The organism is Rhodobacteraceae bacterium M382 (genome assembly GCA_025141015.1).
Taxonomy (GTDB): Bacteria; Pseudomonadota; Alphaproteobacteria; order Rhodobacterales; family Rhodobacteraceae; genus Aliisedimentitalea; species Aliisedimentitalea scapharcae.
The window spans coordinates 3803398-3918740 of record CP081098.1; the positions used below are offsets into that span (position 1 = coordinate 3803398).

General features: G+C 59.3%; 104 protein-coding genes (2 of these 104 only partly in view). 58 read left to right on the forward strand and 46 right to left on the reverse strand.

What is annotated here, in order from left to right:
* Positions 1 to 217 carry the final stretch of a GntR family transcriptional regulator gene (locus K3727_17635; protein ID UWQ90566.1) on the forward strand. 488 nt of this gene lie to the left of the window's left edge, so the window shows 217 of its 705 coding nt (coding positions 489-705); its start codon lies off the left edge, out of view; its stop codon occupies positions 215 to 217.
* Positions 218 to 230: 13 nt separating this feature from the next.
* Positions 231 to 983: an aspartate/glutamate racemase family protein gene (locus K3727_17640; GenBank protein UWQ90567.1), complete on the forward strand. Its 753-nt coding sequence runs from the start codon at positions 231 to 233 to the stop codon at positions 981 to 983.
* A 104-nt stretch (positions 984 to 1087) separates the two neighbouring features.
* Here the strand turns inward: K3727_17640 and K3727_17645 are convergent, their stop codons facing one another.
* Positions 1088 to 1750 (reverse strand): TetR family transcriptional regulator, encoded by a 663-nt coding sequence (locus K3727_17645; GenBank protein ID UWQ90568.1) that lies wholly within the window; start codon positions 1748 to 1750, stop codon positions 1088 to 1090.
* Between the two features lie 61 nt (positions 1751 to 1811).
* On the opposite strand from K3727_17645, the gene K3727_17650 reads away from it, so the two are divergent.
* The 6 genes from K3727_17650 (at position 1812) to K3727_17675 (ending at position 9755) form a co-directional block, all read left to right on the forward strand.
* The gene (locus K3727_17650; protein ID UWQ90569.1) at positions 1812 to 3167 is read left to right on the forward strand and encodes an NAD(P)-binding domain-containing protein; all 1356 of its coding nucleotides are present in this window, start codon (positions 1812 to 1814) and stop codon (positions 3165 to 3167) included.
* The gene (locus K3727_17655; protein UWQ90570.1) at positions 3164 to 4084 is read left to right on the forward strand and encodes a bile acid:sodium symporter family protein; all 921 of its coding nucleotides are present in this window, start codon (positions 3164 to 3166) and stop codon (positions 4082 to 4084) included. The genes K3727_17650 and K3727_17655 overlap by 4 nt, the downstream gene beginning before the upstream one ends.
* Positions 4081 to 5016 (forward strand): SDR family oxidoreductase, encoded by a 936-nt coding sequence (locus K3727_17660; protein ID UWQ90571.1) that lies wholly within the window; start codon positions 4081 to 4083, stop codon positions 5014 to 5016. The genes K3727_17655 and K3727_17660 overlap by 4 nt, the downstream gene beginning before the upstream one ends.
* Positions 5013 to 5771, forward strand: coding sequence for an SDR family NAD(P)-dependent oxidoreductase (locus K3727_17665; protein UWQ90572.1), 759 nt, complete (start codon positions 5013 to 5015; stop codon positions 5769 to 5771). Before K3727_17660 ends, K3727_17665 begins: the two co-directional genes overlap by 4 nt.
* A gap of 301 nt (positions 5772 to 6072) precedes the next feature.
* Positions 6073 to 8229: an indolepyruvate ferredoxin oxidoreductase subunit alpha gene (locus K3727_17670; GenBank protein UWQ90573.1), complete on the forward strand. Its 2157-nt coding sequence runs from the start codon at positions 6073 to 6075 to the stop codon at positions 8227 to 8229.
* Positions 8211 to 9755: an indolepyruvate oxidoreductase subunit beta family protein gene (locus K3727_17675; GenBank protein UWQ90574.1), complete on the forward strand. Its 1545-nt coding sequence runs from the start codon at positions 8211 to 8213 to the stop codon at positions 9753 to 9755. The genes K3727_17670 and K3727_17675 overlap by 19 nt, the downstream gene beginning before the upstream one ends.
* A 15-nt stretch (positions 9756 to 9770) precedes the next feature.
* On the opposite strand, the gene cueR is transcribed toward K3727_17675, so the two are convergent.
* On the reverse strand, positions 9771 to 10160 hold the full coding sequence (cueR, locus tag K3727_17680) for a Cu(I)-responsive transcriptional regulator (protein ID UWQ90575.1): 390 nt from the start codon (positions 10158 to 10160) through the stop codon (positions 9771 to 9773).
* Between the two features lie 15 nt (positions 10161 to 10175).
* Complete coding sequence (locus tag K3727_17685; GenBank protein UWQ90576.1) at positions 10176 to 12683, reverse strand: heavy metal translocating P-type ATPase; 2508 nt, start codon at positions 12681 to 12683, stop codon at positions 10176 to 10178.
* Between the two features lie 527 nt (positions 12684 to 13210).
* Here K3727_17685 and K3727_17690 point away from each other — a divergent pair.
* From K3727_17690 to K3727_17700, 3 genes are all read left to right on the forward strand, one after another.
* On the forward strand, positions 13211 to 14323 hold the full coding sequence (locus K3727_17690; protein ID UWQ93442.1) for an S-(hydroxymethyl)glutathione dehydrogenase/class III alcohol dehydrogenase: 1113 nt from the start codon (positions 13211 to 13213) through the stop codon (positions 14321 to 14323).
* Positions 14324 to 14549: 226 nt separating this feature from the next.
* Positions 14550 to 14816: a metal-sensing transcriptional repressor gene (locus K3727_17695; GenBank protein ID UWQ90577.1), complete on the forward strand. Its 267-nt coding sequence runs from the start codon at positions 14550 to 14552 to the stop codon at positions 14814 to 14816.
* Positions 14817 to 14820: 4 nt separating this feature from the next.
* Entirely contained in the window at positions 14821 to 16044 is a 1224-nt protein-coding gene (locus K3727_17700; GenBank protein ID UWQ90578.1) for an MFS transporter, read from the forward strand.
* Between the two features lie 20 nt (positions 16045 to 16064).
* Here K3727_17700 and K3727_17705 read toward each other — a convergent pair whose 3' ends face one another.
* From K3727_17705 to K3727_17725, 5 genes are all read right to left on the reverse strand, one after another.
* Complete coding sequence (locus K3727_17705; GenBank protein ID UWQ90579.1) at positions 16065 to 17066, reverse strand: GlxA family transcriptional regulator; 1002 nt, start codon at positions 17064 to 17066, stop codon at positions 16065 to 16067.
* Positions 17067 to 17086: 20 nt separating this feature from the next.
* Entirely contained in the window at positions 17087 to 19561 is a 2475-nt protein-coding gene (locus K3727_17710; protein ID UWQ90580.1) for an FAD-dependent oxidoreductase, read from the reverse strand.
* A gap of 24 nt (positions 19562 to 19585) precedes the next feature.
* Positions 19586 to 20665, reverse strand: a complete 1080-nt coding sequence (locus K3727_17715) for an alcohol dehydrogenase family protein (GenBank protein UWQ90581.1) — start codon at positions 20663 to 20665, stop codon at positions 19586 to 19588.
* Between the two features lie 10 nt (positions 20666 to 20675).
* Positions 20676 to 21851, reverse strand: coding sequence for a mandelate racemase/muconate lactonizing enzyme family protein (locus tag K3727_17720; protein UWQ90582.1), 1176 nt, complete (start codon positions 21849 to 21851; stop codon positions 20676 to 20678).
* A 126-nt stretch (positions 21852 to 21977) separates the two neighbouring features.
* On the reverse strand, positions 21978 to 23498 hold the full coding sequence (locus tag K3727_17725; protein UWQ90583.1) for a trimethylamine methyltransferase family protein: 1521 nt from the start codon (positions 23496 to 23498) through the stop codon (positions 21978 to 21980).
* A gap of 93 nt (positions 23499 to 23591) precedes the next feature.
* Between K3727_17725 and K3727_17730 the strand changes: the two genes are divergently transcribed.
* On the forward strand, positions 23592 to 24494 hold the full coding sequence (locus K3727_17730; GenBank protein UWQ90584.1) for a LysR family transcriptional regulator: 903 nt from the start codon (positions 23592 to 23594) through the stop codon (positions 24492 to 24494).
* A gap of 68 nt (positions 24495 to 24562) precedes the next feature.
* Here the strand turns inward: K3727_17730 and K3727_17735 are convergent, their stop codons facing one another.
* The 4 genes from K3727_17735 to K3727_17750 all read right to left on the reverse strand — a co-directional run bounded on the left by K3727_17735 (position 24563) and on the right by K3727_17750 (position 27065).
* Positions 24563 to 25147 (reverse strand): peroxidase-related enzyme, encoded by a 585-nt coding sequence (locus K3727_17735; protein ID UWQ90585.1) that lies wholly within the window; start codon positions 25145 to 25147, stop codon positions 24563 to 24565.
* The gene (locus K3727_17740; GenBank protein ID UWQ90586.1) at positions 25144 to 25488 is read right to left on the reverse strand and encodes a carboxymuconolactone decarboxylase family protein; all 345 of its coding nucleotides are present in this window, start codon (positions 25486 to 25488) and stop codon (positions 25144 to 25146) included. Before K3727_17740 ends, K3727_17735 begins: the two co-directional genes overlap by 4 nt.
* Before the next feature lie 61 nt (positions 25489 to 25549).
* On the reverse strand, positions 25550 to 26311 hold the full coding sequence (locus K3727_17745; protein ID UWQ90587.1) for an amino acid ABC transporter permease: 762 nt from the start codon (positions 26309 to 26311) through the stop codon (positions 25550 to 25552).
* 13 nt (positions 26312 to 26324) lie between these two features.
* On the reverse strand, positions 26325 to 27065 hold the full coding sequence (locus K3727_17750; protein ID UWQ90588.1) for an amino acid ABC transporter ATP-binding protein: 741 nt from the start codon (positions 27063 to 27065) through the stop codon (positions 26325 to 26327).
* A 159-nt stretch (positions 27066 to 27224) separates the two neighbouring features.
* Between K3727_17750 and K3727_17755 the strand changes: the two genes are divergently transcribed.
* Positions 27225 to 27995, forward strand: coding sequence for a transporter substrate-binding domain-containing protein (locus tag K3727_17755; protein ID UWQ90589.1), 771 nt, complete (start codon positions 27225 to 27227; stop codon positions 27993 to 27995).
* A 53-nt stretch (positions 27996 to 28048) separates the two neighbouring features.
* On the opposite strand, the gene K3727_17760 is transcribed toward K3727_17755, so the two are convergent.
* Positions 28049 to 28699, reverse strand: a complete 651-nt coding sequence (locus tag K3727_17760; GenBank protein ID UWQ90590.1) for a glutathione S-transferase family protein — start codon at positions 28697 to 28699, stop codon at positions 28049 to 28051.
* Between the two features lie 82 nt (positions 28700 to 28781).
* Here K3727_17760 and K3727_17765 point away from each other — a divergent pair, with 82 nt between their 5' ends.
* Positions 28782 to 29519, forward strand: a complete 738-nt coding sequence (locus K3727_17765; GenBank protein UWQ90591.1) for a creatininase family protein — start codon at positions 28782 to 28784, stop codon at positions 29517 to 29519.
* Here the strand turns inward: K3727_17765 and K3727_17770 are convergent.
* The 3 genes from K3727_17770 to K3727_17780 are packed head-to-tail and all read right to left on the reverse strand — an operon-like array spanning position 29503 to position 33513.
* Entirely contained in the window at positions 29503 to 29979 is a 477-nt protein-coding gene (locus tag K3727_17770; protein ID UWQ90592.1) for a MaoC family dehydratase, read from the reverse strand. The two genes, K3727_17765 and K3727_17770, sit on opposite strands and share 17 nt — an antisense overlap.
* A 3-nt stretch (positions 29980 to 29982) precedes the next feature.
* Complete coding sequence (locus K3727_17775; GenBank protein UWQ93443.1) at positions 29983 to 31962, reverse strand: ATP-grasp domain-containing protein; 1980 nt, start codon at positions 31960 to 31962, stop codon at positions 29983 to 29985.
* Between the two features lie 9 nt (positions 31963 to 31971).
* Positions 31972 to 33513 carry a methylcrotonoyl-CoA carboxylase gene (locus K3727_17780; protein UWQ90593.1) on the reverse strand — a complete coding sequence of 514 codons (1542 nt, stop codon included), beginning with the start codon at positions 33511 to 33513 and terminating at the stop codon, positions 31972 to 31974.
* A gap of 69 nt (positions 33514 to 33582) precedes the next feature.
* Between K3727_17780 and K3727_17785 the strand changes: the two genes are divergently transcribed.
* The 6 genes from K3727_17785 (at position 33583) to K3727_17810 (ending at position 40863) form a co-directional block, all read left to right on the forward strand.
* The gene (locus K3727_17785; protein ID UWQ90594.1) at positions 33583 to 34764 is read left to right on the forward strand and encodes an acyl-CoA dehydrogenase family protein; all 1182 of its coding nucleotides are present in this window, start codon (positions 33583 to 33585) and stop codon (positions 34762 to 34764) included.
* Positions 34765 to 34834: 70 nt separating this feature from the next.
* A complete protein-coding gene (locus K3727_17790) occupies positions 34835 to 35446 on the forward strand; it encodes a TetR/AcrR family transcriptional regulator (protein ID UWQ90595.1) in 612 nt (203 codons plus the stop codon).
* A complete protein-coding gene (locus K3727_17795; GenBank protein UWQ90596.1) occupies positions 35443 to 36297 on the forward strand; it encodes a CoA ester lyase in 855 nt (284 codons plus the stop codon). Before K3727_17790 ends, K3727_17795 begins: the two co-directional genes overlap by 4 nt.
* Positions 36298 to 36540: 243 nt before the next feature.
* Positions 36541 to 37263, forward strand: a complete 723-nt coding sequence (locus tag K3727_17800) for an ABC transporter ATP-binding protein (GenBank protein UWQ90597.1) — start codon at positions 36541 to 36543, stop codon at positions 37261 to 37263.
* Positions 37257 to 39623: an ABC transporter permease gene (locus K3727_17805; GenBank protein UWQ90598.1), complete on the forward strand. Its 2367-nt coding sequence runs from the start codon at positions 37257 to 37259 to the stop codon at positions 39621 to 39623. Before K3727_17800 ends, K3727_17805 begins: the two co-directional genes overlap by 7 nt.
* A 4-nt stretch (positions 39624 to 39627) precedes the next feature.
* A complete protein-coding gene (locus K3727_17810; GenBank protein ID UWQ90599.1) occupies positions 39628 to 40863 on the forward strand; it encodes an HlyD family efflux transporter periplasmic adaptor subunit in 1236 nt (411 codons plus the stop codon).
* Here K3727_17810 and K3727_17815 read toward each other — a convergent pair.
* Positions 40860 to 41639 carry a DeoR/GlpR family DNA-binding transcription regulator gene (locus K3727_17815; protein UWQ90600.1) on the reverse strand — a complete coding sequence of 260 codons (780 nt, stop codon included), beginning with the start codon at positions 41637 to 41639 and terminating at the stop codon, positions 40860 to 40862. The two genes, K3727_17810 and K3727_17815, sit on opposite strands and share 4 nt — an antisense overlap.
* Positions 41640 to 41846: 207 nt before the next feature.
* Between K3727_17815 and K3727_17820 the strand changes: the two genes are divergently transcribed.
* The 6 genes from K3727_17820 (at position 41847) to K3727_17845 (ending at position 51167) form a co-directional block, all read left to right on the forward strand.
* Positions 41847 to 42794 carry an ABC transporter substrate-binding protein gene (locus K3727_17820; GenBank protein ID UWQ90601.1) on the forward strand — a complete coding sequence of 316 codons (948 nt, stop codon included), beginning with the start codon at positions 41847 to 41849 and terminating at the stop codon, positions 42792 to 42794.
* A 120-nt stretch (positions 42795 to 42914) separates the two neighbouring features.
* Positions 42915 to 43937 (forward strand): betaine/proline/choline family ABC transporter ATP-binding protein, encoded by a 1023-nt coding sequence (locus K3727_17825; GenBank protein ID UWQ90602.1) that lies wholly within the window; start codon positions 42915 to 42917, stop codon positions 43935 to 43937.
* Positions 43934 to 45928 carry an ABC transporter permease subunit gene (locus K3727_17830; GenBank protein ID UWQ90603.1) on the forward strand — a complete coding sequence of 665 codons (1995 nt, stop codon included), beginning with the start codon at positions 43934 to 43936 and terminating at the stop codon, positions 45926 to 45928. The genes K3727_17825 and K3727_17830 overlap by 4 nt, the downstream gene beginning before the upstream one ends.
* 1 nt (position 45929) lies before the next feature.
* Positions 45930 to 46811: a phosphotransferase gene (locus K3727_17835; GenBank protein UWQ90604.1), complete on the forward strand. Its 882-nt coding sequence runs from the start codon at positions 45930 to 45932 to the stop codon at positions 46809 to 46811.
* Positions 46812 to 46819: 8 nt separating this feature from the next.
* Positions 46820 to 49264: an FAD-dependent oxidoreductase gene (locus K3727_17840; protein UWQ90605.1), complete on the forward strand. Its 2445-nt coding sequence runs from the start codon at positions 46820 to 46822 to the stop codon at positions 49262 to 49264.
* Positions 49265 to 49475: 211 nt separating this feature from the next.
* Positions 49476 to 51167, forward strand: coding sequence for a sulfatase-like hydrolase/transferase (locus K3727_17845; GenBank protein UWQ90606.1), 1692 nt, complete (start codon positions 49476 to 49478; stop codon positions 51165 to 51167).
* 168 nt (positions 51168 to 51335) lie between these two features.
* Here K3727_17845 and K3727_17850 read toward each other — a convergent pair whose 3' ends face one another.
* The gene (locus K3727_17850; GenBank protein ID UWQ90607.1) at positions 51336 to 52028 is read right to left on the reverse strand and encodes a nitroreductase family protein; all 693 of its coding nucleotides are present in this window, start codon (positions 52026 to 52028) and stop codon (positions 51336 to 51338) included.
* Positions 52029 to 52159: 131 nt separating this feature from the next.
* On the opposite strand from K3727_17850, the gene K3727_17855 reads away from it, so the two are divergent.
* Complete coding sequence (locus K3727_17855) at positions 52160 to 52618, forward strand: thioesterase family protein (protein ID UWQ90608.1); 459 nt, start codon at positions 52160 to 52162, stop codon at positions 52616 to 52618.
* Positions 52619 to 52722: 104 nt separating this feature from the next.
* Positions 52723 to 53802 carry a cysteine synthase A gene (gene cysK, locus K3727_17860; protein UWQ90609.1) on the forward strand — a complete coding sequence of 360 codons (1080 nt, stop codon included), beginning with the start codon at positions 52723 to 52725 and terminating at the stop codon, positions 53800 to 53802.
* Here cysK and K3727_17865 read toward each other — a convergent pair whose 3' ends face one another.
* Entirely contained in the window at positions 53803 to 54594 is a 792-nt protein-coding gene (locus tag K3727_17865; GenBank protein ID UWQ90610.1) for a carbon-nitrogen hydrolase family protein, read from the reverse strand. It abuts the gene before it with no gap.
* Positions 54595 to 54598: 4 nt separating this feature from the next.
* Entirely contained in the window at positions 54599 to 55756 is a 1158-nt protein-coding gene (locus tag K3727_17870) for a Xaa-Pro peptidase family protein (GenBank protein ID UWQ90611.1), read from the reverse strand.
* Positions 55757 to 56002: 246 nt separating this feature from the next.
* Here K3727_17870 and K3727_17875 point away from each other — a divergent pair, with 246 nt between their 5' ends.
* On the forward strand, positions 56003 to 56695 hold the full coding sequence (locus tag K3727_17875) for a GntR family transcriptional regulator (GenBank protein UWQ90612.1): 693 nt from the start codon (positions 56003 to 56005) through the stop codon (positions 56693 to 56695).
* A gap of 32 nt (positions 56696 to 56727) precedes the next feature.
* On the opposite strand, the gene K3727_17880 is transcribed toward K3727_17875, so the two are convergent.
* From K3727_17880 to K3727_17890, 3 genes are all read right to left on the reverse strand, one after another.
* Positions 56728 to 58692 carry an ABC transporter permease subunit gene (locus K3727_17880; protein UWQ90613.1) on the reverse strand — a complete coding sequence of 655 codons (1965 nt, stop codon included), beginning with the start codon at positions 58690 to 58692 and terminating at the stop codon, positions 56728 to 56730.
* Positions 58689 to 59714, reverse strand: coding sequence for a glycine betaine/L-proline ABC transporter ATP-binding protein (locus K3727_17885; protein UWQ90614.1), 1026 nt, complete (start codon positions 59712 to 59714; stop codon positions 58689 to 58691). Before K3727_17885 ends, K3727_17880 begins: the two co-directional genes overlap by 4 nt.
* A gap of 76 nt (positions 59715 to 59790) precedes the next feature.
* Positions 59791 to 60735 carry an ABC transporter substrate-binding protein gene (locus tag K3727_17890; GenBank protein ID UWQ90615.1) on the reverse strand — a complete coding sequence of 315 codons (945 nt, stop codon included), beginning with the start codon at positions 60733 to 60735 and terminating at the stop codon, positions 59791 to 59793.
* 184 nt (positions 60736 to 60919) lie between these two features.
* Here K3727_17890 and K3727_17895 point away from each other — a divergent pair, with 184 nt between their 5' ends.
* Positions 60920 to 61612 carry a response regulator gene (locus K3727_17895; GenBank protein ID UWQ90616.1) on the forward strand — a complete coding sequence of 231 codons (693 nt, stop codon included), beginning with the start codon at positions 60920 to 60922 and terminating at the stop codon, positions 61610 to 61612.
* Here K3727_17895 and K3727_17900 read toward each other — a convergent pair.
* The gene (locus K3727_17900) at positions 61605 to 64502 is read right to left on the reverse strand and encodes a response regulator (GenBank protein UWQ93444.1); all 2898 of its coding nucleotides are present in this window, start codon (positions 64500 to 64502) and stop codon (positions 61605 to 61607) included. The genes K3727_17895 and K3727_17900 overlap by 8 nt on opposite strands.
* Positions 64503 to 64612: 110 nt before the next feature.
* Between K3727_17900 and torT the strand changes: the two genes are divergently transcribed.
* Positions 64613 to 65677: a TMAO reductase system periplasmic protein TorT gene (gene torT / locus K3727_17905; protein UWQ90617.1), complete on the forward strand. Its 1065-nt coding sequence runs from the start codon at positions 64613 to 64615 to the stop codon at positions 65675 to 65677.
* 115 nt (positions 65678 to 65792) lie between these two features.
* Complete coding sequence (locus K3727_17910; protein ID UWQ90618.1) at positions 65793 to 67136, forward strand: MmgE/PrpD family protein; 1344 nt, start codon at positions 65793 to 65795, stop codon at positions 67134 to 67136.
* Between the two features lie 264 nt (positions 67137 to 67400).
* Here K3727_17910 and K3727_17915 read toward each other — a convergent pair whose 3' ends face one another.
* Entirely contained in the window at positions 67401 to 67823 is a 423-nt protein-coding gene (locus tag K3727_17915) for a MarR family winged helix-turn-helix transcriptional regulator (GenBank protein ID UWQ90619.1), read from the reverse strand.
* 105 nt (positions 67824 to 67928) lie between these two features.
* On the opposite strand from K3727_17915, the gene K3727_17920 reads away from it, so the two are divergent.
* From K3727_17920 to K3727_17955, 8 genes are all read left to right on the forward strand, one after another.
* Complete coding sequence (locus K3727_17920; GenBank protein ID UWQ93445.1) at positions 67929 to 69047, forward strand: substrate-binding domain-containing protein; 1119 nt, start codon at positions 67929 to 67931, stop codon at positions 69045 to 69047.
* Positions 69048 to 69156: 109 nt separating this feature from the next.
* On the forward strand, positions 69157 to 70779 hold the full coding sequence (locus K3727_17925) for a flotillin family protein (GenBank protein ID UWQ90620.1): 1623 nt from the start codon (positions 69157 to 69159) through the stop codon (positions 70777 to 70779).
* A 53-nt stretch (positions 70780 to 70832) separates the two neighbouring features.
* Complete coding sequence (locus K3727_17930; GenBank protein UWQ90621.1) at positions 70833 to 72053, forward strand: transporter substrate-binding protein; 1221 nt, start codon at positions 70833 to 70835, stop codon at positions 72051 to 72053.
* A gap of 77 nt (positions 72054 to 72130) precedes the next feature.
* Positions 72131 to 72997: a branched-chain amino acid ABC transporter permease gene (locus tag K3727_17935; protein UWQ90622.1), complete on the forward strand. Its 867-nt coding sequence runs from the start codon at positions 72131 to 72133 to the stop codon at positions 72995 to 72997.
* Positions 72997 to 74034: a branched-chain amino acid ABC transporter permease gene (locus K3727_17940; protein UWQ90623.1), complete on the forward strand. Its 1038-nt coding sequence runs from the start codon at positions 72997 to 72999 to the stop codon at positions 74032 to 74034. The genes K3727_17935 and K3727_17940 overlap by 1 nt, the downstream gene beginning before the upstream one ends.
* On the forward strand, positions 74027 to 74743 hold the full coding sequence (locus tag K3727_17945; GenBank protein UWQ90624.1) for an ATP-binding cassette domain-containing protein: 717 nt from the start codon (positions 74027 to 74029) through the stop codon (positions 74741 to 74743). Before K3727_17940 ends, K3727_17945 begins: the two co-directional genes overlap by 8 nt.
* Position 74744: 1 nt before the next feature.
* Positions 74745 to 77108, forward strand: coding sequence for an amidase (locus K3727_17950; protein UWQ90625.1), 2364 nt, complete (start codon positions 74745 to 74747; stop codon positions 77106 to 77108).
* Positions 77109 to 77119: 11 nt separating this feature from the next.
* On the forward strand, positions 77120 to 78880 hold the full coding sequence (locus K3727_17955) for an AMP-binding protein (GenBank protein UWQ90626.1): 1761 nt from the start codon (positions 77120 to 77122) through the stop codon (positions 78878 to 78880).
* Positions 78881 to 78887: 7 nt separating this feature from the next.
* On the opposite strand, the gene K3727_17960 is transcribed toward K3727_17955, so the two are convergent.
* Together K3727_17960 and K3727_17965 are read right to left on the reverse strand one after the other, a co-directional pair.
* The gene (locus K3727_17960; protein UWQ90627.1) at positions 78888 to 79364 is read right to left on the reverse strand and encodes a GNAT family N-acetyltransferase; all 477 of its coding nucleotides are present in this window, start codon (positions 79362 to 79364) and stop codon (positions 78888 to 78890) included.
* 14 nt (positions 79365 to 79378) lie between these two features.
* The gene (locus K3727_17965; protein ID UWQ93446.1) at positions 79379 to 79690 is read right to left on the reverse strand and encodes an ETC complex I subunit; all 312 of its coding nucleotides are present in this window, start codon (positions 79688 to 79690) and stop codon (positions 79379 to 79381) included.
* Between the two features lie 157 nt (positions 79691 to 79847).
* Here K3727_17965 and uvrB point away from each other — a divergent pair, with 157 nt between their 5' ends.
* Complete coding sequence (gene uvrB, locus K3727_17970) at positions 79848 to 82046, forward strand: excinuclease ABC subunit UvrB (protein UWQ90628.1); 2199 nt, start codon at positions 79848 to 79850, stop codon at positions 82044 to 82046.
* Between the two features lie 497 nt (positions 82047 to 82543).
* Here the strand turns inward: uvrB and K3727_17975 are convergent, their stop codons facing one another.
* Entirely contained in the window at positions 82544 to 82897 is a 354-nt protein-coding gene (locus tag K3727_17975; GenBank protein UWQ90629.1) for an MmcQ/YjbR family DNA-binding protein, read from the reverse strand.
* A gap of 90 nt (positions 82898 to 82987) precedes the next feature.
* On the opposite strand from K3727_17975, the gene K3727_17980 reads away from it, so the two are divergent.
* Together K3727_17980 and K3727_17985 are read left to right on the forward strand one after the other, a co-directional pair.
* Positions 82988 to 83242, forward strand: a complete 255-nt coding sequence (locus K3727_17980) for a hypothetical protein (GenBank protein UWQ90630.1) — start codon at positions 82988 to 82990, stop codon at positions 83240 to 83242.
* Positions 83243 to 83394: 152 nt separating this feature from the next.
* Complete coding sequence (locus K3727_17985; GenBank protein UWQ90631.1) at positions 83395 to 83862, forward strand: YbaK/EbsC family protein; 468 nt, start codon at positions 83395 to 83397, stop codon at positions 83860 to 83862.
* Positions 83863 to 83910: 48 nt separating this feature from the next.
* On the opposite strand, the gene K3727_17990 is transcribed toward K3727_17985, so the two are convergent.
* The 4 genes from K3727_17990 to K3727_18005 all read right to left on the reverse strand — a co-directional run bounded on the left by K3727_17990 (position 83911) and on the right by K3727_18005 (position 86184).
* Positions 83911 to 84495 carry a rhodanese-like domain-containing protein gene (locus K3727_17990; protein ID UWQ90632.1) on the reverse strand — a complete coding sequence of 195 codons (585 nt, stop codon included), beginning with the start codon at positions 84493 to 84495 and terminating at the stop codon, positions 83911 to 83913.
* A gap of 114 nt (positions 84496 to 84609) precedes the next feature.
* Entirely contained in the window at positions 84610 to 85017 is a 408-nt protein-coding gene (locus K3727_17995) for a universal stress protein (protein UWQ90633.1), read from the reverse strand.
* A gap of 104 nt (positions 85018 to 85121) precedes the next feature.
* Positions 85122 to 85442 carry an antibiotic biosynthesis monooxygenase gene (locus K3727_18000; GenBank protein ID UWQ90634.1) on the reverse strand — a complete coding sequence of 107 codons (321 nt, stop codon included), beginning with the start codon at positions 85440 to 85442 and terminating at the stop codon, positions 85122 to 85124.
* Between the two features lie 94 nt (positions 85443 to 85536).
* Positions 85537 to 86184 carry a ParA family protein gene (locus tag K3727_18005; protein UWQ90635.1) on the reverse strand — a complete coding sequence of 216 codons (648 nt, stop codon included), beginning with the start codon at positions 86182 to 86184 and terminating at the stop codon, positions 85537 to 85539.
* Between the two features lie 145 nt (positions 86185 to 86329).
* Here K3727_18005 and K3727_18010 point away from each other — a divergent pair, with 145 nt between their 5' ends.
* Positions 86330 to 86998, forward strand: coding sequence for a hypothetical protein (locus K3727_18010; GenBank protein ID UWQ90636.1), 669 nt, complete (start codon positions 86330 to 86332; stop codon positions 86996 to 86998).
* Positions 86999 to 87057: 59 nt separating this feature from the next.
* On the opposite strand, the gene K3727_18015 is transcribed toward K3727_18010, so the two are convergent.
* The 3 genes from K3727_18015 to K3727_18025 all read right to left on the reverse strand — a co-directional run bounded on the left by K3727_18015 (position 87058) and on the right by K3727_18025 (position 91542).
* The gene (locus K3727_18015; protein ID UWQ90637.1) at positions 87058 to 89349 is read right to left on the reverse strand and encodes a glycoside hydrolase family 55 protein; all 2292 of its coding nucleotides are present in this window, start codon (positions 89347 to 89349) and stop codon (positions 87058 to 87060) included.
* A gap of 142 nt (positions 89350 to 89491) precedes the next feature.
* Entirely contained in the window at positions 89492 to 89893 is a 402-nt protein-coding gene (locus K3727_18020; protein UWQ90638.1) for a DUF4864 domain-containing protein, read from the reverse strand.
* A 68-nt stretch (positions 89894 to 89961) separates the two neighbouring features.
* The gene (locus tag K3727_18025; GenBank protein ID UWQ90639.1) at positions 89962 to 91542 is read right to left on the reverse strand and encodes a lysine--tRNA ligase; all 1581 of its coding nucleotides are present in this window, start codon (positions 91540 to 91542) and stop codon (positions 89962 to 89964) included.
* 284 nt (positions 91543 to 91826) lie between these two features.
* On the opposite strand from K3727_18025, the gene K3727_18030 reads away from it, so the two are divergent.
* Together K3727_18030 and K3727_18035 are read left to right on the forward strand one after the other, a co-directional pair.
* Positions 91827 to 92249: a tellurite resistance TerB family protein gene (locus K3727_18030; protein ID UWQ90640.1), complete on the forward strand. Its 423-nt coding sequence runs from the start codon at positions 91827 to 91829 to the stop codon at positions 92247 to 92249.
* A complete protein-coding gene (locus K3727_18035; protein ID UWQ90641.1) occupies positions 92249 to 92650 on the forward strand; it encodes a GFA family protein in 402 nt (133 codons plus the stop codon). The genes K3727_18030 and K3727_18035 overlap by 1 nt, the downstream gene beginning before the upstream one ends.
* A gap of 15 nt (positions 92651 to 92665) precedes the next feature.
* On the opposite strand, the gene dacB is transcribed toward K3727_18035, so the two are convergent.
* Positions 92666 to 94156, reverse strand: a complete 1491-nt coding sequence (gene dacB / locus K3727_18040) for a D-alanyl-D-alanine carboxypeptidase/D-alanyl-D-alanine-endopeptidase (GenBank protein UWQ90642.1) — start codon at positions 94154 to 94156, stop codon at positions 92666 to 92668.
* Between the two features lie 146 nt (positions 94157 to 94302).
* Entirely contained in the window at positions 94303 to 94926 is a 624-nt protein-coding gene (locus tag K3727_18045; protein ID UWQ90643.1) for a nicotinate-nucleotide adenylyltransferase, read from the reverse strand.
* A gap of 243 nt (positions 94927 to 95169) precedes the next feature.
* Here K3727_18045 and K3727_18050 point away from each other — a divergent pair, with 243 nt between their 5' ends.
* Complete coding sequence (locus tag K3727_18050) at positions 95170 to 96027, forward strand: putative phage abortive infection protein (protein ID UWQ90644.1); 858 nt, start codon at positions 95170 to 95172, stop codon at positions 96025 to 96027.
* A 3-nt stretch (positions 96028 to 96030) separates the two neighbouring features.
* Here the strand turns inward: K3727_18050 and ettA are convergent, their stop codons facing one another.
* On the reverse strand, positions 96031 to 97698 hold the full coding sequence (ettA, locus tag K3727_18055) for an energy-dependent translational throttle protein EttA (GenBank protein ID UWQ90645.1): 1668 nt from the start codon (positions 97696 to 97698) through the stop codon (positions 96031 to 96033).
* Between the two features lie 335 nt (positions 97699 to 98033).
* On the opposite strand from ettA, the gene K3727_18060 reads away from it, so the two are divergent.
* Positions 98034 to 98240: a cold-shock protein gene (locus K3727_18060; GenBank protein ID UWQ90646.1), complete on the forward strand. Its 207-nt coding sequence runs from the start codon at positions 98034 to 98036 to the stop codon at positions 98238 to 98240.
* 323 nt (positions 98241 to 98563) lie between these two features.
* Entirely contained in the window at positions 98564 to 98770 is a 207-nt protein-coding gene (locus K3727_18065) for a cold-shock protein (GenBank protein ID UWQ90647.1), read from the forward strand.
* Between the two features lie 54 nt (positions 98771 to 98824).
* On the opposite strand, the gene trxC is transcribed toward K3727_18065, so the two are convergent.
* Positions 98825 to 99250: a thioredoxin TrxC gene (gene trxC / locus K3727_18070; protein UWQ90648.1), complete on the reverse strand. Its 426-nt coding sequence runs from the start codon at positions 99248 to 99250 to the stop codon at positions 98825 to 98827.
* Positions 99251 to 99448: 198 nt separating this feature from the next.
* On the opposite strand from trxC, the gene K3727_18075 reads away from it, so the two are divergent.
* Positions 99449 to 99832, forward strand: coding sequence for a hypothetical protein (locus K3727_18075; protein UWQ90649.1), 384 nt, complete (start codon positions 99449 to 99451; stop codon positions 99830 to 99832).
* Between the two features lie 59 nt (positions 99833 to 99891).
* Complete coding sequence (locus K3727_18080; protein ID UWQ90650.1) at positions 99892 to 100461, forward strand: L,D-transpeptidase; 570 nt, start codon at positions 99892 to 99894, stop codon at positions 100459 to 100461.
* A 25-nt stretch (positions 100462 to 100486) separates the two neighbouring features.
* Here K3727_18080 and K3727_18085 read toward each other — a convergent pair whose 3' ends face one another.
* Positions 100487 to 101131 carry an arylesterase gene (locus K3727_18085; protein ID UWQ90651.1) on the reverse strand — a complete coding sequence of 215 codons (645 nt, stop codon included), beginning with the start codon at positions 101129 to 101131 and terminating at the stop codon, positions 100487 to 100489.
* A gap of 57 nt (positions 101132 to 101188) precedes the next feature.
* On the opposite strand from K3727_18085, the gene K3727_18090 reads away from it, so the two are divergent.
* Complete coding sequence (locus K3727_18090) at positions 101189 to 101923, forward strand: ABC transporter ATP-binding protein (protein UWQ90652.1); 735 nt, start codon at positions 101189 to 101191, stop codon at positions 101921 to 101923.
* Positions 101920 to 104430: an FtsX-like permease family protein gene (locus K3727_18095; GenBank protein ID UWQ90653.1), complete on the forward strand. Its 2511-nt coding sequence runs from the start codon at positions 101920 to 101922 to the stop codon at positions 104428 to 104430. The genes K3727_18090 and K3727_18095 overlap by 4 nt, the downstream gene beginning before the upstream one ends.
* 43 nt (positions 104431 to 104473) lie before the next feature.
* Here K3727_18095 and K3727_18100 read toward each other — a convergent pair whose 3' ends face one another.
* Positions 104474 to 104920, reverse strand: a complete 447-nt coding sequence (locus tag K3727_18100; GenBank protein ID UWQ90654.1) for an Rrf2 family transcriptional regulator — start codon at positions 104918 to 104920, stop codon at positions 104474 to 104476.
* 108 nt (positions 104921 to 105028) lie between these two features.
* On the opposite strand from K3727_18100, the gene K3727_18105 reads away from it, so the two are divergent.
* Together K3727_18105 and gltX are read left to right on the forward strand one after the other, a co-directional pair.
* Complete coding sequence (locus tag K3727_18105) at positions 105029 to 105598, forward strand: gamma-glutamylcyclotransferase (protein UWQ90655.1); 570 nt, start codon at positions 105029 to 105031, stop codon at positions 105596 to 105598.
* 75 nt (positions 105599 to 105673) lie between these two features.
* On the forward strand, positions 105674 to 106999 hold the full coding sequence (gene gltX, locus K3727_18110) for a glutamate--tRNA ligase (protein ID UWQ90656.1): 1326 nt from the start codon (positions 105674 to 105676) through the stop codon (positions 106997 to 106999).
* A gap of 12 nt (positions 107000 to 107011) precedes the next feature.
* On the opposite strand, the gene K3727_18115 is transcribed toward gltX, so the two are convergent.
* The gene (locus K3727_18115; protein UWQ90657.1) at positions 107012 to 107923 is read right to left on the reverse strand and encodes an AraC family transcriptional regulator; all 912 of its coding nucleotides are present in this window, start codon (positions 107921 to 107923) and stop codon (positions 107012 to 107014) included.
* A 123-nt stretch (positions 107924 to 108046) separates the two neighbouring features.
* Between K3727_18115 and K3727_18120 the strand changes: the two genes are divergently transcribed.
* On the forward strand, positions 108047 to 108859 hold the full coding sequence (locus K3727_18120; GenBank protein UWQ90658.1) for a cysteine hydrolase: 813 nt from the start codon (positions 108047 to 108049) through the stop codon (positions 108857 to 108859).
* A 122-nt stretch (positions 108860 to 108981) separates the two neighbouring features.
* On the opposite strand, the gene K3727_18125 is transcribed toward K3727_18120, so the two are convergent.
* The gene (locus tag K3727_18125; protein UWQ93447.1) at positions 108982 to 109410 is read right to left on the reverse strand and encodes a DUF1801 domain-containing protein; all 429 of its coding nucleotides are present in this window, start codon (positions 109408 to 109410) and stop codon (positions 108982 to 108984) included.
* A 131-nt stretch (positions 109411 to 109541) separates the two neighbouring features.
* On the opposite strand from K3727_18125, the gene K3727_18130 reads away from it, so the two are divergent.
* A complete protein-coding gene (locus K3727_18130) occupies positions 109542 to 110474 on the forward strand; it encodes an MBL fold metallo-hydrolase (GenBank protein ID UWQ90659.1) in 933 nt (310 codons plus the stop codon).
* Between the two features lie 52 nt (positions 110475 to 110526).
* On the opposite strand, the gene K3727_18135 is transcribed toward K3727_18130, so the two are convergent.
* Together K3727_18135 and K3727_18140 are read right to left on the reverse strand one after the other, a co-directional pair.
* Entirely contained in the window at positions 110527 to 111855 is a 1329-nt protein-coding gene (locus tag K3727_18135; GenBank protein ID UWQ90660.1) for an FAD-binding oxidoreductase, read from the reverse strand.
* A 102-nt stretch (positions 111856 to 111957) separates the two neighbouring features.
* The gene (locus K3727_18140; protein ID UWQ90661.1) at positions 111958 to 113616 is read right to left on the reverse strand and encodes an NAD+ synthase; all 1659 of its coding nucleotides are present in this window, start codon (positions 113614 to 113616) and stop codon (positions 111958 to 111960) included.
* A gap of 177 nt (positions 113617 to 113793) precedes the next feature.
* Here K3727_18140 and K3727_18145 point away from each other — a divergent pair, with 177 nt between their 5' ends.
* Positions 113794 to 115191 carry a 2-isopropylmalate synthase gene (locus K3727_18145; GenBank protein ID UWQ90662.1) on the forward strand — a complete coding sequence of 466 codons (1398 nt, stop codon included), beginning with the start codon at positions 113794 to 113796 and terminating at the stop codon, positions 115189 to 115191.
* 11 nt (positions 115192 to 115202) lie between these two features.
* On the opposite strand, the gene K3727_18150 is transcribed toward K3727_18145, so the two are convergent.
* Positions 115203 to 115343: the 3' portion of an MFS transporter gene (locus K3727_18150; GenBank protein UWQ90663.1), read on the reverse strand. 1056 nt of this gene lie beyond the right edge of the window; the window shows 141 of its 1197 coding nt (coding positions 1057-1197); its start codon lies beyond the right edge, outside the window; the stop codon is at positions 115203 to 115205.

The window sequence follows — 115343 nt, forward strand, 5'->3', positions numbered from 1 at the left end:
CCGCTATATCCGTCTCATCGACCTGAAACGCCTGCGCGAGACCGCCAATGACGGTCAGACCATGGTGTCGGCCCATCGTCGCATCCTCGAGGCGATTGCCAGCCGCGATGCAGATGCGGCCAGCACCCAAATGCGTGCCCACATCGAACGCCGTCGCGAAGGCGCGACGCAGGCGGTGCGCGACGCCTATGCCCAACTTTATGTTCCGGAATTCTAAAGGAAACCACCCCATGTCCACACTCAGTTCCACATTCGGGGGCGGCAAGACAGTCTATGGCGCATCGGTCGGTATCCTGATGCTGGAAACCCGATTTCCCCGCATTCCCGGTGACATGGGCAATGCGTTGACCTGGCCGTTTCCGGTGCAATACCGGGTGGTGCGCGGTGCCTCACCGGACAAGGTGGTGCGCGGCAACCCCAAGGATCTCCTGGATATCTTTGTCGAGGCAGGTCAGGATCTGGTTGCTTCGGGGTGTGATGGCATCACCACCAATTGTGGCTTTCTGGCGCTGGTTCAGGACGATCTGCGCGCGGCGTTGGGCGTTCCGGTGGCGACCTCATCGCTCATGCAGGTGCCGATGGTCCAGGCGCTGTTGCCTCCGGGCAAGAAGGTGGTGATTTTGACAATCTCCAAGGCAACCCTGAGCGACGCCCACCTGCGCGCTGCCAATGTGCCTGCGGATACACCGGTCTATGGCACCGATGGCGGAACCGTCTTTACCCGCGACATCCTCGGGGACGCAGCCGAAATCGACTTTGCCGCCTGCCGCCAGGACATGCTGGATGCAGCGGACGAGATCATGGCCAATGAACCCGACGTGGGCGCCATCGTGCTGGAGTGTACCAATATGGTTCCCTACGCGGCTGATGTGCGCAAACGCACCGGGTTGCCGGTCTATTCGATCGAGAGCTTTGTCAGTTGGTTTCAGGCCGGGCTGATGCCGCGCCGTTACCCTCTGGATCTGGATGATCCGCGGCGATAACAGCAAAACAGCCCCCACATGGGCGGCACTGTCGCGGACACATTGGGGAAACATCGGAGACACATCGGGGACACATGGGGAGGGGGACATCGGGGGAGAGCCCCCTATTTCAACGTCGCCTCCATCCCCGCCACGCAAAACGTCAACAACACCTTGTCATCCGGGCTGCGCAGACGCGGACCTTCGCCGCCCAGCGCCTCGATCCGCCACGCCGACGTCACCTGCGCCAACAGCGCCGCGACGGAATAGGTGAACCCGGCTGAAACCCGCCGCTTGGACACCCGCGGATAGAGCGCGGCAATTTCATCGACAAATTGCTGCGCAACGGGGTCGAAACACACCATCGCCAGCGATCGCCACCGGGTGTCAGCCGACACATAGGCCACCAGACGGGCATAGGCCATCCATTGCGCCCCCCCGGTCCGCGCCAGCTCCAGATAGGGCAGCAGGAAACACTCCATGATTGCCGGCACATCCAGATCCCCCACTGCCCTGCGACCGGCCAGCGCCTCCAGCCGACGCCGGGACAGCTCATCCGCGCGCCGTGCAACCACCACATGGAACAAGGCCGCCTTGTTGCCCGCGTGATGCGACACCAACCCCACCTGAACCTGGGCCTCTACCGCAATGTCGCGCATCGACGTGCCATCAAACCCGCGCTCTGCAAACAGCCGCTCGGCCGCATCCAGGATCCGCGCCCGGGTTTGCAACGACCGCTGTGACGGGGCGCGCTGGCGTTGTTTGTCTGGTCCAGCGTCCGAATTCATGACTCTGCCTTGCATTATTTTGAACGCTCGTACAATCTAAGGAAAAATTGGCGGAGGGGCAATGTCAGATTATTCAGACCGATATGCGTTGATCGGCGCGGGCCCCATGGGGTTGGCCATGGCCAAGGTCCTGCTTGAACAGGGGATCTCGTTTCAGGGGTTCGAACTGCATTCGGATGTCGGTGGCCTGTGGGACATCGATTCCCCCCGGTCCACGATGTACGACAGCGCGCATCTGATTTCGTCCAAACACATGACCGAATTCACCGATTTTCCGATGCGGCCAGACACGGCCGAATACCCGTCGCACCACGCCCTCAAGCACTATTTCCACGACTTTGCCGACCACTTTGACCTGCGCCGCCATTATCACTTTGATGCCGAAGTCACCCGGATAGAACCGCTGGGCGGCGACGGTGATGGCTGGGCTGTCCACTGGTGCGATGCAGACGGGGACCATCAGGAGATTTTTGCCGGGGTGATGATCGCGAACGGAACGCTCAGCGAACCCAATCTGCCCCGGTTCAAAGGCCAGTTTGACGGAGAACTGATTCACGCATCGCAATATCGCGCACCATCCCAGTTCGATGGCAAACGCGTGCTGGTGGTCGGGGCCGGAAACTCGGGCTGCGACATTGCGGTCGATGCCATTCACCACGGCACCCGCTGCGACCTGTCAATGCGCCGCGGCTATTACTTTGTCCCAAAATACGTCTTTGGCCGCCCGGCCGACACCATGGGGGGTGCCATCAAGCTGCCGATGTGGCTGAAACGCAAGGTCGACGGGATGATCCTGAAATGGTTTGTCGGCGATCCGCAGAAATACGGCTTTCCCAAGCCCGATTATGCGCTGTACGAAAGCCACCCTGTGGTGAACTCGCTGGTGCTGTACCACGCCGGGCATGGGGACCTGACAATTCGCCCTGACATCGACCACCTGGATGGCAAAACCGTTGTGTTTCGCGATGGTCAGACCGGCGAATACGACATGATCCTGGCCGCCACAGGCTACAAGCTGCACTATCCGTTCATCGACCACAGCCTGCTGAACTGGCAGGGCGATGCCCCCCATCTGTATCTTAACGCGATGCATCCCCACCGCGACGACCTGTTTGTGCTCGGCATGGTCGAAGCCTCGGGGCTGGGCTGGCAGGGCCGCCACGAACAGGCCGAAATGGTTGCGCGCTATATCACCGGGCTGCGCAACAACCACCCCCAGGCTCAGGCGCTGCACTCCGAAAAATCCGCAGGATTTCAACGCGCGACCGGTGGGATGGCCTATCTGGACGTGCCCCGCATGGCCTATTACGTCGACAAGGCGACGTATCGCACGGCCGTGACCCGCTGGATCAAACGGCTCGCCAGCCCCGGACCAACCCGCCACGCCCCCCAGAACGCTGTCGAGGCCACCCAATGAACATCGACGACGTCGCGCTGAACTTCAGCCCCGGATCACTGACACTGCTGAATGCGATCCTGGCGATCGTCATGTTTTCCATTGCCATTGATTTGTCCCCTGCCGACTTTCGCCGATTGGCGCGGGCCCCCCGGGCGCTGATCACCGGGTTGATCTCGCAGTTTCTTGTGCTGCCGGTGCTGACGTTTGTTCTGATCTGGATCACTGCGCCGCGCCCGTCAATTGCGCTGGGTCTGATCCTGGTTGCCGCCTGCCCCGGTGGCAATATCTCGAATTTCATCACCCATCGCGCCGGAGGCAATTCCGCCCTTTCGGTATCGATGACCGCCTTTGCCACGGTCGGTGCCGTTGTGCTGACCCCGCTCAATATCGCGCTTTGGGGCAGCCTCTATCCGCCAACCCGCGCGATCCTGCAGTCCACCGCCATCGACCCGGTTCAGATCGCAGTCACCGTCTCCCTGATGCTGATCCTGCCTCTGGTTCTGGGCGTGCAGTTGAACCAGCGCCACCCGGAATTGACCGCGCGCCTGCGCAAACCGTTGCAAATCGTTTCCTTCCTGATCTTTGTCGCCTTTGTGCTGCTGGCGCTGGCCGCCAACTGGAGCTTTTTCCTGGGCTTTGCCGGGACCGTCGCAGGGCTTGTCGTCCTGCACAATTCACTGGCTCTGGGCGGCGGGTATCTGACAGCAACGCTGGCTGGTCTGTCCGCCTTTGACCGGCGCGCCGTGACCATTGAAACCGGCATTCAGAATTCGGGTCTGGGGCTGGTGCTGATCTTTGCCTTTTTCAATGGGTTGGGCGGCATGGCCGTGGTCGCCGCCTTTTGGGGCATCTGGCACGCGATATCCGGTATCGCGCTGGCCGGCGTCCTGGCCCGCACACCGCTGGACCGCCCGGAACCGGAGCCCACCGCATGACCCGCATTCTGATCACCGGTGCGTCAGGCATGATTGGGCACGCCCTGCTGGACCTGCTGGGAAAGACCTCACACGACATCATCGCGACCGATCTGCGCGCGCCCGCCTTGCCCACAGCGGCCCGGTTCCTGCCCATGGACGTGACGGGATCGGACCCGGAGCGCGTGATCACCCAAACCCGACCGGATGTGATCGTGCATCTCGCGTCGATCGTCACCCCGTCTGCCGGTGCCAGCCGGGATCTGGCCCATGCCGTCGATGTCACCGGCACCCGGAACGTGCTGCGGGCAGCCTGCGCCAACGGGGTGCGGCGACTGGTGGTGACATCCTCGGGGGCTGCCTATGGCTATCACGCCGACAACCCAGTGCCCCTGCGCGAAACCGATGCCCTGCGGGGCAACCCGGAATTTGCCTACGCCGATCACAAACGCCAGGTCGAAGAGATGCTGGCCAAAGCGCGTCAAAGCCACCCCTCGCTCGAACAGGTCGTGCTGCGGGTTGGCACGGTTCTGGGCGCAGATACCAACAACCAGATCACCGCGCTGTTTCACAAACCCCGCCTGTTGGCGGTGCGCGGCTGCGACAGCCCGTTTGTCTTTATCTGGACCCAGGATCTGGCGCATATTCTACTGCGCGCCTGCACCGATGGCCCGCCCGGCATTTTCAACGTCGCCGGGGATGGCAGCCTGAGCATCGACGATCTGGCCCGGTCACTGAACAAACCGGTCCTGCGCCTGCCCGCCACCGCGTTGAAAGCCGCCCTGGCGATCGCAAAACCACTTGGCCTGACCCGCTATGGCCCCGAACAGGTCCGGTTCCTGCAATATCGCCCGGTTCTGGCCAATGACCGTCTCAAATCCGACTTTGGCTATACGCCGCAGCTCGACAGTGCCCAGGTGTTTGACCTGTGGCGCAGACAGGCGGGCCTGTGAAAACCGCGGTCATTTCAGGCGGGGCTGGCGGGCTGGGCCGCGCGCTGAGCACGGCGCTGCAATCACAGGGATGGCGGGTTGCGCTGATTGATCGCGATATCTCAGGGCTGGACAGGCACCCCACACAGTTGCCCCTGCAATGTGACCTGACCGATCCGGCCCAATTGTCTGCAACCATGGATCAGCTGCTGACCGATACCCCCCAGATCGACCTGGCGATCTACAATGCCGGCGTCACCCATATCGGGTCCTTTGCCGATACCGCACCGGACACCCACCGCACCGTGTTTGACATCAACTACTTCGCGGCCATCTCCATGGCCCATGCGCTGCTGCACCCGGTCCGCGCCGCCCGTGGCACACATCTGGCCATATCTTCCGTCGCCGGCTTTGCGCCCCTGCACAATCGCACCGCCTATGCCGCCTCAAAACACGCGCTCCAGGGCTTCTTCACGTCCTTGCGCTCCGAAGAACGCCGCCATGGCGTCACGGTCCAGATCGCAGCCCCCTCCTTTGTCGCCACCAATACCGGCAATCCAGATCGCCAACCCGATGGGACCGCGCGCCCCGGCTCCGCTCCGGATGGCCTCGACTACATGTCGCCCGAACAGGCCGCCCGACAGATCCTGCGCGGCCATGGGACCGGTCGCCCCATGATCCCTGTGGGCCGCATCGCGACAGCTGCCTGGTGGATCAACGGCATCGCCCCCCGCCTCTATCAACGCCTCATGGAGCGTCAGATACGCGGGCTGTGATCCGCATCTCTTCTGACCGTCCTGGCTTCTTTCTGGTAAAAATACCTGCGGGTGAATGCGCCGCAGGCGCAGAGGGCAGCCGCCCTCCCCTGCAGCGCCCACGGCGCTGCGCGGCCCAACGGGACGCCCACCTCGCAGAGGCGGGATGACCCGGCGGGAGCCCCCCGATACCAGTTTTGCAAAAAGGCGGCTTCCCATTTATATGAAAATGTATATTCTTTTCTGGCGAACAAACCCATCATCGACCCCACACACCGTCTCCACCCACCGACTCTCCCCACCGACTCTCCCCAAGGACCCCATGGCCGAACGCTCATTCAAATCCGAAGTCCAACACCTCAGGATCCCCGCCGGAGAAACCTTTCGCGGCGAAGGCATTCTCGCCATCACCAAGGCCCTGCTTGAAAACGGGGTCGGCTATGTGGGCGGCTACCAGGGCGCACCGATTTCACATCTGATGGATGTCCTTTCGGACGCCCAGGACATCCTGTCTGACCTCGAAATACGGTTCGAGGCCAACGCCTCCGAAGCCGCGGCCGCCGCGATGCTGGCTGCGTCGATCAATTATCCGATCCGCGGGGCTGTCACCTTCAAATCCGTGGTCGGCACCAATGTGGCGTCTGATGCGCTGTCCAATCTGGCCTCTGCCGGAGTCACCGGCGGCGCATTGATCATCGTGGGCGAAGACTATGGCGAAGGGTCTTCGATCATGCAGGAACGCTCCCACGCCTTTGCCATGAAATCGCAGATCTGGTTGCTGGACCCGCGCCCCAACCTGCCGTCGATGGTTCAGGCCGTGCGCCACGGGTTCGAACTTTCCGAAGCGTCGAACACCCCGGTCATGCTGGAACTGCGTATCCGGGCCTGCCATGTGCACGGGGCCTTTACCACCCGCGCCAATACACCTCCGCCAATGACCGTGGCTGATGCGCTGAAAAACCCGACCCGCAAAACCGACCGGATCGTCCTGCCCCCCGCCCTGTTCCAGCACGAACAGGAAAAGATCGCCGAACGCTGGCCTGCCGCTGTCCAATTCATTCTCGACAACCGCCTGAACGAACATTTTGGCCCCGAAACAGATGCGGAAACAGGTAAAATCGGCATCATCACCCAGGGCGGCATGTACAACACCGTGCTGCGCGCCCTGCAGCGCCTGGGGCTGGCCGATATTCACGGCACCTCCCGGATTCCGCTCTATGTGCTGAACGTCACCTATCCCTTGATCGACAGCGAATTCCTGCAGTTCTGCACGGGCAAGGATGCGGTGCTGGTGGTCGAAGAGGGCCAGCCTGATTTCATCGAACAGGCCTTTGCCGCGATGCTCTACAAGGCTGGGCAGACCGTCACCCTGACAGGCAAGGATTACCTGCCCAGGGCCGGCGAATACACCGGCGCAGCTGTGTATCAGGGCATCACCAATTTCCTGCGCGATCACGCCATCGACCTGCTGAGCGACGCCGACCGCGCGCCCAACACCGACGCCCCCGACCCTGCCATTGCGGCGCTGACCAAAACCCTGCCCCAACGCCCGCCCGGCTTTTGCACCGGGTGCCCCGAGCGTCCGATTTTTGCTGCGCTCAAGATGGTCCAGGAAGAACTCGGCCCGCATCAGATCACCGGAGACATCGGCTGCCACCTGTTTTCGACGCAACCTCCGTTCGAAATCGGCGGCTCCACCATGGGCTATGGGTTGGGACCGGCCTCGAACGCGGCCTTTGATGCGGGCGGCGCGACGCGGCCGATTTCGATCCTCGGCGACGGCGGGTTCTGGCACAACGGGCTGACGTCGTCGATTGGCAACGCCGTCTACAACCGGTCCGACGGGCTGACCGTGATCGTTGACAATTATTACTCTGCCGCGACCGGCGGACAGGACCTCCTGTCTTCGCGCGCTGATAACGAGACCAAAGCCACCAACAATTCCATCGCAGGTGCCATCCGGGGCGTCGGCGTCGACTGGATCCGCCAGATCGACCGCACCTATGACGTGCCCAAATTGCGCGACACCCTGCGCGAGGCGCTGACCACCGATGCCCCCGGCCCCAAGGTGGTGATCGCCGCGTCCGAATGCATGCTGAACCTGCAACGCCGCGAACGCCCGATCCGTCAGCAGGCGATCAAGGCGGGCCAACGCCAGGTGGTGCCACGGTTCGGTGTCGACGAAGACGTCTGTACCGGTGATCACGCCTGCATGCGGCTCTCGGGCTGCCCGTCTCTGGGCCTGAAACACACCGGCGATCCGCTGCGTGACGACCCGGTGGCCCACATTGACCAGACCTGTGTCGGCTGCGGCAATTGCGGCGAGGTCGCAGATGCCGCCGTGCTGTGCCCCTCGTTCTATCAGGCCGACCGGGTGCACAACCCCGGCTGGCTGGAACGGCGCATCGACGGTGTGCGCAAATCGGTCATCACCTGGCTGCAACAGCGGCGCGATCGCAAATGGGGACGCACCGCATGACTGCCTCATTCGAACACTCGGGCCTGATCCGGCTGGCCATCCTTGCCGTCGGCGGACAGGGCGGCGGTGTGCTGTCCAACTGGATTGTCGATTTGGCCGAACGCAACGGCTATATCGCCCAAAGCACATCCGTCCCCGGCGTCGCCCAGCGCACCGGGGCCACCATCTATTACGTCGAACTGTTGCCCGACACCGGCAGCCCCCCGGTGCTGGCGCTGATGCCGTCGCCCGGCGATGTGGACATCGTCATCGCCGCCGAAATCATGGAGGCCGGACGTGCCGTGACCCGTGGTTTGGTCACCCCGGATCGCACCACGCTGATTGCGTCGAACCATCGGATGCATGCGGTGTCGGAAAAGGTGGTACCGGGCGATGGGGTGATCGGCAATGGCCTGGTGCTGCCCCATATTCAGGCCGCCGCCCACCGGTTGATCTGCTGTGATTTCGCCGCCATCGCCGCCGACACCGGAAGCCATATTTCGGCCAGCCTGCTTGGCGCGCTCGCCGGGTCTGATGCCTTGCCGTTTGACCGGGCCGCATTCGAGGCCACGATTACCGCCTCCGGACGTGGGGTCGAGCCCAGCCTGCGTGCCTTTGGGGCCGCTTATGCGGCTGCCCGCGCGCCCGACCCGTCTCCCTCCCCCGACCCGTCTCCCTCCCCCCATATGCCCGCGCCTGACCACACCGCCCCCCGCGCGCCCGACGTCGCCCACCTGCCCGACCCGGTGCAGGACATGGCCAGCGCCGGTCTGGCCCGGGTCATCGACTATCAGGACACAGCCTATGGGCAGGAGTACCTGGACCATCTGGCCAGCGCCGCCCGCGCAGACGCAGCCCAAGGCGGTGACGCCCAGCAATTTGCCTATACCAGCACGCTGGCCAAATACCTCGCCAACGCCATGTGTTATGACGACATTCCCCGGGTTGCGGATTTGAAAACACGGTCCCGCCGCACCGCGCGCGTCCGGGACGAGCTGGGTGTACCGGCTGACGCGGTGCTTCAGCTCACCGAATACTTCCACCCCCGGACCGACGAACTCCTCAGCCTGCTGCCCACCCGCGTCGGTCTCTGGGTCGAATCCCGCCCGGCGCTGGTCCGTGGGATCGCGCGTCTGTTTTCCAAGGGGCGGCGCCTGCGTTCAGACCGCCTGGTGCCATTCCTGATGCTCTATTGGCTGGCCGGACAACGCCGGCGTCGTCGCGGCATGCTGCGCCATCACCGCGAATTGGCCCATATGCAGGCCTGGCTGGCCCGCGCGTCCCAGCTTCTGCCGCTCAACTATGATCTGGCGGTCGAAACCCTCGGCACCCGACGCCTGATCAAAGGGTACAGCGACACCCACACCCGGGGGCTGGCCAAATTCGACCGGGTGATGCAGGGCATCGCGCTGGTCCAGAACCGCGCGGATGCGGCGGATTGGGCGCGGCGGCTCAAAACCGCAGCCTTGGCCGATGTCGATGGCACACAGCTCGACGGGGTGATCCAGACCATCCAGAGCTTTTCGGACACCCAGGCCGCCGAATGACACCAGCGTGCCCGCCTACAGCTTTCCTGACAGATCCTTGAGGATCGGACAGTCGGGCCGGTTGTCCCCGGCACAGCAATCCACCAGCTCTGTCAGCGTGTCCCGCATGGATTGCAGATCGGCAATCTTGGTCTCGATCCGTGACAGATGCTCCTTGGCCAATCGTTTGACATCGGCGCTGGCGCGGGTTTCATCCTCGTATAACGCCATCAGGGTGCGGCAATCTTCGATGCTGAACCCCAACGCCCGGGCGCGCCCCAAAAAGGCCAGCTTGTGCAAATCGCTGTCACGAAATCTGCGATACCCGTTGGCGCTGCGATGCGGCTTGATCAGGCCGATGTCCTCGTAATACCGGATCGTCTTGGCCGGAAGGCCCGAGCGGGCGGATACGTCACCGATGTTCATGCGCTTTGCCTCCTCTCACTGTGCCGCGGCAGGTGCCGGGACCAGCCCCGGACCAGATGCGGCGGTCTGCGCCGCCAGCGTCGGCGCAATGCGACGCAGACGCAAGGCATTGCTCAGTACAAACACGCTGGACAGCGCCATGGCACCCGCGGCCAGAGCCGGTGACAACAAGGGCCCGCCAAAGGGATACAAGACCCCCGCCGCCACCGGAATCAGCAGAATGTTATAGCCAAAGGCCCAGGTCAGATTCTGCCGGATATTCCCCATCGTGCGTCGTGACAGAGCAAAGGCATTGACCACGCCGCGCAAATCCCCGGACATCAAAACCACATCCGCGGCCTCGATTGCCACGGCCGTGCCCGACCCGATCGCGATCCCCACATCCGCCGCCGCCAACGCGGGCGCATCATTGATCCCGTCTCCGACAAACCCCAGGTCCCCATGCGTGGCCCGCAGCGCCTCCAGCGCGGCGACCTTGTCACCGGGCAGGCATTCTGCCTTGACGTGATCAATGCCCAGATCGCCAGCAATGGCCCGGGCGGTGGCCGCGTTGTCCCCGGTGATCATCGCGACCGCCAACCCCTGGGCCTGCAAGGCGCGAATGGCCTCGCGGCTGCCCGGTTTGATCGGATCCGCCACCGCGATCACCGCTGCGATCTGGCCGTTGATAGCGGCAAACATCGGTGTTTCCCCCCGCGCTGCGACCTCTTTCGCCCGCTCGGCCAACGCCCCCAGATCGATGCCATCGCGGGCCATCAGCCGGTCCGCGCCAATCAACAGGTCCTGACCCTCCACCCGCGCCGACAGCCCCAATCCGGTCAGGGCCTCGACCTTTTCGGCTGTGGGCAGATCCGCACCCGCCGCCGCAACCAGAGCCCGGGCAATCGGGTGTTCGGACTGCGCTTCGGCGGCGGCCACCAGACGCAGGACATCTGCCCGATCAAAACCGGGGCTGGTTTCCAACAGGGTCAGCGCCGGGCACCCTTGGGTCAATGTCCCGGTCTTGTCCAGTGCCACGACCTTGACCTCTTGCAACCGCTGCAGGGCGTCACCCTTGCGAAACAGCACCCCCAGCTCGGCCGCGCGGCCGGTCCCCACCATGATTGACGTCGGCGTGGCCAGCCCCATGGCACAGGGGCAGGCAATGATCAGCACCGACACCCCGGCCACCAGAGCAAAAGGCAAAGACGGGGCCGGGCCGAACACAGCCCAGACCAGAACCGTCAACGCCGCAACGATCATAACCGCAGGCACAAACCACAATGTGATGCGATCCACGACCCCCTGCACCGGCAGCTTGGCTCCCTGGGCGTGCTCCACCATCCTGACGATCTGCGCCAGCATGGTGTCGCGTCCAACCCGGGTCGCGTTATATTCGATCACCCCATTGCCATTGACCGTCCCGCCCGTCACCTCGGTGCCTTCTGTCTTGGCCACAGGCACAGGTTCGCCGGTGATCATGCTTTCGTCCACATAAGACGTGCCGCTGATCACCGTGCCATCCACGGCGATCCTGTCTCCGGGGCGGGCGCGGATCACATCGCCGGGGCGGATTTCTTCGACCGGCACCTCTGCCGCTTTGCCCCCGCGCAAAACGGTGGCCGAACGCGGCTGCATCCCGACAAGTTTGCGGATGGCCGCCCCCGTGCGCCCCTTGGCCCGCGCCTCCATCCAGCGCCCTACCAGGATCAGCACCACAATGACGGCTGCAGCCTCGTAATAGACATTGGCCGTTCCCGCCGGCAGCACACCCGGCGCAAAGGTCGACACCACCGAAAAGACATAGGCCGCCAGCGTCCCGATCGCCACCAGCGCATTCATGTCGGGCGCGCCGCGCAACAGGGCCGGAATGCCACGTTCATAAAACATCCGACCGGGCCCCATCAGCACGGCAGAAGTCAAAGCGAACTGCACCAGATGGCTGTTGGTCGTTCCGATGTTGGCCGCGACCCAATGGTGCAGGGCCGGGATCATGTGCCCGCCCATTTCGATCAGAAACACCGGCAACGCCAGCGCCGCCGCGATGATCATGTTGCGCCTCAGGGCGGCAATCTCGGCCTCTTTGCGCCTGTCCTGGGACTCTGCCCGGGTGCCCTGGTCCGGCTCGGCACGCGCGGGGTACCCCGCCTCGGTCACGATCCGCGCCAATTCGCCCGGGGTCATAGCGCCCTGCGCATAGGTCACATGCGCAGACTCGTCGGCCAGGTTGACATGTGCGCCCACCACCCCCTGCGCGCCGATCAGGGCCCGCTCGACCCGTCCCACGCAGGAGGCGCAATTCAACTGTTCGACATGTAAAACAACAGACGACGTCACCGCAGGATAGCCCGCAGCCTTCAGCGCATCGGTCAGCGCAGACAGCGCCACATCGCTGGACTGTGTGACCTGTGCCGTGGCATTGGCCAGATTGACGCTGGCGGTGCTGACGCCATCCACGGCGGCCAGCGCGCGCTCTGCACGCCCGGCGCATCCGGCGCAATTCAGGCCGCTGATTTGCAGAGAAACGATAGGGCGGTTGGACATGGTGCACAGATCCCGAGTCGATGACATTGCCCGAGATATGGGGCTTCCAGTCACGGGAAGGTCAAGAGGGGACGTCAGATTTTTTCATTTGACATCTGTGATCACAGAATGCGAAGGCTACGCCAACAAACAATCGGTCCTGCGACATTCCATGTCGCATATGGGACCAGAACATGCAGACCGGGAATGGTATGCTGCATTTAAGAAATCACACGCTGCGGCCTGATTGCGGCCCGCACACACGAGAAATGGGAGATTACGAAATCCGCAAGCCTGGCAGCTTTGCAAAGCGCATTCCGAACCCGCAGACTGCACAGCATATGCACATGCTTGCCTAACGTCATCCATTTCTGTAACCGTTTGAAAATTGAGCTGACTGCCCTCACGGACCGGGGCGGCTCTGCTCTTCCTGACGTGACGACCGAAGACGACCAATTGACCGCCTGCCCGATGCAGTTTGCCCCGGGCAAGGCCCCGATCAACAAAAGAACATATAGAGCGCCAACAAGAAGGACGTACCCCATATGATGAAAACACGCGCAGCAGTTGCGGTTGCCCCCGGCAAGCCGCTGGAGATCATGGACGTGAACCTCGAAGGCCCGCGTGCCGGCGAAGTTCTGGTGGAAATCAAGGCCACGGGCCTGTGCCACACCGATGAATTCACCCGCTCGGGCGACGACCCCGAAGGCATCTTTCCGGCGATTCTGGGCCATGAGGGTGCCGGTATTGTTCTGGAAGTCGGCGAAGGCGTCACCAGCCTGAAGCCGGGCGATCACGTGATCCCGCTTTATACGCCCGAATGCCGCGAATGCGATTACTGTCTGAACCCAAAAACCAACCTGTGTCAGGCGATCCGCTCGACCCAGGGGCAGGGTCTGCTGCCGGATGGCACCACCCGGTTCAGCATGGAAGACGGCACCCCGATCCATCACTACATGGGCTGCTCGACGTTCGCCAACCACACCGTCGTGCCCGAAATCGCGCTGGCCAAGGTGCGCGACGACGCGCCGTTTGACAAAATCTGCTACATCGGCTGCGGCGTCACCACCGGCATCGGCGCGGTGATCAACACCGCCAAGGTCGAAATCGGGTCGACCGCCGTTGTGTTTGGTCTGGGCGGCATCGGTCTGAACGTCATCCAGGGCCTGCGTCTGGCCGGAGCTGACCAGATTGTCGGCGTCGACCTGAACCCGGGCAAGGTGGAGATGGCCACCCGCTTTGGCATGACCCATTTCGTCAACCCTGCCGAAGTAGACGGTGATCTGGTCGCCCATCTGGTCGAGCTGACCGGCGGCGGCGCAGATTACACATTCGACGCCACTGGCAACGTCAACGTCATGCGCACCGCGCTGGAATGCGCACACAAGGGTTGGGGCGAAAGCATCATCATCGGTGTGGCACCGGCAGGGGCCGAAATCTCGACCCGCCCGTTCCAGCTGGTCACCGGCCGCTCCTGGCGCGGCACCGCATTTGGCGGCGCAGCCGGGCGCACGGATGTGCCCAAGATCGTCGATTGGTACATGGACGGCAAGATCGAGATCGACCCGATGATCACCCACAAGCTGAGCCTGGACGAGATCAACCACGGCTTCCACCTGATGCACGAAGGCAAGTCCATCCGCGCCGTGGTGGAATTCTAAATCACAGCGGAGCTTCTCAGCTTCACAGCATGATCCCGATTTCGGATTGGCCTGCGGCCAATCCGACCGGGGGCCCGGGGGGCGGCGCGTTTCACGCGCCGCCCCCCGGGCCATTTGGGCACTGCTTCCAAAGATGGGCCACAACCCAAAGTGGCTCCCAAGAAAATCATTGCAGCGGCACAGACAGGCCCTTCACATATCCTCCCAGGGGGGATATTGGTCTGCTATGACCAGACCCCACAAACATCAATCTCATCCCAAGGTGATCGCTCGGCTGAAACGGGCCAACGGTCACCTCGCCCATGTCATCGCCATGATCGAAGAGGGCAGCCCCTGTACCGACATCGCCCAACAGCTGCAGGCCGTGGAAAAGGCCATCACCAATGCCAAGCGGGTATTGATCCACGACCACATCGACCATTGTCTGGATCCCGACGAAGCCGGACACGCCCCTGACACCGCCAGTTTCAAGGCCATCACAAGGTACCTGTGACCCCATGTTGTCGATTCTGGCAAACCGCACCTATCGCCACCTGTTTCTGGCCCAATTGATCGCCGTCATCGGAACCGGACTGGCCACCATTGCGCTGAGCCTGCTGGCCTATGATCTGGCTGGCGAAGAGGCGGGTCTGGTGTTGGGGCTGGCTCTGACGATCAAGATGGTCTGCTATGTGACCATCGCACCCATCGCGGCTGCCTTTGCTGCTCAGATGCCCCGGCGGACCTGGTTGGTGACACTGGATCTGATCCGCGCCGGGGCAGCCCTGTGTCTGCCGTTCGTGACCGAAATCTGGCAGATCTATCTGCTGATCTTCGTGCTGCAATCGGCCTCGGCGGCCTTTACACCGGCCTATCAGGCCAGCATTCCCGATGTGCTCCCGGATGAAGAGGAGTACACCAAGGCCCTGTCGCTGTCCCGGTTGGCCTATGATCTGGAGAGCCTCGTCAGCCCCGGGCTGGCCGCTCTGCTGTTAGGGGTCTTGACGTTTGATTCCCTGTTCTTTGGAACCGCCATCGGCTTTGTCGCCTCGGCACTGCTGGTGACGTCGATCCTGTTGCCCTCTCCCGTTCCAACGGTGCGACGCAGCCTCCATGACCGCACCACCCGCGGTCTTCGGCTCTATCTGACGACCCCACGGCTGCGCGGCCTGTTGGGGCTCACTGTTGCGGCCTCGGCAACGGCGTCCATGGTGTTCGTCAACACCGTGGTGATGACCCGGTCCGTGCTGGGTCTGGGCGAAAGCAGCGTTGCGCTGGCGCTGGCGCTGTTCGGTGTCGGGTCCATGCTGGTGGCGCTGATCCTGCCCCCTCTCCTGAAACATACCAAAGAGCGCCGGGTGATGTCGCTGGGCGCATTGGTTGCCATTCTCAGCCTGACCGGATTGGCCGTTGTCCAGGGGGTCGGGTCGCTGACCATGGGCTGGGTTGGTCTTGCCTGGTTTGGCACCGGTGTCGGCTATGCCGCGGTGATGACCCCATCAGGGCGCCTGCTGCGCCGATCCGTTGCCCCCGAAGACGGCCCGGCGATCTTTGCCGCGCAATTCACCCTGTCCCATGCCTGTTGGCTGGTCAGCTATCCTTTGGCGGGCTGGGCGATGACCCGGCTGGGGGCACAGCCGACATTGCTTCTGCTCACCGGGCTGGCCTGGATCGGGCTGCTGGTCGGCAGATGGGCATGGCCCGCCCCCAAGCCGGACCAGACACAGCCCGAAACCAATTGACCGACGATGGCCCCACCAGATCAATGCGGATCAAAGCCACGCTCGGCCTGGGGGGAAAACCCGAAATGACGACGATAGACCCGGCTGAAATGGCTTTGCGACGAAAACCCGTTGGCCAGCCCAACTTCGATGATCTTCATGTTGGTCTGACGCAGCATCGACCGGGCATTTTCCAGCCGCAACCGGGTGTGGAACACCTTGGGTGTGACGTTGAGATATTTTGAAAACAGCCGCTCCAGCTGCCGGGTCGACAGGCCGACCTGACGGGCGATGTCCGACGGACGCAGCGGGGCTTCCAATTCGCCGCGCATGACGGCCAGCGCGGCGGACAGCTTTTCGTGCCGTACCCCGGTGCGACAATGATCGGCAAGGGTCTGTTCATGACTGGCACCGCGTGGGGCCGAACACACCAGCCGGTCAGAGACGGCCGTTGCGGTTTCCATCCCATGGTGACGGGCAATCAGCTGCAACATCATATCCAGCGTCGCCGCCCCACCCGCACAGGTAAACCGCGTCTCATCAATGGCGAACAGGGACCGGCTGATCTCCAGATCCGGCCAGGTTTCGGCCGCAACATGAAGCAGGCTCCAATGAGTCGAAACCGGACGATTGTCCAGCAAACCGGCCTTGGCCAGCGCAAAAACCCCGCCTCCCACCGCTCCGATCTGACAGCCCTTGCGGGCGGCCTGACGCAGCCAGGCCAGCACCCCGGGCGAACTATCGGCGATCTGACCGGCCCCGCCACAGACAAAGATCGTATCCGTCCGTTCGACCGGGTCCAGGCTGCCATCAACTGCAACCGTCACTCCGAACACGGATCGGGCCAGTGCGCCACCCTCATGCACGGTGCGCCAACTGTAACGCTGGTTCCCGTCGTATTGATTGGCACCATCCAGCGCCGAAATGGCGCTGGCCAGATCCAGCGGTGAAAAGCTGGGCAACAGCAGAAACACGAACCGTCTGTGCGCAACCGGAAACACCGGTTGCGCCAGGTCCTGAACCATTTGCATGACTTTGGTCATGATGCGGCCCCCGGCCCAGATCAGGCGCGCATATTGGCGCCGTTGGCGTCATAGATCGGCGCGCCCAGCACCTCGGCGTCAAACATCTCGCCCAGGATCTCGACCTGCAGTTGGGTCCCCGCGCTGGCGTGTTCCGCGGCGACATAGCCCATCGCCATCGACGTGCCTGCGTGATGTGCGTAGCCGCCCGAACTGATGTAGCCGACCGCCTCACCATCCTTCAGGATCGCCTCGTCGTTTGAGACATCAATGCCGTCCACGTCGATGGTCATGGTCACCAACCTGCGGGCCGGGCCTGTGTCGCGCGCGGCCAATGTGGCCTCTTTGCCGACAAAATCCTTCTTCCAGTTGATGAACACGTCCATGCCGCTTTCCACCGCGTCGAAATCGGGACGGAAATCCAGGGTCCAGACACCCCACCCCTTTTCCAGACGCATCGACATCAGCGCCCGCGCCCCATACCAGCGATAGCCCAGATCGGCACCGGCCTCCTCGATCGCTTCGGCGAGACGCAGCAGGTATTGCGGCTTGCAATAGATCTCATACCCCAACTCGCCGCTAAAGCTGATCCGGTTCAGGATCACCGGCACCCCGCCCACATAGGTCTGGCGCAGATCGCGGAATTTGAACGCCTCGGCGCTGACATCATCGCGGGTGATCCGCGCCAGCAGGTCGCGCGATTTCGGCCCCGACAGGGCAATGCCGTGCCAGTCGTCGCTGACATTGGCATAGGACACATCGGCTGGCAGATCCGTTTCGAACCAGCGGCGGTGCGCCTCCTGCATGGCGCCCGAACCGAACAGCATGAAATGCTCCTCGCCCAGACAGGCCACGGTCAGATCCCCATACAGCTTGCCCTTGGGCGTCAGCATCGGGGTCAGAGTCAACCGACCCGGTTTGGGCACATACCCGGCCAGCACCCGGTCCAGATAGGCCCGCGCGCCAGCACCCTTGAATTCATGCTTGGCAAAGTTGGCAACCTCGATGCCGCCCACGGCCTCGCGCACGGCCTTGACCTCGCGCGCCACATAGTCGTGGCTGCGGTTGCGCTGGAACGTCGGCTCCTCATGCGCGTCCTCGGGGCCATCGGCAAACCACAGCGCATTTTCCAGACCAAAACCCTGCCCCATGCGCGCACCGCGCGCGACCAGCCGATCATACAGCGCGGTGGTTTTCTGCATCCGGCCTTTGGGCAGCGTTTCATTGGGAAAAGTCATGACAAAGCGACGTTCATAGTTTTCGGTGGATTTTACCGTGCCCCAATCCGGAGAGGCAAATTCACCGAACCGCGCCACATCCATGGCCCAGACATCAATCGAAGGTTCGCCGTCGATCATCCATTCCGCCATGGTCAGACCCACGCCACCGCCCTGGCAGAAACCCGCCATGACGCCCACGGCGCACCAGTAATTCTTCATCCCCGGCACCGGGCCGATCATCGGGTTGCCATCGGGGCCAAATGTGAACGGCCCGTTGATCATGTCCTTGATCCCCGCCTCGCCAATCGCCGGGATGCGTTCAAACGACATCTCCAGCCGGTCGGCGATCCGGTCCAGATCCGGTTGCAGCAACTCATGCCCGAAATCCCAGGGCGTCCCGTCTACCTTCCACGGTGTGCCCTTGGGCTCATAGGTCCCCAGCAGCATCCCCTGGCGTTCCTGACGGAAATAGATATTCGCCTCGTAATCAATCCCGGCGGGCAGACGCGAACCGTGGTTGGCCACCGCGTCGATCTTGTCGGTGATCAGGTAATGGTGTTCCATCGGCTGCACCGGCAGGTGGATGCCCGACATATGTCCCACTTCGCGCGCCCACAGACCACCACAATTGACCACATGTTCGGCGTTGATCTTGCCCTTGGGCGTGGTCAAATCCCAGCTGCCGTCCGGGCGCTGGCTCATCGCGGTGACGCCGCAATGGGTGAAATACTGTGCGCCATGCACCTTGGCCGATTTGGCAAAGGCATAGGTCGCGCCCGACGGGTCCAGATCGCCGTCCTGATCGTCCCACAGCGCCGCGTGATAATGTTTGGGGTCAATCAGCGGATGCCGCTCTGCGACTTCCCTGGGGCTGATGAATTCCTGATTCAGCCCCATATACCGCGCTTTGGAGCGTTCCCGCTTCAGGTAGTCATACCAGGTCTTGTTCGACGCCAGATAGAAACCGCCGGTGATGTGCAACCCGACGCTGTGACCAGATGTCTCTTCGATCTCCTTGTACAGATCAATGGTATAGCTCTGCAAACGCGAGATATTGGGATCCGAGCTGATGGTGTGGATCTGCCCGGCGGCATGCCAGGACGACCCCGAAGTCAGCTCGTCCCGCTCCAGCAGCACGGCATCCTTCCAGCCGAATTTGGCCAGGTGAAACAGGATCGAACAGCCCACGACACCGCCACCAATCACCACGACCTTGGCGTGGGACGGCAGCTTTTTGTCCGTAGAGCTCTCTTCCTTGTGAATGTTCAGGGTGGATTGGGCAAAAGTATCTGACATGTTCGGGATCCTCAGTCAGGGATATCAGGGCAGCAAGACCAGCTTGCCGACGAATTTCTTTTGCAGGAACACATCCTGCGCGGTGTGAATGTCGCCGAGCGGGAAAGTCTGGGCGACCAGGGGTTTGATCTCGCCCGCTTCGATATAGGAAATCAGGTTGGGCATGGTTTCGGGGGCCTGCACGGTGCCGCCAACGAATGTCAGATCCTTGAGATACAGATCGCGCACATCCAGCGTCACCAGCGGCCCGCCAATCGCGCCCGACGTGGCATAGCGACCGCCGCGTTTCAAACAGGAGATCAACGACGCAAAGCCATCCCCGGCCACCAGATCAACAACCAATGTGACGCTCTGTTCCCCCAGAATCTGCGCCGGGTCATCATTCCGATCCAGCAACCGATCCGCCCCCAGATCCTGCATCTGGTCATGTTTGCTGGCCGATGCGATCGCGATCACCGTCGCCCCGCGCCGTTTGCACAGCTGGATCGCCGCCGACCCGACCCCACCCGAGGCCCCGGTGATCAGCACAATATCCCCAGCCTTGCAGCCCGCCCGCGAAATCAGGTTTTCGGCTGTGGAATAGGCACAGGGAAACGACGCCAATTCCGCGTCCGACAGATCGGAAGTCACCGCATGGGTGTGCCTGTCGCGCGCAATGGCATATTGCGCGAACCCGCCATCGCATTCCGACCCCCAGGTGATAAAATCCCAATCATCAACCGCATCCGTTGCGGGTTGCAGGCTGGCAACCAGAACCCGTTCGCCAACGCGCGCCGGGTCGACACCATCACCCACGGCGACAATCTCACCACAGCAATCGGCCCCCTGAATGCGGGGAAAGACCAGCGGACGCCCGGTCCAGCTCGCGTCGTCGTCATCAGCGCCCAACGCACCGGCCGCCGCCTCGGTGTCGCCCGCGACCGCCTTGGAGTACCAGCCGATGCGGGTGTTGACGTCAGTGTTGTTGATCCCGGCTGCGCCGACCTTGATCAGCACCTCGCCCGCCGCCGGGGTCGGCACGGCGACATCGTCGCGAAACTGCAGCGCCTCGGGGCCACCGTGGCCAATCAGATGAACAGCTTGCATGGTTTTGGGAATGGTCATGAATGGATCCTCAGGTCAGGGGCAGGCGTCGGAAACGGCCCGGCATTGCCGGATCATGGAAATGATTCAACGGGCCATTGTCCACCAAATGATTGTGCCAATGGGCCAACGCCTGACGATCCAGCGTCACGCCCAGACCGGGGCCCTCGGGCACTGCAACCACGTTGTTGACCTGCCGAAACGGGCCGCCCTGGACCACATCCCCGATCTGCCAGCGAAACAGCGACTGGCTGGGTTCCGAAATCCACGGCATTGCCGCGCTCATGTGCAGATAGGCGGCGGTGGCAACCCCTGCGTCTCCGGAATAGCACCAGAACCCGACGCCCATCGCCTCGCAGGCCCCAATGAAACGCACCGTGCGGGATATCCCGCCTAGCACTGCAAAATTGGTGACGATGTAATCCGGCGCACCCACCGCCACAGCCCGGCGGATATCCGGCACATGGGTCGACATGCGGATCGACGAATGTTTGCGCAGCTCCGCCATCTCTTCGAACGTCGCAACCGGGTCTTCGTAGTTGCGGATGTCATAGGGTTCGATGTCGCGAAACACCCGGATCGCGGTGGGCAGCGACCATTGCATATTGCTGTCCAGCCGGATCATCGCATCCGGCCCCAATGCCGCGCGCATCTCCTTGACCGTGTCGATCTCGATCCGGGGATCACCCAGGATCAGCTTGCCTTCGAACATGGTCGATCCATGCTCTTCGCGCATCCGCACACAATAATCCGCCACCGCCTGGGGATCCATTTCACCACCGGCCCGAAACCCGAAATATTCGGTAAAGGGGATCGCCTTGCGCACAGCCCCGCCCAGCAAACGGTACAGCGGTTCCCCCGCGACCTTGCCCCGCAGATCCCACAGGGCGATTTCGATCGCGCCAAAGGCCTTGACCACGGAACTGTCGTCCGTGTTCTGCACAATCTGCCAGGGCGGAACGCACAGGTTCTCGCAGCCCGCGATGTCCAGCGCATCGGCCCCGATCAGCCGGTCGCCCATGGCACGAATGCTATCGACCACGTCGACCGACGGTGCCTCTCCCAAACCAATCAGCCCCTGATCGGTTTCCACCTCGATGATGGTCTTGGAGGTGCCGGGATAATGCCCCCCGGTCCACCACATCGGTTTTTCCAGCGGCAGGTTGACCGGAGTGGCCCGCAGCCCGGTAATCCTGAGCCGTGTCATGAAAATCGCCCCGCAAAACAGGCGTTTCGCCGGTGCACGGGTGGTGTACGGGTGGTGCACGCATCGTGCCAGGGGGGAAATGCCCCCCCTGCATCAGCCGGAATTATGCGTAAAGAAATCATTACCTCAGTACCAGGCATCGGGAAGCTCTTCCTTGCGCTTGGCGACATAGGCGGCCAGTTCTTCTTCCTTGGCCGGATTCAGGGCGGGCTTTTCATACTCGTTCAACATCTGGTTCCAACGGTCATACGCACGCGTGCGCATGTCCTTGGACCCGCCCTCTTCCCAGCTTTCGACATTCTCGCTGTCGCTCAGCTTGGGCTCATAAAACGCATCCTGATAATTGCGCATGGTGTGCGCCGACCCCAGGAAATGCCCCCCCGGTGCGACCTCGCCATAGGCGTCGCGCGCCATCGCTTCGTCGCTGATGTCCAGCCCTTGGCCCAGGACCTTTTGATAGGATCCCAACCGGTCCGCATCCATGATCAGTTTTTCAAACCCGGTGGCCAACCCGCCTTCGAGCCACCCGGCCGCGTGCAAGACAAAATTCGCCCCGGCGAGCATGGTGGAATGCATCGAATCCGCGCTCTCATAGGCGGCCTGGGCATCCTCGGTTTTTGATGCGGTCAGCGACCCACCACAGCGCAAGGGCAGCCCAGCCCGGCGCGCCAACTGACCGATGGCATAATTAGACACCACCGGTTCCGGCATCCCAAACGTGGGGGCCCCGGATTTCAGCGACATGGAGCTCAGAAAATTGCCCAGCACAAAGGGCGCACCGGGACGCACCAATTGCGCATAGGCACAGGCCATCATCGCCTCGGCCATCGCCTGTGCAACCGACGCGGCCGTCGACACCGGACCCATCGCCCCGGTCAGAATAAAGGGAACAACAACAATGCCTTGCCCGCGTCCACAATAGACGCGGATCGCCTCGGACACGACCTTGTCCACCAGCAAGGGGGAGTTCGTGTTGACGTTGCCCATGATCACGCAATTGTTGTCCATCACGTCCCGCCCATGCAGGATTTCGGCCATATCAACGCTGTCTTGGGCGCGGCTCATTTCGGTAATTGCCCCCAGATGCGGTTTGTCCGACAGGGTCATATGGGCCAGCACCATATCCAGATGGCGTTTGCTGACCGGGACGTCGCAGGGTTCGCAAATCACCAGCCCGGTGTGGTGCAGATTTGGGTGCAGATAGGCGAGTTTGACCAGCTTCTCGAAGCTGTCCATATCGCCATATCGCCGCCCCCCTTCCAGATCGCGCACAAAGGGCGCGCCATAGATCGGGGCGAACACCTGATTGGTCCCGCCAATCACCACCGAGCGCTCCGGATTGCGGGCGACCTGGGTGAACTGGCGCGGGGCCTTGGCGCATAGATCCCGGATCCACTGCGCATCGGCGCGCACAATATCACCCTCGATCCGCGCCCCTTCGCGCCGCCACAGCTCCAACGCTTCCGGGTCGTCGCGAAACGCGATGCCGACGTCTTCGAATATCCAATCGACCTGCGCCTCGAGCTTGGTCAGTTGTTCGTCGTCCAGCACATCAAAAAACGGCAGGATCCGCTGGATATAGGGCGAAGCCGGCGCGCCCACCGGGGCGGCTTGTCTGCTGCGCGAAGCACGGGCACGTCGGGCCATGATCAGGTCTCCATCAATCTGTGGTGCAACACTACGCAACCGAAACAGGTTTGTGACGGTTGAAAAACCTGATGGTTTGGATAAGTCTGAGTTATGCAAGAACTCTGGAAACTCGTCTCCTCCCCCCGCCACGTCATCGTGTTCGAAGCCGCCGCCCGGCACGGATCCTTTACCCGTGCGGCCGCTGAATTAAATGTGCAGCAGCCCGCCGTCAGCGCGGCGATTCGGCAATTGGAGGACGCGTTGGGGGTGACCCTGTTCCACCGCAGCCATCGCAAAGTGGAATTGACCAAGGCCGGAGAGCGATTTTTCACTGATATTTCAATGGCGTTAGAACAAATCCTGGCCTCGGCCCGCGCCGTGTATCAACGCGGATTGAACGACCATGTGACTCTGTCGGTTTCGACCGCTTTTGCCTATTACTGGATGGTGCCGCAGTTGGAACAGCTGCACTCCCAGCATCCGGAGATTGATTTACGTCTGCAAACCAGTGATCGAGAGCCCGATATAGACGCCGAGGGAATCAGCCTTGCCATAAGGCGGGGGGACGGCAATTGGCCCGGCGTACATGCCGCATTGATTGCACCCGAAGTGATCTATCCCATCGCTGGTCCGGGGGTTTTGGCCAGATCGGATCTCACGGAGATTCGCGATCTTTTGGATCACCGGCTGATCCACCTCGAAGAGCCGGTGCGCGCCCGCCCGACCTGGGCCCAATGGTTCGCCCATTTTGACGTGTTGGACCGCCCGCCAAAGGCGGGATTACGACTGAACGACTATGCGCTGGTTCTTCAGACAGCTATGGCGGGCGAGGGCATCGCCTTTGGCTGGCAGCATGTGACCCGCAGGCTGATTTCGCAGGGTCTGCTGGAGGCGCGCAGGGATTGGGCCTGGAAGACCGGCAAGGGATTCTATCTGGTTTGGTCCCAGAACACCCCCCTGATCCCCCAGGCCGAACGTGTGCGCGACTGGATGATTTCTCTGGGCGAAACCTGATCGCGCGTGAATCAAGGCGCAAGAAACGCCTTGATCCACACCGATTTTACACAGCTTCCCCGCCGGGATCAGCCATCATCGCCCTTGTAGAACCCGATGACATCGCCATCGGTTGTCGCGCCCAACCCGTTCAACAATCGGTTCGAGTAGTTGAAATAGGCACAGACCTGATTGACTTCCAGGACCTCCCCATCATCGCATCCGGCAATTTTCAACGCTTCGAAATCGGACTTGATCATCTTGCCGACATCCGTTGTCAGCTTGCCCGCATAACGCAACAGCGCCAACTCCTTGCCCTGAAACTCGTCTTCGGGGCGATGTGCCTTGAGCGCCAGAAAGATTCGATCGCTGCGCGGCTGATCACGCAACAGGTTGCGGACATTCATAAAATGATGGGTCAGCGAATAGGTGCAATCATTCAGGATCGACGTATAGCTGGCAACCACTTCCAGGAACCAGAAGGGCAATTTGTTGTCCTTGGAATGCAACGCCGAACGATAGAGCGTGACATGCCCGTTCATTGTTTCCGGGCGCAAGGAATGCACCCGCATAACCGTATCAACGGTGCCATGTGGAGTGCGCGCCTTGTCCAGCAATTCCTTGAGACGACCGTCGGCCTCCTCATCCGGGACCATGTGAATCCAGGCGCTCATGCCGCGTCTCCCGTGAAGATGTCATAGGCCTTGAGCGCCTTGGCGCTATAGGCATAGGCAGGACCGCCGCCCATGTAGGTGGCCATGGCCAATGCCTCGCATAATTCGTCCCGTGTGGCACCCAATCGCACCAGGGATCGCACGTGAAAGCCAATACAGCTGTCACATTTCGTGGCAATGGCAATGCCCAATGCCATGAACTCCTTGGTCTTTTCGCTGAGCGCGCCATTTGTCTTGGCCGCCTTGCCCATCATGCCAAATCCCTTGACGGTCTCTGGCACCTCCTTGGAATAGGTGGCGATATTGGCCTCGGTTTCGGCCATGAAGTCTTTCCAGTCCATTGTCTTCTCCGTTCGCTTCACGCGCAGCCCGACATCGGGTGTTCGGACTGCGCAGAGTTTCCTACCCGCGTTCATCTGCCCCCATGCGCCGTTCCAGCCAGCGCACACCGGCGCTGATGATCAGGACCAGCACCAGATATTCAAAGATGAGCAGCGTATAGATTTCCAGCGGGCGATATTCGGTCACCACCAATTCGTTGGCGCGCCGGGTCAGCTCCTGCATCCCGATCACGGACGCAAAGGCGCTCATCTTGACGATATAGATGAACTGATTGGCCAGCGGTGGCAGGATGCGCCGGATCGCCTGGGGCAGGATCACATAGCGCATGGTTTGCAAATAGTTCAGCCCGATGGTCTGGGCCGCTTCGGTTTGTCCTTTGGCAATCGACTGGATCCCGGCGCGATAGATTTCGGCCGTAAAGGCACTGTCGGAAATCGCCAGCGTGATGATCGCCCCCCAAAACGGGTCAATCGGGATGTTCAACCCCATCGACTGGAACACGATCGGCAGGCCGTAAAACACCCAGAACAACATCGGCAACAGCGGGATGGCGCGTACGAATTCGACATAGACCCGGTTAAACATCCGAATTTGCCACCGCGTCGATAACCCCGGCAGCGCCACCACAAGCCCCAGACCGATCGAGACCACGGCCGCGATCACCGAAATCAGGATGGTGTCACCAATACCCGAAACCAGAAATTTCACATTGATCCAACCGGACGGTTTGGTCGGGTCGATCACGTACCAGCCCCAGGTCCCCGAGCTGGAACACCCAGCCAAAGCCAACAGGGCAAGCGACAGGAAAATCCACTTTTTCATGATTGTCTTCTCCTCAGTGCTGCAGGATCTGGGACAGGAACTTCTGACACCGCTCGGATCGCGGAGCGCCAAAGAACTCATCCGGGGGGCCCTGTTCGACGATTTCACCGGCGTCCATAAAGACCATGTTGTCAGCAACTTTGCGGGCAAACCCCATCTCGTGCGTGACCACAACCATAGTCATCCCGTCATCCGCCAACCCGACCATCACGTCGAGCACTTCAGAGATCATTTCGGGGTCCAGCGCCGAAGTCGGCTCGTCAAACAACAGCACCTTGGGCTCCATGCACAGCGACCGGGCGATGGCCACCCGCTGCTGCTGACCACCCGACAGCTGCCCCGGACGCTTTTTCGCCTGATCCGGGATATGCACTCGTTCCAGATAATGCATGGCCTTGGCTTCGGCCTCGGATTTGGAGAGCCCGCGGGCCTTGATCGGCCCCAACATCAGGTTCTCCAGCACCGTGAGGTGCGGAAACAGGTTGAACTGTTGAAATACCATGCCGACCTCGGACCGGATCGCCGCCACCGATTGCGGATCATTGGTCAGTTCGATGCCATCGACCCGAATCGTTCCCTTCTGATGTTCTTCCAGCCGGTTGATGCAGCGCACTACTGTCGATTTCCCGGACCCCGAGGGGCCGCAGATCACAACCTTTTCACCGGATCCTATGGATAGATTGATATCCTTGAGCACATGAAATGTGCCATACCACTTGTTGACTCCAACAAGCTCGATTGCTGTCTGCGCCATCGAATTCCCCCTGTTTCGCGCGTCACGCATCAAAAAATGCGCAAAATTTTCTCCGTGAGAAAAATTTTTCTTGAGATTAACTGCGGGAATGCCGTTAAATCAAGGAACAATCGAACTATAATCAAAAGCGAACAGACAACACCAACAGGGGAGTCACCAATGAAACGAATTTTCAAGGCAGCCGCAGTCGCGGTTCTGGGCCTGACTTTGTCAGGTGCCGCACAGGCACAATCGGCACTGAACGAAATCCTGGATACGGGCGTGCTCAAGATCGGGACTACGGGTGACTGGAACCCGATGACGTTGCGCGATCCGGCGACAAACAGCTACAAAGGCTTCGACATCGACATCATGAATGAGCTGGCCAAAGATCTGGGTGTCGAAATCGAATTCGTGCCAACCGACTGGAAAACTCTGGTCAACGGCGTTGTGGCCGGAAAATACCACATGACCGGGTCGGCTTCGATTTCTCCCCCGCGGATGAAGGTGGCCGGCTTCTCGGAAAGCTATATTTCGGTGGAGCTGTATCCGTTCACCACCAAGGAGAAAGCTGGAAACTTTGACGGGTATGACAGCATCAACCAACCCGGTGTCAAAGTGGCAACCACGCTGGGAACGACGTTTGAAAAACGCGTGCGCGAATGGTTCCCCAATGCCGACATCAAGGTGGTCGAAGCCCCGGCGCGCGGCTTTCAGGAAGTGCTGGCCGGTCGGGCCGATGTGTTCATCACCTCGAATATCGAAGGATCGACCCTTGAGCAGAAATTCCCTGTGACCCGCGTCCCCGGAACCGGCCCACGGTCGCCATCGCCCATCGCGATGTTGTTGCCCCAGGCCGATCAGGTGTGGATCAATTACGTGAACAATTGGGTCAAAGTGAAAAAGGCCCAAGGGTTCTTTGAAACCACCAAGGCGAACTGGGGTCTGTGATCCTGGCCTTGTGATGATTGGGACCGCGCCCCGTTGCGCGGTCCATTTCGTTTTCAGGTTCGGGGTTTCAGACCGGACAGGTCCGGGTCAGTGTTCTTCAATGCCGCCCACGTCGAAACCCAGCCCCACCAGCGTGTCAGATTCGGGTACTCTGCAAACAGCTCGCGCCCCTCTTTTGATTGCAGGAAATAGTCGATCATGGGGGCAAGATGGCAATCTGCCAACGTCGGCGCGCGCCCGCTCAGCACTCTGCTCTCCTCGGCAATGTCTTCCAACGCCGCCAACACACGCCGCGACCCTGCTACTCCTGTTGCGATCACCTGTGGATCCCCTTCCTCTCCTACGAGCGGACGAAAAACCGAATGCGAAAACACCTGTCGAACCAGCGGAACATAGCCATAACTGTCCACAATCGCCATGACCTGATCCATGCGCGCCTGAGCCATCGGATCGTCAGGTTGCAACCCGACGCCGGCAAAGGCGTTGTCCACATAACGGGTAATGGCCCCGGTTTCATAAAGAGAGAATGCATCATGTTCCAGAACTGGCACCCGGCCAAAGGGATGCCGCCGCAGATGATCATCAGTCAGATCCGTGAAAGGATCAACTTCGACAGTCGCAACTGCGATCTGCTTTGCGGACAGGACCATGCGGACAATTCTGGAATAGACGCTGTAGCGATAGCTGTACAGTCGAACACTCATCTCACGTCCGCCTCTCAAATTTATCCAAGCATCGCTCAAGGATAGACGCAGATGCCAACAAAACAAAGACAGGAGCGGTAACATGTTACTCAGTCGCATGACCTGGCAACAGGTCGACGCCCATGTGAAATCCGGTGGCGGTATCGTATTGCCCATGGGATCAACGGAACAACATGGCCCCATGGGCATGATTGGCACCGACACGATCTGTGCCCAGGCGCTGGCCGAACGGGCCGCCGACATCTGCGGGGCCATCTGTGCGCCGCCTCTGGCCTATACGCCTGCCCCATTCAACATGGGGTTTGCGGGGACCATGTCATTGTCTGCGGACCTGTTTCAGGCCATGGCCCGTGAGCTGTTGGAAGGGCTGCAATCCCAGGGTTTCACCCGGATCTATGTTGTGAACGGGCATGGTGCCAATCTGGCACCGATGCGGACAGCGGCCACTGGGCTGACTGCCCGCGTTCAAATTCGCAGCTGGTGGGATTTCGAACCAGTCAACCTGTTGCGGCGTCAATGGTACGGCGCATGGGAGGGGATGCATGCCACCCCATCCGAAATTGCCATCACCCAATCGCTGTTTCACGTCCTGCCCACCGGTGATGCCGCAGACCCTCCCAAACAATTGAGCGCGGAATTCATCGCTGCCCATGCCGGCGACCGCCATGGGCCGCCGCAGGAACACCGCGCCCAGTTTCCAGATGGGCGGGTGGGGTCGCATTCGGCGTTGGCCTGCCCGGAACATGGCGACGCACTGATCGCCGCTGCCACCCAGGCCATTGCCGAAGACATGCGCGGCTTCTTCAATCTGGAAGGTTGACCGCCGGATGGGATGGTTTGCGCCGCATGAATGCGGCCCGGTCGCAGGTCGCAACCAGAACCGCATCCTGATTAAAGGCCTGGTGCAGGAAGTGCACAATCCCTGCTTCGGGGCGCGATCCGCTGTCGCGGCAATCCTTCACGGTGGTCCGCACTCTCAAAGTGTCGCCCTGAAACACCGGGGCAGGAAAGCGCACATCGCTCATCCCCAGATTGGCGATGGTCGTCCCCAGCGTGGTTTCATTCACCGTGATCCCGATCATCACCCCCAGGGTGAAGATCGAATTGACCAATGGGCGGCCAAATTCGGTGCCCTCGGCAAAATGGCGGTCGATGTGCAGGGGCTGCGAATTAAAGGTCATCGCGCAAAACATCATATTGTCGGATTCCGTGATGGTTCGGGTGATCGCGTGATCAACCACCATCCCCGGATGAAACTCTTCGAACCAGAGGCCGGCCATGGGTTACGCTCCTTTGGTGATGTCGATGCGAATCAGAATCTGTCCGGCATCGACGGTTGCGCCCGGTTCACAGGCGATGGCTGACACGACACCATCGGCCATGGCCTTTAGCTCCATCAGCAGTTTCATTGATTCCAACGCCACCACAGTTTCCCCCATTTGCACGACCTCTCCGACAGCAACAGGCAGGTCGGCCACCAGCCCAGGCATGGGCGCAACAATGCGATCCGGGTCCGTATCCGTTGTTGATCGGGTCGCCAAACGCAGATCTCCGGCCAACGACAGCCTGTGGCAGGCATCGAACGCGGGGCTCCACAGCCAGATTTCCGTACCCGTGTCAAATACGCCACACCGGCTGGAAACACCGTTTTCGATGACATTCATCTCTGTCGCACTGGCGCGCGTGATCAGACAGGAAACCGTCCCCTCGCGAGAGGTCACTTCGAATTGTCCCTGCTGGCCGCGGATTTCGACCGCGGCATCGGGCGCATCGGTCTCCAAATATTGGGCACAAGCCGCCTGCCCCGCCTGATCCAACAAACGCATTCCACCCAGTCCGTACCACGGCGACGTGCCCGACGGCTGTGCGGAATGGCGCGCCAGAGCGGCCAGCCTGGTTGTTTGCGCGACTGGCGCGGCCCAACCATCCGGCCATTGCGCGGCAATGAACCCGGTGGTGGCGCACCCTTGGGCGAATGCATCCCTGGCCAGCGCGTCCCGAAGAAACAGCCTGTTGGTCCCGAGCCCGGCCACGCCGGTCCGCTCCAGCCCCCGGATCAGCGATTTGCGTACGCTGTCGCGGTCGGGGCCATGGGCGATCAGCTTGGCAATCATGGAATCGTAATGGCTGGCGACAACCGACCCAGTCTGAACCCCGCTGTCGCATCGCAGGCCCGGATCCGGTGCCCAATGCAGGATCTCTCCGGTTTGGGGTCTGAACCCCAAGGCCGCGTCCTCGGCAGTGAGCCGGGCTTCGATCGCATGGCCGCAGCACCGGATATCGGCCTGTGTCAGCCCCAAAGGCTGACCCGCAGCAACCCGCAACTGCTGTTCCACCAGGTCCAGGCCCGTCACTTCTTCGGTCACGGTGTGTTCCACCTGCAACCGCGTGTTCATTTCCAGAAAATGGTAGGCTTCGGTGTCACCCTCCAAGACAAATTCCACGGTGCCCGCGCTGTCATACCCGATCTCGCGTCCCAATCGCAGCGCCGCTTTGAACATCGCATCGCGTGTGGCTGTGCTCAAATTCGGGGCCGGTGCCTCTTCGAGCAGCTTCTGGTGATTGCGTTGCACCGAACAATCGCGCTCATGCAGGTGCAGCAGATTGCCATGTTTGTCGCCCAACAGCTGCACTTCGATGTGGCGCGGATTTTGCACCAGCTTTTCGATCATCAACCGCCCCTCGCCAAAGGCGCGTTCGGATTCGGCGCGCGCCGATTGAATGGCGTCAGCCAATCCCCCCGGATCATGGACCACGCGCATGCCTTTGCCCCCACCCCCGGCGCTGGCCTTGATCATGACCGGCAGACCAATGTCATACGCGGCGGCGATCAGAGTCTCGTCGCGTTGATCCGCGCCTGCATAGCCCGGAAGACAGGGTACTCCAGCGGCCAAGGCCACGGCTTTGGCTTCGATTTTGGCCCCCATGATACGGATCGCATGGGGGTGAGGTCCAACCCAGATCAGCCCGGCTTGGACACAGGCTTCGGCCAGATCGGGGCGTTCCGACAAGAAGCCATATCCGGGATGGAGCGCCTGGGCACCGCTGGCCTGTGCGGCCGCGATGATCCGATCCACCCGCAGATAACTGTCCCGCGCCGCAGCCCCCCCGATATGCACAGAGGTATCCGCCAGTTGTACATGCAAGGCGTCCCGGTCCGCGTCCGAATAAACCGCAACCGTTCGGATCCCCATCGCCCGCGCCGTGCGCATGATCCGACAGGCAATTTCGCCGCGATTGGCGATCAGCAATGTGTCAAACATCATGCGCCCTCACATCCGGTAAACTGGGCGCGGCCCGGTTTCGCGGGGCTCTGCTGCGGACAGCCCCAGGCATAACCCCATCACATCTCGGGTCTGGTCCGGTTCGATAATCCCGTCATCCCACAGCCGCGCCGTGGCGTAATAGGGGTCGCTTTGTTCGGTGAACTGGGCCCGCGTGCGCCTGTCCAGCTCTGCGATCTCGTCCTTGGACGCGGGTGATTTCAGGCTGGCCCGGCGCAGGTCGGTGACCACCGTGGCTGCGACATCCGGGCTCATCGTGGCAATGCGCGCATTGGGCCAGGAGAACAGGAACCGGGGCCGAAACCCGCGCCCACACATTCCGTAGTTCCCAGCGCCATAGGAGCCGCCTGTGATCACGGTGTATTTTGGCACTCGCGCATTGGAAACCGCATAAACCAGCTTGGCCGAATGTTTGGCGATGCCACCGCGCTCGGCGTCAGTTCCGACCATAAAACCGGTGATATTCTGCAAGAACAGCAAGGGTATATGGCGCTGATCACACAGTTCGATGAAATGCGCACCCTTGAGCGCACTTTCGGAAAACAACACCCCGTCATTGGCCAGGATCCCCACCGGATAGCCGTGGATATGGGCAAAACCACAGACCAGAGTCGCGCCATAATCGGGCTTGAATTCGGAAAAATCGCTGCCATCCACCAGGCTGCGGATCATGGCCCGCGTATCGGTGGGGCGTTTCAGGTCGATCTGGGCGAACTCTGCCGGTGTTCCGGCATCCGCTGCGGGGGGGGCTGACGCTTGTGGCGGATCACTGGGCATCGCTGGCTCGAGATATCCGACCAATTCGCGCAACTTGCGCAATGCGCCCTCTTCGTCCTCTGCCAGGTGGTCACTGACCCCCGACACATTGGTGTGCATCTCGGCCCCGCCCAAAGTGTTGCCGTCGACAACCTCGTTGATGGCTGCCTTGACGATGGGGGGGCCTCCCAGATGGATACGACCGGTCTCCCGCACCATGATCACCTGATCACTCAGCGCCGGAATATAGGCCCCACCCGCCGTGCATCCGCCAAATACGACGGAAATCTGTGGGATACCTGACGCCGACATCTGGCATTGCCGCCAGAATGCACCGCCAAAATGATCCTTGTCCGGGAAAACCCGGTCCTGTTCGGGCAGAAACGCACCACCGCAATCCACCAGATACAGACATGGCAACCGATGGGCCTGAGCGATTTCCTGGGCGCGCGCATGTTTGCGCACGGTTTCCGCAAAGAACGATCCGCCTTTGACCGTGGCGTCATTGGCAATGATCATACAGGGCCGCCCGCGCACCACGCCGATGCCGGTGACTATTCCGGCACCCGGAACCTCGCCGCCGTACATCCCGTACGCGGCCAGCGGTGACAACTCGAGAAACGCTGTGGCCGGATCCAACAGAAATTCGATCCGGTCGCGCACAAACATCTTGCCGCGTTCTGCATGGCGGATGCGAAAACGCTCTCCGCCACCCTGGGACGCGGCCCTGTGACGGTCGCGCAGGTCTGAAATCAGATCTGGAATGGTGGGCATGGCGTCCTCCCTTGATTTTCTACCTAACGTCCGTTAGAAATTCTGTCAACAACCACAAAGAGACCAAAGATGACCCTTGGATTTGACGCCACCACCGCCTCCTCCTTCTTCTTTTCCGATGAACACCACATGTTGCGCGCCCAAGTGCGCCGCCTGGTCGAGGAAGAGATCAAACCCCATGCGGACATCTGGGAAGAACAGGGGCACACCCCCCGCGACCTGTTGCGAAAGATGGGCGAATTGGGGGTGTTCGGAATCCGCTATCCCGAAGCCTACGGCGGCTCCGATATGGATCAATTGGCCACCGTTGTGCTGGCCGAAGAATTGGGGCGATGCACCTATGCAGGTGTGGCGATCACCGCGCTGGTGCACACCGATATGGCCTCGGTTCATGTGTTCAATGCCGGGACCCAGGAACAAAAGGCCAAATACCTGCCAGGAATCATTGCCGGGAACACCATAACCGCGGTTGGCATCACCGAACCCGATGCCGGATCTGACGTCAAAAGCATCCGCACGACCGCACGGCGCGCGGTCGATCACTCCGGCGATCATTATGTTCTGAACGGCACCAAGACCTTTATCACCAACGGGGTGCTGGCCGACCTGTATTGCATCGCGGTCAAAACCGACACCACAGGCCCGGCCAGTCAGAGCGTTTCGATGTTTCTGCTGGAAAAGGGCACGCCTGGGTTTACCGTGACCCGCAAGTTGAAAAAACACGGCTGGCACAGTTCGGACACGGCCGAGCTGTCGCTGGTGGATGTGCGGCTGCCTGCTGAAAACATGCTGGGGGCCGAAGGTCGCGGGTTCTACGAGATCATGAAGAATTTTCAGAACGAACGTCTGGTGCTGGGTGCCATGGCCATGGGCGAGGCCCAGGCCGCGATCGAACTGACCGTGGATTATGTGAAAAACCGCACGGCCTTTGGCGCGCCCTTGTGGGAGAAACAGACCATCCGCCAACGGCTGGCCATGCTGTCGGCACGGGTCGAAGCGGGACGCCAGATGGTCTATGCCACCGCTGCACGCACGGCAGCAGGGGAACACCTGGTCCGCGACGTGTCGATGATAAAAGCCTACTGTGGTGAGCTGGTAAACGAAGTCATGTATGAATGCGTTCAGTTCCACGGCGGCATGGGTTTTATGGCAGGCAGCACCATTGAACGCATGGCGCGTGACGCCCGTGTGCAGGCCATTGGCGGGGGTGCCACCGAAGTCATGTTGGAAGAAGTCGCCAAACGCATGTGAACCGCACTGGCCGGTTGCACGCAGACCGGATATCTCAAAGGACAGCCTGCCCCGCTTCATGGACCACTCGATGACCGTTTCCTCTGCCACCCCCCGCACTCCCGATCCAAAACCCAAAGCCGCCGCTGCCCGCGATCAGATATTGACCCATGCAGCGCGAATGATGCGCGCCCGGGGCTATGCTGATATGTCGCTGCGTGAGTTGGCAGCCGAGGTGGGGATGAAGGCCGGCAGCCTGTATTACCATTTCCCCTCCAAAGAGGCGTTGGCGACCGACGTCATGCGGCTGGGGGTTGAAATCGTGTCCGACGCGGTTCAAGCAGGGCTGGAAGACGCCCCCGATTTGCCCCCGCGCGCCCGGATGACCCGGGCCATGCAGATCCATCTGGAGACGTTGTTGTCCGCCAGCGATTTTTCCTCGGCGCATATTCGATGCTACCCCTTTGTCCCGGTGACTGTGCAGAGCGAGCTCAAGTCCGTGCGCAAGAAGTATGACAAGATCTGGTCCGCCTTGATCGAACAGCACCTGGGACCCAAGGCGACGCCAACAGACATACGCTACCTGCGGTACGCCATCATTGGGGCGTTGAACTGGTCATTGGAATGGTTCGACCCCGCCCATGACGATGCCGCACTTTATGTAACATCGGTGGCGGACCGATTGCTGAGGGAGACGCCATGATACCCGCAGCAGCCGCCACGCGATCCTGGTTGTTCGTGCCCGGAAATGACCCACGCAAGATGGCAAAGGCGCTGACCTGTGACGCTGATGTGGTGATCTTCGATCTCGAAGACGCGGTTGCGCCACAAGACAAGCCAACAGCTCGGGCATTGGTGGCCGAGGCACTGACCCACCCCGCAAGACCCTTGCGCTTTGTCCGTGTCAATGGCCTGGGGACCGGGTTGGCGGCTGCGGATGTCGCAGCCACCCTGCCCCATGCGCCAGATGGCTACGTTCTGCCCAAATGCGAGGGACCCGATGATATTGCGACGCTGTCAGAGATGACGGGCGGGCGGATCGGCATTCTGGCGATTGCGACAGAAACCGTGCGGGCCGTGCGCAATCTGATGCGGCAGGATTGGGCACATCCGGCGCTGACCGGCCTGACCTGGGGCGGCGAGGATCTGGCCGCCGATCTGGGATCGCTGAGCAACCGCGCCACCGATGGCAGCTATCGCAGCCTGTTTGTGCAGGCCCGTGATCTGACGCTGCTGGCCGCGCGGGACGCCGGCGTTCTGGCGATCGATTCAGTGTTCGTCGATTTCCATGATACGGCGGGTCTGAATGCGGAGACCCGCGATGGATTCACCTTGGGGTTCGATGGCAAAATGGCCATTCATCCGGCCCAGATCGACACGATCCACACCGCCATGACCCCGGCCCCCGCGGATGTGGAATGGGCACGACGTGTGATCGCCGCGCTCGAGACCGCACAATCCGGGGTCGCACAGTTGGACGGCAAGATGCTGGATCTGCCACATTTGATATCGGCTCACAGACTCCTGCGGTTGGCAGGATCAGGCACAGCCTGACCCACGGACGTGTCCCAAGCGTTGGCAAACGCCTTGGCCCGGCGTTTCACCACCTTTGAAATCTTGTTGCGCCGGAGATGAAACCCGGGTGTCTGAACGATACAGCGCTGGGTCAGATGGTGACCCTGGTTTCTGGCCAAAGCACGGGCCGCTACGTCACGCACGGCGCGACGCTGCACCATCTTGTGTCACCGCACCCAGCCCATAGAGTACAGGTACAAATTTCCGTCAACCGAGGCCAATATGCCCGGACACATCAGGACACAGCCCGCCTTTACCGCCAAGGGATTGACCAAGACCTATGGCGAAGGCCGTTCCGCTGTGCATGCGTTGCGCGGCGTCGATCTTGAAATTCCGCAGGGTGAAATCGTGGTGTTGCTGGGGCCGTCAGGATCCGGCAAATCGACATTGTTGAACATACTGGGCGGGCTGGATCGCGCCACATCGGGTACGGCGCATTTCCGTGACCAAAACCTCAGCGCCATGACAGACCGGGCGCTGACCCTGTATCGGCGTCGCCATGTCGGGTTCGTGTTTCAGTTCTACAATCTGATGCCCAGCCTGACGGCGCTGGAAAATGTCGAACTGGTTACGGAAATCGCCGATGAACCGATGCCCGCCGAAGACGCCTTGTCTCTGGTCGGGCTGAGCGAACGCATGGATCATTTTCCCGCGCAATTATCCGGTGGCGAACAACAGCGTGTCGCCATTGCCCGTGCCGTCGCCAAACGACCCAATGTGTTGTTCTGCGACGAACCGACCGGCGCATTGGATAGCACCACGGGACGGTCCGTGCTGCGGGTCTTGCGCGATGTGAACCAGCAACTGGGGTCGACCATCCTGATGGTGACCCACGCGGCCCATACCGCACAGATGGCCGATCGGGTGATCCATTTTGCTGACGGGGCCATCCGAGAAGTGGTGGAGAACACCACCAAGCTCAGCCCAGATGACATCATATGGTAAGCCCGCTGGATAAGAAACTGCGCCGGGACCTGTGGAGGATGAAGGGACAGGCGACGGCAATTGGCGCTGTCATTGCCGTTGGCGTGCTGATGCTGGTGATGATGACCGGGCTGACCGCGTCGATATCGCAAACCCGCGCCACCTATTATGACCGCTATCGGCTGGCCGATATCTTTGCCACCGTAGCCCGCGCACCGGAACGGGTCGAAGCCCGGATCGCTGCATTGCCTGGTGTGTCCAGCCTGCAATCGCGGGTGTCGGGACAGGCGCTGATCGACATACCGAACGAAGATCTGCCGATTCAGGCGCAGGCCCTGTCCCTGCCCGACCAGGGCCGACCGGTCCTGAATGACGTGTATCTGACCAGCGGCCGCATGCCCGAGGCACAACAGTCGGATGAAATCCTGTTGTTGCACAGTTTTGCCACCGCACGTGGGCTGAACCCCGGTGATCGTCTGCGCGCAACCATGAATGGCGCACGGCGCAGTTTCCGCATTGTCGGCCTGGCCCAATCACCCGAATTTTTATATGTTACCGCACCCGGCGAATTCATCCCTGACGATGCACGGTTTGCTGTCATATGGATGGGGCGCGCCTCGCTCGCAGCAACCTATGACATGAACGGAGCCTTCAACAGCCTGCTTTTGGGCCTGTCGCGCGGTGCAGATGAAAACGCGGTGCTGGACGCAGTGGACCAGATCCTCGCTCCTTTTGGCGGCACCGGGGCCTATCCGCGGGATCAGCAAATGTCGGATCGATTTATTTCCGAAGAAATATCCGGGCTGAAAGCCGCCTCCAAGGTTGTTCCGCCGCTGTTTCTCGCCGTGGCCGCGTTCCTGCTCTATATCGTGATCAACCGCATGGTCCAATCCGAACGCGAGGAAATCGGCCTGCTCAAGGCGTTCGGCTATACCAACATCGAAGTCGGTGCGCATTACGCCAGGCTGGTGTTGGCGATTGCCTTTGGTGGGGCCATCGCGGGATGCATGGGCGGCGTCGTGGCCGGGCGGGCCATGGTCGGCGTCTTTGTGACGTATTACAAATTTCCATTCCTGGTTTTTGAGCTCGAACCGGCTTCGTTCGTGATTGGCGTGACCACCAGCACTTTGGCCGCAGCAGCGGGTGGGGTTCTGGTGCTGAGGCACGTCTTTGCGCTGACGCCCGCCACAGCCATGCGCCCCCCCGCCCCGCCTGATTACAGCCGCACCGGACAGATTGGCCACAGCGTAAACCGTTTTCTCGATCAACCCAGCCGCATGGTGCTGCGCCGACTGACCCGCCAACCGGGACGGATTGCGGGCGCTGTGATCGGGGTGGCCTGTGGTATGGGGCTTTCGGCGGCGATGATGACCATCTATGCCGGATTCGACCGGACCGTCGATCTGACCTTTGGGGTTATTGACCGGTCCGATGTGACCGTCACCTTTACCCATGCCGTCAGCGACAAGACCCTGTTTGAACTGCGCCGGATGCCCGGGGTCGAACAGGCCGAAGCCGTGCGGCATGTGCCGGTGGTTCTGTCGCTGGGCCAACGCAGCCACCGCGGGTCCCTGACCGGCCTGCCGCCTTCGCCCGAACTGAACCGCGCCCTGAATGCACAGGCACTGCCGATCGACCTGCCGCGACAGGGCATCGTTCTGTCTACGGCTTTGGCCGATCTTTTGAACGCCAAGCCGGGTGACCTGATCGGCGTTGACGTGCGCGAAGGCCGCCAGCCCCTGATCCGGGTCCCGGTGGCAGCCATCGCCACGGCACTGCTCGGAGCGCCCGCCTATATGGACCTGGAAGCGTTGAACCGCATGCTGCGCGAACCACGGCGCATTTCCGGGGCCTATCTCAGCATTGACCAGGCCCACGCCAAACGGATCTATGCCGATCTGCGTGACATGCCCACAATTGCCGGGATCAGCGTCAAATCACAGGCCCGTGTGGCCTTTGAAGTGCTGATGAACACAGGAGCCGGGGCCATTCGCTATGTGATGGGGGTGATTGCCTTTATCATCACCTTTGGCATCATCTACAATGCCGCGCGCATTGCCTTTGCCGAACGGGCCCGGGATTTGGCCAGCCTGCGCGTGATCGGCTTCAGCCATGGCGAAACCGCCTTTATCCTGCTGGCGGAACTGGGCGCGGTTATCCTCCTGGCCCTGCCGATCGGGGCCCTTCTGGGCTATGGGCTAGCCTTCAACATCGCCTCGGGGTTTTCAACCGAGCTGTACCAGATCCCGGTGCTGATTTCCCCACGCAGCTATGGCACAGCCATGTTGGTCGTGATCGGTGCGGCCCTGTTCTCAGGCTGGCTGGTGAAACGTGACCTGGATCGGCTCGACCTGATTTCGGCCCTGAAAACACGGGAATAATACCATGACACAAACACGCAAACGCTCTCGTATGACCCTGACTTTTGGGGCGGTCGTGTTGATCGCCGGGGCACTGGCGGTCGCGTTCTGGCCGCAACCGGCATTGGTCGATCTGGGCCAGGTCGTCCGTGCGCCGATGCAGGTCACGATTGACGAAGAGGGGCGCACCCGGGTCAGCGAACCCTATGTGGTATCGACCCCGGTGGCCGGTCGCCTGCAGCGAGTCGAAGTCAACCCCGGTGATCCCGTCGTTCGGGGCGAAACCGTGGTGGCACATATGCTACCTACCAATCCTTCGGCCCTGGATGTGCGCACCCGCGAACAGGCCCGCGCCGCTGTCACTGCCGCCGAGGCCGCATTGCGGGTGTCGCGCGCGGATCTGAACGCGGCTCTGGCCAAACGCGACCTGGCCTGGACCGAACTGTCGCGTACCCAGACACTGGTGGATCGCCGCATCACATCCGAAGTCATGTTAGAGCGGGCCCAGCAATCTGCCCGCGTGGCACAGGCCGCCGTTGATACAGCCGAAGCCGCCATTGCTATGCGTGAGGCCGAACTGGCCAATGCCCGCGCTCTGTTGATCGGGTTCGAGGATTCAGCGCTCGCCGGGGCCGTCGGGGTTACCAATGGCATGGACATTCCGCTCCACGCACCGGCAGACGGGCGCATTTTGCGGGTCATCCAGCAAAGCGCGACCACCCTGCCCGCCGGCGCGCCAATCATGGAGATCGGCAATGTCGACAGCGAGCTGGAGGTTGTGGTCGACCTGATTTCGTCCGATGCGGTGCAGGTCAGCGTCGGGGATCCGGTCGCGTTGGTTGACTGGGGCGGCCCCCAGACCTTGGAGGGCGAAGTTGAACGCATCGACCCATTTGGCGTCACCAAATACTCGGCCTTGGGGGTCGAAGAACAGCGTGTCGCCACCGTCGTACGCCTGACCAGCCCGGCATCCGAGCGCGCCGCTTTGGGGCATGGTTTCCGGGTGGAAGCCCGCATTGTCGTTTGGCAGGACGATCAGGCGCTGACGGTCCCGGCCAGCGCCCTGTTCCGCGTAGGGCCGGATTGGGCGGTGTTTGTGCTGCGCGATGGCACAGCCCGGCAAACCCCGGTTCAGATTGGACACAGCAACGGGACAATGGCGCAGGTGCTGTCCGGCCTTGATGCGGGGGATACAGTGATCCTTTATCCTTCGGCTGCCATCACCCATGGCACCAAGGTTGCCCCCCGACAGGTCCCTTAGGGCAACACGACAAGGTCGATGTCATTGCGCTCCAGCATCTGCACCACAGAGTTGGGGGGCTGATAGTCCGTATAGAAAATGTCGATCTTGGCCGTCTGATCCAACGCCACCGGAGCACGCTTGCCGAATTTGTCACTGTCGGCCACCACGATCCGCACCTGTGCATTTTCAGCAGCGACCCGGGCGATATTCGCCTCTTCCAGGTCGTGCAGCATGAACCCGAACTCTGCGTTCACCGCCCCAACCGAAAACACAGCAAACTGTACATTCAAACGTCCCACCAGATCCAGCGCTTCGGCCCCAAAGGCCCCGCCGTCATGGGCGCGCAATTCACCACCGGCCATGAACACCCGGTTGCCATTGCGCGCCGCCAGACAATTGGCGACAAAGGCTGAATTGGTGACCACGAACAGGTTGCTGCGCTTTTTCAATGCCATGGCCACATAGGCCGTGGTGGATCCGATATCCAGAAACACGGAATCTCCGTCTCCTATGTTCTCTGCGACAGCCGCGGCCAGGTGTTCCTTGCTTTCGGCCTGGGTGCCCATGCGGCTCTGAAATGGGGCCTCGTTGACCTCTTCGACCAGATGCACGCCGCCGTGCACCTTGCGCACGATCTGTGCATCCTCGAGCGTGCGGATATTGCGGCGGATGGTTTCATTCGAAACCCCCAACTGCGCCGCCAGATAACTGACCCGCCCCGAACCACCGACGCGCTGCAATTCCCGCAGGATTTCTTCTTCGCGTTGGTTCGTGGTTTTGCGTGATGTGTTCATTGGGCCCCCTGCATGTGGGTTTACGGCAAAAAGCCACAAAAAACAACACACCGACCAATTTCTCAGCCAATCACCACTGAAGTTTCCGAATTTCGCTGATTTTTTGTGAGTTATTGTGGTTTTGATTGACTAAAGCCAAATTTTACCGCAGCATTCCCACATAAATACAAAAATAAACACATAAAGCCACACAACCGGGAGATCGAAATGACATATAAAATCAACACCTTGGGCGCGGTTACCTTGGCCTTGGCCACAAGCGTTTCCGCCGGATGGGCCGCAGAATCATCTGATCCCATCAAGCTGACACTGCATGATTGGTCTGGCCAATTGATCAACACCAAGATCATGGGCTCGATCCTGCAAGAGGCCGGGTACAACGTCGAATATGTGCAGGCCGACTACATCGCCCAGTTCGCAGGGCTCAAGACCGGCGATCTGCATCTGGCGATGGAAATCTGGGAAACCACTGGCCGCGAAGCGCTGGACGATGCCACCGCGACTGGCAAGGTGGTCAATGTCGGGGAAACCGGCCTGATGGCCATCGAGGAGTGGTGGTATCCCTCCTATATGAAGGACCGCTGCCCCGGTCTGCCCAACTGGGAGGCGCTGAAGGACTGCGCCGAAGAATTTGCCACCGCCGAAACCGACCCCAATGGCCGCTATGTGGGTGGCCCGGTCACCTGGGGCGGCTTTGACGACGAACGTGTCGAGGCGTTAGAGATGGATTTCGAAGTGGTCCACGCGGGCACCGATGCGGCGCTATTTGCCGAATTGGAATCCGCGTATCAACGTCAGGATCCAATTGTCTTGTGGGTCTATGTCCCGCATTGGGCCCCTGCCAAGTATGACGGAGAGTTTGTAGAATTCCCGCCCTATTCGGCCGAATGCTATTCAGATCCGTCGGTTGGTGTGAACCCAGACATGGCCTATGACTGTGGCAAACCCCGTGGTCCGATCTGGAAAGCGGCCTGGGCTGGGATGCAGGACAAATGGCCCGGGGCCTATGACATCGTCAGCGCCTATACGCTGAGCAACGAAGAGATGAGCGCCATGGTCGGCAAGGCCGATCTGGACGGCGTGGACATTGACACCGTGGTGTCGGATTGGATGACAACAAACAAGGACCGCTGGTCCGGTTGGGTCGCCAAGTAATCCGTCGCAGCCGGGGCTGTACAACGCTCTCAGCAGCCCCGGCCGTAACTCTCGAACTCCCTTTCTGCCCCCTCGCCAACCCGTAGCCCCACCCCGTGGCACGGATCCGGAGACCCTTTGATGACAGCCAAGACCAAACTCTCCTGCCGCAATGTCTGGAAGCTATACGGAGCCGACGCGGACGGGTTTTTGCACCAAAACCCCGCCCCCTCCGGCGATGACATCAAACGCGCCGGGATCATCGGGGCCGTGCGTCAGGCCAGCATCGACATTGCCGAGGGCGAAATCTTTATCATCATGGGGTTGTCGGGTTCGGGCAAATCAACGCTGGTCCGCTGCCTGTCCCGGCTGATCGAACCCACCGGGGGCGAGGTTCTGTTTGACGGCGTCGATCTGTTGCGTGCCACCGAACAGGAGCTGATCGAAATCCGCCGCCACAAGATGGGCATGGTGTTTCAGCATTTCGCCCTATTGCCGCATCTGACCGTGTTGCAGAACGTCATGTTTCCCCTGACCATTCAGGACACCCCAAAGGCCGAGGCCAACGCCAAGGCGCGCGAAGTCGTCGAACTGGTCGGGCTGAAGGGGCGTGAAGACTATTACCCCCGCGAGCTGTCCGGCGGTCAACAACAGCGCGTCGGTATTGCCCGCTCTCTGGTCACCGAACCCGATCTCTGGTTCCTGGATGAACCGTTTTCCGCGCTTGATCCGCTGATCCGTCGCGAAATGCAGGATGAATTCCTGCGTCTTCAGGCCCGCCTGCACAAAACCATCGTGTTCATCACGCATGATTTCGAAGAGGCCGTGCGTCTGGCTGATCGGATCGCCATCATGAAGGATGGCGAGATCATCCAGGTCGCCACGCCCGAAGAGCTGGTGATGAATCCAGCCACAGATTATGTGGCTGAATTCACCAAACATATCCCGCGCTCAAAGGTTCTGACCGTGGCCGGGTTGATGACAAGAGGCGGCACCGGTGAAGGTGAGCCCATTGTCCACACCACCCGCGTGTCCGAGGTCGCCGAACGGGTGATTTCTGCCGATGCCCCAGTGCCGGTCTGTGACGAAAACGGTCTGCATGTCGGGTCAATCGACCGCAAGGCCATCGCGCATGTGCTGTTCGGCTCGGGAGACCCGGCATGATCCGGCATCTAACCCCACGCGCCCTGGTGACCTGGGGGCTGGTCATCGTGACCATCATTCTGGGCACCTTTGGTCGCGATATTTCCAAGGCGCTGGATGCCCGTTGGCTGACCAAATACCCGTCCAAATGGAAGATCCCTTTCAAGGACAGCATTTCCGACGCGATGACATGGCTGGTCGAAGAGGCCGCCATCGGCCCTGTCTCTTTCACGGACGTCACCCGGGCGCTGGCCTGGATGATCGAACAGCCCTATGAGCTGATCCTGGCGCTGTTGGCGCATGGGTTCGTGCTGGGTCAGGGGAACGAAGCTCAGGTATTGCTGCCCGCAATCAGCTGGATCGTGGTCACCACCGCAGTCATCGCCTTGGGACAGTATTGTCGCGACTGGGGACTGGCGGCGCTGGTTGGGGCCTGCTTTGTCTATCTGGCCATCTTTGGCCAATGGAACAGCGCCATGGTCACGTTGGCGTCTGTGCTGATTGCGGTGCCAATCGGCGCGGGTGGTGGGCTGTTGGTGGGGATCTGGGCCTATCGCCACCCCACCGGGGAAAAGATCCTCTCGCCCATTCTGGACCTGATGCAGACGATCCCGATCTTTGCCTATCTGGTGCCGATCCTGTTCATGTTCGGCTTTGGTCCGGTGTCAGCGCTGGTTGCCACCATCATCTATGCCACACCGCCGATGATTCGCATCACCACCATGGCGCTCAAGGCGGTCGACCCCGAAATCCTCGACTTTGGCCGCATGGCCGGCACCACGAAACGACAACTGATGTGGCGCGTGCTGGTGCCTTCGGCCAGCCAGAGCATCATGGTCGGCGTCAATCAGGTGATCATGCTGACCCTGAACATGGTGATCATCGCGTCCATGATCGGTGCCGGGGGATTGGGGTTCGACGTTCTGGCCGCATTGCGCCGACTGGATATCGGCGCGGGCTTTGAAGCCGGTATTGCAATCGTCGTGCTGGCCATCGCTGTCGACCGGCTGAGCCAGGCCTTTGCCGAACGTATGGGACAGGTGACACACGCCCCGGCCGGATCCTGGGCCGCGCGTCACAAACGCACGGTTCTGGTGCTGATCCTGCTGGTTGCCACATGGCTGCTGGGTCAGTTTTCCCCGCTGTTGCTGGAGTACCCCGAGGCCCAGACCATCACCACCGGCGAATTCTGGGACAATGCGGTCAGATACCTGAACGTGAACTATTTCGACTTTTTCGAAGCCATCAAGGTCTTCTTCCTGCATTGGTTCCTGCTGCCGATCAAAAAGACCCTTTTGGGCATTCCCTGGCCCTGGGGGCTGGCGATGCTGACCCTGTTGGGCTGGCGCGCGGGCGGTTGGAAGCTGGCGCTGATGTGTGGGACAATGGCGGGTTTGATCGTTGTGACCGGTCTGTGGGCCAAGGCGATGGTGACCGTGTATCTGTGCGGGGCTTCGGTGATCCTGGCAACGTTGATCGGGGTTCCGTTGGGGGTTCTGGCCGCGCTGAACCGACGCGCGGGCGTGGCCATCAACCTGTTCATTGACACGCTGCAAACGCTGCCCAGCTTTGTCTACTTGATCCCGGTCGTCATGTTGTTCCGGGTGGGAGATTTCACCGCCATGATCGCCATCGTGTTGTATGCACTGGCTCCGGCGGTGCGCTATGCCGCCCATGGCATCCGATCCGTCAGTCACGAACTGATCGAGGCCGGGCAGGTGTCGGGCTGCACCCGTTGGCAGCTGTTGCGCCATATCCGCCTGCCCATGGCGCTGCCTGAAATCCTGTTGGGTATCAATCAGACCATCATGCTGGCCCTGTCGATGCTGGTGATCACCGCGCTCGTCGGCACCCGCGATCTGGGACAAGAGGTCTATATCGCCCTGACCAAGGCCGACACCGGCCGTGGGTTGGTCGCAGGCCTTGCTATCGCTTTCATCGCCATCATCGCCGACCGGCTGGTCAACGCAGGGGCGCGCAATGCCCGTATCCGATTTGGACTGGAGAGCTGAGATGAGCCAATCCGACCTGATAACCCGCATCCGTGCCCTGCCGATCTGGCAGGGAGAGATCACGGCCCAGCCGTTGACCGGCGGCATTACCAATGTGAACTTCAAGGTGACCGACCTAAGCGGTTCTTATGTGGTGCGCCTGGGCGATGACATCCCGCTGCACCAGGTGATGCGGTTCAATGAACTGGCCGCCAGCCGCGCCGCCCACGCGGCGGGGCTGTCCCCGGCGGTCGTGCATTCCGAAGGGGATCTGACCGTGCTGGAATTCATCGAAAGCCGCACCCTGACAGAGGCCGACGTGCGCCATCCCGATATGCTGCCGCGCGTTCTGGAGCTGGTAAAGCGTTGCCACCGCGAGGTGCCCGCCCATCTGCGCGGCCCGTCGTTGGTGTTCTGGGTGTTCCATGTCATCCGCGATTATGCCGCGACGCTGAGCGAAAACAGCAGCAGCCATCAAACGCTGGTCCCCAAACTGGTCGACATCGGCAACCGGTTGGAACAACAGGCCGGTCCCTATGACATGGTGTTTGGCCACAACGATCTGCTGTGTGGCAATTTTCTGGACGATGGCACCCGGCTTTGGCTGATCGACTTTGACTATGCCGGGTTCAATTCTCCCCTGTTCGATCTGGGCGGGCTGGCATCCAACAACGGCCTTTCGCCCGATCAGGAAGACTGGATGTTGGAAAGCTATTTTGAAACCCCGGTAACCGACGATCTGCGTCACCGGTATACGGCGATGAAATGCGCCTCGCTGCTGCGTGAAACCATGTGGAGCATGGTGTCTGAAATCACCTCTGACATCGACTTTGACTATGCGGCCTATACGGCCGAAAACCTCGCGCGGTTCCGCGCGGCCCTCACCGACTTTGAAAACACCTGAGGACTGACATGACTGAACTTCCTTCCACGGCCAAAGCGGTCATCATCGGCGGCGGCATCATTGGGTGCTCGACCGCGTATCATCTGGCCAAAATGGGCTGGACAGACACCGTCCTATTGGAGCGCAAAAAGCTGACCTCGGGCACCACATTCCATGCCGCGGGCCTGGTGGGCCAGTTGCGGTCGAACGCCAATATCACCCAGCTGCTGGGTTATTCGGTGGATCTGTACAAGAAGCTCGAGGAAGAAACCGGGCTGGGCACCGGATGGAAAATGAACGGCGGGCTGCGGCTGGCCTGTAACGAAGAACGCTGGACCGAGGTAAAGCGGCAGGCCACCACGGCGCATTCCTTTGGGTTGGACATGCAGCTGCTGACCCCCAAGGAGGCACAGGACCTGTGGCCGCTGATGGATATCGGCGACGTGATCGGCGCTGCGTTCCTGCCCACGGATGGTCAGGCGAACCCGTCGGACATCACCCAGGCGCTGGCCAAAGGCGCGCGGATGGCGGGCGCCAGGATTTTCGAGGACACCAAGGTCACCGACCTGGAGATCGAAAATGGCAAGATCCGCGCCGTGATCACCGAACATGGCCGCATCGAATGCGAAAAGGTCATCGTCTGCGCCGGTCAATGGACCCGGGATTTTGCCGCCAAATTCGGCGTGAACGTGCCGCTGGTGCCGATGGAACACCAATATATGGTCACCGAACCCTTTGGCGTTCCCGGCAATCTGCCGACCCTGCGCGACCCCGACCGGTTGACTTATTACAAAGAGGAAGTCGGCGGTCTGGTCATGGGCGGCTACGAGGCCAACCCGATCCCCTGGGCGGTGAACGGCATCCCGCAGGGGTTCCATTACACCCTGCTCGACAGCAATTTCGACCATTTTGAACAGCTGATGGAGCTGTCGCTGGGCCGGGTTCCTGCGTTGGAAACCGCCGGGATCAAAACCCTGACCAACGGGCCGGAGAGCTTTACCCCCGACGGCAATTTCATTGTCGGTGAGGCACCGGAATTGGCGAATTTCTTTGTCGGCGCAGGTTTCAATGCCTTTGGTATCGCGTCTGGCGGTGGCGCGGGCATGGTGCTGGCAGAGTGGGCCGCCAAGGGCGAGCCCCCGTTTGATCTGTGGTCCGCAGACATTCGCCGCTTTGGCCGTCCGCACTTTGACACCGATTGGGTCCGCACCCGCACGGTCGAGGCCTATGGCAAACATTACACCATGGCCTGGCCGCACGAAGAACATGACAGCGGTCGCCCTTGCCGCAAATCACCGCTCTATGATGTGCTCAAGGACCAGGGGGCGTGTTTTGGCGAGAAACTCGGCTGGGAGCGCCCGAACTGGTTCGCAGACGCCGCGCGGGGCGAAACGCCCAAGGACGAATACAGCTTTGGCCGTCAGAATTGGTTCGCTGCCGTGGGTCGCGAACATCAGGCCGCACGCGAGGCTGCCGTGTTGTTCGATCAGACGTCGTTTGCGAAATTCGCGCTGAAAGGCCCGGATGCGCTGGCCGCAATGAGCTGGATCTGCGCCAATGACGTGGACAAACCGGTTGGTGCGCTGGTCTATACCCAAATGCTGAATGATCGCGGTGGGATTGAATGTGATCTGACCGTGGGCCGCGTCGCGCATGACGAATTCTACATCGTCACCGGTACCGGCTATGCCACCCATGATTTCGACTGGATCCGCCGCAACATCCCCGACGGGCTGAACTGTCAGCTGTTCGACATCACGTCGTCCAACGCGGTGCTGTCGTTGATGGGCCCCAAGGCACGCGAGATTCTGCAACAGGTCACTCGTGATGACGTGTCGAACGAAGGCTTCAAATTCGGCACCATCCGTACCATCGGTATCGCCGGCTGCCCGGTTCAGGCGCTGCGCGTAACATACGTTGGCGAATTGGGGTGGGAGCTGCACCTGCCGGTGGAATATGCCCACACCGTTTATGAGGCATTGATGACGGCAGGCAAGGACCATGGTTTGATCAACGCCGGTTACCGCGCAATTGAATCTTTGCGACTGGAAAAGGGATATCGTGCCTGGGGGTCTGACATCGGGGCCGATCATACGCCCCTTGAGTCCGGCCTGGGCTGGGCGGTCAAACTGCGCAAGAACATCGATTTCAAGGGGCGCGCCGCTGCCGAGGCGCAAAAGGCTGATGGCGTCAAAAAGATGCTCGCCTGTTTTACCGTGGATCCCGAAGTGGTGCTTTTGGGCCGCGAAACGATCTATCGCAACGGCGAACGCGTCGGCTGGCTGACGTCGGGGGGGTATGGCCACACGATCGGACAATCAATTGGCTACGGCTATGTGCGTAACCCGGACGGTGTGGACGCCGAATTTGTCCTGAATGGCGACTATGAACTGGAGGTCGCGACCCAAAGGGTCAAGGCAACGGTTCATATGCAGCCGCTTTATGATCCCCGCATGGCACGGGTAAAGGTCTGATCATCTTTCCTTTTCTCCCTCGTGTCATCTCTACAGCCGGTCTCTGCAGAGATCGGCTGTTTTTTTGTGGCTTTTGATTTCACGGCTTCCCTCACTATAAAATTGCCATGTTAATGAAATTTCGGTTGTCTGTGCCCCCTGTTGCGACCAGAATGTCGCAACACCCTGCGGATCGCGTAGGAGAAGTCACCTGACCCGGAGGACCCACCACATGGCACAGGCAAAAAACATCCTCTTTGTCATGTTCGACCAACTGCGGTGGGACTATCTCAGCTGCTACGGCCATGAACATCTGCACACCCCCAACATCGACCGACTGGCTGCAAAGGGCGTTCGCTTTGATCGGGCCTATATCCAATCGCCGATCTGCGGCAGCTCACGGATGAGCACCTATACCGGGCGTTACGTGCATTCGCATGGTGCCACCGGCAATGGCATCCCGCTCAAGGTCGGAGAAATGACCATGGGCGATCACCTGCGCAAGGCAGGCATGGACTGCTGGCTGGTCGGTAAGACCCATATGCGCGCCGATGCCGAAGGCATGGCCCGGCTGGGGTTGGCACCTGACAGCCTGATCGGCCTGCGGGTGGCAGAATGCGGGTTCGACGTGTTTGAACGCGACGACGGGATGCTGCCCGAAGGGCCCGATGGGTCCTATGACCCTGATGGTGCCAAAGGGTTCAATGAACACTTGCGCGCCAAAGGATACGAAAGTGACAACCCCTGGCATGACTTTGCCAACTCGGGCCTGGACGCCGACGGCAATGTGCTCTCGGGCTGGTTTCTGAAAAATTCGGACCAGGCGGCAAACATTGACGAACCCGACAGCGAAACCCCCTATCTCACAACGCGGGGCATGGAATTCATCGAGCAGGCCGACGGCCCCTGGTGCTGCCATCTCAGCTATATCAAACCCCATTGGCCCTATATCGTACCCGAACCCTATGCGTCGATGTATGGCCCCGAACATATCCAGCCGGTGAACCGGTCGGACGCGGAACGCCAGAATGCCCATCCGGTGTTCAAGGCCTTTATGGACACCAAGGTCGGCCAAACCTTTTCGCGCCAGGATGTGCGCGACGCCGTGATCCCGGCCTATATGGGGCTGATCAAACAGGCCGACGACCAGATGGGGCGGCTGTTCAACTGGCTCGAAGAATCCGGCCGGATGCAGGACACGATGATCGTGCTCACCTCGGACCATGGGGATTTTCTGGGGGATCACTGGATGGGGGAAAAGACGTTTTTCCAGGATGCTTCGACCAAGGTACCATTGATCATCTATGATCCCTCATCAGAAGCCGACGCCACCCGTGGCACTGTCTGCAACGCGTTGGTTGAAAGCATCGACCTGGCCTCCACCTTTGTCGAGGTCGCAGGCGGCGCGGTCGCCGACCATATCCTTGAAGGCGAAAGCCTGCTGCCGATCCTGCGCGGCGCGCGCACTGAAACCGACCGCGATTTTGCGATCTGTGAATACGATTACTCAACCTCCCCCCTGGTCGACCGGTTGGACGTATCGGTCAAGGAGGCCAATATCTACATGCTGACCACCAAACGCTGGAAGCTGATCCACCCGATGGGTGGATTTCGCCCGATGTTGTTTGATCTGGAAAGCGATCCCCAAGAGCTGGTGGATTTGGGCGACAGCCCCGAACACGGCGACATTCTGGAACAGATGTATGATCACCTGCTGGCCTGGAGCGCCCGCAACAGCCAGCGCCAAACCCGCTCGACCGCCCAGATCAACGCCATGCGTGGTGCCAGCAACGGCACAGGTGTGATGATCGGCGTCTATGGTGAAGACGACGCGCCCAAACGCGCCACCATCAAATACCGCGACCGAACTGCCCCGGATTGGCGGGACCGACATGGGAAAAAGGCAGGGCCAAAATCAGAATGAGCGCCTGCGGCGCACAGGTCACCGCGCTGACGCGCGAAATACGAGGCTCTGCCTCGTGATCCGGGATATTTGAGGCCAGATGAACAAGGGATCCTGTTTTCATCTGGCCTCAAATATCCCGGGGGAATCGCCAACGGCGATGGGGGCAGAGCCCCCTACCCGCTCCAGTCACTCTGAAACTGTCAGAATTTCCGCCAAAGGTTTCTTGATCTTGGCAACGGCCGGAACCTTGGCATCTGCAGCCGGGTGACCCACAGCAATGATCATTGTCGGCTTTTCGTGATCTGGGCGGCCCAGCATCTCGTTGAGAAACTTCATTGGGTTCGGTGTATGAGTCAGCGCCACAAGCCCTGCGTGATGCAACGCCGTCAGCAACATGCCGGTGGCTATTCCGGTGCTTTCGGGCACGTAGTAATTCTTGAACCGGGTTCCGTCATCGAATTGGCCCCACCGCTGCGCAAAAACCACGATCAGCCACGGCGCGATGTCCAAATGCGGCTTGTCATCATTGGTTCCAATGGGTTCCAACGCCTTGAGCCATTCATCCCCGGCACCGCCGTCATAAAACCGGCGTTCCTCTTCTTCGGCCGCCAGGCGGATGCGGTGTTTTTGTTCTGGATCAGAAATTGCCACAAAATGCCAAGGCTGGTGGTTTGCACCCGAGGGCGCGGTGCCGGCTGTGCGCACGCACGCCTCGATCACCGTGCGCGGCACAGGGCGGTCGGAAAAGTCGCGCACCGAATGGCGACGTTTCATCCGGTCATAAAACGCTTCGGATTCAGCCAGCATCTGATCGTCGGTCATTTCCATGCGATCCGGCAGATCGATGGGGTCATAGGTGATGTGATCGCGGGTGAACATGGAGCCTCCATCAAACGTCTTTGCCCCTTGTTGCCGTTTTGGGTCCGGGCTGGCAACACTGCAATCGCTTGCGGCCCGGCGGCAGGGCATCTTATCAATTGGACCAAACAGACCAAATGGGATTCATTCAGATGATATTCACGTATGACACCGCCGTTCATCCCGATTGGATTGATTACAACGGACATATGAGAGATGCCTATTACGGACTGGTGTTCAGCCATGCCGGTGTTTCGCTGCAGAAACAGATTGGTATTGATGACGCGTATCGCGCCCAACATCAATGCACGGTGTACCTACTCGAAGATCACAAGTTTTTCCTGCGCGAGGTCCATGAGGGTGCTGCCCTGCATGTGGAGATGCGGGTCCTGGAGGTGGATGCGAAACGCTATCATTTGCACCTGCAAATGATCAGCGGCGGACAGGTGGTTGCAGTCTGCGAGTTCATGGAACTGCATGTGGCCCAGACCCCCAAGCCCCATGCCACCCCCATGCCAGCGCATATTCTGGACCAGCTTCGGGACGCCAGGATTTCCGACACCGACCGCGCGGCCCTGTCCCACAGATCGCGACGGTTGTCGCTCGGCTGACACTGCCGGCGTTGCACTTGACGGCGTCTGGTCGCACTCTGGGCCCTGAACCGGCGATTCCCGTCGGTGCGCAGTGCTCGCCCATCAGACAGAGGATTATACATATGACCCAACAGGACAGTTTTCAAACCAAGGGCCGTGGGCAGCTGTACGCGAGCATCATAGACACTGTTGGTGACACCCCCGCGATCCGGATCAACCGGCTGGCTCCCGAAGGGATCGAGCTGTACGTCAAGGCCGAATTCTTCAACCCGGCCGCTTCGGTCAAGGATCGTCTGGCGCTGAGCATCATCGAAGACGCCGAGCGCAACGGCAGCCTCAAACCCGGCCAGACCGTGGTCGAGGCAACGTCGGGCAACACCGGTATCGGGCTCGCCATGGTTTGCGCGGCCAAGGGGTATCCGTTGGTGGTGACCATGGCCGAAAGTTTCTCAATCGAACGGCGCAAGCTGATGCGGATGTACGGGGCCAAGGTGGTGCTGACACCCAAGGCCGAAAAAGGCTTTGGCATGTATCGCAAAGCGGTTGAACTGGCCGAGGCCAACGGCTGGTTCCTGGCACGCCAATTCGAAACCGATGCCAATGCCAAAATCCATGAAAATACCACAGCTCGGGAAATCCTGGCCGATTTTGACGGCAAGCGGCTGGATTACTGGGTGACGGGTTACGGTACAGGTGGCACCGCAACAGGGGTGTCGCGGGTCCTGCGCCGTGAGCGCCCCGAGACCAAAATCGTGCTGTCCGAACCTGCCAACGCTCAGCTGATCGCCAGCGGCCATGTACAGGCCCGCACAGCCGATCATTCACCGAATGAAAGCCACCCGGCGTTTGAACCGCATCCGATCCAGGGTTGGACCCCCGATTTCATCCCGCATGTGCTGCAGGAATCCATCGACAACGGATATTATGACAGCCTGATCCCAGTCCCCGGCCCCGACGGCATTGTCTGGGCTCAGAAACTGGCCGTGAACGAAGGCATCCTGACCGGCATTTCCGGCGGGGCGACCTTTGCCGTGGCGATGCAGGTGGCGCAACAGGCGGAACCGGGTTCGGTTATCCTGTGCATGTTGCCCGACACTGGTGAACGATACATGTCGACACCCCTGTTTGACGACATTCCCGCCGATATGACGGCGGACGAAGTGGCCCTGTCAAAATCTACACCGGGCTTTCAGATGGGCTGATTACCCGACCCAAGGCAGGTTTTTCCGATCCTTGTGATAAGGCAGCCTGCTTTGGGCTCTGCCCACAGTTTCAGTTTCGATGAGCGCGCAGATCAGGCCTGGATCTTCCCCGGCCCGCGCCAAATCCGATCCATCGGGCGCTGCAATGCAACTGCCGCCGAAATAGTCCAGACCGTTTTCGCGGCCGCAGTGATTGGCATACGCCACATAGACGCCGTTTTCGAATGCCCGCGTCGGCACCACCCGCTGAGAAACCACGCCCCACTGTGCACCCAGCGCTGTGGGCACGACGACCAAATGGGCACCTTGCATCGCCACATGCCGCAGGTTTTCCGGAAACTCCACATCATAACAGACCAGAATCGCGATCTGCACACCATTGAGTTCAAACACCGTGCATTCGGCTCCGGGTTCAAAATGGTCGCCTTCAAACCCCGGTGGCAATAGAAGTTTACGGTGATGGCCCACCACCTGCCCGGCGGCGTCGAAGCAGATGGCGCTGTTGAACAGATGTTCGCCCTGTCGTTCCGCGTACCCGTACAAAATGGCCAGCCCGTGCCTGTGTGCCAATTCGGCGACCGCCTTGGCAAAGGGCCCATCGGGGGGTTGAACCGCATCGGACAAACCCTCGCCGATGTTATAGCCACATTGGAACAATTCAGGCAGGACCAACAGATCCAGCGGTCTCACCTCCTGCCCTGCCAGCAGGTCACGCAGCCAGGCCAACCGTGCCGCTGCCCCGGTCAGTTCACCGGGGCTTTGCGCGACGGCCAGATTCAATGAGGCGCTCATCAGGTCAACCCTTGCTTAGCAGGATTTCGCGGGGATATTGCGTGATGTAATCAACCCCGGTTTCGGTCACCACCACGGAATCCCCAATCCGCCCGGCCGTTACACCATCGACCGAAATCCCGCCATCCACGGCAAAGGTCATGCCCGGTTGCAACACGGTTTTGTCCCCGGCTTTCAGCTCGGGTGCCTCGAGGTAAGCCACGCCGATGGAACGCCCCGTGCGATAGCCTGTCTCATAGCCACGGTCGCGGTAGACCTCATTCGCGACAGCCGCGACGTCCTCGGCCAGCACACCGGGGCGGATGGCGGCGATGGCCGCCTGTTGTGCCGCAATGGCCGCCTCCTGGCAGCGGCGATCTTGGTCGCGGACATCGCCAATGTGAAACATCCGGTCAAAGCCCAGTTTGTATTGTTTGAACTGCGCCATGTTGCAGAAGCAGAAATACACAGGGTCGAATTTCTCGAACTGTTTGACGCTGGCGCGGCGGTGCACCATCGAGGCATCCTTGCCGCTTTGCAGGATCTGCAAGTTGTGGATCATCGGAGACACAAAGCGGTCCCATCCCTTGTCGGTCAGAAAATCGGCGGCGCGGCGCGATCCGGCATCAATCACCGCCAGGGCGCTTTCGAATTCCCGTGCGCCTGCACGCAGGCTGTCATGCGCGGCGCCCATCATCGCGCCAGCGATCTGGCCTGCTTCCTTCATGACTTCGATTTCAAACGGGGTTTTGATCACCCGCATTGCGCCCAGAACCGGTGCGATGTCTTTCAGCGGCAGGCCAGGATATGTCTCGTCCAGGTGATTGCGCACAATGGCGGGAATGGTTGTCTTTTCCACCCAGATTTCGGAGGGTTTTTCGCCCAGAGCCCCGGCCAGAGCCCGGCCCCAGGTGCGTTGGCCCATGTCTTCCCAGACGCGCACATCTTCGACCCAGGTCATTTCCGCCACCATTTCGGATTCCATCAGCGGCGTGATCACGATGGGTGCCTCTTCGGCATCGACGACCAACATGGTTGGCCGGCCGAATTCAATACCCAGATACCCCCAGAACCCGGCCAGATAAGCGATTGAGCTTTCGTCGGTGAAAACCGCCTTGCGGATGCCAGTGTCCTTCATCCGGGCCTGAAGGTTCCGGGTTCTCTGTTTTGCCTGCTCCAACATGACGTGCACCTTTTCAATTGGGCTGGTGGCCGCGTGGTCGCGGCCATGGTGGTGGGTTTTCGACTCGGATTTGACGACATCGCCAGATCATTTTTCCGGCATAGCTGTACACAGGTGCGGCTGTAAATAGAATTTTTACACCAGTATATTCAAATTTTGACCACCCATGCATACAGCATCAGAAATTTTCAAAGAAAACCGACTTCTCTTTCTCCGGCAGAGCGGATAAAATCGCCGCTCCCGAACATGGACAAGATCATGAATGTGACACCCACACAGATCCCCCAGGACCTGAGACCCACCGTCGATGTGATCCAGGCCGAAATCCTAAAGCGCATCTGTTTTCTGGACTACCCGCCGGGGCGTCAGCTCAAAGAGGCAGATCTGGCGCAGGAATTCGGGGTCAGCCGCACGCCGGTGCGCGATGCGATCAGCCGGATCAAACATCTGGGGCTGGTCGAAACCCGCAATGGTGTGGGCACCGTGGTGGTGGCACTGCCCGATGACCAGATCCGCCATGTCTATGAAATGCGCCTGCATCTGGCGACTCTGATCGGAACCCTGTCGCCGCGAAAGATCACCGCCCCAGATCGCCAGCGCGTCGGGGATCTGTTGGTCGAGGTCAAAGCCTTGGAGCAGGAGTTTGACCCACGCAGATATGTGGAACTGAACCATCGGCTGCACATTCTGGTGGTGGATCTGATCGGCAATACATCGCTGCAATCCTTCTGGTGGCAGACCTATTGCCAGGCGGCCAGCACCTGGCATCGCATTGCCAAGTTAACCGGCGCTGACGCTGCAACCGCTCTGGTGCGCGAAGTACAGGATTTGGTTCAGGCGATGGAACACGGCGACCTGTCAGCCGTCGGGTTTGTTCAACGTATTCATATCGGGTACGGGTTTGACCGGATCCAAAAACACCTGCTGCATTCAGAGTAACACTCCGGCGGGTCGCCCCGCCGGATCAGAGATCACTCCAGACCCAACGCCTGTTTCTTGCCACTGGCCCATCGGGTGACCAGATGATCCACCATCAACCCCATGAACGCCACGGCAAATCCGAGGACAAGCCCCTTGCCCACGTCGGTCGAAGACAGGGCGCGTTGCATTTCCTGCCCCAGATCCTGGGTGCCGATAAAGGCTGCGATGATTACCATGAACAGCGAAAACATCACCGATTGGTTCACCCCGATCATGATTGTCGGCAAGGCCATGGGCAGGCGCACCTTCCACAGGGTCTGCATCCGGGTGCCCCCCGACATGTCGGCGGCTTCGATCAATGTTTCTGGCACTTGCTGCAGCCCTTCGATGGTATAGCGTATCAGCGGCACGGCGGCGAATAGCACCACGGCCCCGATGACAGCCACGTCATTCACGCCAAACAGCATCACGACCGGGATCAGATAGATAAAGCTGGGAAAGGTCTGAAGCGTATCGCAGATCAACAGCGCGCTGGCCGCGCGGCGTTTTGTGAACGACGCCCAGACCCCCAACGGAAAGCCCACCAAAGCCGCAATGATCACCGAAACCACGACCATATAGACGGTGATCATCGCCCGATCCCACCAGCCCGACATGGCGATCAGACCAAAGAACGCCAGGCAGATCAGCGCCGAACGCGCACCGCCAATGGCCCAACCAATTGCCGCCAGAGACATCAGCACCGCTGTATACGGCAACCATAGGAAACCGTCCCGGATCGGGATCAGAACCCAGGTGATCAGGAACCAGCGCAACCATTGTGTCACCGGATCAATTGTCACGATGATCCAATCAGCCAGCGCATCGACGGGTTTCGAAATGGTAAAGGCATCACGACGGCTGATCTGGTCCATCACCGGGAACACCTGGGCCAGTGCGAAACACAGCGCCGCCAACCCGGCGCCTATCAGTAAATATTTGTTGCGCATCGCAAAGGACGTGCCTTTTTCAAAATGCTCCGGCTGACGGGTGGCCCAGGCCTTGGTACAGCGATCCAGCATCACGGCCAGCAAAACGATGGTCACACCGATTTCAAACGACCGTCCAATTTTCAGCGCCTGCAACAGTTGCAACAGCTTTTGACCCAGTCCGGGCATTCCGATGAACGAGGCCAGAACCACCATCGCCAGACATTGCATGATAACCTGGTTCACGCCGACCAGAATTTCGGTCCGTGCCGTTGGAATCCGAACATGACGCAGCAATTGCCAACGCGTTGCGCCACACATGTGACCGCTTTCGATGACTTCGTCCGGGACCTTGCGCAGACCCAGAATGGTCATGCGGATCATGGGGGGGACGGAAAAGATGATGGTGACGATGGCACCGGCCTTGGGGCCGACACCAATGAACACCACCACCGGAATCATATAGGCAAAATGCGGCAGGCTTTGCGCGATGTTCAGCATCGGGTTCAGCACCCGTTCGAACCGGCGCGACTTCCACCCCCAGATACCCATCAACAGCCCGAACAGGATCGAAAACGGGGCAGCCACGACGATCACCGACAGGGTTTCCATTGACCATTTCCACTGCCCCATCACCGCGATCCAAACGAATGTGCCCCCGGTCAACAGCGACAGACGCCACCCCTGCAACGCATAGCCGATGACAAAACCGATACTGGCAATCACGGTCCATGGGATCGGGCCGACACGCGGCCAGCGGTTTTTGCCGTACAGCAGATTGGCGGTTACATCCAACAACCACTCGACACCTGCGGCAAAGGCCCGTGTCACCTGCATCAGCCCCAGATCATCGCGCAGAAAATTGAAGAGGGCGTTGATCCAGTCGGCAAAAGGCCAGACCAACCAGTCTGGAGGGCGCACCAGCCCAGCGGGCAAGAGGTTTTTTCCCAACAGCAACACAACGGCTGCAACCAACATGGCTGCGGCCACCCGTTGCGGGGTCCATTGCAGGTCCGGTTCCGCCAGGTTCAAGGCACGGTCGCTCATGCCGCGTCCCCCAGCAGCACGTCCAGCGCCTTTTGGCGGCTTAGGCTGCCGATTATTGCGCCATCCCTTCCCGACACGGGCAAATAATCCCGACTGTCATTAACCAACAGCCGCGCCAGCTCCAGGATCGTTTTATCCCCGGAAATAGCATCCCCCGTCAGCATGTGCCCATTGACCGGCTGCACCATGCCCTTGGCATGAACCACACGGGCCTTGTCGATTTCTTCGGTGAATTTTGCCACATATTCGGTGGCCGGGTTCAGCACGATCTGATCCGGGGTGTCGCATTGTTCAACGACACCGTCCTTCATGATGGCAATCCGGTCGGCCAGGCGCAGGGCTTCGTCAAAATCATGGGTGATAAAGACGATGGTCTTGCCCAGCATTTCCTGCAAGCGCAGGAATTCGTCCTGCATTTCGCGCCGGATCAGCGGGTCCAGCGCGGAAAACGGTTCATCCAGAAACCAGATATCCGGTTCAATCGCCAGGCTGCGGGCAATGCCGACGCGCTGTTGCTGACCACCGGACAATTCGCGGGGGAAATAATCCTCGCGTCCGGCGAGCCCCACCAGTTCGACCACTTCCATGGCGCGGGCGCGGCGTTCATGACGATCCTGCCCCCGCATTTCCAGCGGAAAGGCCACATTGTCCAACACGGTGCGGTGCGGCAACAGGCCAAAGCTTTGGAAGACCATGCCCATCTTGTTGCGGCGCAGGTCGATCAATTCCCGTTCGCTCATGTCGCCGATGTTCTCACCCTCGACCTTCACCTCGCCGCCGGTGATGTCGATCAGACGGGACAGACAACGCACAAAGGTCGACTTCCCCGACCCCGACAATCCCATGATCACCAACATTTCGCCCTTGGAGATATCCAGCGTCACGTCGCGCACAGCCGCGATATACCCCGCCTGACGGATGTCATCAAAGCTGGGGTTGCCAGTCAGCGAAGACAGGTATTTTTCGGGCTGGGCCCCAAACAGTTTCCAGACGTTTTTGCAGGAGATTACGGGCGCGGTCATGGTCTTTCTTTCTTTTGATGTCAAAGAGCCGGGGCAGAGATCCGCCCCGGTTCCAAAGTGTGAATGATGGGCAGAGTTAGTTGGTCCAGGACTGCCAGGTGCCCTGATTGGCCTCCAACCATTCGGTTGCCGCGTCCTCGGGCTCCATCTCGTCGATATCAACCAGCTTGGCCATTTCGGCGATCTGTGGATTGGTAAAGCTGATCTGGGTCAGCGCCTCGTAGGCCGCAGGCCATTTGTCCTTCATCCCGTCCCAGGCCGCTTTCTTCAGATAGCCGTTGGCAGGGTTGCCACAGTCATAGGTCGCATCCGGGTTCGGACCCACCGACGCGTCGGTGTCACAGCCATCAACCCAAGTGGGAAATTCGACGAATTCACCGGGCCAGACGGCTTCGGCAAAATTCGGCGTCCAGTTAAAGATAACCACCGGGCGCTTGGTCTTTTCCGCCGCGGCCACTTCGGCCCACAATGCCGAAGCCGAGCCCGCATTGACCACGGTAAAATTCATGCCCAGCGCTTCGACACGTTCTGCATCATGTTTCAGCCAGTCAACCGGACCGCCCAGAAACCTGCCCTTGTCCCCGGTTTCCGGAGTCGCAAATTCAGCGGCACAGCTGTTGAGCGCCTCCCAGCTGGGCAGGCCTGGACAGGCGTCCTTGGTCCAGGCGGGATACCACCAATCTTCGCGCGTGACGGCGTTGTGGTCGCCTGCATCATGCAGACCGCCCTTGGCCACCGCTTCATTGAACGACTTGCCAAAAGCGCCTTCCCACACTTCGAGTTCGAGCGTGACATCGCCCAGACGCACGGATTCATAAACCGCCTGGCTGTCGGTCGAAACATATTCGACGTTGTTGCCCATGGATTCGAAAATCTGACCGACCACATGGCTCATCACGATCTGGCTGGACCAGTTGTGGGTTGGAATGATGATCGGATCGGATGAATCCGCCGCCATCGCCATTGGTGCCGCCAATGCCAGCGACGCTGCGCCAATCATCATCTGAAACTTAAACTTCATGAGGACCTCCCTGTTGTCCCAAACCCCGTTTTTTTGCCGGGGATGTTGGTTGTCGAAAGCGCTGCTTTCTGTGGGTCAGGCTAGGTGTGGGATATGAACAGGTCAGCCCGATGTGATGAACAGGCTGGTCAATGTTGTTAAAAATTGTTAACAGACTGGGCATTCTCGGGGAGAAACAACATCCATGGCCCATATTCTGATCATCGAGGACGAACCCGTGACTCGGGCGACGTTGGCCAGCTATCTGGATGCACAGGGGTATCGCATCTCCGAAGCAGAAACCGCCGATGCCGCGGAAGTGATCCTGACCGAACAGGATGTGGACCTGTTGTTGGTTGATATCAACCTGCCCGGCAAGGACGGGTTGCAGATCACCCGGGAACAACGGGCCAAATCTGATCTGGGGATCATTCTGGTTACCGGGCGTGACGACGATGTGGACCGGATTGTGGGGTTGGAGCTGGGGGCCGACGACTATGTTTGCAAACCGTTCAACAGGCGCGAACTTCTGGCCCGTATCAAGAATTTGTTGCGGCGCACCGAAGACATTCGCCGTCTGTCCCGGCGGATTTACCAGTTCGGGCCGTTCCGGTTCGATGTCACCGCCCGGCATCTGCAATCGGACGACGCCAAGGTCATTCCCCTGACCCGCGCCGAGTTCGAAATGCTGGACTGTCTGGTCAGCCGTGCCGGACAGGTGATCACCCGGGACGCATTGATGACCCGGATCACCCATCGCCAATATGGTGCCAACCCGCGAACGGTCGATGTGCTGATCCGAAGATTGCGGGCCAAACTGGAAACCGACCCGGCCCATCCGCGTGTGATTACCACGGTTCACGGAGAAGGGTATGTATTCACTGCGCCGCTCAGCTGACTTTGAGAAACCGGTCCTGAGCCTCGGCCATGGCGGATTCGATCTGCGGGACCAGAGCATTGATCTCTGTGATCAATCCGGCAACCTCGGCCTTGGTGCCTCTCTTGGCCTGACGTTCTGCCTGAGCCAGCAAATCACCCAGATAATCCAGTTCGAAATTCCCGACTGCCCCTTTTAGCCGATGCGCCGTTTTGGCCACCTGATGCCAATCGGCCTGTTCAACGGCGCGCAGCAATTCCTTGTGATCCTGGCCCAGCTGGTCCAAAAAAAGCTGTGCAATCTGAATCGTTTTTTCTGCACCAAAATCACGCGCGTTGGTCTGTAGAACCTGCGATAGCCCGTCCAGGTGACGCTGATCTGCCTTCGCCGTTCGTCTTGAAGACAGGAAAACCCGCCCCTGGTGTCCGGCAGCCACCTGGTCCAACGCCTGGGACAGACGTTCCGGAGAAACCGGTTTGGCAACAAACCCATGCATTCCCGCCTGTAGATGCGATTCAATCTGATCATCCAGAACATGCGCCGAGATGCCGATGACCGGAACACTGGCCAGATAGGGATCGGACGATTGACGCAACAGACGTGTGGCATCGGTCCCGCTCATCCCCGGCAGATCGACATCCATCAGCACCACGTCAAACTGCTGCTCCTGAAGAAGCTTCAGCGCGTCTTCGGCATTTGCCAAACACTGGCAGCTGTGACCCATCCGCTCCAGATACCCCTGTGCGACCATCTGATTGATTTCATTGTCTTCCACCACCAGAACGCGCAGCGGCGTTTTGCTCAATCCTGGTGCCAGCGCAGCTTCTGGAGACACCAGGTCGCGGGCTTGCGCGATCGGCAAATTGATCGAGAGCGAAAACACCGACCCGACAGCCTTGGTGCTTTCCAGGGTCAACCGCGCACCAATCACCTGTGCAAACCGCCGGCTGATGGCCAATCCCAATCCGGTGCCACCAAATGCGCGTGTGCTGGTGTCATCCTCTTGTTCGAAGGCTTCGAACACCCGGCGTTTGGCTTCATTGGCGATCCCATGGCCAGTGTCGCTGACTTCAAAGGTCAGCATACAGGCGTCGGAGCCACCCCCATTGGCGCGCACCCTCAGGATCACTTCGCCCTGATCCGTGAACTTCACCGCGTTTGACAGCAGGTTGAACAGGATCTGGCGCAATTTGGCCACGTCTCCACGCACCACATGCGGCACGTCATCTGCCAGGTCCAGCCATAGATGCAGCCCTTTTTCATCCGCGCTGGGACGCATGAGAACCACAATGTCCGTGACCAGATCGGAAACCGAAAACGCAACCGGATCATTGGTCAACCCGCCGCTTTCGACCTTGGAGTAATCCAGGATGTCATTGAGGATCTTGAGCAGATTCTGCCCCGAGGCGATGGCTGCGCGCAGCCGCAACTGCTGATCACTGGACAGAGGTTCATCCGTCAATCCACGCAACATGCCCAGCACCCCGTTCATCGGTGTGCGGATTTCATGGCTCATCATGGCCAGGAATTCGGACTTGGCCCGGTCTGCGGCTTCAGCCTCGCGCCGGGCCACGTCATGGGCTTCGACTTCATGGCGTAATTTCTCGGTTTGCTCAGCAACCATTGCCTGTAGATTGTTGCGATGTTCCAACAGCTCGCGTTCGGTGCGATCCCGTTCCTTTTCCAGTTCAGATTTGGCAATCGCCTGTTTGCGAAACACTTCGACCGCCTGTTCCATACGCGCAATTTCATCGAATCCGGTCGCGGCAATCCGCCGATCCAACCGGCCTTTGGCCAGGGCCGTCATCGCGTTGGACAGATGGTCCAGCCGCAGGGTGATGTTGCCGCGGATAAAGAACCACAAAATGGCCAGGGAAAATATCAGGCCCACAACAGCCACAACCGTGTTGCGCGTCTGGGCCTGTTGGACATCTGCCGCCGCCCGTTCACCGGTTTCGATCGCCTGTGTCTGGGCCCGATCGGCAACTGCGCCCGCTTCGCCGCCCAACCGGATCGCCGCATCCTGAAGCTCTTGTTTGACGACGCCAATCTGCGCGTTGGTGTCCAGAATGCTTTGGCGCAGCTCGAACAGATTGGGAGCCCCATCCGTCGCAACGCGTAACCGTTGCAACAGAACCTGTGCTTGTTTCAGGCGTCCCGGGTCCGGGATCGCCTTGATCCGGCGTGATACGATGGACAGCCGATGCGTCAATGATGCAGCAATCTCGCCCAGCTCGGTGGCGCTGGTGGCCTCGTCAATCCGGTTGATCAGCAAACCGATCTCGGCCGTCCGTGAGCGCAATTCGAACATCAATCCCAGTTGGAACAGATCGACTTCGAGCAGCTTGTCCAATGTATCAGCGCGGTTGCTGTCCACGGATGTCCCTGGCCCCGCGTCATAAAGGCTCGATACCACTGCTGTGGTACCCATTTCGGCATTGGCCACCAATGTATCAGCCATATCCAACAACGTATTGGATGCCTCCAACACATCAGTGATCTGGTGCTTCAGAATATTGAACTGCGCAATCCGGCGTGCCACCACGCTGTTGAGGTGCTGAACCGTGTCGGCCACATCCGCGACAGTTCTGCGCAGGTCGGTGGTGTTTGTGGAACCGCGGGCGTCCAGGCGATCAAGACGAAGGATCAGTGCGTCCACCTGTTCGGACAGAAACGCGGTGCGTTCGGTCCTGTCTTCCTGGGTGTTGACTTCGGCCAATTCCGGCGCGATCGCAATGATCCGGGTGCTTTCTTCCGTGATACCACGCACATCGGCGATCACCGGAATCGTCTGGTTGATGACAATCGCCTGACGTCGCGCCAATTCGCGAAGCTCGAACACCCCCAACAGCCCTGCAATGGTGGGGAGACCCGCGATCAGGATGAACGCGAGCAGCAGTTTTCCACCCAGGCCAAGGTTTTTCAACATCCCGAACCCTAAGCGTGTTTGCCCTAAAAGAGCAAATTTGATTTCCCTTTTGCACCTGTCCACCTATGGTCCGGTCAACATAAAGGGCTGCTATGCGTCGAATTTTGATATTGGGGTTTGCTATTCTGCACAGCACTGCCATGGCTGAAACCTGGCAGTTGAACGCACCGGATACGGCGTTTGACTACACCGGTTCCTTTTCCCAAATCGACTATCAACCAATTGATAAAGCATCGCAAAACTGGTCCATTTGCGTCTCGTATCCACATCTCAAGGATGCCTATTGGCTGAGCGTGAATTATGGCATGGTCGAAGAGGCCCGCCGGTTGGGCGTCTCTTTCCACCTGGTCGAAGCAGGCGGTTATCCCAACCTGGACCGACAGATCCAGCAGATCGAAGCCTGTGTGGATGATCAGGCGGACGCATTGGTTTTGGGCACCGTTTCCTTTGACGGGCTGACCGAAACAGTTGAACGGATTGCCCAGAGCGTTCCGGTGATTGCCGCCGTGAATGATATCGCAGATCCCGGAATCACGGCCAAAGTCGGCGTCTCCTGGACCGAAATGGGGGCCGAAGCCGGCCGAGTGATCGCCCGCGCCCACCCCAAGGGCTCTGACCCGGTCAAGGTTGCCTGGTTCCCCGGCCCGGAAAAGGCCGGCTGGGTCAGATTTGTCGAAGCCGGGTTTCGCACGGCTGTACGCAACAGCTCGGCCGAAATAGCGGTGACCAAATACGGCGATACCGGGCGGGAAATTCAGGTGCTGCTGATCGAAGAGGCATTGGACGAGGCACCGGATCTTGACTATATCGTCGGATCGGCACCGGCGGCCGAAGCCGCGGTTTCCGTCCTGCGCGCCCGCGGGATGCAGGATCAGGTCCGGATCGTGTCAGATTATTTCACCCACGCGGTGCATCGTGGCATTCGTCGCAACCGGATCATAGCCGCGCCGACGGACATGCCGGTGCTCCAGGGGCGTCTGGCCATCGAAATGGCGGTTCGGGCAATCGAAAACAAATTGGACGTCACCCATCTGGGCCCCGCGATCCAGGTCATATCAGGTGTGCAACCTGATGTTGCGCTGATCCAGCATTCTCTGGCACCTGCCACATTTGTCCCGGTGTTCGAGTTCAAGGCGCAAGGCACAGAAGACCACTAAGCACAGGTGCCCCGGAAACGACGCCAAAAGTCGCGGACGTGCTTGATCTGCTTCCCGGCTGCCCCGAGGCTGAAACCCGAGCCGCCTTTGTATGCCCAATGGGAAACGACACCAAATGACCCTGCCTTTTGACAGTTTCGCCGCCGATTTGCGTTATGACGCCCTGCCTGCGTCCGTGTTGCACGTGCTGCGGCGCAGCTTTGTGGACACGATGGGTGTTGCAGCCGTAGGTGCCACAACCCCGCTGTCAGGAATTGCGCGCAAGGTTGCTCCGATGATCTTTGGCAGCGGGTCGGCGGGATCTGCGCGGATGTTGATGGACGGGCGGGCGACCAGCCCGGTCGGCGCGGCCATGGCCGGAGCCTTTACCATCGACAGCATCGACGCCCATGACGGGGTGACACCCTGCAAGGGGCACGCAGGTTCAGCTATCTTTCCCGCATTGATCGCCATGGCACAGGCGAGCGAACAACAGATCAATGGACAACGTTTTGCCGAGCTGTTGGCCATCGCCTACGAGATTTCCTATCGCGCGGGATTGGTCCAGCATGCCACCTGTGACGACTATCACACGTCAGGAGCCTGGACCGCCGTGGGCGTGGCAGCGGCGGGGGCGGCGCTTTTGGGCGGAGACAGCGAACAGATCCGCCAGGCCGCCGGGATCGGAGAATATCACGGCCCGCGAAGCCAGATGATGCGCTGCATCGACCACCCGTCAATGGTACGTGACGGGGTCGGATGGGGCGCGCCTTCTGGTGTCACAGCGGCCTATCTGGCACTGGAAGGGTTTACGGGTGCCCCCGCCCTGACCTGCGAAGGCCCCGAAGGGCAAGAGTTTTGGCAGGATCTAGGGACGGGATGGCGCACTGTCGATTACACCCACTACAAGGCCTACCCCTGTTGCCGGTGGGCACACCCATCGCTCGACGCGGTGCATGATATGATGCGCGACAATGAGCTGACCCATGATCAGATCTCGAACGTCGAAATCCGCACCTTTCATTATGCCACCCGTCTGGCCGGGCACGAACCCCGGACCCAGGACGATTTCGCCTATTCCATCGCCTTTCCCGTTGCCGCGATGATCGTGCGCGGTCAGGTCGGGGTGAATGAACTGACCGATGCAGCCCTGAATGATCCAGATATCCTGCGCGTCAGCCGGTCGGTCCAATTGATCGACGACGATGATATGACCCGTATCAGCACCGACAAACGATGGGCTCAGGTGACGCTGGTTCTGACAGATGGTCGCCGGATCGAAGACGCTCCACGGACACCGCGCGGTGACGCGGATCGCCCGCTCAGCGACGCACAGATATCGGACAAATTCCACGCTCTGGCCGACCCGATACTGGGGCGCGCGCGCGCAGACGAAATCGAAGCCCTGTCCGACCGGTTTGATCACCTGTCCGCAGGTGATCTATCCCGGTTGTTCGACTTGTGCACGCAACCGGTTTGAGCCACCCAAGCGCCAAAATGGCAGATCCATAACTGGATAGGCAACGTCCGCTGGGCGTTGCCCCTTGACCGCGAATTCGACCGGATCCAGCCTGTCTGGCGCTGTGCCACAGCCGCCCCGTCCAGCGCAAAGTGATGGACGCAGGTGATCTTCATAGCTGACACGCACACATCCCGGCCCTTGGGCGGCACCTGACCGTCGCCGCCCAAGAATTTTACCTAAAATTCTTGCCCGGTGGCGGGTACAGCGCCCATTTTCAGAGTCTCACGTGAGACCACGCAGCAACTGGATCAGCTTTTGGGTTTCCTGATCACCCAACTGCCCCAGGATCACCGCATCATGGTCGTCGATTTCCTGGCGGATCTGAAGCATACGTTTACGCCCCAGGGCCGTGGGGAGAAGGTTGATCTGGCGATTGTCATTCTGGGCCACCTGTCGGTGCACCAAACCATCCGACACCATTCGATCCACCATCTTGGTCAGCGTTGGAGGATTCATCAACACGATCTCGGCCAGCTGCCCCATCGTCAGGCGTCCGTCCGCCTCCAGCGTCTCCAGAACCCGCCATGCTTCGATCTGAATGCCATGCTTGCGCAGCCGCGACGCCAGTGACGTGTTCACCGCGCGATGCGCCGCTGCCAGTGCATAAGAGAGATAGTTGCTGATCGGACTGATTTGATCATCCATGGCGCTCACCGTTTCCTGTATTCGAGAATTTAGTTGACTTGGAAAATAAATTCAAATGGAATGTGGCGGGTCCCCATCACCGAGCGAAAGGGCGACGCCGAAATGATGACATCTGCACCCGGTCCTCATGTTCCAACCGAATTGGAGGAACTGCGCGAGGGTCCGCTGACGCGCGCCAAGGGCACGTATCGCATCGCGCTGCTTATCCCTTTGTGTGGTTCGGCCGGGATCTGGGCCCCCTCCTGTATCTCCAGCGCACAGGTTGCAGTGGAAGAGTTGAATCGCGCTCAGGGGCTGGACGGGCGCAAGGTACAGCTGATCATGCTGGATGCCGCATTGGAGGCGAGCATCCCGATCGAAGAAACCGTCAATGACCTGATCGAAACAGAATCGATCGACGCCATTGTCGGCATGCATATCAGCGCAATCCGCCAGCGTCTGAGCAAGGTTGTGCGCCAGCGCATCCCCTATGTCTACACGCCCCTCTACGAGGGCGGAGAGAGCACGGCGGGCCTGTTTGCCATTGGAGAAACCCCACAAGAGCAACTGGGCCCCTCCATGGCCCTGATCCAGAGCGAATACAAACCCCGCAGTTGGGCACTGATCGGCAATGATTATGTCTGGCCGCGCACCTCGCATCTGTATGCCAAAGCAAAGCTGCGCGAAATGGCAGTCGGGCTGGCCTATGAGAGATATCTGCCGTTTGGGCTGAAAAACATGGACCAATATGTCAGGGAAATCGGGCAATCGGATGCCGATGCCGTGCTGATTTCGCTGGTTGGTCAGGATGCCGTGACGTTCAACCGGGCCTTTGGCAAAGCGGGCCTGCACAAACGTGTGGTTCGTCTGTCCTGCGCAATCGAGGAAAACGCTCTGATGGCCAGCGGTGCCCGAAATACCAAACGCATGTTTGCCGCATCGTCCTATTTTGGCACCTTGCCGACCGAGGCCAACGCCGCCTTCAAGGAGCTGTATTACGGAGTACATGGCGACCAGGCACCCGTGTTGAATGCCTTGGGGCAATCGACGTATGAAGGGGTTCACTTCTTGGCCGGTCTGATGCAAGGCCACGCCTCGATCTGGCACGAAAAAAACCTGTCCAACGCGCTGCCGGTGATTCATCGCAGTGGTCGAAAATGCCTCTCTGCAAACAAGAGCAAACGTGCACCGATTTACCTGGCACGCGCAGATGGATTGAAATTTGAAGTAATAAAAGAAATATAATCAATAGCTTATCTATATTTACTTTCCAATTCAAATTATTACTTGAATTGGAAAGTAAAATCCACCACGGTTTAGCGAACAGTCGTCGCACCGCTTGAAAGCGGGCGTCATGACACATGCTAAGTCGGGGAGAATTGTCTTGCTTTGGGTTGTATTGTTGGTGCTCGCTGCGCTGATCATCCTTGTCGGGATCTGGTTTCTGCAACGCTATTACGCCAAGGCGGCGTTGGATACGGCGCTGGTACGTACCGGGTTCGGGGGACGCCGTGTGGTGACGGATGGCGGGTGTCTGGCGTTGCCGATTCTGCATCAGGTTCAAAAGGTCTCGATGGGGGCTTTGACATTTGCCACCACCCGACAGGGCCGCGACGCGGTGCTGACCCGGGACCAGATGCGTGCAGATGTGGTGTTCGAATTCGAACTGCGGGTCGCTCCGTCAGAAGACGCCATCGCAACCGCCGCCCAAACCCTGGGCCAGCGCATTGCCCGGGGCGGAGATACCGTACAGGACGTTCTGGCCGGGACATTGGTCAACGCCATACAGAATGCTGCCGCGGCGCGTACTTTGGACGAAATCCATCTGGATCGGTCCGGTTTCTCTGCGGATGTTGCGCAAGCCATCGAAACACAGGCCAGCCTGTTGGGGCTGACGCTGGTTTCGGCCTCGCTGATCTCGGTTGACCAAAGCGATCTGGCACAGTTGAACGAAAACAACGCATACAACGCGCAGGGGATGCGGCGGCTGGCCGAACTGGTCGCCGAGCAGCGCAAGGCCCGCATCAGGGCCGAAACAGAATCCGACATCGCCGTGCGTGAAAGCAAATTGGCCCAACATCAACGCCAGCTGGAGTTGCATCGTCAGGAACGCGAAGCCGAGATTGCCCAACAGGAACATCTGGCCCGGCTCGAAGCGGACGCGACATCGCGCCAGGATCAAGCCCGGGTTGAGGCCCAGCGCGCCAGTGAAACCGCCCGCATCGACAGCCAAGCGCGCGTCAAGACCACCCAGATCGAACAGGATGAAGCCCTTCGTAAATCCGAAATGGCCGCCCTATTGGCGCTCGAAGAGGCCAAGATTTCCAACGAAATCCAACTGGCCCGCAAGCGGGCCGAAGAATCCGAAGCCAAAGCAGCCGAGGAACAGGCCCGCGCCCAGGTCCTGTTGGCTGGCGAACATGTTCAGGCACAAAAGGATCGCGCCGTGGCCGAACGTGAACACGCCATTGCCCGACTGCAACAGGACAAGGAACTGGATCTCGAAGAGGCCCGTGTCAAACGCGACGTCGACACCCTGCTGACGCGGGCCCAGGCCGATGCCACCGCCGCCGCCAAAGTGGCCGAAACCGACCGGTTGCGCATGGAGGCAGAAGCCGCCGGTCGTGTCGCGCTCAACTCCGCTGAAAATACCCTCAGCGACGCGGTGATCCGGATGCGGCTCGAAGAGCGCAAACTGGACCGGATGCCGGAAATCATGACCCAGATGATGAAGCCGGTGGAAAAGATCGACTCGATCCGCATCAACCAGATCTCCGGTGCCGGTGGCGCTGGAACCGGGGCAACCGAAGGTGTCGATGGGGCCTTTGGGGCCGCGATGGATCAGATCCTGGGCATGGCCGTGCGCCTGCCCGCGATGAAACAGATGGGCGAGGAAATCGGGCTCGACTTTGATGCCAACCTTGCCGGGCGCACCGCCGATTACGCCAACCGTATCAAACCAAAAGACAAAAGCTGAAGCAGGGCAAACCCTGTTCATCTTCATCCAACAGACATCAAGGAGGACAAGACATGTCATTGAACAGACGTAACTTTCTGGCTGGAACCGCGACCCTGACCGGAGCGGGCCTGCTGCCGCAAGTGGCCATGGCCGGGGACCGGATCAAACTGGGATCGGTTCTGGACACATCCGGCATCTTTGATGCCTATGGCAAACCGATGGATATGGCCATGCGCCTGGCGGTGAACGAGATCAACCAGTCCGGCGGGCTGTTGGGCAAACAGGTCGAGGTCATCGGCTATGACACCCAATCCGACATGGCGCTGTATTCGCAATACGGCCAGCAGCTGACCCGTCAGGACAAAGTGGACGTGGTGCATGGCGGCATCCTGTCGGCCAGCCGCGAGGCAATCCGCCAGACCATGCGCAAGACCAAGACGTTGTATTTCTATAATGTTCTGTACGAAGGCGGTGTGTGTGATCGCAATATCTTTATCAACGGCGTGACCCCGGCCCAGCAGGTCGAAGCCCTGGTCCCCTATGCGATGAAAAAGGCGGGCAAGAAGGTCTATATCCTCGCCGCCGACTACAACTATGGACAGATCACTGCCCGCTGGATCCAGAAATTTGTCGCCGAAAACGGCGGCGAAACTGTTGGGGTCGACTTCTTTCCGCTGGATGTCAGCGACTTTGGCTCGACCATCGCCAAAATCCAGACCGCGGCCCCAGATCTGGTGATTGCCCCGCTGGTTGGTGGGGCGCATTTGTCGTTCTTCCGCCAATGGGCGGCGGCTGGTATGAAAGATCGGATACCGTTGGCGTCGACCACGTTGGGTGTGGGCAACGAACACAAGGTGCTGACCCCCGAAGAGGGCAACGGCATCATGGTAGCCTATAAGTACAGCCAGGAGCTGGACACCCCCGCCAATGCTGCGTTCAAGCAGAACTGGGCCAACGCCTATGGCGACAGCAATTCGATCCACGAGATTGCCGTGTCAAACTATCAGGGTGTGCTGACCTGGGCCGAAGCGGTGCGTCAGGCCGGATCGCTGGATCGCGATGCGGTGATAGCCGCGCTGGAAACCGGGCTGTCCATCGACGGACCCGCGGGCAAGATCACGGTAGATCCGAAAACCCATCACGCCGTTCTGGATGTCCATATCATGGAGTTCGAGAACCAGGGCATGAAGGTGATCGAAACCCTGCCCCAGCGCCAGCCGATCGACACCCAGGCGGTCTGTGATCTGTCGGCCAACCCCGGCGACAACACCCAATACGAAATCCAGATCTGACGCTCTCACAGATCTGTTGCAGGGTGGCTTTGGGCCGCCCTGCCCCTTCCTTTTTCTCCCAAAGAAAACAAAGGCTCATGGACCTGACATTCGTCATACTTGTTGAAATGCTCTATGCGGTAGCCTCGCTGATCCTGATCAGTGCCGGATTGGCTGTCGTGTTCGGCATGATGAAAGTGATCAACCTCGCCCATGGTGAATTCATGATGATGGGCGGATACGCCACCATCACCGCCGTGCAGCTGGGCGTAAACATATTCGTTGCCATGCTGATCATCGCCCCCATCGTGGTGGGGCTGATCGGATTGATCGTAGAACGGCTGGTGATCCGGCACCTTTATGGGCGGTTGGTGGATACCATGCTGGCGACCTGGGGGCTCAGCCTGTTTTTCATTGGATTGGCCACGATGATCTTTGGCAATACCACCACCGGCATTTCGACCCCGATCCCCGGATTTACGGTGGGGGGCTATCAGATCAACGGCTATAACTTCTTTATCATCCTTGTCTCGGCTGCCCTGCTGATCGCCAGTCTGGTGGTGCTGAAGTCCACTCGTGCAGGATTGATCGCGCGCGGTGCCATGCAACGATCCGACATGGCGGCGGCGTTGGGCTATAGCCCGGACCGGATCTATATGGCGACGTTCTTTTGCGGCTCGGCACTCAGCGGATTGGCCGGGGCGGTTTTGGCACCTCTGGTCGGGTTGGTACCCACATCAGGCGGAGCCTATATCGCCAAGGCGTTCATCACCGTGATCGCGGGGGGCCCTGCGCTGATCGCCGGGTTGTTTTCCAGCGCCACGTTGTTCGGCGCGGTCAGCCAGATCTTTACCTTTGCTGTCTCGCCCGTGATGGGCGAAGTCGCCCTGTTGTTGGCCGCCGTGGTTCTGCTGCGCCTGCTGCCACAGGGGATCACCGGCAAATTCTTCAAGGGAAAGCTGTGATGCAGGGAACCTTGTCAAAAGACGTCATCACCACCGTCATTGTCACCGCGTTGCTGGTCTGGATCCTGCCGCTGATGATCAGCACCTATACGCTGACCGTCCTGATCATCTATGGGATGCTCGGACTTAGCCTGGGGCTGATCTGGGGGTTCGGTGGCATCCTGTGTTTTGGTCAGGCCGCATTTTTCGGATTGGGGGCATACAGTTATGCCATCGCGGCCATCAACATGGGCGAAAGCACCCTGCCGATGATCATCGCCGTTCTGGTTCCGGCGCTGTTCGCCGCGCTGTTGGGCGCAATGATGTTCTATGGGCGGCTGACGGATGTCTATCTGGGTGTGATCACATTGGTGGTCACGCTGATCCTGTTCAAATTCATCAACTCGACCGCAGGACCACAGTATGTGATCGGCAATGCACGGTTGGGTGGCTTCAACGGTATCCCAGGCTTTCAGACCCTGAACGTGCCTGGCGATCCGGATGCCTATATCTGGGGGGATGCCTATTTCTATGTCTGTGCCGTGCTGCTGGCGGTGGTGTTTATCCTGGTCTCGGCGCTGCTCCGCTCCAGCTTTGGCCGGGTTGCGGTGGGCATTCGCGAAAACGAAACCCGCATGTCGCTGATGGGGTATGACGTGCGCGCCCGCAAAACCGTACTGTTTGCTGTTGGGGCCGCCATTGCCGGGCTGGCCGGGGCGCTGTTTGCCAATTGGGGCGAAATCGTCACCCCCAGCCTGTTTTCGCTGGGTCAATCGGCGGAGATCATCATCTGGTGCATCGTCGGCGGGCTTGGCACCCGATTGGGGCCGATCCTGGGCGCGGCCGGGCTGGCCTATCTCAAATTCATGCTGGGACAACAAAGCGTTGTCGACAACACGCTGATCACCGGGCTGATCCTGGTGCTGTTCGTGCTGTTCCTGCCTCGTGGCGTGGTCCCGGCGCTGAGCGGCCTCTGGAAGATCAGCTTTGGCCGTCGCCCGTTGGGCCGCATTCATCACACCCGCCGGATGCGCAACAGGGAGCGTCAACATGGCTGAAATTGTTTTGGAAACCCAAGGTCTGACCATGCGGTTCGGCGGAGTTGTGGCGTCAAACAACGTGGATTTCAAACTGCGCGCGGGCGAGCTGCGGTGTCTGATCGGTCCCAACGGGGCGGGAAAATCCACCTTCTTCAAATGCGTCGCCGGGTTGCAAACCCCGACCGAAGGTCAGGTGTTCATGCGCGGGTTGGAAACCACGCAATGGATGCCGCATGATATTGCCTCGCTGGGTGTGGGGATCAAGACCCAAACCCCCAATGTACTGGACGCGCTGTCTGTGTTTGAAAACATCTGGCTGGCAGCGCGCCGGTTTCATGACCCCAAAACCGCCAATGCCAAGGCACAGGATATCATTGACCGGCTGGCGCTGAATGCCATCGCCCGCAACGATCTGGGCCAACTCGCGCATGGTGAACGCCAACGGGTCGAATTGGGGCTGGTTGCCGTTGGCGACCCTTGGCTGGTGTTGCTGGACGAACCCGCAGCAGGCATGAGCGCCGAAGACGTCGCCCGCATGACCGAGATCATCCACGAATTGAACCGCACCGCCGCCATCGTGATCGTTGAACACGACATGCAATTCATCCGTTCGATCGCCGATACCGTCACCGTGTTCCATCAGGGCGCAGTGCTGATGGAGGACCATGTCGATAGGGTCATGTCCGACCCGATGGTGCGCAATGTCTATTTAGGAAAGAAGGCCTGATATGGGCACAGAAACATCAACAGACACCGCCCATGTATTGGATGTCAAAAGCCTGTCGGGCGGCTATGGCAAGGTGCCGATCCTGCACGGGATCGAATTTTCCGTCGCCGAAAACGAAGTCGTCGGCATCTTGGGCCACAATGGCATGGGCAAGACGACTCTGCTCAAGACGCTGATGGGGTTCTTGCCACCATCATCGGGGACATTGCGGTTTCACGACACCGACATCACCCGCCTATCCCCCTATGAACGCGCCGGGTTGGGGTTGGGATATGTACCACAGGGGCGCGGGATCTTTCCGCAGCTGTCGGTGCGCAACAACCTGCGCTTTGCCTGGCACGAATACGCAGGCGCCAGCGAGAGCGATGTGATGGAGGCCGTTCTGGCCGATTTCCCCCGCCTGCGCCCGCTGCTGGACCGCGATGGCGGCGCGCTGTCGGGTGGTGAACAGCAATTGCTGGCACTCGCGCGCTGTTTGATGGGGGACCCGGATTTCCTGTTGCTGGATGAGCCAACCGAAGGCATCCAGCCGTCGATCATCGAAGAAATGGCCGAAACCCTGCTGAACCTGCGGCAGGCGCGCGGTTTGTCGATCCTGCTGGTCGAGCAGAATTTTGACTTTATCGCCGATCTGTCGGACCGGGTTCTGGTGCTGGAGCGGGGCCGCATCACCGGCGCGCTGAGCCGGGATGAGCTGTCCGATCAGGCCAAGGTTGATCAATTCCTGGGCTTTGGCGCAGCCAGATCGACGCGGGGCAACGACACCCCGCGTCCTATCGCCAAAACCGCTCAACACGCTGCCCAACATGCCGCCCCGCACCCTGCACATCAACCCGCACAAATGGGAACCAACATGACAGTCAAACGCCCCACCCTTGCCCAGATGCGCGACATGGCCACCCGGTTCGGGATGAGCCTGACCGACGCCGAGCTGGCGGAATTCTCCACCATCATGGAACCATATATCCAAGCCTATGACCGGCTGGACGCCACGCCTGACAACCTGCCCCCGGTGCGGTATCCTAGGTCCCCGGGTCATTTCCCAGACTTTTCGGAAAACCCGCTGAACGCCTGGTACGTCAAAACCGAAGTGCGCGGCGCGCCAGATGGTCCGCTGCGCGGCAAACGGATCGCGCTCAAGGACACGATCTGTTTGGCGGGGGTGCCGATGATGAACGGCTCGTCCATCATGGAAGGCTACACACCCGAAATCGACGCCACCATCGTCACCCGGATGCTGGATGCAGGCGCCGTGATCGCGGGCAAGGCACATAGCGAAAATTTCTGCCTGTCGGGCGGGTCCCATACCGGGGCCAAGGGGCCGATCCAGAACCCGTGGAAACATGGGTATATGGCCGGGGGGTCGTCGGGCGGCTCCGCGGCATTGGTTGCGGCGGGCGAGGTGGATATGGCCATTGCCGGGGATCAGGGCGGGTCGATCCGTATCCCGTCGTCCAACTGCGGCGTTTACGGGATGAAACCCACGCATGGGTTGGTCCCTTATACCGGCGTCATGCCGATTGAACAGACCATCGACCATGTGGGGCCCGTGTCCAACACGGTGGCCGACAATGCCCTGTTGTTGGAGGTATTGGCAGGCGAAGACGGGTTGGACCCGCGCCAGTACAAACCCAAAACCTATCGCTATACCGAAGCGTTGGGACGGGGCGCCCAGGGGCTGAGGATCGGCATCTTAAAGGAAGGGTTTCACCGCCCTGAAAGCGAACCGGATGTGGATCAAAAGGTGCTCACCGCCGCTGATCGGTTCCGCGAATTGGGCGCAAGGGTCGAAGAGGTATCAATCCCGGAACACCATCTGGCGGTGGACTGCTGGACCGCCATCACGGTCGAAGGCTTGCAGGATCACATGATGCACGGCAATTCGGCCGGAACCAATTACCGCGGTCTGTTCCTGCCGTCAATGATCGACCACATGGCGCAATGGCGCAGCCGCGCCGATGAGCTGACCCATTCGCTCAAGGTATGCATGTTTCTGGGTGAATTCTTTCAGACACAATATCGTGGGCGGTTCTATGGCAAAGCCCAGAACCTGATGCGCAAGGTCAATGATCGCTATGCCCAAGCGCTTGGGCAATATGATCTTTTGCTGATGCCCACCGTCCCGATGAAACCCCAGGAGATCCCGCCTGCGGATTGTTCGATCACCTTGTATGTGCAACGCGCCTTTGAAATGATCGGAAATACCGCGCCCTTTAATGGCGGACTGCCCGCAATGAATGCCCCCTGCGGGCTGAGCGAAGGTCTGCCCATCGGCATGATGCTGGTCGGGGCGAACTATGGTGAATTGAAACTGTATCAGGCTGCGCATGCCTTTGAACAAAGTGGCGACTGGCGCAGCATGTAAGGAGGCCGAAAATGTCGATCCTGAACGAAAGCCTGGCCTCGCGGATCACCGGGTGGAATACCGGCACCGACGCGCCGACCGCAGCAACTGCGCCGGAAGGTGGCAAATCTTATGTGCGCGGGGCGACCACCCCGCCGCTGACCTATGTCACGATCCCGCAACTGCTGCGCGACGCGGTGTCCCGGTTTGGCCCGCGTGAGGCGGCTGTATTTTCGCAACAGAACATCCGGATGAGCTATTATGATCTGGACCGCGCCGTGGATGAGCTGGCCTCGGGTCTGTTGGCGCTGGGATTGGAAAAAGGAGACCGGGTCGGGATCTGGTCGCCGAACCGGTATGAATGGGTCCTGACCCAATTCGCCACCGCCAGGGTTGGTCTGATCCTCGTCAATATCAACCCGGCCTATCGCCTGTCCGAACTGGAATATGCCCTGAACAAGGTCGGCTGCAAGGCGCTGATCACTGCGAGCGCCTTTAAATCCTCGGATTATGTCGGAATGATTCACACCCTGGCCCCCGAACTGGACACATGTGCCCCAGGCCGATTACAGGCCGCAAAGCTGCCACATCTTCGCAGCGTCGTCGTGCTGGGTGATGGCGGTGTTGCGGGCACCTATTCTTTTGACCAGTTGTGCCAACTGGGTGGTCCGGCACAGCAATTGCGGCTGGACGAGATCGACAAAACCCTGTCGCCAGATGATGCCATCAATATCCAGTTCACATCCGGAACGACGGGTCTGCCCAAGGGGGCAACCCTGTCGCATTACAACATCGTCAACAACGCGCGTTTTGTCACTGACCGGATCGAACTGACCGAAGATGACAGATTGGCGATCCCCGTGCCTCTGTATCACTGTTTCGGCATGGTCATGGGGGTGCTGGGCGCGGTCAGCAAAGGTGCGGCCATGGTGTTCCCTGGCGAATCCTTTGATGCGGCCCAGACCTTGGATGTGCTGGCAAGCGAACGCTGCACGGCCGTCTATGGCGTGCCGACAATGTTTGTGGCGATGTTGCAAGATCTGGACCATACGCCCCGCGACCTGTCCAACCTGCGCACCGGCATCATGGCCGGTGCCCCCTGCCCGGTCGACGTCATGGAGCAGGTCAACACCCGGATGCATATGCATCAGGTCACCATCTGTTACGGCATGACCGAGACCGCGCCGGTGTCGTTCCAAAGTTTCGTGAGCGACCCCACTGACAAACGCTGTGAAACCGTTGGCCGGGTGCACCCGCATCTGGAGGTCAAGATTGTCGATGACACGGGCCAGATCGTTCCAGTTGGCGCGCGCGGAGAGCTGTGCACCCGCGGCTATTCGGTGATGAAGGGTTACTGGGATGACACGGACAAAACCACCGACAGCATCCGCGACGGCTGGATGCACACTGGTGATCTGGCAGTGTTTGACGCGGACGGGTTCTGTTCCATCGTCGGGCGGGTCAAGGACATGATCATCCGGGGCGGCGAAAACATCTATCCCCGCGAGATCGAAGAATACCTGTTCCGCCATCCCAAGATCAGCGAAGTTCAGGTCTTTGGCATCCCGGACGACAAATTCGGCGAAGAGGCCTGTGCCTGGGCAATTGCCAAACCCGGGTGTGAATTGACCGGGGATGAGCTGCGGGACTTCTGTCAGGGCCAGATCGCCCATTTCAAGGTGCCCCGTCATTTCCGGATCGTCACAGAGATCCCCATGACCATCACTGGCAAGCCGCAGAAATTCGTGATGCGCGACCAAATGATTGAGATGTTGAAACAGGACGGCGGTTGAAGGTCGCTCAATCGCCGGACGTCAGGTCCAGCCGCATGAATGCGCTGTTGGGGTCTTCTTCGTACCCCAGGATCGGCGGGCAATAGATATAGCCCAGCCGTTCGTACAGCGCGCGCGCTGCGTCATATTCAGGCAGCAGGTCAGATCCGGTTTCCAATACCAGCGCCGTGATCCCTGTTGTCTGCGCCGCAGTTGCAAGATGCTGCATGATCTGGCGGGCAATACCGCGGCCGCGGGCCGCTGTGGATACGTAAACGGATTTGACCTCGGCGGTGCCATCGCTCAGCGATTTCAACGCGCCGCATCCAACGGCCGTCGCGCCATCATAAGCTGCCCAGAAACGCACATCGCTGCCCCGCAGCTGATCGACGCCAAAGGTATGATCGCTTTCGGCCGGGGCCGCATCGGCCCCGTGTACCAGGTTTGCGTCAATCAACGAACGCAGATCCGACGCCGCCGGGTCTGCCAATCTGATGTCAATCACACGCGTGGTTCCTATTAGTGGGTCCAGGGAACGCGGCGGTTGGTGGCAAAGTTTTCACCGTATCCGCCAGGACGCACATTTGCCTTGCGGGCATGTGGCTCCATGACCTGGGCATCAATACCGTGGTCGCGGGCGTATTCCACCGCTTCTTCCTTGGTTGTGAAACGCAAGCGCACCTGGGTCTGGGTGTCGCTGGAGGACGTCCAGCCCATCAGCGGGTCCACTTCACGCGCGGATGCAGGCGCATATTCCAGCACCCATTTCCGTGTTTTTGCCATACCCGAGGTCATGGCGTTTCTGGCCGGCTTGAAAATCCGCGCACGCATCGCAGTCTCCGTCGTCATTTGCTGTGCCCTATATGCGCTGAACCGCGCGTGGCGGCAAGGTACCAATTGTCTCAACCCTATCTGGAGCATGTTAACGAATGCCTCTTGAACAAGAACAAAAACAGATCAAAATCAGGCGCGAAAGGAATCTTTGTTCATGCCGTATGCCCATTCCGACAAATCCGACGCCCTGATGAACACTGCCGCGCCGGATGTGGCGGCCCGACCCAAGCTGGAAGGTGGGATTCCGTTGCGGATGCAAACGGAATTCAACGCGGCCGGAGACCAGCCCACCGCAATCGCGGAACTGACCCAGGGCATTGTGGATGGGGAACAGAATCAGGTTCTGCTGGGTGCGACCGGCACCGGCAAGACCTTCACCATGGCCAAGGTCATCGAGGAAACCCAACGCCCCGCCATAATCCTGGCACCAAACAAAACATTGGCTGCACAGTTGTATGGTGAATTCAAAGGGTTTTTCCCCGACAATGCGGTCGAATACTTTGTGTCTTTCTATGACTACTATCAGCCCGAGGCCTATGTGGCGCGGTCCGACACCTATATCGAGAAAGAAAGTCAGATCAACGAACAGATCGACCGCATGCGCCATTCGGCAACCCGGGCATTATTGGAACGCGATGATGTGATCATCGTCGCCTCGGTCAGTTGCATCTATGGCATCGGTTCGGTCGAAACCTATGGCGCGATGACATTGGATCTCAAAACCGGCGGCGAATACGACCAGCGGGCCGTGATCGCGGATCTGGTGACCCAGCAATACAAACGCAACGATCAGGCATTTCAACGCGGGTCTTTTCGGGTGCGTGGCGACAGTCTGGAGATCTTTCCCGCCCACCTCGAAGATCGCGCCTGGAGGCTGTCCTTCTTTGGCGAAGAGCTGGAGTCGATTACCGAATTCGACCCGCTCACCGGGGAAAAAACCGATACGTTCGAACAGATCCGGGTCTATGCGAATTCGCATTATGTGACACCGAAACCTACGATGCAGCAGGCGATCATCGAAATCAAAAAGGAACTGCGCATCCGGCTGGATCAATTGGTTGGCGATGGCAAGCTGCTGGAAGCGCAGCGGCTGGAGCAGCGCACCAATTTCGATCTGGAAATGCTCGAGGCCACCGGCGTCTGCAACGGAATCGAAAACTATTCGCGGTATCTGACCGGTCGCGCACCGGGTGAACCGCCCCCGACGCTGTTTGAATTCATCCCCGACAACGCCATTGTCTTTGCCGATGAATCCCACGTTTCCGTGCCCCAGATCGGCGGCATGTTCAAAGGGGATTACCGGCGCAAATTCACCTTGGCTGAACACGGATTCCGGCTGCCGTCCTGCATGGACAACCGCCCGCTCAAGTTCGAGGAATGGGACACCATGCGCCCACAATCGGTGTTTGTCTCGGCCACCCCGGCGAAATGGGAGATCGAACAGACCGGCGGTGTGTTTACCGAACAGGTGATCCGCCCCACCGGCCTGTTGGACCCGCCTGTCGAAATCCGCCCAGTCGAAATGCAGGTGGATGATTTGCTGGACGAGGTGCGCAAGGTCGCCGCCGATGGGTATCGCACGCTGGTCACCACGCTGACCAAACGCATGGCCGAGGATCTGACCGAATACATGCATGAACAGGGCATCAAGGTGCGCTATATGCATTCCGACATCGACACATTGGAACGCATCGAAATCCTGCGGGATCTGCGGCTGGGGGCCTTTGACGTGCTGATCGGCATCAACCTGCTGCGCGAAGGATTGGACATCCCCGAATGTGGATTGGTGGCCATTCTGGATGCGGACAAGGAAGGGTTCCTGCGGTCCGAAACATCACTGGTGCAGACCATTGGCCGCGCTGCGCGGAACGCCGATGGCCGGGTGATCATGTACGCCGATCGCATCACCGGGTCGATGGAACGCGCGTTGGCTGAAACCGACCGCCGCCGTGCCCGCCAGATTGCCTATAACGAAGAACACGGGATCACCCCCGCAACGGTGAAAAAGAACGTCGAGGACGTATTGGCAGGGCTCTATCAGGGCGACACCGACATGAACCGCGTCACCGCCACCATTGACAAGCCACTGCATGGTGCCAATCTCGAAGCGGTTCTGGACGGGCTGCGCACCGATATGCACAAGGCCGCCGAGAATCTGGAGTTCGAAGAAGCCGCCCGCCTGCGCGATGAAGTCAAACGGCTCGAAGCGGTCGACCTCACCATCGCCGACGACCCCATGGCGCGACAATGGGCGGTCGAAAAAGCATCAGAAGCCGCCCAGAAAGCCAAGGGCCGATCAACAGCCGGGAGGCCGGGGCAACGTGGGGGAAATGTGAAGCGGCGGGGGAGGTGATTGACACCTCAAATTGAACAGAGAACACATCTATTGCGAGGGCAAAAATTTGAACTTGTCTGAAAAACTGCGTCTCTTCGTCAATTGTGTATCCTGTCTTCAGAGTTGGATACACCTTGGCACGCTGTCCTCTTTTGCCCGTTCACTTCACAGCGACCTAGGTTAGCATTTTGTTAACCAAACATCGTTCATCTTGGCTCTATGCAGACTCGAAACTCGCCTCTTTCACCAGAAGTTTGGCTGAACGACCTGTTCACATCCAAAGCCGTGCAGCAAGGCGGCGTAATCCGACGAAAAGCGCGGGATATCGAGCGTTTTGCGGGGATGGATCGTTTCATGTGCGAAGTTCACCGACGCGGTTTTCAGGTGGCAGAAAACTCAGGCCAAATCATTATCTTTTGCAACCGCGCCCCTGTACGCTGGCTTACCAAACCTGCGGTAGCGCTTTCTTGAAAAGAAAGCGGATCGAAATCTTTCAAAGATTTCGGATCTTTACGCTATAGACCCAACTCCGCCCGCAGCTTCTTCGTCAATTTCTCCACCACCATGTCATAGGACATCACGATATGATCGCGCAGGGTGGCGTCGGTCATGCCGCGTTCTTCGTAGACCTGCAGCCATTTCATCCCGCGTGAGGCCAGATAGGGCGCGGGGCGGATGCCCGGTTCGTCTTGCAGCACCTCATAGGCGATGTCGCTAACCTTGAATGTAAAGGCGGCCTCACCATCGTGCCAGCCACAAATGGCGAACACCTTGCCACCGACTTTCCATACGTCCGCATTGCCCCATTGCACCACATGGGTGGTCACCCGCAGGCCAGCGCAGAAGGTATTGAATTCATTCCGTGTCATGGCCCGATCTTTGACATGCTCGCCATATCTTGCAAGTCCGTTGGCCGGGCGCACCCTACCACACAACTCATAATTGTGGTAAATTCGCACATGCGGAGTGTAATTTACCTGTTGTCCCTGGGTCAGCTCCTGTTTCTGATGGCGATGACGCTGGATGTGGCATTGACCTCGACGGATGCCGCCGGACAGAGCATGGCGTTTGGTCTGTTGATGGCCGGATACATGATTGTCGCGGCCTGTGTTCTGCCAGCGGTGATCCTGGCGCGGTCTGAAAACTGGCAATGGTTGGGGGTGCCTTTGGCTGTGGCCCCTGTGCTGGTCGCCCTGGCAGTTTTTGCTCTCTAGGCCTCCCTTGTGCACAGTGCTTGCCCGACTCACCCCAACAGGCGCAGACTGGCAGATACCTCCCACCTAGGACGCTCCGGTCGCTCCCTGTCGGGGGAGTACCGCGACCGCGACTGTTCCTTTCTGGGCTCCAAATCTGGAAGGAGGACAAAATGATAGCTGCGCGACTGAAACACCACCTGGAGGCCAGCAACCTCCCCTATGACATGCGTGCCCACCCCTATGCTGCCACAGCGCAGGAATGCGCAGAGGCGGCGCATGTACCGGGTGATCGTCTGGCAAAATCGGTGCTGATCCACATGGAGGAAGGTCCGTTATTGGCCGTGATTCCGTCAACCCAGCAGGTCGACCTGACAGCATTGCAGGCAATGATGCACCGGCGGTTGGGGTTGGCACGCGAAGCAGACATGGTGCCTGTTTTTGACGATTGCGATCTTGGTGCCGCGCCGCCTGTCGGTATGGCCTATGACGTTCCAACAGTGATCGACGACAGCCTCACCGGGCTCGAAACTGTCTGGTTCGAAGCCGGAGATCACAAGACCCTGGTCGAAATGAAGGGGCGAGATTTCGATCGTCTCATGCGCCGGGCCGAACATGGCGACATCTGCTGTATCCAGTGACGCGGGCCGCAAGGCAGGGCGGACCTGCCTTGCGGGTGGTCCAAAGACTCAGTTTTCGACGCTTAGCCCCAGCATCCGCCAGACCTGCATTCCGCCGCGATAATAGTGGATCAAATCTGCTGGGTACCCGGCCTTGATCATGTTGCGCGCGGCATTGGGAGATTGGCCGCACCATGGGCCATTGCAAAACAGCGCGACCGGTTTGGCCCCCTCACAGTCAAAGCCGTCAAAGTCGATTTCACACCCCAATGCGTCCAGACGGTCGGCGGCTTCGGTATAGGGGATGTTGATTGACCCGGCGATGGTCCCGGTTTTGTAATGGTCCGGGATCCGGCTATCGACCACAATGGCCTTGGGGTCCTGCAACATGGCGATCAACTCCAGCTCCCCAATCGTGGTCACGCCTTCGGCCGGGCTCATCGGTTGGACACAAAATGGCGGGCACGCGCGCGAGGTTTTGGCCCAATCACCGGACACGACATTGTCGTTGTCCTGAATGCGCGAGATGGTTGCCGTGCCACCTTCGGGCAACGGCACCTCTGCAGCAGGCATTTCACGGGTGATTTGTACGGGGTCGGCCCAAATGGGACCGGCCAGACCGGCCATAACAACAGCGAGCGCAAGGTTTTTCATGAATGTTTCCTCCAAATTCACATGACCAGGGCACCGCCAAACGGCGACGCCCTGACACTTTGAGTCATCCATTCAATGCACATATTTGAATGTATTATCTATGTGACAGATTGGTCAGCGCACGACATGCACGGCGCAACTCGCGTGACGCACAATCTGGGTTGCGGTCGACCCCAACAGCAGGTCCTGCATGCCCGGACGGTGAGAAGCAATGATGATCAAGTCCGGTTTGTTGACCTCGGCCCAATCCAGGATTGACCGACCGGAATGCCCTTCGATGACCAATCCGCGCCCGTTTGGTATTGTGTTGGCCAGCGCATCCAGTTCCCCCTGGATGGCAGCCCGGGCCTCGGCCAAATAATCGGCGGGCATATAGCTGATGGCGTAGGCTGGAATATGTTCGACGACATGCAACAGCGTGATCTGCGCCTCGGGTGTGGAAAGCATCTGGGCCAATTTCAATGGTCCAGACACATCGCGTTCGCTGTCAAAAGAAATCGGAACAAGGATATTGTGATACATGAGATCGCTCCTTTTCGGCTGAGCACAGTATCACCCGTGATTCCGAAACGAGCCTTGATTCAAATCATGGTTCCAGGGGACACGAATTCCGACCCCGATTTTGGTCAATCAAAGGTCATGGCAACATCGTACATCACGGGCTCGAAACTCTTGCACAGCTCATTTATATCGCGGTTGCGTCGCCGCATCTCGGGCGTGCGCAACATCGCCTGAAAATCTTCCCGACGTTGCCACTGCGAATAATTGGCAATCCGGGTCTGTGCGTCGTTGACGTGAAGCCCAGCCGCAATGAACCCCGGCTGCTTGGAGATAAAGTCAGCATAAGCAGCCTTGAGCGCGTCCAGCAGATCCTCACAAGTGCCGGGCGTCATTTCGAATGTTGTAATGACCGTCTGGATTTCGTTGTTTTCGGCAATATTGGGCATGTGTTCCTCCGTTTGGACATCTTCAGCCTAAGCCAATTCAATGCCAACAGGGAACAGGTTTTCACCAAACATTTGCCCGGACTGGCACCTTGGATCAGGCGGCCCGGTCTTCGGAAGTATTTAGAATGTCGCGTATTTCGGCCATCAGTGCCGCCATTTCTCCATGCGCAGGGCCCTTTGGTGCTTCGACCGCAGCTTTGCCCTGACCCAGCGTTTCGGCATAGACCACCCGGTTTGACATGGGTGTTTCAGCCAGACGGGCGCTCAGGCCGCGGGCCTTTTCCGTGACATCGGCTGTCAGGCGGGTACCGGGACGGGCACGGGTCATCACCAGCATGGTCTCCTTGTCTTCGCGGTCGGCCAGGTACAGCACCATCTCAACGGCCCACAGATCCAGATGCGAACTGGCCACTGGCACCAGAACCAGATCCGCCGCGCGCAATGCGGGGCGCAAATCGCTGTCTGCCTTTGGGGGGGTGTCGATGATGACGATATCAAAGGTTTCCCGCAATTTGCGGATTTCATAGCTGATCCCCCAGGCCGACGCGGTCGAAAATTCGATCCCTGGGTCGTCCATGACCTCAAGCCGGGTCATGAACCAGCGACCGGCGCTGCCTTGCGGATCAATATCGACCAGAGCAACCGATTTGCCCGCCCGCGAGAACGCAACAGCCAGGTTGACAGCCAGCGTCGTTTTCCCCGCGCCACCCTTTTGCTGTGCAATGGTGATGATTTGGCCCATGACGACACCCCTCTTCGCTGCGACGCAGCATAACCCGATCTTCACAGGGTGCAATGTCCAATCGCTGTGTGGGATCGCCGCAGCGGCGCGGTTCGTAACCAAACCTTAACCAAGTTTACCGAAACCTGTTAACAGGGAGGGAGCCATGCGCGCGATCCTGGTTTGCGTTCTGTTGCACGTCGTCCTCGCCACCCCGGCGCAGGCGGGCGCATGGATGCGCGACAGAGGCACAGGATTTATCGCGACGTCGTCGACACTGCGTCAATTCCCCGACTACCTTGGGCATGAAACCAGCGTCTACGCGGAATACGGGCTCGCTCAGAAATTGACCGTTGGCCTGGACTATAACCAGGGCAGCTTTTCGTCCGGCCATGCCATGCTGTTTGCACGGGTCCCGCTGGGCAAGCCTCGAACAAGATACCGCTTTTCTGCCGAGCTTGGGCTGGGTCTGTATTTCTTTGGCGGTTTTCGGGAACAGATGCAAAAGCTGACGCTGTCTTATGGCCGCAACCTGGAAACCCGATTTGGTCACGGATGGCTCGCAATCGACCTGGCCAGCGAATTTCGCCAGGGCCTCCCCGGCCCCACGATCAAGCTGGACACCACAATCGGCCTGTCCGGCACCAAACGGCTGCAACCAATGCTTCAGATCGAAACGTCGCGCCCCGCCATCGGTCCGGTAAATTGGGCCGTCATTCCATCCATCAGATATCGCACAAAAAACAACATCTCCTGGGTGATTGGCGCCGAACGAAAGAGCGTTGGAAACCACAAATCAATTGGCGTCAAACTCGCCTTTTGGAAGGAGTTCTGATCAGTCACGTTCTTGAACAAGGGGCCGCGCAACGTGGCACGGCCCCAAGAATTGAACGCCTACGAGAAATTGTCCATCCGGATGATCACGTTGGCTTCACCTTTGACCGCCTGGCCCCAGCTCAGCTTGACCACATCGAAATTCGCGCCTTCCAAAACCGCGGCATAGGGCGCGATATATCGCGTGGTCCCCCCAGAATCCGATAGCGGACCAATCGGAACCACGCTGTCCATGTTCCTGGCATATCCCTGGAACGGCAACAGCCCGTCGGTCTTAACATTCCAAACCGCGGCCTCGGTGGCCTGTTCATGACGGACGCGCAATGGATTGGACACGACCGCGCTCACGTTGTGGAACGTATTGCCCTCAAAGCTCACATTCTTGAACCGGTTTCGGTTCAAGTCTGCAAAACTTGTGTCCACCCGTTCGGCCCGGTCGATGGTGCCATTGATGCTGCGGAATTTGTTCCCCATGATCGACACACCGTTCAGGAAATGCCCGGTTCCATGCGGTTTCACCACAATGTAGCTAAACCAGGGGGCCACATCACCCGACAAAAAGATGTTGTCGGTGATTGCCATCGAACTAAAGGAGAACCCGTTCAGGTAATCCGGGTTTGGGTCCTGTTCGTTGGTCCATTCGATAAAGGCATTATCCAGGTAATTCCCCGAAATCGTGCAACTGGTGAACGAACTGATAATGACAAGACCCGCACTGCGAACCCCGTTTGCCACACCGTCACCCTGGAAGAAGTGATTGCCCAGAACCATGCTGTTAAATCCCGCCAACAGCGCAAAATGTTTGAACCGGGTCGCACGGCAATTGCGAATCTTGACGTCATTGGCATTGGCGTTGATCGCAATCGACGTCCGGTCAGGGACATCCAATGGCTCTTCGGACGACAGAAATTGGCATCGATCGATCAGCATCCCCTGACACCCGCCCCCGATCGAAGTAATCCCGCGGTCCTTGGGACGGGAGATGAAACAATCCTGCAACGAAAAGGTCGCCCCTTTGTCTGCCAGGCGAATGGCGCTGCAGTGGTTGTTGCACTGGAATTCGATATCTTCCATCCCAAATTTGTCTAGCTTGGTGAAGCCCGAGAAATCAATCAGGTACTTGAAGCTTCTGAAGGTGAAGTTTTGCGTCCCTTCGGCATCGAACAGGGGCGCGTTCATGGTGATTTCACCAGCGGCCACATTTTTGCTGCGCACGTAGATTTCGCGACCAACACCGGCACCTTCAATCAAGGACCCAACCGGGATATTGGCAACATTCACCACATTTGTCAGGACCCGACTGTCCGACGCGCTGTATGTCGCCTGCGACACGAATGTCTCTGTATCCCAAACGCTGGATGCAACCGCTTCGAGCTGACCATTTCGGATCACGCGGCGCGTTGCATAGCTGGTTTTGCTGGGCACAGCAGCCTTCATGTCGATCGGTTCGTGCACGGCGACCTTGCGGCCCCGCATGTCCAGGGACTCGTGATCCGAATTGAACAGCAACGCCTGAAACGCCTTTTTAAAGGCAAGCTCTTCGTTTCCAAAAGCCGAGATATAAGCTGGCAGATCAAAATTCTTGGTCAGCAACAGCATCTGATCAGTCGGCATCGTTACTGTGCCTTCAAATTCGACCTCGGAAACAAATTGCGCTCCACTGGCAAGGTGATAGGTCCCGGCAGGCACCAGAACGTTGCGCCCGTTGGCCGCCTGATCCGCCGCTTCGAATGCGGCCGAGTCGTCGGTGACGCCATCCCCAACCGCGCCAAAATCGCGGACGTCCACAACGCTCATCAGATCCCGCAAATAGATGCCGCTGATGTCGTTGATCTCGATGTCGTCAATGCGAACCACGCCGCCACTGGGACCTGTCAGATCAATGCCAAAATGGCCGTAAAGGGCGTCTGGCCCCCAAACCATATCAACACCGCCACGCAGACCAGGGCCCACAATCGCGGTCACTTCGACCACCTGACCATAGCTGGTCAATGATGTTGACGTACCAACTTCGGTCACTCCAGCGACATGGCTCCCGCCACTGGCCCCGGCCCAGGCTGCAACACGAACGTCTGGAAGATTGCCGCTGACAGCCTTGATCCGCACTTTGATCTGCAGATAACACCCCGGCAACATCGGCGTTTCGCCCATGTAGCGCAGTTTGGTGGTTGATGTGGTTTTTTGCAGCTCCAAACAACTGCCAAAGTCCTGATCCGCAGGGACAAGCACAGCATTGGGGGCCGAAGCATAGGTGTCAGACCCCGGTGTCCCATCGCCGCTTGACCATACATTCAGCCCATTCTCGAACGCGGGCGGCGTCAGCAGCACCCCCTCGGTGATTGCCTTGTTCATTCGAATCCCTTTCAAAAACCGCCCGCGGCTGATCACCGGAGCTTTTAGGTCATGCTCGGGTCCGGGCAGCACCCGAACGCGAAAAAAGGGAATAAGGTATGGGTCTTAATTCGTCCTCACACCACCGTCACGGTCGCGTTGCTCACGCGCTGGCACCAATTGCCTGAACCCGCTGTACGGCATTGATTTTCCATCCACTTCCAGAGTTAATCATTTGGTAATCCAACAAATGAACACGGCCGGACAGATCGGTCACCATGACTCTTTGCCAGAACCCTGTTTCCGTCTCGCGCAATTCAAGGAACTGAACATCAGCGGGCCGCCAGACCATTGGATACCCTTGGCGCACCATCAATCCAAAGTTCTGTGGCGTCCCGAACAAACGTTGGATCGTCGGACTGGCATAGGAAAATGCACGGTCAAAGTCATCGACTTCGAGGGCTTCGATCTGTTTTCCGATAACCGCTTTGATATCGGCGCTCTGCGCCTGCACCGTTCCGGTCAGCATCAGAGCAAAAACAATCGGAATCCAAAATCGACGCATAACAAACCTCCCCAGCTGGCTGCTGTAGAGGTAGTGTTTCTTACCTTCAGGTCAAACGGCTGAACAGGTTATCCCAGTTCGCCCGCCAGGCCTTTGTCGATCAGCGCAATGGTTTCACCCACGCCATACAGCGCGACAAAGCCGCCAAAACGCGGCCCCTGACTGGCCCCCAGCAGCACTTCGTACAGCGCTTTGAACCAGTTGCGCATGTTTTCTTTGCCGAAATGCTCGCGGCCGACCTCAAACACGATGCCTTGCAGGCTATCGCCATCCGTTTCCCCATCCCACGCGGCCAGTTTGGCGCGGAATTCTTCCAACGCGGCACGTTCTGCGTCATCCGGTGCACGGAAGACTTTGGCTGGCTGGATGAAGTCCTCGTAGTATTTGACCGCATACCCCGCAGCTGCATCCAGATCCGGATGGGTTTCGGCGGTGGCTTCGGGCGCATAGCGCCGGATGAACCCCCACAGCGTTTCCTTGTCATGGGCTGATGCCACGGATGCCAAATTCAGCAACATACCAAATGGCACCACCATTTTGGATTCAGGCACATCCCCGCCGTGAATATGCCACACCGGGTTGTTCAACTGCGCCTTCAGTTCCTGCCCATGATAGGCGCGCAGCTGTTGGTGATATTCATCCATCGCCTTTGGGATGACATCGAAATGCATCCGCTTGGCGGTCTTGGGCTTCTGGTACATGAAATAGGCGAGACTCTCGGTCGACGCGTAGGTCAGCCATTCATCAATCGAAATCCCGTTTCCGGACGTTTTGGAAATCTTCTGACCGCTGGCATCCAGAAACAGCTCATAGGTGAAATGCTCGGGCGCGCGCCAACCCAGAATCCGACAGATCTTGTCATAGATAGGCGTGTTGGTGCTGTGGTCCTTGCCGTACATTTCGAAATCGACTTCCAGAGCCGCCCAGCGCGCGCCAAAGTCCGGCTTCCACTGCAACTTCACATTGCCGCCAGTCACCGGAAGGGTCCATTCCTTGCCGTCTTCATCATCAAATGTGATCGTGTAACTCTCGGCATCCACCTTCTTCATCGGCACATACAGAACCCGACCGGTTTCCGGATGGATCGGCAGGAAGATCGAATACGTCTGACGCCGCTCTTCGCGCAGCGACTTTAGCATCACTTCCATCACGTCATCGTATTTATCAACTGCGCGCTTCAGGATCTCGTCGAATTGGCCCGTACCATAGAAATCTGTGGCGGAGTAAAACTCATAGTCGAAGCCAAAGGTGTCTAGGAACCGCCGCAGCATGGCATTATTGTGGTGACCAAAGCTGTCGTGCGTGCCAAATGGATCCGGCACGCTGGTCAGCGGCTTTTGCAGGTGTTCATGCAGGCCTTCGGAATTGGGCACATTGCCCGGCACTTTGCGCATCCCGTCCAGATCATCCGAAAAACAGATCAGCTTTGTCGGAATGTCGCTGATCAACTCGAACGCGGTCTTGATCATCGTGGTGCGGGCCACTTCGCCAAACGTGCCGATATGCGGCAGACCCGACGGGCCATAGCCGGTCTCGAACAGCACATACCCCTTCTCCGGCGCGCCTTTGGCATAACGTTTGAGCACCCGGCGGGCTTCTTCAAACGGCCAGGCTTTGCTCTGCAGAGCGGTTTCGCGCAGTTCGGACATGTCGTTCTCCATCGGCGGCAATCTTGCCGCATCACGTATCAGGGCTGCCCCATGCAGCCGACTGAACCCGTCTATTGTGCTGGTGCAGCATGAGTCAATAAACTCGAACCACATATCGGTGTCCGCTTGCGACAAAACACCCGTCCGCCGCTCACGGCCCGCGCGCTCAGCCTCATTGCCCCCACAGCAGCCGAATGTTGCGCATTCGCGTCAGCGGGTGTTGTACCCGCCTCCCTGCCTCCGTATCTTGAACCCACGTAACGCCGCACGAAGGATAAAAACAAATGACCGAGCAACCCTCACATTCGATGACCCCTCAGGATTGCCTTGTGGCCATCATGGTGGCGGTTTCGGCTTCGGACGAAACCATCCGCACGGCCGAATTGGTGAAAATCCAATCTGCAGTCAACATGCTGCCGGTGTTTGCCAAATATGACATCGACCGGATCAGCCGGATTTCGAAAACCGTATTTGATCTGCTGGAACAGGAAGACGGGCTTGATGCCTTGTTCGGGCTCATCCGCGGCGACCTGCCTGACCGTCTGAACGAAACCGCTTATGCGCTGGCCTGTGATGTTGCGGCTGCAGACGGCACGCTGGCCGAACCTGAACTGCGTCTTCTCGAGGAAATCCGCCACGAGCTGAACATTGACCGTTTGCACGCCGCCGCCATCGAACGCGGTGCCCGCGCGCGCCACGTGGTGTAATGTCAGGCGGCAAGACCCCGGTTCACAACGGGTCCTGCCATTGTGGCCGGGTCCGTTTCCGGCTGAGCGCCGCCGTCGACCACAAGCGGATTTGCAATTGTTCCATCTGTCACAAACGCGGCGCGTTGATCTTTCGTGTTAAGCAAGATCAGATCGAACTCCTGACCCCGTTCGAAGATCTCCACGTCTATGTGTGGGGCACGGGCACGGCGCGGGACTACTTCTGCAAGACGTGCGGGATTCTCCCGTTTCGCCGTCCACGTAGGAATACCGTGGATGAAACCGCTGCGGGAGTTCCCGAATTCACGGGCTGGGCTGTCAATCTGCGCTGTCTTGACGGGTTCGACCCATCCGATCTGCCAATCCGACACATAGACGGGCTGGCCCTGCCACTGCCCTAAACTCGGGGCGCGACCTCACGATCCATACAACGCACCCCAGCGTTCTATCAGCTTCTGTTGCAGCTTCTTCGCACTCCGGTTCCAGGTTCGCGCCCCCGCTGGCACCTCTCGGTCCGCCCGTTTTATCCGGGCCCGACGATCAACATCAGCAACAAATATGGCAAAGGCCAGTTCGGTTCCGTCGGCAGCCGTCATAAATCCACCCAATCCAGAGACAAAGTTCAGCGTCCCGGTTTTGGCATTCACCTTGATCGGATGTGTCTTGTTGATCCGCCCCTTGGCATCACGCATCGGAAATGGTTTGAGCAGCGGATGCAGAACCCCGGTTTTGCGGACTTTGACCAGCGCTCCGACCAGATCCACGGCCGTCATGCGCGACGCATCGCCCAACCCGGAATGGTCCACCATACGTGTCCCCGTCATTCCATACCGCTGTGCGGCCCAATCACTCATGGCACCGCCTGAATCCTTGAGTGACCGCATTCTGACGCCCCTTGCTGCGGTCGCGGTCATACCGACCATCTCTGCTGTCAGATTGTTGGAGTACTTCAACATTCCATAGAGTATTTTAGACAATGGCACGCTTTGGCGTTGTGCAAGAACAGTACCTCCGGTCGATCTCCCGACGACACCCTTTTTCAGTACAACCCCATTCGCCCGCATCATTGTGGCAAAGACATCCCCCGCATAGGCCGCTGGTCTGCGCACCGGCAACCACCGGGACCCACCCTTGCCCAACGCTCCACTGGCCACGGTCCAATTGTCCACGCCATTGCGATCCGCATAGGTATAGACCGGCACCTGACGCTTGATGACCTTCATCTTGGCCATATGCACTTCGGGGCGGTATTTCTCGGTGCGGGCATCCATGGCGACGGAATAGCCTTTGGAGCCGCGCTTCCACTCGAAATGCACCCGGTTATAATTCAGCGCGATCCCGGACACCGCCGGACTGTACCCCAGATGATCAGGCTGTTCAGAGTCAATGCTGGCCACCATGGGCAGCGCGCTGTCGTCAATCTTGAACGTGCCGCGCACTTCACGGATGCCCTTGGATTTGACCGCGGCGGCCAGCGCCGCAAGATGGTCGGTATTCAGCGTCGGGTCCCCGCCCCCCTGCAACACCAGATCGCCTTTCAAAACGCCGTTCTTGATTGGCCCCGTGGCAATGACACGCGTCTCGAACCGATAATTCGACCCCAGAACTTCCATCGCATACAGCGCAGTCAGCGCCTTGGCCACACTGGCAGGTGGCAGGCTTTCCTTGCCGTTCAGCGCCTCCAGATGCAGGCCCGATTTCACATCGGCCACGGCACAGACCACATGCCCCTGAATGCCAGAGCGTCGCACCAGAGACTCGATCCCACCTTGGGCCTGGGCTGTGAACTCTGCTCCACGGGCAATCGGGCGCAAGGATTTGGTAGGGGCCGTTGCCCATCCGGTCGCGGGCAAGGCCACACAACTCAGCCCGGCGACAAACCCACGTCTTGTCAGCTTCAATGCCATTTGGTCACTCTAATCATCACCCCTGAATGGAATCGGGTCTAGACCGGTTTTTCAAGGGTAATTCGCCGCTTAAGCAATCAATATGTGGCGATCCACACAGTGTTTCCGGATCAGAGACGACCATTCACCCTCGGTTCATCCCTGTTTTACCTCTGCGGCCAGTCGCCTTTGGCGCGGATTTCGGTCGAACTGGCCGACATCATGGGCACGTTCACGAAGCACCACGCGGGGGCCTGGGATTGCCCCAACAGGTGACTGGCCCGGCTGGACAGCCGATATTTACCATAGATTCGCGCCGCCGGGGACATCCGCGCCGAGATCCGATCACCGGGCCGGGCAAGCACCCCGACCGGCACCGTTTCCATGATCTGGCGCCAATCCTTCCAGCGGTGAAACTGCGCCAGATTGTCGGCCCCCATCAACCAGACGAATTGCACCCCTGGATGCCGCCGCCGCAATTCGAACAGCGTTTCAGCGGTATACCGAGTGCCCACATGAGTTTCGAAATCGCTGGCCTGAACGCGCGGGTGGCGCAACAGCTCCTGCGCCGCCTGCATCCGCCGCGTCAATTGCGCAGGCCCCCGCGTTTTCAGCGGATTGCCGGGAGACACCAGCCAAACCACCCGATCCAACCCAAAGCGTTTCAACGCCTCGCGCGTGATATGCACATGCCCCATATGCGGCGGATCAAACGACCCCCCAAGCAACCCAACCCGCATCCCCGGGCACATATGCGGCAACCTGTTACTCATGACGGCCTTGATGCACATAGAATGGGGGAGAAATCAATTGGTTGGCGCAGGGCCACCTTAAGACAAACGCACCGCCTCCCTTGGAGCGCGTCACACAGTGGCACGCCCCGCGCCTGACCTTCCCCCGGGAAGGCGCTTTGCACCTCCCCAAGATCAAGTGCGGGTCTTGTGTTGGGGAGGAGTTAGCGGCATTCGTTCTCACTAGGGCTGTGATTTGAAATTGTAGTGATCCAAATTCACGCTGATAGTTGGAGATTGTTTTTGAAAAGTGATTCTGATGAAAAAGACGCGAGCGAAGAAAAGGGGCCAAGCCTGTGGATGGCGTTTGGTCTTTTTATTCTTGTTTGCATGATGTGGGGCGGGAACATCTTCTTCTTAGGTGGCTCTAAGCCGGATGTGCGAGGGACATACGGTGATATGTTTGGGGCTATAAATGCCCTCTTTACGGGGCTGGCATTTGCAGCGGTGATCTATGCAATTTTCCTTCAAAAGCACGAGGTTAGGCTTTTGAAGTCTGAATTGAAGGGAACGAAGCGGATGATGGAGAAACAGCAAAAGCTGGCTGATGTTCAACTCCAGAGACAACGAGTGCAAGCTTTTGAGAGTACGTTTTTCCAATATTTGGCAGTGTTCAATCAAATTGTTTCTGAAATGGATTTGAAATCTAAAGATAAACCCACAGTAACAGGAAAAGACGTTTTTCCTGTGTTTTTGACACGAGTTGCCGGATGGAGGCCCCCTGCCAAAAAGCGTCCCTTTATGGAGCAACGAGAGAGCGGGTGGATGGGAAGCGCATATGAAAAATTCTACAATGGAGATGATATTCATCCCGGTCACGCTTCGGAGCTGGGGCACTATTTTCGAACTTTGTACAATATTTTCAAATATGTTCACAAGAGTGAGGGTATTGATAAGCGTCTTTATACAAACTTGATCCGAGCTCAGCTGTCTGACGATGAAGTCATGCTACTTTTCCTTAACGGGTTATCTAAGAAAGGTGACAAGTTCAAACCGCTGTTGGAAGAGTACGCCGTCCTTAAGAATGTAGATAAGAGAAGTGATTTCTATGGGTTGTCGGAGAGAAAGGGAGATTACTCTCTCTCCGCTTTTGGTGAGTAGCGGTTAACGCACAAACTTCTTATGCTTCAACCGCTTGGGCTCCAGCGCGTCTGCGCCGAGACGGCGTTTCTTGTCTTCTTCATAGTCCTCGAAGTTACCCTCGAACCATTCCACGTGGGCGTCGCCTTCGAACGCCAAGATGTGGGTACAGATCCGGTCGAGGAAGAAGCGGTCGTGCGAGATCACAACGGCGCAGCCGGCGAAATCGACCAGCGCGTCTTCCAATGCCCGCAGGGTTTCCACGTCCAAATCGTTGGTCGGTTCGTCGAGCAGCAGCACGTTGCCGCCCTCTTTCAACAGACGCGCCATATGGACCCGGTTGCGCTCCCCGCCTGACAACAGGTTCAGCGGCTTCTGCTGATCGCCACCTTTGAAGTTGAACGACGAACAATAGGCGCGCGAATTCACCTGTGCATCACCCAGTTCGATGATCTCGGCCCCGCCTGAAATCGATTCCCAAACGGTGTCCTTGTCGTTCAGGTCATCGCGCGACTGATCCACATAGGACAGTTTGACGGTATCCCCATAGGTCACGGACCCCGTGTCGGGTTGTTCCTGACCGGTCAGCATCCGGAACAGGGTCGATTTACCGGCACCGTTGGGACCGATGACGCCGACAATACCACCGGGCGGCAGCGCAAAGGACAGCCCTTCGACCAGCTGTTTGTCGCCATAGTGTTTGGCGATATTGTCGACCTCGATCACTTTGCCACCCAGACGGGGGCCATTGGGGATGACGATCTGGGCACGGGCCAGCTTCTCACGTTCGGATTGGTTGGCCAGATCGTTATAGGCGTTGATCCGGGCCTTGGATTTGGCCTGGCGCGCCTTTGCACCCTGACGCATCCATTCCAATTCGCGTTCCAGCGTCTTTTGCTTGGATTTGTCCTCGCGGGCTTCCTGCTCCAGCCGTTTGGCCTTTTGCTCCAGCCACGCGGAATAATTGCCCTCGTACGGAATGCCACGACCACGGTCGAGTTCGAGGATCCACCCGGTGATGTCATCCAGGAAATAACGGTCGTGGGTGACGCACAGGATGGTGCCCTTGTAGTCGATCAGATGCTGTTGCAGCCAGGCGATGGTTTCCGCGTCCAGGTGGTTGGTCGGTTCGTCGAGCAGCAACATGTCAGGCGCTTCGAGCAACAGTTTGCACAGCGCGACGCGACGTTTTTCACCACCCGACAGATTGGCAATCTCGGCATCATCCGGGGGGCACCGCAGCGCCTCCATCGAGATGTCGATCTGGCTGTCCAGGTCCCACAAGTTTTCAGAATCAATGGCGTCCTGAAGAGCAGTCATCTCTTCCATCAGCTCGTCGGTATAGTTTTCCGCCATCTCGACGGCGATTGCATTGAACCGATCCACCTTGGCCTTTTTTTCGGCCACGCCCAGCATGACGTTCTCACGCACGCTCAATGTTTCGTCCAATTTCGGCTCCTGCGGCAGGTACCCGACCTTGGCACCTTCGGCCGCCCACGCCTCGCCGGTGAAGTCGGTATCCAGCCCAGCCATGATCTTCATCAAAGTCGATTTACCGGCACCGTTGACGCCGACCACACCGATTTTCACACCGGGGAGAAACGACAGGTGGATGTTTTCAAAGCATTTCTTGCCACCGGGATAGGTCTTGGAGACACCCTGCATATGGTAGACGTACTGATAGGCGGCCATGGTTGGGCTCCGTGCTGGGACATTCAGATCAGAGCGTGTGATAACGGACGATGCGCGTGGGGGCAATCCACCGCCCGGCGAAAGACCCTGAGACCCAGGAAGAAACCTGAAACGGTTCGAGAGCCCCCGTGCATGGGTCAGCGCCGTCTGGCTGCTAATTTTCTGAATCAAAACCAATCCTTGCCAGAGTCCTCTTCACCTGTCATACGCATCGGGCTTACGTTTTTCTTTTTCGACCACTGTCTCCTTTTATACGGCGCTCAGTCTTTCGATCCAGACCTACGACGCCAGGTTGCCGCAGCTACGCGGGCAACATTATTTAGGAGACTACGGATATGGCCAACGGCACCGTAAAATGGTTCAACACCACCAAAGGCTTCGGCTTCATCGCACCTGAAACCGGTGGCAAAGACGTGTTTGTGCACATCTCTGCTGTCGAGCGTTCGGGCCTGACCGGTCTGGCCGACAATCAGAAAGTGACTTTTGACGTGGAATCCGGCCGTGACGGCCGCGAAAACGCGACAAACATCCAGCTGGCCTGATTTTTTCAGAGACCACTGACGAAGGCCGATCCCGATCGGCCTTCGTTTTCCAATCCGCACCAAAAAATGCGGATACGATATTGACTAGCTTACATTTTTTCCGAGCCTTCAGGCCGTCCCCCCGATGTGGCATTGCGCAACGTCGGGAGAATTGATGCGTTCTTCACTCTTGTAAGACGCGTTCACCGATGCCATATCTCAGATCGCTAACGTTTCTATTTCGACCTACTGTCTCCGACCATCGGCGTTCAGTCTATCGATCCAGACGACGACACGCCAAGCTGCCGCATACCGTGGGCAGCATATTTTGAGGAGACACGGATATGGCCAATGGCACCGTGAAATGGTTCAACACCACCAAAGGCTTCGGCTTCATCGCACCGGAAGACGGCGGCAAAGACGTGTTTGTGCACATCTCTGCTGTTGAGCGCGCAGGCCTGACCGGTCTGGCCGACAACCAGAAAGTCACCTACGAGCTGCGCTCGGGTCGTGACGGGCGTGAAAGCGCTGACGATATCGCTCTGGCCTAAGTGCCAGACCAGGGTGGGTCATCAGACCCACCCCATCTCGGACTGCCGTCAGAGCTACCCTTTGACCCAGCCGACAATCTGCCCTGCACGCAGGGCACCGGACTGACGCTTCTTTTCCTTGCCGCGCTCAAAGGCCACCATGGTCGGTATACCGCGGATGCGATAGCGCCCGCCGGTCGATTGGTGTTTCTGCGTGTCGAGCTTGACCAGGCGCGCCTTGCCATTCAGCGTTTTGGCAGCCTTGGAAAATTCAGGGCCCATCATCTTGCAGGGGCCACACCACGGGGCCCAAAAGTCCACCACCAATGGCAGATCATCGTTTTTCGAAGCTTTTTCCAAAACGGCCGGGCTCACATCCATTGCTTGTCCGGTCATCAATCCCTTGCCGCAATGGCCGCATTTGGGGCCGGCTGTCAGCTTGTCTTCAGGCACTCGATTCAACTGACCACAATTCAGGCAGGTAAGAGTTTTGTCACCCATTAGAGATGCCTCCGGTTTATTGGATCATATTCAATTTCTCAGATAGGCAATCGTACCTGCATCGGCAACCCATCGCCGTCCCACCCCACCACGATGCAGTCCAAAACAACGTTCAATTCACCGAGTCTGACGGGCAACATTCTTCACAAAACTGTCACACACACTCGACAATTTTCTCTGGATCGCCACCTTTGGTTCATGAAACAGCTCATTCGCATCTTCCGCCCCGGAATTCTTGTGGCCCTTGCAGCGGTGATTGCACATCTGACCAACCTGCCCGCGATGTTGGGCGCACACCCTTGGTGGGCAGACAAAGTGATTTGGGTGGGGGTTCCGGTCGGTTTCAGCCTGGCTGCTACGGCTTGGATTTTGCAATTGCCGGGCGGCGTGCGCAAACTGGGCTTTGCCGGGCTGACGCTGGTGGCCTTTGTTCTGGCCCAGACAGGCAAGATGCGCTTTACCGCTTCGTATGCAGAAGACATGTTGGCCGGTCAGCTTTGGTATTTCGGCTGGATCGCTACCTGTGCCCTGGCTTTTGCAACACTGGCGTCGATTTCCTGGGCTTCGCGTCAAATTCATTGACCGTTGCACCCAACAGGCCGAACATGGCTCCATGTGTTTCCAAAGAATGAGGTTTTGACATGTTCACACGAAGAACCTTCCTTGCCACGACAACCTTGGCTGCACCGGCGCTGTTTCTACCCCGTGCTGTTTCGGCCAAAACCCAAAAACAAGATTATGATCCAAACCCGCAAGTTGTCCGCATTCGCAAAGAATTCGAACCAGGGCAATTGTTGGTTCTGCCATCGTCCTACTACCTGTATTTTGTGACGGATAAGCGCAAAGCGATCCGCTATGGCGTCGGTGTAGGGCAAGCCGGACTGGAGTTCACCGGTCAGGCTGTTATTGGCGTCAAAAAAGAATGGCCCACCTGGCGACCCACGGACGAAATGATCGAACGCAGCCCGCGTACGTATGCAAAGTTCAAGGGCACCGACTACATCGAACCCGGAGGTCCGAACAATCCGTTGGGTGCACGGGCTTTGTACCTGTTTCAGGGCGGGCGCGACACCTACATTCGCATTCATGGAACAACACAGCCTGATACAATCGGCACCGCGGCGTCAAATGGGTGTTTCCGAATGATCAACGAACACGTTATCGACCTGTATGACCGGGTTCCGGTCGGAACCACGGTCACTGTTCTGTAGTCCGATCAGAATTGTCTCTGTGATCTTAACGCCGAACCTGGGTGATCAGTTCAACCACCGAGGGACCCATCGCTGCGACAATGGCGGCCACACCATCGGCGTTCGGATGAATACCGTCTCCCTGCATCACCAGACGCAGCTGGGCTGGGTTGTCGGCCCGATCGGCGATTCCGGCAAAGTAATAAGGGAAAAACACAACGTCATGTGCGGCAGCCAGATCGGGGTACAGTGAATCGAACTTGGTTTTGTAGTCCGCTCCAAAATTGCCAGGTGCCTGCATACCGACGAACAGCACCGCGACTTTGTGGGATTCCGCCTCCGTCAGAATAGCGTTCAGGTTGGATCGCGTTTGCGCCGGGTCCAGCCCCCTCAGGGTGTCATTGCCGCCCAGCACCACGATCATGGCATCAAATCCGTCGCCCAAGGTCCAGGAAACCCGCGCCGCGCCACCTGCCGTCGTGTCGCCTGACACTCCCGCATTTGTCAGCGACGCAGAGATACCCTGGCCGTCCAGCCATTTTTGCATTTGCGGCACAAACCCGGCGTCGGACGGCAACCCATAGCCATGCACCAGAGAATCCCCAAAGGCCACAATCCGCACCGGTTCCGCAGCGTAGACCGAACAAACGGCAACAATCTGCATAATCAAACCAATCAATACCTTGCGCATACGTTTCCAAGCTCCATATCGAACCGATACCCGGTTCCACAGAAAGACACTCGCCCCATGCCAGCCCCCACGTCAGATGACGCAATCCTGTCCCTCCAAAATGCGTCTCTGTCGCTGAATGGCAATACCGGCACCGTGGATATTCTGCGCGGAATCTCATTGGATGTGCCCGCCGGACAAACCTTGGGGCTGGTTGGGCCATCAGGATCGGGGAAATCGTCATTGCTGATGGTCATGGGCGGGCTGGAACAGGCAACTGGGGGCACAGTCACAGCACTGGGACACGATCTGACTGCAATGTCCGAAGACCAACTGGCCCGGTTTCGCCGTGACCATATGGGCGTTGTCTTCCAAAGCTTCCATTTGATTCCGACCATGACGGCATTGGAAAATGTCGCCACACCGCTGGAATTGGCACATGATCCCGATGCTTTTTCCAAAGCGCAAGACGCGCTGGCAGCCGTCGGGTTGTCCCACCGCGAAGGCCATTTCCCCGCCCAATTGTCGGGCGGCGAACAACAGCGCGTGGCCCTGGCACGCGCCACTGCACCGCGCCCCAAGATCCTGCTGGCTGACGAACCCACCGGCAATCTGGACGGAACCACCGGCGCGACAATCATGGATTTGTTGTTCGATCTGCAAAAACGTCATGGATCGACACTGGTCATCGTCACACATGCCCCCGAACTCGCCGCGCGCTGTGATCAGGTGGTTCACCTGCGAGACGGACGCATTGATGGGCCCGAAACCACCGGCCTGCCCTCCGACCAACCTTCGGAGGCCGCAGAATGAGCCTGGCGCTGCGGCTTGCCTGGCGGGATCTGCGGGGCGGATTGCGCGGGTTTCGGATCTTTTTGGCTTGTCTGACCTTGGGTGTCGCGGTCATTGCTGCCATCGGATCGGTGCGCAGCTCGATTGAAACCGGGCTGACACGCGAAGGCTCCACGTTGTTGGGCGGCGACGCCGAAATGGAATTTACCTTTCGCTTTGCCGATGAACGGGAACGCACCTGGATCACCGATACGGCGCTGAAGGTTTCCGAAGTTGTCGAATTCCGTTCTATGGCGGTGGTCGGCGACGAACGCGCCCTGACCCAGGTCAAGGCCGTCGATGACGCCTATCCGCTGGTCGGGCAAATTCGGCTGACACCCGACATGGCTCTGGATGCTGCCCTGCGAGGGACTGATGAACACCCGGGCGCGATCATGGACCGCGTCTTGTCCGATCGCCTGGGCCTGGGGGTCGGAGACACGTTCAATCTGGGCGGGCAGAGCTTTGTTCTGGCGGCTCTGATCCACACGGAACCGGACGCAGCTGCCAGCGGTTTTGCACTGGGACCACGAACAATGGTTCTGACCGAAGACCTCCAACAGTCTGGCCTGTTGGCTCCTGGCACGCTGTTCTCCACCAAATACCGCATGACCCTGCCCGAGGGTACCGACCTGGAAATCCTGTCCACCCAGGCCCGTGATAGGTTTGAATCTACCGGTATGCGCTGGACAGATTCACGCAATGGTGCGCCCGGGATTTCTGAATTCGTTGGGCGTCTGGGCGCATTCCTGGTGCTGGTTGGATTGTCCGGCCTGGCCGTCGGCGGCGTGGGCGTTTCTGCTGCGGTACGGGCCTATTTGGCCACCAAGACTGAAACCATCGCAACGCTGCGCACGCTTGGCGCGACCCGCCAAACAATCTTTCGAATGTTTTTCTTGCAGATTGGCGCGCTCACTTTGGTGGGGATCACTCTGGGTCTGCTGCTGGGTGGGATCGGTCCGGTGTTGCTGGGGCCGGTGCTGGCTGCGCAACTGCCGTTCCCCGCCGTTTTCACCGTGTTCCCCTCGGCCTTGGCCGAAGCAGCACTCTATGGTGCGCTCACCGCCTTTCTCTTTACTCTCTGGCCCTTGGCCCGCGCCGAAGGCATCCGTCCAGCGTCCTTGTTTCGCGATGCTCCGGAGACCCGCAACCGACTGCCCGCGCCGCGTTTTCTGTTCGCCACCTTGATGGCGCTGATCATCCTGGTAGGATCCGCCGCCTGGTTCAGCGGATCGACAGAATTGACGCTCTGGACCGCGGCCGGGTTGATGGGCGCCTTTGTCCTGTTGATCTTTGCTGCGCTGTTGATCCGCGCCCTGGCCCGCATGGCCACCCCCATTGGACGCCATCACCCGGCGTTTCGCTGGGCGCTGGCCGCGTTGGGGGCCGCGCGCGACACCACCACGCCTGCGGTTCTGTCGCTGGGGTTGGCGCTGTCCGTTCTGGCCGCAATCGGACAAATCGACGGCAATATGCGTCGGGCCATTTCCGACAACCTACCCGATGTTGCGCCCTCCTATTTCTTTGTTGATATCCAACGCGATCAGATGCCCGGATTTTCGCAACGGCTGAATGACGACCCAACCGTGTCCAAGGTCGAAAGCGCCCCGATGCTGCGCGGTGTGATTACCAAGATCAACGATACCCCTGCGCGTGAAATCGCTGGCGATCACTGGGTTATCCAAGGGGATCGTGGCATCACCTATGCGGGACAAAAGCCTGCCGACACCAAAATCACGGCGGGCAGCTGGTGGCCGGACGATTACACCGGACCGCCTCAGATCAGCTTTGCCGCGGAAGAGGCCGAAGAACTCGACCTGAGCCTGGGTGATACGCTGACCGTCAATATTCTGGGGCGCGACATCACAGCCACCATCACCAGCTTCCGTGATGTTGATTTTTCCACAGCAGGAATGGGTTTTGTTCTGGCCATGAATGAAAATGCTCTGGCCGGCGCACCGCACAGCTTTATTGCGACAGTCTATGCAGATCCCGGATCCGAAGCCGTCATCCTGCGCGACCTGGCCAGCCAGTTTCCCAATATCACTGCGATCCGGGTGCGCGATGCGATTGACCGGGTTTCCGATATTCTGAGATCGCTCGCCTCGGCCACTGCCTATGGGGCAGCGGCCACCATGTTGACCGGGTTTCTGGTCTTGTTGGGCACTGCTGCTGCGGCGGAACCGGCACAGCGTTACGAGGCCGCAATCCTCAAATCCCTCGGCGCGCCTCGGCGCACCATTCTGTTCAGCTTTGCCTTGCGCGCGGTGCTGTTGGGTGCGGGCGCGGGCGGGGTGGCTCTGGCTGCGGGTCTCACCGGATCATGGGCCGTGAGCCGCTTTGTCTTTGAAACCAGTTTTCAGGTGATCTGGCCCAATGCCATTGCGATCATCAGCGCTGGTGTGATCAGCACGTTGCTGGCGGGGCTGGCGTTTGCCTGGCGACCGCTCTCGACCCGTCCCGCCCGCATCCTGCGGGCCCGGGACTGACGGCTACAGCTGATACCGGATTGCAGGCCAGTGGATCTTTGATTTAGCGGGCACATTGTACCGGTTGCAGGATCCGCATCAGATCCAGATTGTCACAGACCAGCGCCTCGAGCGTGATGTCATCCAGCGAGGCGTAAAACGCCTGCGCAGCGTCTGCCAAAGCCAGCTTCAACCGGCAGGCTTCGGTCAACGGGCAGGTATTATCTGCATCGGCAAAACATTCGGCGATCGGCAAACCGCCTTCGATGTGCCGAAACACATCACCAATCCGGATCTGATCCGCAGGCCGGGCAAGATTCATGCCACCGTTGCGGCCCCTTTGGGTGTGCAGAAAATCCAGCTGGCTCAGCTGGTTGATCACCTGCGCCAGATGGTTCTCCGAAATATTGCAGCATTCCGCGATTTCCGCCTTGGTGACCAGTCGGTCTTCATTGGCTGCACAGAACATCAGCAATCGAATCGCTATGTTGGTTCTCTTGGTAATACGCATCGTATCAGCGCCTTCCGCCATTCAACTCCAAAGATGTATTGCACATTTCCCAATTTGGCTGTTTGACATATATCAATTGCTCATCTTCTAAATCGACCGGAACGTCCCTTGGAACACCCTTATTTCTTTGGCTATGGCAGCCTGGTGAATGCCGCGACCCATGATTTTTCCGATCCGCAGCCTGCCCACCTGTCTGGATGGCGCCGCGCCTGGCGGCACACGGATCTGCGCCCGGTCGCCTTTTTGACAGCCGTTCCGGCCCCCGGGCACGAGATCGCCGGCATGATCGCCCAAGTTCCTCACGCCGATTGGCAGGCGCTGGACCAACGCGAATGGGCATATGATCGCATCCCTGCCACGCAGGCAATCAGCCACGCTTTGCCAGACAGTCCAGAAATCTCGGTCTATGCTGTACCCGAGGAACACCACAAGGGAAGCACCACCGAACATCCCGTCTTGCTCAGCTATCTTGATGTGGTGATCCAGGGGTACCTGCGCCATTTTGGCGAAGACGGGGTTCGGCACTTCTTTGACACCACCGACGGGTGGGACGCCCCGTTTCTTGATGACCGAACCGCGCCGCGCTATCCGCGCCATCAACGCCTCAACTCCGACGAAACTGCATTGGTCAACGACCACCTGGCCCGTATCGGTGTGCAGCTGATCGCCCAGGTCTGAAACACCCGGGTTCCCTGTAGAAACTGGACAATCCCACCTGCCTGTGACAAGGGAAGCGGCAACAGGAGACCGCTCATGACCACCACCCGTTTTGCCCCGTCGCCCACCGGCTATATCCACGTTGGCAACCTGCGCACTGCGCTGATGAACTATCTGATCGCCCGCAAGGCTGGCGGTACGTTCATCCTGCGCATCGACGACACAGATCCAGAACGTTCCAAGGAAGAATACGTCGACGCGATCAAACAGGATCTGGAATGGTTGGGCATCCAATGGGATCGGGTCGAACGTCAATCCGAGCGGCTGGACCGCTATGCCGACGCCGCCGACAAGCTGCGAAGCATCTCACGATTTTACGAGGCGTTCGAGACTCCGGTTGAATTGGACCTGAAACGCAAAAAGCAGCTCAATATGGGCAAGCCACCGGTCTATGACCGCGCAGCTCTTTCGCTGAGTGATGATGAAAAGGCTGCTCTGCGCGCTGAACGCGGCAACGGCGTGTGGCGGTTCAAGCTGGACCACCAGCGCATTGAATGGAACGATGGCGTACTGGGTGACATCTCGATCGATGCGGCTTCGGTTTCAGATCCGGTGCTGATCCGCGGTGATGGCCAGGTGCTGTACACGATTGCTTCGGTTGTCGATGACACCGACATGGGCGTGACCCATGTTGTGCGCGGATCGGACCATGTCACCAACACCGCCACCCAAATCCAGATCATCCAGGCATTGGGCGGCAACGTGCCAAACTTTGCCCACCACTCTCTGCTGACTGGCCCCCAGGGCGAAGCGCTGTCCAAACGTCTGGGCACGTTGGCGCTGCGCGATTTGCGCGAACAGGGCGTGCAGCCCATGGCTCTGCTGTCGTTGATGGCACGGCTGGGGTCTTCGGATCCGGTTGAATTGCGCACAGACATGGCCGAACTGATTGATGGGTTTGACATCAACCGTTTTGGCGCGGCCCCGACCAAATTCGACGTTCAGGACCTGTTTCCGCTGACCGCCCGTTATTTGCAAGGTCTGCCCCTGGACGCAGTGCAATCCCGGATCGACGATCTGGGCGTTCCCGCAGACCGTGCCGCGGCCTTCTGGGACATGGCACGGGAAAACATCACCACGCTTGCAGATCTGGAAACCTGGTCCAAACTGTGCCGCGATGGGGCCGACCCGCTGATTGACGACGAAGATCGTGACTTCATCGCCCAGGCCATGTCCCTGCTGCCCGAAGGACCCTATGACGCCGATACCTGGGGCACTTGGACCAAAGCTGTCAAGGAGGCCACCGGCCGCAAGGGCAAAGGTTTGTTCATGCCCCTGCGCAAAGCCGTCACCGGCATGGAACGCGGCCCCGACATGAGCACGCTGATGTCCTTGATGCAGGTCGTTCGGGCCAAATCCTGAACCGACCGCAGGTCAGTCTTGTGACTGACTTCGAAAACTGCGCGGCGACTGACCGGTCGCCGCCACAAACGCCCGGCTAAAGGCGGTCCGGCTTTGAAACCCGACCTCGGCGCTGATCCGTTTGACGGGCATTTCGCTGTTGCGCAGCAGGTCTGCTGCCTTTTGCATCCTCAGATCCCGCAACAATTCCATCGGTCCAGCGCCATAGGCATCGGCGAACCGCTGGGCCAGGCTCGACCGGCTCATCCCAGACAGAGTTGCCAGACTGTCCAGCGAATGCTCCTGTCCCGGACTCTCCAGCATTGCGGCCAGCACCGGCCACAGCCGCGCATCCCGCAGCGCCATCATCCAGGACATACCAGCCCCTGCCTGTTCCATGTGATGACGCATCAGCCCGATCATGGCCTGCAACAGCAACGCACGGATCATCGCCCGGCTTCCCAGCTTGGGCTCCGCGATTTCTGACAGGATCTGTTCTACCGGTGCCGCCAAATCCGGGTTGCGGATCACGTCGTCCACGATTGGCTCGCGCACCAGGTCCACCACATTCCCCAAATCGCGCAGCGACAGGGTGATATGAGCGCACAGGGCCACCATCCCGCCTTCTGGCGATTGGGCTGCGCTGCCATGCACCAGATGCACCAGGTTCAAACCGGCCGGCTGACACTCCGGAACCGGTTGAACACGGGTTCCGAAACTGCGCAGCACATGCGAACGCAAGGCCGGAATGACCACCACACTTCCGCGCGCCACAGGAAGAGTTTTCTGCCCGGGAATCACGATTTCCCCCTCTCCCGCCAGCACGTAATGCAACGTCGCCGTGCTGTCCTGCCCCAATCCCAGATCACAGCGCCCGTTCAATTCGCACAGGGCAAACGGGGCTGCGTCGATCTGCATGCGATCTAGTATGAAATCGGTATCCATGCTGGCATTTGGCACAATGGCCGGACGAAATGATACATCTTTCTGCGCTTTTGCACCATTTCTGGACCAAATGATACATCTCTTCCACCACCTTGGTGATATCCACAACTCAGGAGACCCAAAATGTGCAATGATCATGACCACGGAAAACTCACCCGTCGGGATGCCCTGCGGGGGGCGCTGGCCACAGGCGCAGCAGCCGCCACTCTGACCGGAGCCACCGCTGCTCAGGCACAGGAGAACCCCTATGCAGATCCGGCCAGCCCGGCCCTGCCCCCCAGCAACATGAAGCTGGACCTTAGCCGCGCGGCGCTGGTGGTGACCGATCCCCAGATCGACTTCCTGCACCCTGATGGGGTGACCTGGGGTGTCGTCGGCGCATCGGTGACCGAACATGACACCGTCGACAACATCGAACGGCTGTTCAAATCGGCCAAGGCCGCCGGGATCACTGTCGCTGTGTCGCCACATTACTATTACCCGACAGATCATGGCTGGAAGTTCGAAGGCGCGCTGGAAAAGCTGATGCACAAAATCGGCATGTTCGACCGCAAGGGGGCCCTGAATCTTGACGGGTTTGACGGCTCGGGCGCGGATTGGATGCCCCAGTACAAACAATACATCGAAGACGGCAAGACCATCGTCACATCGCCACACAAAGTCTATGGAAATGACACCAATGACCTGTCGCTGCAATTGCGCAAACGTGGGATAGATCAGGTGATCCTTGCAGGCATGTCCGCCAATCTGTGCACCGAAAGCCACATGCGTGAACTGTTGGAGCAGGGTTTCGAAGTCGCTGTGGTCCGCGACGCCACCGCAGCCGCAAAACTGCCCGAGGGCGACGGATACCAGGCCGCGTTGATCAATTTCCGCTATATGGCAAACGCGCTCTGGACTACCGAACATGTCCAAGGCCTGCTGGCAGCCGGGTGATCCTGCCCCGCGCACAGACCGCATCGCCATGGGGGGCTTGCCCCCCATGGCGATGCCCGGCCCAACGCTTGTGGCAGCATCTTTGATGCTGACACAAGGGGCGGGAGCGCACCATGGGCTGGTCAGACAGGGAACACTGTCCACATCCGCCCCAGATCTTGCACCCCTGCCCGGATCAACTCCTCCAGAACATCCAATTCGATGTCTTGCAGCTTGTTCACATACAGACAGGACTTTCCCGTCTTGTGCTTGCCCAATCGGGACAGGATCGCGCCATAGTCCTGATACCCCGGCATGATGTAGAGTGAAAACGCACCTTTGCGCACAGCAAAGCCGGTCGCCAGAAAATCTCCACTCCGCCCGCTGTTGTACACATAGTGATAGCGCCCGTAGCCAACGATTGACTCGCCCCACATCTGGGGCTCGAATCCGGTTGCCCGCTGAAACACACTGTCCAGTTGTCGCGCCTGCAGAGCCCGTCGCTCGGGCACGACAGCCGTCAGAAAGGTTGACACACTTTGCCCTGTTGGAATGGTCTTGTTGGTGCTCATGGCAGCAAGACTACTGCCCATGCTCTCGCCCGGACAGTCTGCCGTTGTCACATTAACTTGAGCGGGCTGCGCGCTGGACTTGGTTTAGAGTTGCCCCATGTTTTGCCCAAGCATACAGGGAGTTTTAAAAAATGACTATTTCCGTAACCCGACGTTCCGTTCTCGCCAGCGCTGCGGCCCTTCCGCTGGCGGCAGCCGGTTCAGGTGTTTCAGCCGAAAACAACAATCCAGCGGCGGCTGCCCATCTCGCCCACAGCTTCAAGCTTGGCGACTTCACCCTGACCACTTTGCTGGACGGAAGCGCCATGCGCGAAGGTCCCAAGGCAATGTTTGCCCCAGATGCGAGCGATCAGGAATTCGAAGACCTCTCTCAGGACAATTTTGTCCCCGCAGACCGAACCCAATTCTATTTCACTCCGACATTGGTTGACACAGGAACACAGAAAATCCTGTTCGACACCGGACTTGGTCTTGGCGGATTGGGCAAGGCCCTGGCCCAGTCCGGACACAGTGCCGATGACATTGACACCGTCGTGATTACCCATATGCATCCTGACCACATCGGTGGGTTGATGAAGGACGGCCAACCGGTGTTCTCCAATGCCGACTATGTAACCGGCGCAGGTGAGTACAACTTTTGGTCAAAGCGGGACGCCGGTGATCGTGTTGGGGATCTCGTCGCCAAAAACATGACTCCCCTGGCCGAAAAAACCCGCTTTGTCGATGATGGTGGCGCAGTTGTTTCAGGGATCACCGCCCTGAATGCGTTTGGACACACGCCGGGACATATGGCCTATATGCTTGAAAGCGGCGGCCAACAGCTGGTTTTGACCGCTGATCTGGCCAATCACTACGTCTGGTCCTTTGCCCGTCCTGACTGGGGCTTCAGCTTTGACGTGGACAAAGACCAAGCCAGCCAATCTCGGCGCAGGGTGCTGGGAATGCTCGCCGCCGACAAAACACCAATGATCGGATATCACATGCCTTTCCCAGCTGCGGGATTTGTTGAAACCCATGACGCGGGTTTTCGCTATGTGCCGGTCTCTTATCAGCTGATGGGCTGAGCCCAATACCGGGTCAAGGCGTTTGCAAACGTCTTGACCCAATTTCGACCTTCTAGATGCCCGCAAACGGGCGCACCTTGGTACCATCAGTAAACCGTGACAGGCGAAATGCGTGTGGATCCACAATGGGTTTTGTACCCATCACCAGATCAGCCGTCAGACATCCCGCCGCAGGTCCGAGACCGAATCCATGCCCCGAATAGCCTGTCGACAGGAACAGCCCCGGCACATGCTCAACCTCTGAAATCACTGGGATGGCATCCGGTGTTACATCAATCATCCCAGCCCAGCTTTGCACCACATCCACGCCGTTCAGCACCGGAAACGCCCGTCGTGCAGCGGCCCATCCGGATCGCAGCACCTTTTGCGATGGGGCCGGATCCAACACCCGGCACGTTTCGAAATCCGTGACCTGATCGGGGCTCCAACTGCGCGCCTGTGCCGCTTCTTCGCGCCAACGTCCTGACAGGCGAAACCGCAGCGATCTCCATTCGGCCTGAAACGCAGGTAGAAACCTCAACCCCAAACGGAAAGAATCCGGCACCAGATCAACGATGTTCTCGGTCCCTGCCGCGACGGTGTAACCGCCGTCCACCCGTTTGCGCATGGCGAATCCATTGGCCCACACCGCAGCCTCCGGCCCCTGTACCGGGGCGCTGCGCATGACCGTGTTCAACACTTTCAACTGTGGCAACTGGAGCCCGGCATTGCCGCAGAACAACCGCGACCAGGCACCGCCGGCCACAACAACCGCAGAACAGGCGACCCGACCACGTTCGGTCACGACCCCGGCCAGTTTGCCACCTTGAAAGTCCAGAGACCTGACCGCACAGTTGGTCATGATCGTAGCCCCCTGCGCCCGCGCCCCTTCGGCTATGGCGGGGGCAGCCCATTGGGGTTCAGCCCGCCCGTCAACCGGGGTATACAAGGCACTTTGCACCTTCATCTGATGACCCGGCATCAGCGCGTCCATCTCGCCGCCCCGAACCATACGCGCTTCCAGATCAAAGGGACCAAGGTGTTCGGCCCAGCTTTCCAGCCAAGCCGCCTTGCGCTCGGTATCGGCGGTGAACAGAATCCCCGACCGTCTGTATCCGGTGTTGCCGCCGATGCGGGCGTCCAACCCGTCCCAGAGCCGCAAAGCCTCGGCCATCAGCGGGATTTCGCGGGGGTCCCGGCGCGAAATGCGCACCCACCCCCAATTGCGTGAACTTTGCTCGCCTGCAATCTGTCCTTTTTCGCACAACAGGACGGACAGCCCCCGCTCCGACAACTCCAAAGCAGTGGACACGCCAATGATCCCGCCGCCAATCACCACCACATCGGTGGATTTCGGCAGCGCCAGATCTGATTTGAAGGGGGTTGGCGCAGGTCCCGGCATGGGCGGACTTGACCAAATCCCACAGGTGCCGTCCAGCGCGGTTCACGTCATCTGCACACGCGGTTGCGACTTGCCCCGGAATCGGGACAAATCGGTCACAGATCAGTCGGGATCGCGCCAACGATTGGCAATCGGGTATCGGCGATCCAGCCAAAAGGCGCGCGATGTCAGCCGGGCACCCGGTGCCGATTGGAAGCGTTTGTATTCGCTGATGTACAACAGATTTTCGACCCGTTTGGCAGTCTCGCGACGGAACCCCGCCGCCACACAATCGGCAATTGATCCGTCCTGATCCACCAGAATCTCCAGCAGCGCGTCCAGCTCCGGATAGTCAGGAAGGCTGTCGCTGTCCTTTTGATCGTCGCGCAGTTCAGCGCTGGGTGCCTTGTCGATCACGTTGGGGTGGATCACCTCGCCTGCCGGACCTTTCATCCAGCTTCGGTGATTGGCATTGCGCCAGCGACAGGTTTCAAACACCCGCGTCTTGTACAGGTCCTTGATCGGATTATAACCACCATTCATATCGCCATAGATCGTGGCATATCCCACTGCGACTTCGGATTTGTTGCCTGTCGTCAGCAGCATTTCGCCGAACTTGTTGGACAATGCCATCAACAGCAATCCGCGCAGACGGGACTGGATATTCTCTTCTGTCAGGCCCGGATCCAGGCCTTCGAACAATGGGGCAAGCGTATTGGTCACCGCCGTGCGGCTTTCCGAGATCGGCACATAGTCATACCGCACGCCCAGCGCCTTGGCGACCGCTTCGCCGTCTTCCAGAGACTCGGTACTGGTGTATTCAGACGGCAGCATGACGCAACGGACGTTTTCAGCACCCAATGCGTCCACAGCAATCGCCGCCACAAGCGCGGAATCCACCCCGCCCGACAGGCCCAGCAAAACCTTGGTAAAGCCGGTTTTGGCCATATAATCACGCAGGGCCTGCACCATGACCCGATAATCCTGCTCCCAGGCATCCGGTTGCGCAACGATGTCATGTGGCACAATGCGCCACCCCGCATCCCCACGTTCCAGATCCACATGCTGGATCATTTCGTCGAACACAGGCATCCGAAACGCCAGCTCACCTCCGGGGTTCAGGCCAAAAGTCGCCCCGTCAAACACCTGGTCATCCTGCCCCCCAACCATATTCAGATAGATCAACGGCAGCCCGGTTTCGATCACCCGAGACACCATATGGTTCAGGCGCACATCATATTTGTCGCGATAATAGGGGGACCCGTTGGGAATCAGCAAAAATTCGGCCCCGGTTTCCTCCAGCGTCTCTGCGACATCTTCGTGCCAGCTGTCCTCGCAGATTGGAGACCCGATGCGCACGCCTGCAACCGAATACGGTCCACCCAACGGGCCGACATCAAATATGCGCATTTCGTCGAACACGGTCTCATTGGGCAGGTGGTGTTTCAATACCTTGCTGGTGATCGTGCCACCTTTGAGAACAAGATAGGCGTTAAACAGTTTCCCGTCTTCTGCCCACGGCCCCCCAATAGCCAACGCAGGACCGTCGGCACACTCCTTTGCCAGGTGTTGGATCTCGGCCATTGCTGCCTGGTGAAAGGCGGGTTTCAGCACCAGATCCTGCGCATTGTAACCCGTGATGAACATTTCGCTGAGCGCCACCAGATCGGCACCTGCATCCCGCCCCATCTTCCAGGCTTCGCGCGCCTTGGCGGCATTGCCGGACAGGTCGCCCACCACAGGGTTCAATTGTGCCAAAGTCACACGGAAACGATCGACCATACTGCCCTCGTGCCTGATTACATTTCCTAGCCATTTAGCAGATCCCGGCCGCAGGGAAAGACCAGGGCGGCAAAAGACATTGCGGCGCGCGGCCTGCTCGCCTAGTTTTAGCACAGTAAAAAGCAACCGCGCGCGATTTGGCAGCTACAGCGGAGCTTTCAGGCAGTCAGGGGACACATGGTGCGGGTCGCAACAATATTGGCAGTCACTTCGGCATTGGCTCTGGGCAATACGGCCTGGGCCCAGCAGGGTCAGGTACTGACGACGCAGAATGAAATCGGTGGCGTCTACGAGGGTGAATTCAAAGGCGGGTTGCAACACGGGACCGGCACCTATCGGTTGCCGAACGGGTTTGAATATACCGGCGCTTGGGATCAGGGCGAAATCAAGGGGCGCGGGGTTGCCCGATATCCCAATGGATCCGTTTACGAAGGTGAATTCGACAATGGCCGCGCCCACGGCACCGGGTTGATGATCTATTCGGATGGCAGCGCCTATGAAGGCGATTGGGTCGAAGGCGTATCCACCGGTCACGGGATCAACATCTTCTCAAATGGTGTCCGCTACGAAGGTCAGTTCCTGGACGGCAAGCCCCATGGCAAGGGCATCATGCAAAGCCCGGGCGGCTATGAATACAACGGCGACTGGGTCGCAGGCAAAGAAGAAGGCCAGGCCAGCATCACCTACGCGGATGGATCAACCTACGTAGGCGGCATCAGCAACCGCAAGCGCCATGGAGAGGGCAAGCTCACCTACCCCGACGGGCTGACCTACGAAGGTTTCTTTGCGGATGGTCAGATCAGTGGCGATGGGACCCTGACACAGGCCAATGGCGACGTATATGTGGGACCGTTGGTTGCAGGGCGTCGCGAAGGTGTCGGGCGCCAGGTCTATGCCAATGGCGATATCTACGAAGGCGACTTCCAGGATGACCTGCGGCATGGCCAGGGTACTTTTACCGGGTCTGATGGCTACGTCTATTCCGGGACATGGCTCGCCGGGCAGATCGGCGGCGAAGGTACGATTACATACCCTGACGGATCGGTCTATGTCGGACAAGTGCGCGATGACTTGCCCGATGGCACGGGCAAAGTCACCTATCCCGATGGTTCCAGCTTTGAGGGGGACTGGGTTGCGGGAGTGATCGAAGGCTCCGGTACGGCGGTCTATGCAAACGGGATCGTTTACAAGGGAGAGTTCCGTGGTGCCCAATACCATGGCACGGGTGTCATTACCTATACTGATGGCTACCGCTATGAAGGTGGTTGGGTCGAAGGCCAACGCCACGGACAAGGCGTTGCTACCTATGCAGACGGGTCGGTCTATACCGGCAGTTTTGCCAATGGTCAGCGCCAGGGCCAGGGAGAAATCGTCATGGCCAACGGGTTCCGGTATGTGGGGAACTGGGACCAGGCGGAAATCTCGGGCCAAGGCGTTGCGACCTATGCCAATGGTGACGTCTACGAGGGTATGTTCCGCAATGGCAAACGCCAGGGCGAAGGCACCATGCGGTATGCCACTGGACAGGAAGACACCGGGACATGGGACAATGGGGCTCTGACAGACGGCAGCTGACCCGCGACAGATCAGGCCATGGTCAGGCGCGGCAAACGTCCGCGCCCCGACAACCCCAACAAACAGATCAGAATGGCACCGGCAGTGCACAGGATCGTTGGCTCCAACCCGATGACATCCACCATCCGCCCCATGCCAAAGGTCCCCAGCGT

What these genes read in the sequence shown, in the direction of transcription:
- K3727_18045 (UWQ90643.1), bottom strand. Translation starts at nt 94,926, where the DNA reads ATGTGCATCAAGGCCGTCATGAGTAACAGGTTGCCGCATATGTGCCCG.
- K3727_18015 (UWQ90637.1), bottom strand. Translation starts at nt 89,349, where the DNA reads ATGAACAAGGCAATCACCGAGGGGGTGCTGCTGACGCCGCCCGCGTTC.
- K3727_18130 (UWQ90659.1), top strand. Translation starts at nt 109,542, where the DNA reads ATGACTATTTCCGTAACCCGACGTTCCGTTCTCGCCAGCGCTGCGGCC.
- K3727_18065 (UWQ90647.1), top strand. Translation starts at nt 98,564, where the DNA reads ATGGCCAATGGCACCGTGAAATGGTTCAACACCACCAAAGGCTTCGGC.
- K3727_17950 (UWQ90625.1), top strand. Translation starts at nt 74,745, where the DNA reads ATGGGCACAGAAACATCAACAGACACCGCCCATGTATTGGATGTCAAA.
- K3727_18010 (UWQ90636.1), top strand. Translation starts at nt 86,330, where the DNA reads ATGCGCGCGATCCTGGTTTGCGTTCTGTTGCACGTCGTCCTCGCCACC.
- K3727_17765 (UWQ90591.1), top strand. Translation starts at nt 28,782, where the DNA reads ATGTTACTCAGTCGCATGACCTGGCAACAGGTCGACGCCCATGTGAAA.
- torT (UWQ90617.1), top strand. Translation starts at nt 64,613, where the DNA reads ATGCGTCGAATTTTGATATTGGGGTTTGCTATTCTGCACAGCACTGCC.
- K3727_18075 (UWQ90649.1), top strand. Translation starts at nt 99,449, where the DNA reads ATGAAACAGCTCATTCGCATCTTCCGCCCCGGAATTCTTGTGGCCCTT.
- K3727_17830 (UWQ90603.1), top strand. Translation starts at nt 43,934, where the DNA reads ATGATCCGGCATCTAACCCCACGCGCCCTGGTGACCTGGGGGCTGGTC.
- K3727_17685 (UWQ90576.1), bottom strand. Translation starts at nt 12,683, where the DNA reads ATGTCCAACCGCCCTATCGTTTCTCTGCAAATCAGCGGCCTGAATTGC.
- K3727_17975 (UWQ90629.1), bottom strand. Translation starts at nt 82,897, where the DNA reads ATGACACGGAATGAATTCAATACCTTCTGCGCTGGCCTGCGGGTGACC.
- K3727_17690 (UWQ93442.1), top strand. Translation starts at nt 13,211, where the DNA reads ATGAAAACACGCGCAGCAGTTGCGGTTGCCCCCGGCAAGCCGCTGGAG.
- K3727_17930 (UWQ90621.1), top strand. Translation starts at nt 70,833, where the DNA reads ATGTCATTGAACAGACGTAACTTTCTGGCTGGAACCGCGACCCTGACC.
- K3727_17695 (UWQ90577.1), top strand. Translation starts at nt 14,550, where the DNA reads ATGACCAGACCCCACAAACATCAATCTCATCCCAAGGTGATCGCTCGG.
- K3727_17875 (UWQ90612.1), top strand. Translation starts at nt 56,003, where the DNA reads ATGGACAAGATCATGAATGTGACACCCACACAGATCCCCCAGGACCTG.
- K3727_17835 (UWQ90604.1), top strand. Translation starts at nt 45,930, where the DNA reads ATGAGCCAATCCGACCTGATAACCCGCATCCGTGCCCTGCCGATCTGG.
- K3727_17965 (UWQ93446.1), bottom strand. Translation starts at nt 79,690, where the DNA reads ATGCGTGCGCGGATTTTCAAGCCGGCCAGAAACGCCATGACCTCGGGT.
- K3727_17655 (UWQ90570.1), top strand. Translation starts at nt 3,164, where the DNA reads ATGAACATCGACGACGTCGCGCTGAACTTCAGCCCCGGATCACTGACA.
- K3727_17745 (UWQ90587.1), bottom strand. Translation starts at nt 26,311, where the DNA reads ATGAAAAAGTGGATTTTCCTGTCGCTTGCCCTGTTGGCTTTGGCTGGG.
- K3727_18060 (UWQ90646.1), top strand. Translation starts at nt 98,034, where the DNA reads ATGGCCAACGGCACCGTAAAATGGTTCAACACCACCAAAGGCTTCGGC.
- K3727_17985 (UWQ90631.1), top strand. Translation starts at nt 83,395, where the DNA reads ATGATAGCTGCGCGACTGAAACACCACCTGGAGGCCAGCAACCTCCCC.
- dacB (UWQ90642.1), bottom strand. Translation starts at nt 94,156, where the DNA reads ATGGCATTGAAGCTGACAAGACGTGGGTTTGTCGCCGGGCTGAGTTGT.
- K3727_17725 (UWQ90583.1), bottom strand. Translation starts at nt 23,498, where the DNA reads ATGGCCCGACGTGCCCGTGCTTCGCGCAGCAGACAAGCCGCCCCGGTG.
- K3727_17910 (UWQ90618.1), top strand. Translation starts at nt 65,793, where the DNA reads ATGACCCTGCCTTTTGACAGTTTCGCCGCCGATTTGCGTTATGACGCC.
- K3727_17890 (UWQ90615.1), bottom strand. Translation starts at nt 60,735, where the DNA reads ATGAAGTTTAAGTTTCAGATGATGATTGGCGCAGCGTCGCTGGCATTG.
- K3727_17710 (UWQ90580.1), bottom strand. Translation starts at nt 19,561, where the DNA reads ATGTCAGATACTTTTGCCCAATCCACCCTGAACATTCACAAGGAAGAG.
- K3727_18020 (UWQ90638.1), bottom strand. Translation starts at nt 89,893, where the DNA reads ATGCGTCGATTTTGGATTCCGATTGTTTTTGCTCTGATGCTGACCGGA.
- K3727_17935 (UWQ90622.1), top strand. Translation starts at nt 72,131, where the DNA reads ATGGACCTGACATTCGTCATACTTGTTGAAATGCTCTATGCGGTAGCC.
- K3727_17730 (UWQ90584.1), top strand. Translation starts at nt 23,592, where the DNA reads ATGCAAGAACTCTGGAAACTCGTCTCCTCCCCCCGCCACGTCATCGTG.
- K3727_18080 (UWQ90650.1), top strand. Translation starts at nt 99,892, where the DNA reads ATGTTCACACGAAGAACCTTCCTTGCCACGACAACCTTGGCTGCACCG.
- K3727_17840 (UWQ90605.1), top strand. Translation starts at nt 46,820, where the DNA reads ATGACTGAACTTCCTTCCACGGCCAAAGCGGTCATCATCGGCGGCGGC.
- K3727_17995 (UWQ90633.1), bottom strand. Translation starts at nt 85,017, where the DNA reads ATGTATCACAATATCCTTGTTCCGATTTCTTTTGACAGCGAACGCGAT.
- K3727_17940 (UWQ90623.1), top strand. Translation starts at nt 72,997, where the DNA reads ATGCAGGGAACCTTGTCAAAAGACGTCATCACCACCGTCATTGTCACC.
- K3727_18140 (UWQ90661.1), bottom strand. Translation starts at nt 113,616, where the DNA reads ATGGTCGATCGTTTCCGTGTGACTTTGGCACAATTGAACCCTGTGGTG.
- K3727_18090 (UWQ90652.1), top strand. Translation starts at nt 101,189, where the DNA reads ATGCCAGCCCCCACGTCAGATGACGCAATCCTGTCCCTCCAAAATGCG.
- K3727_17805 (UWQ90598.1), top strand. Translation starts at nt 37,257, where the DNA reads ATGGTAAGCCCGCTGGATAAGAAACTGCGCCGGGACCTGTGGAGGATG.
- K3727_18100 (UWQ90654.1), bottom strand. Translation starts at nt 104,920, where the DNA reads ATGCGTATTACCAAGAGAACCAACATAGCGATTCGATTGCTGATGTTC.
- K3727_17825 (UWQ90602.1), top strand. Translation starts at nt 42,915, where the DNA reads ATGACAGCCAAGACCAAACTCTCCTGCCGCAATGTCTGGAAGCTATAC.
- K3727_17980 (UWQ90630.1), top strand. Translation starts at nt 82,988, where the DNA reads ATGCGGAGTGTAATTTACCTGTTGTCCCTGGGTCAGCTCCTGTTTCTG.
- K3727_17795 (UWQ90596.1), top strand. Translation starts at nt 35,443, where the DNA reads ATGATACCCGCAGCAGCCGCCACGCGATCCTGGTTGTTCGTGCCCGGA.
- K3727_17770 (UWQ90592.1), bottom strand. Translation starts at nt 29,979, where the DNA reads ATGGCCGGCCTCTGGTTCGAAGAGTTTCATCCGGGGATGGTGGTTGAT.
- K3727_18135 (UWQ90660.1), bottom strand. Translation starts at nt 111,855, where the DNA reads ATGCCGGGACCTGCGCCAACCCCCTTCAAATCAGATCTGGCGCTGCCG.
- K3727_18125 (UWQ93447.1), bottom strand. Translation starts at nt 109,410, where the DNA reads ATGAGCACCAACAAGACCATTCCAACAGGGCAAAGTGTGTCAACCTTT.
- K3727_17990 (UWQ90632.1), bottom strand. Translation starts at nt 84,495, where the DNA reads ATGAAAAACCTTGCGCTCGCTGTTGTTATGGCCGGTCTGGCCGGTCCC.
- K3727_17650 (UWQ90569.1), top strand. Translation starts at nt 1,812, where the DNA reads ATGTCAGATTATTCAGACCGATATGCGTTGATCGGCGCGGGCCCCATG.
- K3727_18120 (UWQ90658.1), top strand. Translation starts at nt 108,047, where the DNA reads ATGTGCAATGATCATGACCACGGAAAACTCACCCGTCGGGATGCCCTG.
- trxC (UWQ90648.1), bottom strand. Translation starts at nt 99,250, where the DNA reads ATGGGTGACAAAACTCTTACCTGCCTGAATTGTGGTCAGTTGAATCGA.
- K3727_17660 (UWQ90571.1), top strand. Translation starts at nt 4,081, where the DNA reads ATGACCCGCATTCTGATCACCGGTGCGTCAGGCATGATTGGGCACGCC.
- K3727_17640 (UWQ90567.1), top strand. Translation starts at nt 231, where the DNA reads ATGTCCACACTCAGTTCCACATTCGGGGGCGGCAAGACAGTCTATGGC.
- K3727_18035 (UWQ90641.1), top strand. Translation starts at nt 92,249, where the DNA reads ATGTCAGGCGGCAAGACCCCGGTTCACAACGGGTCCTGCCATTGTGGC.
- K3727_17755 (UWQ90589.1), top strand. Translation starts at nt 27,225, where the DNA reads ATGAAACGAATTTTCAAGGCAGCCGCAGTCGCGGTTCTGGGCCTGACT.
- K3727_17750 (UWQ90588.1), bottom strand. Translation starts at nt 27,065, where the DNA reads ATGGCGCAGACAGCAATCGAGCTTGTTGGAGTCAACAAGTGGTATGGC.
- K3727_17800 (UWQ90597.1), top strand. Translation starts at nt 36,541, where the DNA reads ATGCCCGGACACATCAGGACACAGCCCGCCTTTACCGCCAAGGGATTG.
- K3727_17865 (UWQ90610.1), bottom strand. Translation starts at nt 54,594, where the DNA reads ATGAGCGCCTCATTGAATCTGGCCGTCGCGCAAAGCCCCGGTGAACTG.
- cueR (UWQ90575.1), bottom strand. Translation starts at nt 10,160, where the DNA reads ATGAACATCGGTGACGTATCCGCCCGCTCGGGCCTTCCGGCCAAGACG.
- K3727_17720 (UWQ90582.1), bottom strand. Translation starts at nt 21,851, where the DNA reads ATGACACGGCTCAGGATTACCGGGCTGCGGGCCACTCCGGTCAACCTG.
- K3727_17945 (UWQ90624.1), top strand. Translation starts at nt 74,027, where the DNA reads ATGGCTGAAATTGTTTTGGAAACCCAAGGTCTGACCATGCGGTTCGGC.
- K3727_17705 (UWQ90579.1), bottom strand. Translation starts at nt 17,066, where the DNA reads ATGACCAAAGTCATGCAAATGGTTCAGGACCTGGCGCAACCGGTGTTT.
- K3727_17850 (UWQ90607.1), bottom strand. Translation starts at nt 52,028, where the DNA reads ATGTTCACCCGCGATCACATCACCTATGACCCCATCGATCTGCCGGAT.
- cysK (UWQ90609.1), top strand. Translation starts at nt 52,723, where the DNA reads ATGACCCAACAGGACAGTTTTCAAACCAAGGGCCGTGGGCAGCTGTAC.
- gltX (UWQ90656.1), top strand. Translation starts at nt 105,674, where the DNA reads ATGACCACCACCCGTTTTGCCCCGTCGCCCACCGGCTATATCCACGTT.
- K3727_17955 (UWQ90626.1), top strand. Translation starts at nt 77,120, where the DNA reads ATGTCGATCCTGAACGAAAGCCTGGCCTCGCGGATCACCGGGTGGAAT.
- K3727_17645 (UWQ90568.1), bottom strand. Translation starts at nt 1,750, where the DNA reads ATGAATTCGGACGCTGGACCAGACAAACAACGCCAGCGCGCCCCGTCA.
- K3727_17920 (UWQ93445.1), top strand. Translation starts at nt 67,929, where the DNA reads ATGACATCTGCACCCGGTCCTCATGTTCCAACCGAATTGGAGGAACTG.
- K3727_17845 (UWQ90606.1), top strand. Translation starts at nt 49,476, where the DNA reads ATGGCACAGGCAAAAAACATCCTCTTTGTCATGTTCGACCAACTGCGG.
- K3727_17790 (UWQ90595.1), top strand. Translation starts at nt 34,835, where the DNA reads ATGACCGTTTCCTCTGCCACCCCCCGCACTCCCGATCCAAAACCCAAA.
- K3727_17760 (UWQ90590.1), bottom strand. Translation starts at nt 28,699, where the DNA reads ATGAGTGTTCGACTGTACAGCTATCGCTACAGCGTCTATTCCAGAATT.
- K3727_17915 (UWQ90619.1), bottom strand. Translation starts at nt 67,823, where the DNA reads ATGGATGATCAAATCAGTCCGATCAGCAACTATCTCTCTTATGCACTG.
- K3727_17775 (UWQ93443.1), bottom strand. Translation starts at nt 31,962, where the DNA reads ATGTTTGACACATTGCTGATCGCCAATCGCGGCGAAATTGCCTGTCGG.
- K3727_18000 (UWQ90634.1), bottom strand. Translation starts at nt 85,442, where the DNA reads ATGCCCAATATTGCCGAAAACAACGAAATCCAGACGGTCATTACAACA.
- K3727_17820 (UWQ90601.1), top strand. Translation starts at nt 41,847, where the DNA reads ATGACATATAAAATCAACACCTTGGGCGCGGTTACCTTGGCCTTGGCC.
- ettA (UWQ90645.1), bottom strand. Translation starts at nt 97,698, where the DNA reads ATGGCCGCCTATCAGTACGTCTACCATATGCAGGGTGTCTCCAAGACC.
- K3727_18145 (UWQ90662.1), top strand. Translation starts at nt 113,794, where the DNA reads ATGGTGCGGGTCGCAACAATATTGGCAGTCACTTCGGCATTGGCTCTG.
- K3727_18095 (UWQ90653.1), top strand. Translation starts at nt 101,920, where the DNA reads ATGAGCCTGGCGCTGCGGCTTGCCTGGCGGGATCTGCGGGGCGGATTG.
- K3727_17855 (UWQ90608.1), top strand. Translation starts at nt 52,160, where the DNA reads ATGATATTCACGTATGACACCGCCGTTCATCCCGATTGGATTGATTAC.
- K3727_17870 (UWQ90611.1), bottom strand. Translation starts at nt 55,756, where the DNA reads ATGTTGGAGCAGGCAAAACAGAGAACCCGGAACCTTCAGGCCCGGATG.
- K3727_17785 (UWQ90594.1), top strand. Translation starts at nt 33,583, where the DNA reads ATGACCCTTGGATTTGACGCCACCACCGCCTCCTCCTTCTTCTTTTCC.
- K3727_17815 (UWQ90600.1), bottom strand. Translation starts at nt 41,639, where the DNA reads ATGAACACATCACGCAAAACCACGAACCAACGCGAAGAAGAAATCCTG.
- K3727_18115 (UWQ90657.1), bottom strand. Translation starts at nt 107,923, where the DNA reads ATGGATACCGATTTCATACTAGATCGCATGCAGATCGACGCAGCCCCG.
- K3727_17735 (UWQ90585.1), bottom strand. Translation starts at nt 25,147, where the DNA reads ATGAGCGCCTGGATTCACATGGTCCCGGATGAGGAGGCCGACGGTCGT.
- K3727_17880 (UWQ90613.1), bottom strand. Translation starts at nt 58,692, where the DNA reads ATGAGCGACCGTGCCTTGAACCTGGCGGAACCGGACCTGCAATGGACC.
- K3727_17675 (UWQ90574.1), top strand. Translation starts at nt 8,211, where the DNA reads ATGGGGACGCACCGCATGACTGCCTCATTCGAACACTCGGGCCTGATC.
- K3727_18030 (UWQ90640.1), top strand. Translation starts at nt 91,827, where the DNA reads ATGACCGAGCAACCCTCACATTCGATGACCCCTCAGGATTGCCTTGTG.
- K3727_18005 (UWQ90635.1), bottom strand. Translation starts at nt 86,184, where the DNA reads ATGGGCCAAATCATCACCATTGCACAGCAAAAGGGTGGCGCGGGGAAA.
- K3727_17700 (UWQ90578.1), top strand. Translation starts at nt 14,821, where the DNA reads ATGTTGTCGATTCTGGCAAACCGCACCTATCGCCACCTGTTTCTGGCC.
- K3727_18085 (UWQ90651.1), bottom strand. Translation starts at nt 101,131, where the DNA reads ATGCGCAAGGTATTGATTGGTTTGATTATGCAGATTGTTGCCGTTTGT.
- K3727_17810 (UWQ90599.1), top strand. Translation starts at nt 39,628, where the DNA reads ATGACACAAACACGCAAACGCTCTCGTATGACCCTGACTTTTGGGGCG.
- K3727_17780 (UWQ90593.1), bottom strand. Translation starts at nt 33,513, where the DNA reads ATGCCCACCATTCCAGATCTGATTTCAGACCTGCGCGACCGTCACAGG.
- K3727_17740 (UWQ90586.1), bottom strand. Translation starts at nt 25,488, where the DNA reads ATGGACTGGAAAGACTTCATGGCCGAAACCGAGGCCAATATCGCCACC.
- K3727_17670 (UWQ90573.1), top strand. Translation starts at nt 6,073, where the DNA reads ATGGCCGAACGCTCATTCAAATCCGAAGTCCAACACCTCAGGATCCCC.
- K3727_17885 (UWQ90614.1), bottom strand. Translation starts at nt 59,714, where the DNA reads ATGACCGCGCCCGTAATCTCCTGCAAAAACGTCTGGAAACTGTTTGGG.
- uvrB (UWQ90628.1), top strand. Translation starts at nt 79,848, where the DNA reads ATGCCGTATGCCCATTCCGACAAATCCGACGCCCTGATGAACACTGCC.
- K3727_17715 (UWQ90581.1), bottom strand. Translation starts at nt 20,665, where the DNA reads ATGACCATTCCCAAAACCATGCAAGCTGTTCATCTGATTGGCCACGGT.
- K3727_17895 (UWQ90616.1), top strand. Translation starts at nt 60,920, where the DNA reads ATGGCCCATATTCTGATCATCGAGGACGAACCCGTGACTCGGGCGACG.
- K3727_18025 (UWQ90639.1), bottom strand. Translation starts at nt 91,542, where the DNA reads ATGTCCGAACTGCGCGAAACCGCTCTGCAGAGCAAAGCCTGGCCGTTT.
- K3727_17925 (UWQ90620.1), top strand. Translation starts at nt 69,157, where the DNA reads ATGACACATGCTAAGTCGGGGAGAATTGTCTTGCTTTGGGTTGTATTG.